Source organism: Pseudomonas yamanorum (assembly GCF_900105735.1).
Taxonomy (GTDB): domain Bacteria; phylum Pseudomonadota; class Gammaproteobacteria; order Pseudomonadales; family Pseudomonadaceae; genus Aquipseudomonas; species Aquipseudomonas yamanorum.
Genome location: NZ_LT629793.1, coordinates 3,518,869 through 3,634,211, shown reverse-complemented (window position 1 = coordinate 3,634,211; position 115,343 = coordinate 3,518,869). Strand labels below are relative to the sequence as shown.

At 61.7% G+C, this 115,343-nt stretch carries 95 protein-coding genes and 1 pseudogene (2 of these 96 only partly in view); 54 read left to right on the top strand and 42 right to left on the bottom strand.

Going from position 1 to position 115,343, the window contains the following annotated elements:
* Together BLU46_RS17030 and argB are read left to right on the top strand one after the other, a co-directional pair.
* Nucleotides 1-162: pseudogene (locus BLU46_RS17030) on the top strand (phosphomannomutase/phosphoglucomutase) (its annotated part extends 1,260 nt beyond the left edge of the window); the annotation flags it as partial.
* 20 nt (nt 163-182) lie between these two features.
* A complete protein-coding gene (gene argB, locus BLU46_RS17025) occupies nt 183-1,088 on the top strand; it encodes an acetylglutamate kinase (RefSeq protein ID WP_003213275.1) in 906 nt (301 codons plus the stop codon).
* 171 nt (nt 1,089-1,259) lie between these two features.
* Here the strand turns inward: argB and pyrE are convergent, their stop codons facing one another.
* Entirely contained in the window at nt 1,260-1,904 is a 645-nt protein-coding gene (gene pyrE / locus BLU46_RS17020) for an orotate phosphoribosyltransferase (protein ID WP_063033848.1), read from the bottom strand.
* 82 nt (nt 1,905-1,986) lie between these two features.
* Here pyrE and BLU46_RS17015 point away from each other — a divergent pair, with 82 nt between their 5' ends.
* The gene (locus BLU46_RS17015) at nt 1,987-2,766 is read left to right on the top strand and encodes an exodeoxyribonuclease III (protein WP_003176915.1); all 780 of its coding nucleotides are present in this window, start codon (nt 1,987-1,989) and stop codon (nt 2,764-2,766) included.
* Nucleotides 2,767-2,824: 58 nt separating this feature from the next.
* On the opposite strand, the gene BLU46_RS17010 is transcribed toward BLU46_RS17015, so the two are convergent.
* Together BLU46_RS17010 and rph are read right to left on the bottom strand one after the other, a co-directional pair.
* A complete protein-coding gene (locus tag BLU46_RS17010; protein WP_017476705.1) occupies nt 2,825-3,193 on the bottom strand; it encodes a DUF4870 domain-containing protein in 369 nt (122 codons plus the stop codon).
* A 22-nt stretch (nt 3,194-3,215) separates the two neighbouring features.
* Nucleotides 3,216-3,938, bottom strand: a complete 723-nt coding sequence (gene rph, locus BLU46_RS17005) for a ribonuclease PH (protein WP_063033847.1) — start codon at nt 3,936-3,938, stop codon at nt 3,216-3,218.
* 217 nt (nt 3,939-4,155) lie between these two features.
* Between rph and BLU46_RS17000 the strand changes: the two genes are divergently transcribed.
* From BLU46_RS17000 to BLU46_RS16975, 6 genes are all read left to right on the top strand, one after another.
* Nucleotides 4,156-5,019, top strand: a complete 864-nt coding sequence (locus BLU46_RS17000) for a YicC/YloC family endoribonuclease (RefSeq protein ID WP_093203689.1) — start codon at nt 4,156-4,158, stop codon at nt 5,017-5,019.
* Between the two features lie 11 nt (nt 5,020-5,030).
* Nucleotides 5,031-5,651 carry a guanylate kinase gene (gene gmk, locus BLU46_RS16995; RefSeq protein WP_003213284.1) on the top strand — a complete coding sequence of 207 codons (621 nt, stop codon included), beginning with the start codon at nt 5,031-5,033 and terminating at the stop codon, nt 5,649-5,651.
* A gap of 167 nt (nt 5,652-5,818) precedes the next feature.
* The gene (gene rpoZ, locus BLU46_RS16990) at nt 5,819-6,082 is read left to right on the top strand and encodes a DNA-directed RNA polymerase subunit omega (protein ID WP_003176920.1); all 264 of its coding nucleotides are present in this window, start codon (nt 5,819-5,821) and stop codon (nt 6,080-6,082) included.
* Nucleotides 6,083-6,142: 60 nt separating this feature from the next.
* On the top strand, nt 6,143-8,248 hold the full coding sequence (spoT, locus tag BLU46_RS16985; RefSeq protein ID WP_008439435.1) for a bifunctional GTP diphosphokinase/guanosine-3',5'-bis pyrophosphate 3'-pyrophosphohydrolase: 2,106 nt from the start codon (nt 6,143-6,145) through the stop codon (nt 8,246-8,248).
* Nucleotides 8,249-8,272: 24 nt separating this feature from the next.
* On the top strand, nt 8,273-8,653 hold the full coding sequence (locus BLU46_RS16980; protein WP_003213288.1) for a RidA family protein: 381 nt from the start codon (nt 8,273-8,275) through the stop codon (nt 8,651-8,653).
* A gap of 63 nt (nt 8,654-8,716) precedes the next feature.
* Nucleotides 8,717-9,460 (top strand): hypothetical protein, encoded by a 744-nt coding sequence (locus tag BLU46_RS16975; RefSeq protein WP_017476707.1) that lies wholly within the window; start codon nt 8,717-8,719, stop codon nt 9,458-9,460.
* Between the two features lie 43 nt (nt 9,461-9,503).
* On the opposite strand, the gene BLU46_RS16970 is transcribed toward BLU46_RS16975, so the two are convergent.
* Complete coding sequence (locus tag BLU46_RS16970; protein ID WP_093203684.1) at nt 9,504-10,355, bottom strand: SDR family oxidoreductase; 852 nt, start codon at nt 10,353-10,355, stop codon at nt 9,504-9,506.
* A 189-nt stretch (nt 10,356-10,544) separates the two neighbouring features.
* Here BLU46_RS16970 and exbB point away from each other — a divergent pair, with 189 nt between their 5' ends.
* The 9 genes from exbB (at nt 10,545) to BLU46_RS16925 (ending at nt 19,182) form a co-directional block, all read left to right on the top strand.
* Nucleotides 10,545-11,531, top strand: a complete 987-nt coding sequence (gene exbB / locus BLU46_RS16965; protein WP_093203679.1) for a tonB-system energizer ExbB — start codon at nt 10,545-10,547, stop codon at nt 11,529-11,531.
* Between the two features lie 6 nt (nt 11,532-11,537).
* The gene (gene exbD, locus BLU46_RS16960; RefSeq protein WP_017476711.1) at nt 11,538-11,963 is read left to right on the top strand and encodes a TonB system transport protein ExbD; all 426 of its coding nucleotides are present in this window, start codon (nt 11,538-11,540) and stop codon (nt 11,961-11,963) included.
* A complete protein-coding gene (locus tag BLU46_RS16955; protein WP_003213297.1) occupies nt 11,960-12,709 on the top strand; it encodes a TonB family protein in 750 nt (249 codons plus the stop codon). The genes exbD and BLU46_RS16955 overlap by 4 nt, the downstream gene beginning before the upstream one ends.
* A gap of 167 nt (nt 12,710-12,876) precedes the next feature.
* Nucleotides 12,877-13,212: a cupredoxin domain-containing protein gene (locus BLU46_RS16950; protein WP_017476713.1), complete on the top strand. Its 336-nt coding sequence runs from the start codon at nt 12,877-12,879 to the stop codon at nt 13,210-13,212.
* Nucleotides 13,213-13,215: 3 nt separating this feature from the next.
* Nucleotides 13,216-14,034, top strand: a complete 819-nt coding sequence (locus BLU46_RS16945) for an FTR1 family iron permease (RefSeq protein WP_093203675.1) — start codon at nt 13,216-13,218, stop codon at nt 14,032-14,034.
* Nucleotides 14,035-14,054: 20 nt separating this feature from the next.
* Nucleotides 14,055-14,585 carry an iron transporter gene (locus tag BLU46_RS16940; protein ID WP_063033841.1) on the top strand — a complete coding sequence of 177 codons (531 nt, stop codon included), beginning with the start codon at nt 14,055-14,057 and terminating at the stop codon, nt 14,583-14,585.
* Between the two features lie 113 nt (nt 14,586-14,698).
* Nucleotides 14,699-15,619, top strand: a complete 921-nt coding sequence (locus BLU46_RS16935; RefSeq protein WP_017476716.1) for a hydrogen peroxide-inducible genes activator — start codon at nt 14,699-14,701, stop codon at nt 15,617-15,619.
* A gap of 8 nt (nt 15,620-15,627) precedes the next feature.
* Entirely contained in the window at nt 15,628-17,703 is a 2,076-nt protein-coding gene (recG, locus tag BLU46_RS16930; protein WP_017476717.1) for an ATP-dependent DNA helicase RecG, read from the top strand.
* 78 nt (nt 17,704-17,781) lie between these two features.
* Nucleotides 17,782-19,182 (top strand): aminoacyl-tRNA deacylase and HDOD domain-containing protein, encoded by a 1,401-nt coding sequence (locus BLU46_RS16925; protein ID WP_093203672.1) that lies wholly within the window; start codon nt 17,782-17,784, stop codon nt 19,180-19,182.
* Nucleotides 19,183-19,300: 118 nt separating this feature from the next.
* On the opposite strand, the gene BLU46_RS16920 is transcribed toward BLU46_RS16925, so the two are convergent.
* The 13 genes from BLU46_RS16920 to tagH all read right to left on the bottom strand — a co-directional run bounded on the left by BLU46_RS16920 (nt 19,301) and on the right by tagH (nt 36,821).
* The gene (locus BLU46_RS16920; protein ID WP_010168229.1) at nt 19,301-19,681 is read right to left on the bottom strand and encodes a hypothetical protein; all 381 of its coding nucleotides are present in this window, start codon (nt 19,679-19,681) and stop codon (nt 19,301-19,303) included.
* A 125-nt stretch (nt 19,682-19,806) separates the two neighbouring features.
* Complete coding sequence (gene tagQ / locus BLU46_RS16915; RefSeq protein ID WP_093203668.1) at nt 19,807-20,730, bottom strand: type VI secretion system-associated lipoprotein TagQ; 924 nt, start codon at nt 20,728-20,730, stop codon at nt 19,807-19,809.
* 84 nt (nt 20,731-20,814) lie between these two features.
* The gene (locus BLU46_RS16910) at nt 20,815-22,527 is read right to left on the bottom strand and encodes a formylglycine-generating enzyme family protein (protein WP_093203665.1); all 1,713 of its coding nucleotides are present in this window, start codon (nt 22,525-22,527) and stop codon (nt 20,815-20,817) included.
* Nucleotides 22,520-23,704 carry an ABC transporter permease family protein gene (locus BLU46_RS16905; protein WP_093203662.1) on the bottom strand — a complete coding sequence of 395 codons (1,185 nt, stop codon included), beginning with the start codon at nt 23,702-23,704 and terminating at the stop codon, nt 22,520-22,522. Before BLU46_RS16905 ends, BLU46_RS16910 begins: the two co-directional genes overlap by 8 nt.
* A complete protein-coding gene (locus BLU46_RS16900; RefSeq protein WP_093203659.1) occupies nt 23,704-24,408 on the bottom strand; it encodes an ABC transporter ATP-binding protein in 705 nt (234 codons plus the stop codon). The genes BLU46_RS16905 and BLU46_RS16900 overlap by 1 nt, the downstream gene beginning before the upstream one ends.
* Nucleotides 24,408-27,425 carry a serine/threonine-protein kinase gene (locus tag BLU46_RS16895; RefSeq protein WP_093203655.1) on the bottom strand — a complete coding sequence of 1,006 codons (3,018 nt, stop codon included), beginning with the start codon at nt 27,423-27,425 and terminating at the stop codon, nt 24,408-24,410. Before BLU46_RS16895 ends, BLU46_RS16900 begins: the two co-directional genes overlap by 1 nt.
* Nucleotides 27,422-28,141 carry a PP2C family protein-serine/threonine phosphatase gene (locus BLU46_RS16890; RefSeq protein WP_008439456.1) on the bottom strand — a complete coding sequence of 240 codons (720 nt, stop codon included), beginning with the start codon at nt 28,139-28,141 and terminating at the stop codon, nt 27,422-27,424. Before BLU46_RS16890 ends, BLU46_RS16895 begins: the two co-directional genes overlap by 4 nt.
* Nucleotides 28,142-28,795 carry a type VI secretion system-associated protein TagF gene (gene tagF / locus BLU46_RS16885; protein ID WP_093203651.1) on the bottom strand — a complete coding sequence of 218 codons (654 nt, stop codon included), beginning with the start codon at nt 28,793-28,795 and terminating at the stop codon, nt 28,142-28,144.
* Nucleotides 28,792-32,292 carry a type VI secretion system membrane subunit TssM gene (tssM, locus tag BLU46_RS16880; RefSeq protein WP_093203647.1) on the bottom strand — a complete coding sequence of 1,167 codons (3,501 nt, stop codon included), beginning with the start codon at nt 32,290-32,292 and terminating at the stop codon, nt 28,792-28,794. Before tssM ends, tagF begins: the two co-directional genes overlap by 4 nt.
* Complete coding sequence (locus BLU46_RS16875) at nt 32,289-33,578, bottom strand: DotU family type VI secretion system protein (RefSeq protein ID WP_063033833.1); 1,290 nt, start codon at nt 33,576-33,578, stop codon at nt 32,289-32,291. Before BLU46_RS16875 ends, tssM begins: the two co-directional genes overlap by 4 nt.
* 6 nt (nt 33,579-33,584) lie before the next feature.
* A complete protein-coding gene (tssK, locus tag BLU46_RS16870; protein WP_093203643.1) occupies nt 33,585-34,919 on the bottom strand; it encodes a type VI secretion system baseplate subunit TssK in 1,335 nt (444 codons plus the stop codon).
* A 14-nt stretch (nt 34,920-34,933) separates the two neighbouring features.
* Complete coding sequence (gene tssJ / locus BLU46_RS16865) at nt 34,934-35,440, bottom strand: type VI secretion system lipoprotein TssJ (RefSeq protein ID WP_063033831.1); 507 nt, start codon at nt 35,438-35,440, stop codon at nt 34,934-34,936.
* A gap of 52 nt (nt 35,441-35,492) precedes the next feature.
* On the bottom strand, nt 35,493-36,821 hold the full coding sequence (tagH, locus tag BLU46_RS16860; RefSeq protein WP_093203638.1) for a type VI secretion system-associated FHA domain protein TagH: 1,329 nt from the start codon (nt 36,819-36,821) through the stop codon (nt 35,493-35,495).
* Nucleotides 36,822-37,225: 404 nt separating this feature from the next.
* On the opposite strand from tagH, the gene tssA reads away from it, so the two are divergent.
* The 12 genes from tssA to BLU46_RS16800 all read left to right on the top strand — a co-directional run bounded on the left by tssA (nt 37,226) and on the right by BLU46_RS16800 (nt 54,629).
* On the top strand, nt 37,226-38,245 hold the full coding sequence (gene tssA / locus BLU46_RS16855) for a type VI secretion system protein TssA (protein WP_093203634.1): 1,020 nt from the start codon (nt 37,226-37,228) through the stop codon (nt 38,243-38,245).
* Nucleotides 38,246-38,299: 54 nt separating this feature from the next.
* On the top strand, nt 38,300-38,806 hold the full coding sequence (gene tssB / locus BLU46_RS16850; RefSeq protein WP_010168268.1) for a type VI secretion system contractile sheath small subunit: 507 nt from the start codon (nt 38,300-38,302) through the stop codon (nt 38,804-38,806).
* Between the two features lie 2 nt (nt 38,807-38,808).
* Complete coding sequence (gene tssC / locus BLU46_RS16845; protein WP_010168270.1) at nt 38,809-40,305, top strand: type VI secretion system contractile sheath large subunit; 1,497 nt, start codon at nt 38,809-38,811, stop codon at nt 40,303-40,305.
* A 174-nt stretch (nt 40,306-40,479) separates the two neighbouring features.
* Entirely contained in the window at nt 40,480-40,968 is a 489-nt protein-coding gene (locus tag BLU46_RS16840) for an Hcp family type VI secretion system effector (RefSeq protein ID WP_003213345.1), read from the top strand.
* A gap of 78 nt (nt 40,969-41,046) precedes the next feature.
* Nucleotides 41,047-41,562, top strand: coding sequence for a type VI secretion system baseplate subunit TssE (gene tssE, locus BLU46_RS16835; protein WP_063034108.1), 516 nt, complete (start codon nt 41,047-41,049; stop codon nt 41,560-41,562).
* The gene (tssF, locus tag BLU46_RS16830) at nt 41,559-43,418 is read left to right on the top strand and encodes a type VI secretion system baseplate subunit TssF (protein ID WP_093203629.1); all 1,860 of its coding nucleotides are present in this window, start codon (nt 41,559-41,561) and stop codon (nt 43,416-43,418) included. The genes tssE and tssF overlap by 4 nt, the downstream gene beginning before the upstream one ends.
* Complete coding sequence (gene tssG, locus BLU46_RS16825) at nt 43,382-44,425, top strand: type VI secretion system baseplate subunit TssG (RefSeq protein WP_063033827.1); 1,044 nt, start codon at nt 43,382-43,384, stop codon at nt 44,423-44,425. Before tssF ends, tssG begins: the two co-directional genes overlap by 37 nt.
* The gene (tssH, locus tag BLU46_RS16820; RefSeq protein WP_093203625.1) at nt 44,418-47,090 is read left to right on the top strand and encodes a type VI secretion system ATPase TssH; all 2,673 of its coding nucleotides are present in this window, start codon (nt 44,418-44,420) and stop codon (nt 47,088-47,090) included. The genes tssG and tssH overlap by 8 nt, the downstream gene beginning before the upstream one ends.
* Nucleotides 47,091-47,248: 158 nt before the next feature.
* Nucleotides 47,249-49,189, top strand: a complete 1,941-nt coding sequence (locus BLU46_RS16815; RefSeq protein WP_093203622.1) for a type VI secretion system Vgr family protein — start codon at nt 47,249-47,251, stop codon at nt 49,187-49,189.
* A 15-nt stretch (nt 49,190-49,204) separates the two neighbouring features.
* Nucleotides 49,205-49,639 carry a DcrB-related protein gene (locus BLU46_RS16810; protein WP_063033824.1) on the top strand — a complete coding sequence of 145 codons (435 nt, stop codon included), beginning with the start codon at nt 49,205-49,207 and terminating at the stop codon, nt 49,637-49,639.
* A gap of 12 nt (nt 49,640-49,651) precedes the next feature.
* On the top strand, nt 49,652-54,046 hold the full coding sequence (locus BLU46_RS16805; RefSeq protein ID WP_093203617.1) for an RHS repeat-associated core domain-containing protein: 4,395 nt from the start codon (nt 49,652-49,654) through the stop codon (nt 54,044-54,046).
* Nucleotides 54,047-54,059: 13 nt separating this feature from the next.
* On the top strand, nt 54,060-54,629 hold the full coding sequence (locus BLU46_RS16800) for a hypothetical protein (RefSeq protein ID WP_063033822.1): 570 nt from the start codon (nt 54,060-54,062) through the stop codon (nt 54,627-54,629).
* Between the two features lie 81 nt (nt 54,630-54,710).
* Here BLU46_RS16800 and BLU46_RS16795 read toward each other — a convergent pair whose 3' ends face one another.
* The 3 genes from BLU46_RS16795 to BLU46_RS16785 all read right to left on the bottom strand — a co-directional run bounded on the left by BLU46_RS16795 (nt 54,711) and on the right by BLU46_RS16785 (nt 56,542).
* Nucleotides 54,711-54,986, bottom strand: a complete 276-nt coding sequence (locus tag BLU46_RS16795) for an HU family DNA-binding protein (protein ID WP_003213368.1) — start codon at nt 54,984-54,986, stop codon at nt 54,711-54,713.
* Between the two features lie 191 nt (nt 54,987-55,177).
* Nucleotides 55,178-56,326 (bottom strand): NAD(P)/FAD-dependent oxidoreductase, encoded by a 1,149-nt coding sequence (locus BLU46_RS16790; RefSeq protein ID WP_063033821.1) that lies wholly within the window; start codon nt 56,324-56,326, stop codon nt 55,178-55,180.
* 48 nt (nt 56,327-56,374) lie between these two features.
* A complete protein-coding gene (locus BLU46_RS16785) occupies nt 56,375-56,542 on the bottom strand; it encodes a rubredoxin (protein ID WP_017476746.1) in 168 nt (55 codons plus the stop codon).
* A gap of 196 nt (nt 56,543-56,738) precedes the next feature.
* Here BLU46_RS16785 and BLU46_RS16780 point away from each other — a divergent pair, with 196 nt between their 5' ends.
* Entirely contained in the window at nt 56,739-57,302 is a 564-nt protein-coding gene (locus BLU46_RS16780) for a chorismate--pyruvate lyase family protein (protein ID WP_063033820.1), read from the top strand.
* A complete protein-coding gene (ubiA, locus tag BLU46_RS16775) occupies nt 57,302-58,192 on the top strand; it encodes a 4-hydroxybenzoate octaprenyltransferase (RefSeq protein WP_063033819.1) in 891 nt (296 codons plus the stop codon). The genes BLU46_RS16780 and ubiA overlap by 1 nt, the downstream gene beginning before the upstream one ends.
* Nucleotides 58,193-58,224: 32 nt before the next feature.
* Here ubiA and BLU46_RS16770 read toward each other — a convergent pair whose 3' ends face one another.
* Nucleotides 58,225-58,605 (bottom strand): COG4315 family predicted lipoprotein, encoded by a 381-nt coding sequence (locus tag BLU46_RS16770; protein WP_063033818.1) that lies wholly within the window; start codon nt 58,603-58,605, stop codon nt 58,225-58,227.
* Between the two features lie 152 nt (nt 58,606-58,757).
* On the opposite strand from BLU46_RS16770, the gene phoB reads away from it, so the two are divergent.
* The 3 genes from phoB (at nt 58,758) to BLU46_RS16755 (ending at nt 62,278) form a co-directional block, all read left to right on the top strand.
* Nucleotides 58,758-59,447, top strand: a complete 690-nt coding sequence (gene phoB / locus BLU46_RS16765) for a phosphate regulon transcriptional regulator PhoB (protein WP_003195617.1) — start codon at nt 58,758-58,760, stop codon at nt 59,445-59,447.
* Nucleotides 59,448-59,490: 43 nt separating this feature from the next.
* Complete coding sequence (gene phoR / locus BLU46_RS16760) at nt 59,491-60,813, top strand: phosphate regulon sensor histidine kinase PhoR (protein ID WP_063033817.1); 1,323 nt, start codon at nt 59,491-59,493, stop codon at nt 60,811-60,813.
* Nucleotides 60,814-60,937: 124 nt separating this feature from the next.
* Nucleotides 60,938-62,278 (top strand): hemolysin family protein, encoded by a 1,341-nt coding sequence (locus BLU46_RS16755; protein ID WP_003213385.1) that lies wholly within the window; start codon nt 60,938-60,940, stop codon nt 62,276-62,278.
* 3 nt (nt 62,279-62,281) lie between these two features.
* On the opposite strand, the gene BLU46_RS16750 is transcribed toward BLU46_RS16755, so the two are convergent.
* From BLU46_RS16750 to BLU46_RS16710, 8 genes are all read right to left on the bottom strand, one after another.
* Nucleotides 62,282-62,932 carry a M23 family metallopeptidase gene (locus BLU46_RS16750; protein WP_093203613.1) on the bottom strand — a complete coding sequence of 217 codons (651 nt, stop codon included), beginning with the start codon at nt 62,930-62,932 and terminating at the stop codon, nt 62,282-62,284.
* A gap of 69 nt (nt 62,933-63,001) precedes the next feature.
* Nucleotides 63,002-63,901 (bottom strand): response regulator, encoded by a 900-nt coding sequence (locus BLU46_RS16745; protein ID WP_093203609.1) that lies wholly within the window; start codon nt 63,899-63,901, stop codon nt 63,002-63,004.
* 124 nt (nt 63,902-64,025) lie between these two features.
* Nucleotides 64,026-64,787, bottom strand: a complete 762-nt coding sequence (phoU, locus tag BLU46_RS16740) for a phosphate signaling complex protein PhoU (RefSeq protein WP_063033814.1) — start codon at nt 64,785-64,787, stop codon at nt 64,026-64,028.
* A gap of 72 nt (nt 64,788-64,859) precedes the next feature.
* Nucleotides 64,860-65,693 carry a phosphate ABC transporter ATP-binding protein PstB gene (pstB, locus tag BLU46_RS16735; protein WP_017476754.1) on the bottom strand — a complete coding sequence of 278 codons (834 nt, stop codon included), beginning with the start codon at nt 65,691-65,693 and terminating at the stop codon, nt 64,860-64,862.
* Between the two features lie 175 nt (nt 65,694-65,868).
* Nucleotides 65,869-67,539: a phosphate ABC transporter permease PstA gene (gene pstA / locus BLU46_RS16725; protein WP_017476755.1), complete on the bottom strand. Its 1,671-nt coding sequence runs from the start codon at nt 67,537-67,539 to the stop codon at nt 65,869-65,871.
* A 15-nt stretch (nt 67,540-67,554) separates the two neighbouring features.
* Nucleotides 67,555-69,588, bottom strand: a complete 2,034-nt coding sequence (locus tag BLU46_RS16720) for an ABC transporter permease subunit (RefSeq protein ID WP_172834593.1) — start codon at nt 69,586-69,588, stop codon at nt 67,555-67,557.
* 430 nt (nt 69,589-70,018) lie between these two features.
* Entirely contained in the window at nt 70,019-71,008 is a 990-nt protein-coding gene (locus BLU46_RS16715; RefSeq protein ID WP_003213401.1) for a phosphate ABC transporter substrate-binding protein PstS, read from the bottom strand.
* A gap of 330 nt (nt 71,009-71,338) precedes the next feature.
* Nucleotides 71,339-72,628: an MFS transporter gene (locus BLU46_RS16710; protein ID WP_093203603.1), complete on the bottom strand. Its 1,290-nt coding sequence runs from the start codon at nt 72,626-72,628 to the stop codon at nt 71,339-71,341.
* A 456-nt stretch (nt 72,629-73,084) separates the two neighbouring features.
* On the opposite strand from BLU46_RS16710, the gene BLU46_RS16700 reads away from it, so the two are divergent.
* Nucleotides 73,085-73,489, top strand: coding sequence for an acyl-CoA thioesterase (locus BLU46_RS16700; protein WP_003176975.1), 405 nt, complete (start codon nt 73,085-73,087; stop codon nt 73,487-73,489).
* 58 nt (nt 73,490-73,547) lie between these two features.
* Entirely contained in the window at nt 73,548-74,447 is a 900-nt protein-coding gene (locus BLU46_RS16695; protein ID WP_093203599.1) for a D-hexose-6-phosphate mutarotase, read from the top strand.
* Nucleotides 74,448-74,567: 120 nt separating this feature from the next.
* On the opposite strand, the gene BLU46_RS16690 is transcribed toward BLU46_RS16695, so the two are convergent.
* From BLU46_RS16690 to BLU46_RS16670, 5 genes are all read right to left on the bottom strand, one after another.
* The gene (locus BLU46_RS16690; RefSeq protein ID WP_093203593.1) at nt 74,568-75,104 is read right to left on the bottom strand and encodes a DUF3299 domain-containing protein; all 537 of its coding nucleotides are present in this window, start codon (nt 75,102-75,104) and stop codon (nt 74,568-74,570) included.
* 78 nt (nt 75,105-75,182) lie between these two features.
* Entirely contained in the window at nt 75,183-75,428 is a 246-nt protein-coding gene (locus BLU46_RS16685; RefSeq protein WP_003213408.1) for a GlsB/YeaQ/YmgE family stress response membrane protein, read from the bottom strand.
* Nucleotides 75,429-75,532: 104 nt separating this feature from the next.
* Nucleotides 75,533-76,618, bottom strand: coding sequence for a 5-(carboxyamino)imidazole ribonucleotide synthase (locus BLU46_RS16680; protein ID WP_017476761.1), 1,086 nt, complete (start codon nt 76,616-76,618; stop codon nt 75,533-75,535).
* A gap of 11 nt (nt 76,619-76,629) precedes the next feature.
* The gene (gene purE, locus BLU46_RS16675) at nt 76,630-77,121 is read right to left on the bottom strand and encodes a 5-(carboxyamino)imidazole ribonucleotide mutase (RefSeq protein WP_003195648.1); all 492 of its coding nucleotides are present in this window, start codon (nt 77,119-77,121) and stop codon (nt 76,630-76,632) included.
* A 316-nt stretch (nt 77,122-77,437) separates the two neighbouring features.
* A complete protein-coding gene (locus tag BLU46_RS16670; RefSeq protein WP_063033807.1) occupies nt 77,438-78,361 on the bottom strand; it encodes a LysR substrate-binding domain-containing protein in 924 nt (307 codons plus the stop codon).
* Nucleotides 78,362-78,542: 181 nt separating this feature from the next.
* On the opposite strand from BLU46_RS16670, the gene aspA reads away from it, so the two are divergent.
* The 7 genes from aspA to BLU46_RS16635 all read left to right on the top strand — a co-directional run bounded on the left by aspA (nt 78,543) and on the right by BLU46_RS16635 (nt 90,868).
* Nucleotides 78,543-79,967 carry an aspartate ammonia-lyase gene (gene aspA / locus BLU46_RS16665; protein WP_003213415.1) on the top strand — a complete coding sequence of 475 codons (1,425 nt, stop codon included), beginning with the start codon at nt 78,543-78,545 and terminating at the stop codon, nt 79,965-79,967.
* 390 nt (nt 79,968-80,357) lie between these two features.
* Nucleotides 80,358-81,809, top strand: coding sequence for an alanine/glycine:cation symporter family protein (locus tag BLU46_RS16660; RefSeq protein ID WP_063033806.1), 1,452 nt, complete (start codon nt 80,358-80,360; stop codon nt 81,807-81,809).
* A 77-nt stretch (nt 81,810-81,886) separates the two neighbouring features.
* Nucleotides 81,887-82,864: an asparaginase gene (locus tag BLU46_RS16655; RefSeq protein ID WP_093203588.1), complete on the top strand. Its 978-nt coding sequence runs from the start codon at nt 81,887-81,889 to the stop codon at nt 82,862-82,864.
* 106 nt (nt 82,865-82,970) lie between these two features.
* A complete protein-coding gene (locus BLU46_RS16650; RefSeq protein ID WP_231988821.1) occupies nt 82,971-87,542 on the top strand; it encodes a coiled-coil domain-containing protein in 4,572 nt (1,523 codons plus the stop codon).
* Between the two features lie 58 nt (nt 87,543-87,600).
* Nucleotides 87,601-88,593, top strand: a complete 993-nt coding sequence (locus BLU46_RS16645) for an AraC family transcriptional regulator (RefSeq protein WP_093203579.1) — start codon at nt 87,601-87,603, stop codon at nt 88,591-88,593.
* 152 nt (nt 88,594-88,745) lie between these two features.
* Nucleotides 88,746-89,780 carry a histone deacetylase family protein gene (locus tag BLU46_RS16640; protein WP_093203575.1) on the top strand — a complete coding sequence of 345 codons (1,035 nt, stop codon included), beginning with the start codon at nt 88,746-88,748 and terminating at the stop codon, nt 89,778-89,780.
* A complete protein-coding gene (locus BLU46_RS16635) occupies nt 89,777-90,868 on the top strand; it encodes a polyamine ABC transporter substrate-binding protein (protein WP_093203570.1) in 1,092 nt (363 codons plus the stop codon). Before BLU46_RS16640 ends, BLU46_RS16635 begins: the two co-directional genes overlap by 4 nt.
* A 21-nt stretch (nt 90,869-90,889) precedes the next feature.
* On the opposite strand, the gene pdxR is transcribed toward BLU46_RS16635, so the two are convergent.
* Nucleotides 90,890-92,452: a MocR-like pyridoxine biosynthesis transcription factor PdxR gene (pdxR, locus tag BLU46_RS16630; protein ID WP_093203565.1), complete on the bottom strand. Its 1,563-nt coding sequence runs from the start codon at nt 92,450-92,452 to the stop codon at nt 90,890-90,892.
* Between the two features lie 90 nt (nt 92,453-92,542).
* Here pdxR and BLU46_RS16625 point away from each other — a divergent pair, with 90 nt between their 5' ends.
* From BLU46_RS16625 to BLU46_RS16615, 3 genes are read left to right on the top strand one after another with little or no spacing between them, the layout of a single operon-like run.
* Nucleotides 92,543-93,178, top strand: a complete 636-nt coding sequence (locus BLU46_RS16625; RefSeq protein ID WP_063033799.1) for an FMN-binding negative transcriptional regulator — start codon at nt 92,543-92,545, stop codon at nt 93,176-93,178.
* Nucleotides 93,175-93,621, top strand: coding sequence for a GNAT family N-acetyltransferase (locus tag BLU46_RS16620; protein ID WP_063033798.1), 447 nt, complete (start codon nt 93,175-93,177; stop codon nt 93,619-93,621). Before BLU46_RS16625 ends, BLU46_RS16620 begins: the two co-directional genes overlap by 4 nt.
* Nucleotides 93,622-93,634: 13 nt before the next feature.
* Nucleotides 93,635-94,306 carry a GNAT family N-acetyltransferase gene (locus tag BLU46_RS16615; protein WP_093203561.1) on the top strand — a complete coding sequence of 224 codons (672 nt, stop codon included), beginning with the start codon at nt 93,635-93,637 and terminating at the stop codon, nt 94,304-94,306.
* 141 nt (nt 94,307-94,447) lie between these two features.
* Here the strand turns inward: BLU46_RS16615 and BLU46_RS16610 are convergent, their stop codons facing one another.
* Nucleotides 94,448-94,714: a hypothetical protein gene (locus BLU46_RS16610; RefSeq protein WP_093203557.1), complete on the bottom strand. Its 267-nt coding sequence runs from the start codon at nt 94,712-94,714 to the stop codon at nt 94,448-94,450.
* A gap of 419 nt (nt 94,715-95,133) precedes the next feature.
* Between BLU46_RS16610 and BLU46_RS16605 the strand changes: the two genes are divergently transcribed.
* The 3 genes from BLU46_RS16605 (at nt 95,134) to BLU46_RS16595 (ending at nt 100,731) form a co-directional block, all read left to right on the top strand.
* Nucleotides 95,134-98,106, top strand: a complete 2,973-nt coding sequence (locus BLU46_RS16605; RefSeq protein WP_093203553.1) for an autotransporter outer membrane beta-barrel domain-containing protein — start codon at nt 95,134-95,136, stop codon at nt 98,104-98,106.
* Between the two features lie 111 nt (nt 98,107-98,217).
* On the top strand, nt 98,218-99,546 hold the full coding sequence (locus BLU46_RS16600) for an autotransporter outer membrane beta-barrel domain-containing protein (RefSeq protein ID WP_093203549.1): 1,329 nt from the start codon (nt 98,218-98,220) through the stop codon (nt 99,544-99,546).
* A gap of 111 nt (nt 99,547-99,657) precedes the next feature.
* Nucleotides 99,658-100,731, top strand: a complete 1,074-nt coding sequence (locus BLU46_RS16595; RefSeq protein ID WP_093203545.1) for a hypothetical protein — start codon at nt 99,658-99,660, stop codon at nt 100,729-100,731.
* A gap of 74 nt (nt 100,732-100,805) precedes the next feature.
* Here BLU46_RS16595 and oadA read toward each other — a convergent pair whose 3' ends face one another.
* The gene (gene oadA / locus BLU46_RS16590) at nt 100,806-102,614 is read right to left on the bottom strand and encodes a sodium-extruding oxaloacetate decarboxylase subunit alpha (RefSeq protein WP_063033792.1); all 1,809 of its coding nucleotides are present in this window, start codon (nt 102,612-102,614) and stop codon (nt 100,806-100,808) included.
* Between the two features lie 11 nt (nt 102,615-102,625).
* Nucleotides 102,626-104,041 carry an acetyl-CoA carboxylase biotin carboxylase subunit gene (locus BLU46_RS16585; protein WP_093203540.1) on the bottom strand — a complete coding sequence of 472 codons (1,416 nt, stop codon included), beginning with the start codon at nt 104,039-104,041 and terminating at the stop codon, nt 102,626-102,628.
* 195 nt (nt 104,042-104,236) lie between these two features.
* Between BLU46_RS16585 and BLU46_RS16580 the strand changes: the two genes are divergently transcribed.
* Complete coding sequence (locus tag BLU46_RS16580) at nt 104,237-105,211, top strand: LysR family transcriptional regulator (protein WP_093203536.1); 975 nt, start codon at nt 104,237-104,239, stop codon at nt 105,209-105,211.
* Here the strand turns inward: BLU46_RS16580 and BLU46_RS33230 are convergent.
* From BLU46_RS33230 to BLU46_RS16565, 3 genes are all read right to left on the bottom strand, one after another.
* Entirely contained in the window at nt 105,141-105,338 is a 198-nt protein-coding gene (locus BLU46_RS33230; RefSeq protein ID WP_081253237.1) for a PA3496 family putative envelope integrity protein, read from the bottom strand. The two genes, BLU46_RS16580 and BLU46_RS33230, sit on opposite strands and share 71 nt — an antisense overlap.
* Before the next feature lie 225 nt (nt 105,339-105,563).
* Entirely contained in the window at nt 105,564-106,430 is an 867-nt protein-coding gene (gene hexR, locus BLU46_RS16570; protein WP_010168370.1) for a transcriptional regulator HexR, read from the bottom strand.
* A gap of 162 nt (nt 106,431-106,592) precedes the next feature.
* The gene (locus BLU46_RS16565) at nt 106,593-109,466 is read right to left on the bottom strand and encodes an EAL domain-containing protein (RefSeq protein WP_093203531.1); all 2,874 of its coding nucleotides are present in this window, start codon (nt 109,464-109,466) and stop codon (nt 106,593-106,595) included.
* 279 nt (nt 109,467-109,745) lie between these two features.
* Here BLU46_RS16565 and uvrD point away from each other — a divergent pair, with 279 nt between their 5' ends.
* From uvrD to BLU46_RS16550, 3 genes are all read left to right on the top strand, one after another.
* On the top strand, nt 109,746-111,929 hold the full coding sequence (uvrD, locus tag BLU46_RS16560) for a DNA helicase II (protein ID WP_063033789.1): 2,184 nt from the start codon (nt 109,746-109,748) through the stop codon (nt 111,927-111,929).
* 191 nt (nt 111,930-112,120) lie between these two features.
* The gene (locus tag BLU46_RS16555) at nt 112,121-112,996 is read left to right on the top strand and encodes a Tim44 domain-containing protein (RefSeq protein WP_017476777.1); all 876 of its coding nucleotides are present in this window, start codon (nt 112,121-112,123) and stop codon (nt 112,994-112,996) included.
* Between the two features lie 136 nt (nt 112,997-113,132).
* On the top strand, nt 113,133-113,540 hold the full coding sequence (locus BLU46_RS16550; protein ID WP_003213456.1) for an SMI1/KNR4 family protein: 408 nt from the start codon (nt 113,133-113,135) through the stop codon (nt 113,538-113,540).
* Between the two features lie 84 nt (nt 113,541-113,624).
* On the opposite strand, the gene BLU46_RS16545 is transcribed toward BLU46_RS16550, so the two are convergent.
* Nucleotides 113,625-115,343 carry the 3' portion of a cation:proton antiporter gene (locus BLU46_RS16545; RefSeq protein WP_063033788.1) on the bottom strand. The gene runs 45 nt beyond the window's last position, so the window shows 1,719 of its 1,764 coding nt (coding positions 46-1,764); its start codon lies off the right edge, out of view — the gene reads right to left on this strand; it ends in the stop codon at nt 113,625-113,627.

Below are 115,343 nucleotides of genomic sequence, written 5' to 3'. Positions count from 1 at the left end.
GTCGATTACGCCAAAGGCTGGGGCCTGGTTCGCGCATCCAACACCACACCGGTGCTGGTGCTGCGTTTCGAGGCGGATTCCGAGGCTGAGTTGCAGCGCATCAAGGACGTGTTCCACGCCCAGTTGAAACGTGTTGCCCCTGATCTCCAATTACCGTTCTGATTTTTGTACCGGAGCCCTGAATGACCCTCGAACGCGAAGCCGCCGCCAATACCGCCAAGGTCCTTTCCGAAGCGTTGCCTTACATTCGACGCTACGTCGGCAAGACGCTGGTGATCAAGTACGGCGGCAATGCCATGGAAAGCGACGAGCTGAAAACCGGCTTTGCCCGCGACATCGTGTTGATGAAAGCCGTCGGGATCAACCCGGTGGTGGTACACGGTGGCGGCCCGCAAATCGGTGACCTGCTCAAGCGCCTGTCCATCGAGAGTCACTTCATCGACGGCATGCGTGTCACCGACGCCCAGACCATGGACGTGGTGGAGATGGTCCTGGGTGGCCAGGTGAACAAAGACATCGTCAACCTGATCAATCGCCATGGCGGCAGCGCCATCGGCCTGACCGGCAAGGACGCCGAGCTGATCCGGGCGAAGAAGCTCACCGTGACCCGCAAGACCCCGGAGATGACCCAGCCGGAAATCATCGACATCGGCCAGGTGGGCGAAGTGATCGGCATCAACACCGACCTGCTGAACCTGCTGGTGAAAGGCGATTTCATCCCGGTGATCGCGCCAATCGGCGTGGGTGCCAACGGTGAGTCCTACAACATTAACGCTGACCTGGTGGCCGGCAAGGTGGCTGAGGCGCTGAAGGCCGAGAAGCTGATGCTGCTCACCAACATCGCCGGCTTGATGGACAAGGAAGGCAAGGTCTTGACCGGCCTGACCACCCAGCAAGTGGACGACCTGATCGCCGACGGCACCATCTACGGCGGCATGCTGCCGAAGATCCGCTGCGCGCTGGAAGCGGTGCAAGGCGGTGTTGGCAGCTCGTTGATCCTGGATGGCCGGGTTCCGAATGCGATCCTGCTGGAAATCTTCACCGACACCGGTGTGGGTACGCTGATCAGCAATCGCAAGCGCCCTTAAAGCGCTGCAAACAAAAAAAAGCCCCCGCTCAATTCGATTGAACGGGGCCTTTTCTATGTACTCGGTCTGAAAATGTGGGAGCGGGCTTGCTCGCGAAAGCGGCGGGTCAGTCGACACATATATCAACTGACAAGCCGTATTCGCGAGCAAGCCCGCTCCCACATGGATCTTCTAAACGCCGAACTGCTCGCGATAGGCCTTGACCGCCGGCAAATGCTGCTTGAGCTGCGGGTCGTCTTCCAGGAACTGCAGCACTTGGTTCAACGAAACAATGCTCACCACCGGAATCCCGAAATCACGCTCCACTTCCTGGATCGCCGACAATTCACCGTTGCCACGCTCCTGGCGGTTCAGCGCGATCAGCACGCCGGCTGCCTTGGCGCCGTCCTGGGAAGCGATGATCTGCATCACTTCGCGAATCGCCGTACCGGCAGTGATCACGTCGTCGATGATCAGCACGTCGCCCTTGAGCGGCGCGCCCACCAGGCTACCGCCTTCGCCATGAGCCTTGGCTTCCTTGCGGTTGAAGCACCAAGGCAAATCCAGCCCGTGATGTTCGGCCAACGCCACGGCGGTCGCGGCGGCCAGGGGAATGCCCTTGTAGGCCGGGCCGAACAGCACGTCGAAGGAAATACCGCTTTCAACGATGGCGGCCGCATAAAAACGACCCAACTGCGCCAGGGCAGAACCTGAGTTGAAAAGGCCGGCATTGAAGAAGTAAGGGCTGGTACGCCCGGACTTCAGGGTGAACTCACCGAAGCGCAATACGCCGCGATCGATGGCAAAACGAATGAAATCGCGTTGATACGCCTGCATGAAAAAAGCCTCAGATACCACGGATTTAGCTAATTAGGTAGACGGCGTGTATCATACACGCACGCGATTTTTGGGGCCATTTATGCGGATCATCAGTGTGAACGTCAATGGTATTCAGGCTGCAGTCGAGCGTGGTTTGCTCAGTTGGCTGCAAGCCCAGAATGCCGACGTCATCTGCCTGCAGGACACCCGCGCCTCCGCCTTTGAACTGGACGACCCAGCCTTCCAACTGGATGGCTACTTCCTTTATGCCTGTGATGCCGAAGTTCCCGCCCAAGGCGGCGTGGCTTTGTATTCGCGGTTGCAACCCAAGGCGGTCATCAGCGGCCTCGGCTTCGAGACAGCCGACCGCTACGGGCGCTACCTGCAAGCCGATTTCGACAAGGTCAGCATCGCGACCTTGCTGCTTCCATCAGGGCAGAATGGCGATGAAGACTTGAACCAGAAGTTCAAGCTAATGGACGATTTCGCCCGTTATCTGGATAAACAGCGGCGCAAACGTCGCGAGTACATTTACTGTGGCTCGCTGTACGTGGCGCAACAGAAGCTGGATATCAAGAACTGGCGCGACAGCCAGCAATCCCCGGGTTTCCTGGCGCCGGAACGGGCCTGGATGGACGAGATTGTCGGCAACATGGGCTATGTCGATGCCCTGCGGGAAGTCAGCCGCGAAGGCGACCAGTACAGCTGGTGGCCGGATAACGAACAGGCCGAGATGCTCAACCTCGGCTGGCGTTTTGACTACCAGTTGCTGACGCCAGGCCTGCGACGATTTGTGCGCAGCGCACGCCTGCCACGCCAGCCGCGCTTCTCGCAGCACGCGCCGCTGATCGTGGACTACGACTGGACATTGACCATCTAAGGTCTTTTTCCAGGCACAAAAAAACCGACGTCGCTGTCGGTTTTTTTGTGGGCGGTGGTTATTTGATCAACCGCAACGTCCACGGATAACGATAAGCCACGCCCTTGTTGGCCTTGATGCCCCCAATGATCGTCATCACCACCGCGCCGATCACCAGGACGGTCATCAACACGAAGCCGATCACGATAAAACCCAGCAGGAAGCAGACCGCCCAGGCAATGCCCACGGTGATCTGGAAATTCAGCGCTTCCTTGCCCTGATCATCAATGAACGGGTCCGTATCCTTCTTCACCTGCCAGAGAATCAAAGGCCCCAGCAGGCTGCCGAACGGGAACATCAAGCCGAAAAACGCCGCGAAGTGACAGAGCATCGCCCACTGGCGAACTTCCTTGGACGGTGTCGGCAGTGGAAGTTGACTGTCACTCATGGCGTAGCTCCTTGGGTTTGAATCAGTCGGCCAGTGCGGCGTTCTGCAATTCGAAGATATCGGTCATGCCTTTCTGGGCCAATGCCAGCATGGCATTCAGGTCCGCCGGCTGGAATGGCGCGCCTTCGGCGGTGCCCTGCACTTCGATGAAACCACCGGTGCTGGTCATCACCACGTTCAGGTCGGTCTCGGCAGCCGAATCTTCAAGATAGTCCAGATCCAGCACTGGCTCGCCCTGATACATGCCTACCGATACAGCCGCGATCATCTGCTTGAGCGGATCGCCGCCTTTCAGGCCGCCACGCTTCTTGATGACTTTGAGCGCATCGACCAGGGCAACCATAGCGCCGGTGATGGACGCCGTGCGAGTGCCACCGTCAGCCTGGATCACGTCGCAGTCGACGTACAGGGTCACGTCGCCCAGCTTGGACATGTCCAGCGCAGCACGCAGGGAACGACCGATCAGGCGCTGGATTTCCAGGGTGCGCCCGCCTTGCTTGCCACGACTGGCTTCACGCTGGTTACGCTCGCCGGTGGCGCGCGGCAGCATGCCGTATTCGGCAGTCAACCAACCCTGGCCCTGGCCCTTGAGGAAACGCGGCACGCCGTTTTCGACGCTGACGGTGCAGATAACCTTGGTATCGCCAAACTCGACCAGTACAGATCCCTCGGCGTGTTTGGTGTAGTTGCGGGTGATGCGGATCGAGCGGAGCTGATCGGCAGCGCGACCACTTGGACGTTTCATAGGGGATACCTGTACGGAGGACGAAAAACTGCCGAGCATTATAGAGCCGCCAGCCCTGATCAGCACTTCTAAAAAATCCTGTTACAAACCCGGTCACCGAAGCCACTGTTTGGGGCCATCCGTCCCGTTGAGCTACAATCCTGCGCCTTCGCAGCCTGTCGGCTTCAATCTACCCATCAGCCCGCCTGTTTGCGGGACTGCATCGCGAGGTACTTCCATGGTGCACAGCATGACCGCCTTCGCCCGCGTCGAAAAAGCCGGCGTCCAAGGCACACTGAGCTGGGAGTTGCGCTCGGTCAACAGCCGCTACCTGGAGCCGCACCTGCGCCTGCCGGAATCGTTTCGCGACCTCGAAGGCGCCGTCCGTGAAGCGCTGCGCCAGGGCATCTCTCGCGGCAAGCTGGAATGCACCCTGCGCTTCACCGAGGAAACCACCGGCAAGCCGTTGCAGGTGGATCGCGAGCGCGCCGCCCAATTGGTCGCCGCCGCCGAAACCATCGCCAGCCTGATCAAGCAACCTGCCGCCATCAACCCGCTGGAAGTCCTGGCCTGGCCCGGCGTGCTGGTGGCCGACGCCACCGACCCGCAGGCGTTGAATGCCGAAGCCCTGGCCCTGTTCAACCAAGGCTTGAAAGAACTCAAGGCCGGCCGCGAGCGCGAAGGCGCCGAGCTGGCCCGCCTGATCAGCGACCGCCTGACCTCCATCGAAGAAGACGTGGTCACCCTGCGCGAACTGGTGCCGCAGATGCTTGCCACCCAGCGCCAGAAGGTCCTCGACCGCTTCGCCGACATGCAGGCCGAACTGGACCCGGTGCGCCTGGAGCAGGAGATGGTACTGCTGGCGCAAAAGAGCGACGTCGCCGAAGAACTCGACCGCCTGAGCACCCACATCCTGGAAGTGCGCCGAGTGCTCAAGTCTGCCGGTGCCGCCGGTCGGCGCCTGGACTTCCTGATGCAGGAACTCAACCGCGAAGCCAATACACTGGGCTCCAAAGCCTTTGATCCGCGCAGCACACAGGCTGCGGTCAACCTCAAAGTGCTGATCGAGCAAATGCGCGAACAAGTACAGAATATCGAGTAAGGCACCCTGACATGACCCACAGCACCGGCACCCTTTACATCATTTCCGCCCCATCGGGTGCGGGCAAAAGCAGCCTGGTCAAAGCCCTGACCGACGCTGACGAGCAGATCCGTATCTCGGTGTCCCACACCACCCGCGCCATGCGCCCGGGTGAAGTGAACGGCGTGCACTACCACTTCGTCGAGCGCACCGAGTTCGTCAAGATGATCGAGCACGGTGATTTCCTGGAGCGCGCCGAAGTCTTCGGCAACCTTTACGGCACCTCCCAAAGCCACCTGCAGCAGACCCTGGACGAAGGCCACGACCTGATCCTGGAAATCGACTGGCAGGGCGCCGAGCAAGTGCGTCAACTGATGCCCAAGGCCCGCTCGATCTTCATCCTGCCGCCGTCGCTGGAAGCGTTGCACCAGCGCCTGACCAACCGCGGCCAGGACAGCGACGAGATCATCGAAGGTCGCATGCGCGAAGCCGTCAGTGAAATGAGCCACTACGTCGACTACGACTACCTGATCATCAACGACGATTTCGCCCACGCACTGGACGACTTGAAGGCGATTTTCCGCGCCAATCAGCTCCAGCAAAAGCGTCAGCAGCAGCGTTTCGGCAAATTATTGGCCGAACTGCTCGGTTGATTGGCTCTTCCCAAAACCGCTGCAAGGGCTTTACATTGGCACTTGTAGCGCGTTTGCGATGGCCTGCGAAAAATCAGCGCTTCCCTAAACGCTGGTGATTTTTTAAACTGTTCAGTCCGCTCGCCCAACCGGGCAGCGCGCATATTGCATTCGCTCCGAGGAATACCATGGCCCGCGTAACCGTTGAAGACTGCCTAGAACACGTGGATAACCGCTTTGAGCTGGTCATGCTCTCTACCAAGCGTGCCCGTCAACTGGCCACTGGCGGCAAAGAGCCTCTGGTCCAGTGGGAAAACGACAAGCCTACCGTTGTAGCCCTGCGTGAAATCGCTGAAGGCCTGATGAGCTACGAGTTCATCGCCAACGCCGAAATCGTTGAAGACGAACCGCTGTTTGCAGCGTTCGAGGACGAGTCCAACGAGGCCGTCTAAGCCTATGCCTGGTCGACGTAGCACGGCGCGGGGTCACAGCCAACGGCAGGAGTTAATACTTTGCCGAGCATAGACGCCCTCGCCGATCGCTTATCGACCTACCTCGGCCCAGACCAGGTCAACCTGGTCCGCCGAGCGTATTTCTACGCCGAACAAGCCCACGACGGCCAACGCCGCCGCAGTGGCGAGGCGTATGTCACGCATCCTCTTGCCGTGGCAAACATTCTTGCCGACATGCACATGGACCATCAGAGTTTGATGGCCGCAATGCTGCATGACGTGATCGAAGACACCGGCATTGCCAAGGAAGCGCTCAGCGCGCAATTTGGCGAAACCGTGGCCGAACTGGTCGATGGGGTCAGCAAACTGACCCAGATGAATTTCGAAACCAAGGCCGAAGCTCAGGCAGAAAACTTCCAGAAGATGGCCATGGCCATGGCCCGGGACATCCGGGTGATCCTGGTCAAGCTGGCCGACCGGCTGCACAACATGCGCACGCTGGAGGTGCTGTCCGGCGAAAAACGCCGGCGCATCGCCAAGGAAACCCTGGAAATCTACGCGCCCATCGCCAACCGGCTGGGCATGCACGCCATTCGTATCGAATTCGAAGACCTCGGCTTCAAGGCCATGCACCCGATGCGTTCCGCGCGCATTTATCAGGCGGTCAAACGCGCCCGGGGCAATCGCAAGGAAATCGTCAACAAGATCGAAGAGTCCCTGAGCCATTGCCTGGCGATCGATGAGATCGAGGGCGAGGTCAGCGGCCGGCAGAAACACATCTACGGCATCTACAAGAAGATGCGCGGCAAGCGTCGGGCCTTCAACGAGATCATGGACGTGTACGCGTTCCGGATCATCGTCGACAAGGTCGATACGTGCTACCGCGTGCTGGGCGCTGTACATAATTTGTACAAACCCCTGCCGGGTCGTTTCAAGGACTACATCGCGATTCCCAAGGCCAACGGCTATCAGTCGCTGCACACCACGCTGTTCGGTATGCACGGGGTGCCGATCGAGATCCAGATCCGCACCCGCGAAATGGAAGAGATGGCCAACAACGGCATCGCCGCCCATTGGCTGTACAAATCCACCGGCGACGAGCAGCCAAAAGGCACCCACGCCCGCGCCCGCCAGTGGGTCAAGGGCGTGCTGGAAATGCAGCAACGTGCCGGCAACTCCCTGGAATTTATCGAAAGCGTGAAGATCGACCTGTTCCCGGACGAGGTCTACGTGTTCACGCCAAAAGGCCGGATCATGGAGCTGCCAAAAGGCTCCACGGCGGTCGACTTTGCCTACGCGGTGCACACCGACGTGGGTAACAGCTGCATAGCCTGTCGGATCAATCGTCGACTGGCCCCGCTGTCGGAACCGCTGCAAAGCGGCTCCACGGTGGAGATCGTCAGCGCACCGGGCGCACGCCCGAACCCGGCCTGGCTCAACTTTGTGGTCACCGGCAAGGCCCGCACCCATATCCGTCACGCCCTGAAACTGCAACGCCGTTCCGAGTCCATCAGCCTGGGCGAACGCCTGCTGAACAAGGTGCTCAACGGCTTCGACAGCTCCCTGGACAAGATCCCGGCCGAGCGCGTGCAGGCGATGCTCCACGAGTACCGTCAGGAACTGATCGAAGACTTGCTGGAAGACATCGGCCTGGGCAATCGCATGGCCTATGTAGTCGCCCGCCGCCTGCTGGGCGAAGGCGAACAGTTGCCAAGCCCCGAAGGCCCGCTGGCGATTCGCGGCACCGAAGGCCTGGTGCTCAGCTACGCCAAGTGCTGCACGCCGATCCCGGGCGACCCGATTGTCGGCCACCTGTCCGCGGGCAAAGGCATGGTGGTGCACCTGGACAACTGCCGCAATATCAGTGAAATCCGCCACAACCCCGAGAAATGCATCCAGCTTTCGTGGGCCAAGGATGTCACCGGCGAATTCAACGTCGAGCTGCGGGTCGAGCTGGAACACCAGCGCGGCCTGATCGCCCTGCTGGCCAGCAGCGTCAATGCGGCCGACGGCAATATCGAGAAAATCAGCATGGACGAACGCGATGGCCGCATCAGCGTGGTCCAACTGGTGGTCAGCGTGCACGACCGCGTGCACCTGGCCCGCGTGATCAAGAAACTGCGCGCCCTGACCGGGGTCATCCGCATCACCCGCATGCGCGCCTAGCCCATCCATTACAAGGAGTCATTCATGACCAAGACTGTTATCACCAGCGACAAGGCACCAGCAGCAATCGGTACTTATTCCCAGGCGATCAAGGCGGGCAATACCGTCTACATGTCCGGCCAGATTCCACTGGACCCAAAAACCATGGAGCTGGTTGAAGGCTTTGAAGCCCAGACCATCCAGGTCTTTGAAAACCTGAAGTCGGTTGCCGAAGCTGCGGGCGGTTCGTTCAAGGACATCGTCAAACTGAACATCTTCCTCACCGACCTGAGCCACTTCGCCAAGGTTAACGAGATCATGGGCAAGTACTTCGAACAGCCGTACCCGGCCCGCGCCGCCATCGGCGTTGCCGCCCTGCCAAAGGGCGCGCAGGTTGAGATGGACGCCATTCTGGTCATCGAGTAAAACATCCGGCGCAGCGCTTCCACGGGAAGGCTGCGCCGAATTGGTTCTTGGAAGGATTTCGTAATGCGCAAAGCGCTCGTTGCCTCTTCGTTGCTCGCCCTGCTGCTCGGCGGCTGCGCCAGCAATCCCGCCGACCTGGATGTGAGCGGCACCTGGATCAACCAGGCCGCCATCGACGCGGCAGCCAAGGGCGGCCCTTTGCGTGAAGCCCTGCAGAGCTACGGTCCGAACCTCGAATGGGAGGTGAACACCAAAGCATCCCAGGCCCGCTACTACAACGGTTTTGAAGTAGCTGAAGGCAAGTTGCTGGGTGAAAAATCCGGCGCCTGGAGCGTCGATTTCTACGGCGGCTCCGCCACCGAACTCAAGCGTAAAGGCAAACTATTGCTGCAAGGGGCCAATGATAACGAGCCCGAGCAACTGTTCGCCCGTGCCAAGGACCCGGCCCCTGAAGGCGCGCCACTGGGCGCCAACTTCGAACGCACCCTGTATGCCGCCTATATGGGCGGCACCTGGAAAATCAGCAGCGGTAATGGCGAAGGCGCGACGGTGCAGTTCCAGGCCAATGGCCAGGTGACCGGCTTGCCGGGTGCTGATCAGTACTCGCTGTGCCTGGCGGGCGATTGCGCTTCCATGAGCGGCGGCTACGACAGTATCTGGTTGCAGTTGAACGGCCAGGGCAACCCGTGGATCTTTGCGCGCAAGGGCAAGCAACTGGAGATCTTCCAGGCGATCAACACCGCCCAGGCCGACGAGGTGCCCTCGTTTACCCCCGGGCCGCGACAGTGGTTGCTGGAAAAACAGTGACGCAAAAAAGGAGCCCTAAGGCTCCTTTTTCTTAATGCCGCAATCAACCCTCAAGAATCGCCGCATACCCTTCGCGATAACTCGGATAACGCGGCACCCAGCCCAACGCCTTGGCCCGGGCATTGCTACATTGCTTGCTACCGGCGCGTCGTACGCTGGCGTTCTCAGCCCATTCGGTCACGCCCAGGTATTCGCGCAACCAGCCAACCACCTCGGCCAGCGGGGCCGGAGCATCGTCGACGCCGATGTAGCAATTATCCAGCACACCGCCCTGCTCCACGTGCTGCAGCAAAAACGCCAGCAAACCCGCTGCGTCATCCGCGTGAATCCGGTTGCCATATAAAGGCGGATCAATCGCCACGCGATAACCCTGGCGCACTTGGCTCAACAACCACTCCCGACCTGGACCATAAATCCCGGTAAGGCGCACGACACTGGCGGGAATCCCACTATTCAATGCCACTTGCTCGGCTGCCAGCATCACTTGTCCGGAATAACCGCCTGCCTTGGTCTCGGAGCTTTCGTCGACCCACTCACCGTTCTGCTGCCCATACACACTGCTGCTGGACACAAACAGCAAGTGTTTAGGTTCCTGGCCGTAGTCGTTCAACCATTCCAGCACATGCCGCAACCCTTGCACGTACGCAGCACGATAGCCCGCCTCGTCGTGATCGGTGGCCGCCGCGCAATACACCAGGTAATCCACCCCGCCCACCGGCCAGGTGTCGGGACAGTCTTCATTGAACAGGTCGCCGGCAATCCCGATAACGCCCTTGGGAAGGCGCGAGATATCCCGCCGCAGGCCATGAACCTCCCAGCCCTGGGCCAGCAATTGGGTGGCCAGACGGCTACCGACATCGCCGCAACCGGCAATCACCACAGAAGGCGCAGACATCACAAAACTCCATTCTTAAAGGTCAAGATTAGCCCCCGCAGATGACCAGCGGCCAGCAAAACGACAAATAAAGTAACTGTATTACTTCTGTTAACAAGAATTACTTGCAATAATAACCGCCCATTTGTCCTCGACCCGTTACGGTCTGGAAGGACGCTCACTCATTTTTTTATCTCAGGTCCGGCCAGCATGACACGCATTACATCCCCCGCTTCGCCAACCAAGCCTCACAGCCCATCCCGCGCCTGGCGTGCGATTGCTGCAGTGCTGTTCAGCGTTCTGCTGGCACCGACCGCCGCCTTCGCCGACAACACCGCGCCGGCCGCCCCGCCTGCAGCGACCGCGCCAGCCCACGAGCAAAACGCTGCTGCGCCAGCCGCCGCACCGGCCGCTACCGACCCGGCCCTGGCCGCCGAAGGCGCACCGGCTGACGATTCCGGTGTCGTGCTGGAAGAAGACAACAGCCTGGGCATGGCCCACGACCTGTCGCCCTGGGGCATGTACCAGAACGCTGACATCATCGTGAAGATCGTGATGATCGGCCTGGCCATCGCCTCGATCATCACCTGGACCATCTGGATCGCCAAAGGCTTCGAGCTGCTGGGCGCCAAGCGTCGCCTGCGTACTGAAATCGTCCACCTGAAAAAAGCCACCACCCTTAAAGAAGCCAGCGAAAGCGCGGCGAAAAAAGGCACCCTGGCGCACCTGCTGGTTCACGACGCACTCGAAGAAATGCGCCTGTCGGCCAACAGCCGTGAAAAAGAAGGCATCAAGGAACGTGTCAGCTTCCGTCTTGAGCGCCTGGTTGCCGCCTGCGGTCGCAACATGAGCAACGGCACCGGCGTGCTGGCCACCATCGGTTCCACCGCGCCCTTCGTCGGCCTGTTCGGTACCGTGTGGGGCATCATGAACAGCTTCATCGGCATCGCCAAAACCCAGACCACCAACCTCGCCGTCGTGGCTCCCGGCATCGCCGAAGCCCTGCTGGCAACGGCACTGGGCCTGGTTGCCGCGATTCCTGCGGTAGTCATCTACAACGTCTTCGCCCGTTCGATCGCCGGCTACAAGGCCCAGGTGTCGGACGCTTCGGCAGAAGTCCTGTTGCTGGTCAGCCGTGACCTCGATCACCTGCCTACCGAGCGCAGCTCGCAACCGCATATGGTGAAAGTGGGGTAATCGGCCATGGGCCTGCATTTGAATCAAGGCGACGACGAGCTCGTCGAGAACCACGAAATCAACGTCACACCGTTTATTGACGTGATGCTGGTGCTGCTGATCATCTTCATGGTGGCCGCACCACTGGCCACTGTGGACATCAAGGTCGACCTGCCCGCTTCCAGCGCGAAACCTGCGCCGCGGCCGGAGAAACCGATATTCCTCAGCGTCAAGGCGGACCAGCGTCTGTTCCTGGGCGAAGAAGAAGTCAAATCCGAAACCCTGGGCGCGGTGCTCGACGCCAAGACCCAGGGCAAGAAAGACACGACCATCTTCTTCCAGGCCGACAAGGGCGTGGACTACGGCGACCTGATGAGCGTGATGGATGCCCTGCGGGCAGCCGGCTACCTCAAGGTAGGCCTGGTCGGACTTGAGACGGCAGCCAAGAAATGATCACGACGCGCCACAAACTGACGCGTTATGGCACCAGCCTCGCCGTCGTGCTGGGCGTCCACGCCGTCGCGATCATCATCGCGCTCCAGTGGTCGGCGCCACACATGGTCCAGCTGCCTCCGGCTGCCATGGTCATCGACCTGGCACCGATGCCGGCGCCACCACCTCCGGCCCCGCCGAAGGTGATCACGCCGCCACAACCGCCTGCTCCGGTGGAAGAGCTGCCATTGCCGAAGCTGGCCGAGGCACCGAAGCCGACGATCCAGGTGCCAAAGCCGGTCAAGCCCAAGCCAAAACCACAGCCGCCCAAGCCTGTGGAGAAGAAGCCCGATCCGCCCAAGGAAAAACCTTCCGAAGAGCCGCCGAGCGAAACTCCGCAGAACAACGCGCCTACGGAGAAGTCCGCTCAGCCACAACCGGGCCCTTCACCGCAGCAGATCGCGGCCAAGGCCACCTGGGAAAGTACCCTGCTGGGCCACCTGCAGAAGTACAAGAAGTACCCGCCGGGCGCCCAGGCCCGTGGCAAGGAAGGCCTGAACCGCTTGCGTTTCGTGGTGGATGCCGATGGCAACGTGCTGTCCTATGAACTGGTGGGCCGCTCTGGCAACGCCGATCTGGACCGCGCCACCCTCGACATGATCCGTCGCGCCCAGCCGCTGCCCAAGCCACCGGCCGACATGTTGAAAGGCGGCAGCATCGAGATCGTTGCGCCGTTCGTTTACAACATCGAAAAACGTCGCCGGTAATCCTCACCGTAGGCACCCTCGGGTGCCTACGGTTGCTGCTCACTCCCCCGCACATCCCGCAACCTGAACCAGGCTTGAACAAGCTGGCACCTAACACGATCTTCACTTGTAACATTTAAAGACAAAGCCAATTATCCGCGAATCGTTCTCATTAGCGGACATTCGGCATGCCCAACCTTGCCCGGCTGGCTCTCCTCCTACTGGTTTTTCCCGTCGCAGCGCAGGCAGATCAGCTGGTCACCCTGGTCATTCAAAACCACACCTTCAGTCCCTCGACGTTCGAGGTGCCGGCCGGTGAGCGTTTCCGCATTCAACTCACCAGCCACGACGAAAGCGTCGATGAGTTCGAAAGCTACGACATGAAATTCGAAAAAATCATCGTCCCCGGCAACACCGTCACGGTGTTTGCCGGCCCGCTGCATCCCGGCACCTACACCTTCTTCGATGACTACCACCCGGACCAGGCCAAAGGCACGGTCACTGCTGTCGCGGCCAAGGAGTAAGCCATGCTGGCCTGTCTGTTGATCGTGTTTCGAGAAGTGCTGGAAGCCGGGATTGTGGTGGGCATCGTGATGGCCGCCACCCAAGGTCTGGCTCGGCGTGGCCTGTTTATCGGTGGAGGGATTGCGGCCGGCGTACTCGGTGCCGGCATCTTGGCGCTGTTTACCGGCGCAATCACCCAGGCGCTGCAAGGCTTCGGCCAGGAAATCTTCAACGCGGCCATTCTGGTGGTCGCCGTGGTGATGCTGGGCTGGCACAACCTGTGGATGGCCAGTCACGGACGCGAGCTGGCGACCCAACTGCGCAGCGCCGGCAATGCGGTACTCACTGGCGAAAAATCCCTCTGGGCCCTGGCCGTGGTCATCACCGTGGCCGTGCTGCGCGAAGGCTCGGAAATCGTGCTGTTCCTTTACGGCATCGCCGCGTCGAGCCAGGCAGACCCGCTCTCGATGCTGGCAGGCGGCGTGCTCGGCATCGCCGCCGGGGCCGCGTTGTCTTGGCTGATGTATCGCGGCCTGGTCGCCATCAGCCTCAAGCGTCTGTTCTCGATTACCGGCTGGATGATCGCCTTGCTCGCCGCCGGCATGGCCGGCCGGGCCGCTGCGATCCTTGCCGGTATCGACCTGATTCCCGCCTGGGGCTACCAGCTCTGGGACACCTCCTGGCTGGTCTCCGAAGCCAGCCTTACCGGCCGGGCACTGACCGCGCTGGTGGGCTACACCGACCGGCCGCTGGGGGTCCAGTTGGTCGCCTGGTCCGTCACCCTCGCGCTCCTGGTGCTCGGTAACCGCTTGATGCATTCACGCCCGACGCAATCACGTTAACGTCCCCGAGGAGCCCCACCATGAAACACCTGCGCAACCCCTTGGCCACCGCACTGGTACTTGCAAGTGCCCTGGCCGCTTCCGCCCTGGTCCAAGCCCGCGAATACCCGATTGGCGGGCCCGTCCAAGTCAACGACATGGAAATCGCCTCCTCGTATCTGGTGGGCATCGAAATGGCCCCGATGCCGCCGGGCATGGTGATGAGCAAGGACTCGGTGCACCTTGAAACGGACGTGCACGCCACCGCCGACAACAAGTACGGCCTGTCCAATGGTGAATGGGTGCCCTACCTGACCATCACCTACTCGCTGGTCAAGCAAGGCTCGCCCGACTACAAGGAAATCGGCACGCTGCTGCCGATGGTGGCCAAAGACGGCGCTCACTACGCCAACAACGTGAAAATGGACGGCCCCGGCACCTACACCGTGGTGCTGCGCTATGAAAGCCCGCAAATCAAAGGCTTCTTCCACCATGTGGACAAGGAAACCGGCGTACCGGAATGGTGGGGGCCCTTCACCAAAACCTTCACCTTCAAATACCCGCAAAGCTGAAAGCATGAATGCGATACCTGATTACCAGGTGTCGTAAACCCCATGCTGTCTGATAACGTGCGTCTATCGATTGCAGCCGGTATGCTTGGCCCGCAACCTCATGGACGCCCGCTATGACTCTTACAGAATTACGCTACATCGTTACCCTCGCCCAAGAGCAGCACTTCGGCCACGCGGCCGAGCGTTGCCACGTCAGCCAGCCGACGCTGTCGGTGGGTGTGAAGAAGCTTGAAGACGAACTCGGTGTGCTGATTTTCGAGCGCAGCAAAAGCGCCGTGCGCCTAACGCCCGTCGGCGAAGGCATCGTTGCCCAGGCCCAGAAGGTTCTGGAACAGGCCCAAAGCATTCGCGAGCTGGCCCAGGCCGGTAAAAACCAGCTAACCGCCCCGCTGAAAGTCGGCGCCATCTACACCGTCGGCCCGTACCTGTTCCCGCACTTGATTCCGCAACTGCACCGCGTCGCGCCGCAGATGCCGCTGTATATCGAAGAAAACTTCACCCACGTGCTGCGCGACAAACTGCGCAACGGCGAGCTGGACGCGATCATCATCGCCCTGCCGTTCAACGAGGCAGACGTGCTGACCCTGCCGCTCTACGATGAGCCGTTCTACGTGCTGATGCCGGCGTCCCACCCGTGGACGCAAAAAGAAACCATCGACGCCGCCCTGCTCAACGACAAGAGCCTGCTGTTGTTGGGCGAAGGCCATTGCTTCCGCGACCAGGTGCTGGAAGCCTGCCCGACCCTGACCAAAGGCAACGACGGCGCCAAGCACACCACCGTGGAGTCCAGTTCCCTGGAAACCATTCGCCATATGGTCGCGTCCGGCCTGGGCATTTCGATCCTGCCGTTGTCGGCGGTGGACAGCCATCACTACGCCCCCGGCGTGATTGCCGTACGCCCACTGACGCCGCCGGTGCCATTCCGCACCGTGGCAATTGCCTGGCGCGCCAGCTTCCCGCGCCCGAAAGCGATTGAAATCCTCGCCGACTCGATCCGCCTGTGTTCGGTGGCCAAACCGCCTGCTGCGAGCTAAGTAACGGTATGACTGAGCTGTCGCAGGTGTCGGTGACGGCACTCAAGGGTGTCGGGGAGGCCATGGCCGAGAAATTGGCCAAGGTCGGCCTGGAAAATCTCCAGGACGTGTTGTTCCACCTGCCCCTGCGTTACCAGGACCGCACCCGCGTGGTGCCCATCGGCCAGTTGCGCCCGGGGCAGGACGCGGTGGTTGAAGGCACCGTCAGCGGCGCCGACGTGGTGATGGGCAAGCGCCGCAGTTTGGTCGTGCGCCTGCAAGACGGCACCGGCGGCCTGAGCCTGCGCTTCTACCACTTCAGCAACGCCCAGAAGGAAGGCCTCAAGCGTGGCACCCGCGTGCGTTGCTACGGCGAAGCCCGGCCCGGCGCCTCGGGGCTGGAAATCTACCACCCGGAATACCGCGCCATTACCGGCGACGAACCGCCACCGGTGGACACCACCCTCACACCGATCTACCCGCTCACCGAAGGCCTGACCCAACAGCGCCTGCGCCAGTTGTGCATGCAAACCCTGACGATGCTCGGGCCAAAAAGCCTGCCCGACTGGCTGCCTCAGGAACTGGCGCGCGACTATCAATTGGCACCACTGGATGATGCGATCCGCTACCTGCATCACCCACCTGCCGACGCCGATGTCGACGAACTGGCCCTCGGTCATCACTGGGCCCAGCATCGCCTGGCGTTTGAAGAACTGCTGACCCACCAACTCTCCCAGCAACGCCTGCGCGAAAGCATGCGCTCCCTGCGCGCACCGGCAATGCCCAAGGCTACACGCCTGCCCGCGCAATACCTGGCCAACCTGGGGTTTGCACCAACCGGCGCCCAGCAACGGGTCGGCAATGAAATCGCCTACGACCTGAGCCAGAAAGAACCCATGCTGCGGCTGATCCAGGGCGACGTGGGCGCGGGTAAAACCGTGGTCGCCGCCCTCGCCGCCTTGCAGGCCCTCGAAGCCGGTTATCAAGTGGCGCTGATGGCGCCCACCGAGATTCTCGCCGAACAGCACTTCATCACGTTCAAGCGCTGGCTCGAACCACTGGGCCTGGAAGTCGCGTGGCTGGCCGGCAAGCTCAAGGGTAAAAACCGTGTAGCCGCCCTGGAACAGATCGCCGCTGGCGCCCCGATGGTGGTGGGCACCCACGCGCTGTTCCAGGACGAAGTGAAGTTCAAGAACCTGGCGCTGGTGATCATCGACGAACAACACCGCTTCGGCGTGCAGCAGCGCCTGGCCTTGCGCCAGAAAGGCGTGGGCGGCCGCATGAGCCCGCACCAGTTGATCATGACTGCCACGCCGATCCCGCGCACCCTGGCCATGAGCGCGTACGCCGACCTCGACACGTCAATCCTCGACGAACTGCCGCCGGGCCGAACGCCAGTCAACACGGTGCTGGTCACCGATACCCGCCGGGTCGAAGTGATCGAACGGGTGCGCGGTGCCTGTGCCGAAGGGCGCCAGGCGTATTGGGTGTGCACGCTGATCGAAGAGTCGGAAGAGCTGACTTGCCAGGCCGCCGAAACCACCTATGAAGACCTCACCAGTGCCCTGGGCGAACTCAAGGTCGGGCTGATCCACGGCCGCATGAAGCCGGTGGAAAAGGCCGCGGTGATGGCCGAGTTCAAGGCCGGCAACCTGCAATTGCTGGTGGCGACCACGGTGATCGAAGTCGGCGTGGACGTCCCCAACGCCAGCCTGATGATCATCGAGAACCCCGAGCGCCTGGGCCTGGCGCAACTGCACCAATTACGTGGCCGCGTCGGCCGGGGCAGCGCTGCCAGCCATTGTGTGCTGCTGTACCACCCGCCGCTGTCGCAGATTGGCCGCCAGCGCCTGGGCATCATGCGTGAGACCAACGACGGTTTCGTGATCGCCGAAAAAGACCTCGAACTGCGCGGCCCAGGCGAAATGCTTGGCACCCGCCAGACCGGCCTGCTGCAATTCAAGGTGGCCGACCTGATGCGCGATGCCGACCTGTTGCCCGCCGTGCGCGATGCCGCCCAGGCGTTGATCGAGCGCTGGCCTGAACATGTCAGCCCGCTGCTGGATCGCTGGCTCAGGCATGGGCAGCAATACGGCCAAGTGTGACGGCTGACTCACTTAGACGACCCTCACTTGTATCAAGCTGGTTATACTCCAATGACTGTAGGAAATTGGATTCAGGCCATGTCAGAAGTTGCCCTCGCCACAGCCCCACCGACCGCACCCTCGGTGATTCGGACGCTGCTTGCAAAGCTCGCTATCAGCTACACGGAAGTTACCGAACGCCCTGGCCTGAACCCGGCACAGAAGGTTCAGGCCGTGCTGCTCGATGATGCCGTGGGTGCACTCATGGTGCTGTTTCCGCAGAACCAACTGCTGGACCTCAACCGCCTGGCCGAACTCACCGGCCGCCGCCTCACGGCCGTATCGCCGGAGCGCCTCGAGCGCATGCTCGGCAAGCACAGCCTGAGCCTGCTGCCCGGCCTGCCGCCGCTGACCAGCTCCCCGTGCCTGTACGAAGAAAGCCTGTTGCGCGAGCCGACCGTGCTGGTGCACTCGGGCGAAGCCGGGCTGCTGCTGGAGATTTCCAGCGAGGCCTTCAAGAGCATGCTGACCAAGGCCAGCGCCGCGCATTTCGGCGAACCGCTGAGCAACATCCGGCCAAACCTCGATCGCCCCAACGACGACCGCGAGGAAATCACCCAGGCGATGCAGGCGTTCACCGCCCGCCGTATCCAGCAGCGCCTGGAAGCGACCATCGAGATTCCACCGCTGGCCGATACCGCGCAAAAGATCATCAAGCTGCGGGTCGATCCCAACGCCACCATCGACGACATCACCGGCGTCGTCGAAACCGACCCGGCCCTGGCCGCCCAAGTGGTGAGCTGGGCTGCGTCGCCCTACTACGCCTCGCCGGGCAAGATCCGCTCGGTGGAAGACGCCATCGTTCGCGTGCTGGGCTTTGACCTGGTGATCAACCTCGCGCTGGGCCTGGCCCTGGGCAAGACCTTGAGCCTGCCCAAGGACCACCCGCAACAGGCCACGCCGTACTGGCACCAGTCGATCTACACCGCCGCCGTCATCGAAGGCCTGACCCGCGCCATGCCCCGCGCCCAGCGCCCGGAAGCCGGCCTGACCTACCTGGCCGGCCTGCTGCACAACTTCGGCTACCTGTTGCTGGCCCACGTCTTCCCGCCGCATTTCTCGCTGATCTGCCGGCACCTGGAGGTCAATCCGCACCTGTGCCACAGCTACATCGAACAGCACCTGCTGGGCATCAGCCGCGAGCAGATTGGTGCGTGGTTGATGCGTTATTGGGACATGCCGGACGAACTGTCCACGGCCCTGCGCTTCCAGCACGATCCGACCTACGACGGCCAATATGCGGAATACCCGAACCTGGTGTGCCTGGCCGTGCGCTTGTTGCGCAGCCGTGGCATCGGCTCCGGGCCGGATGAAGCCATCCCGGACGAACTGCTGGAGCGCCTGGGGCTGGCCCGGGACAAGGCAGAGGATGTGGTGAGCAAGGTGCTGGACGCGGAAACGTTGTTGCGCGAGTTGGCGTCGCAGTTCAGTCAGGGATAAATCGGGCGCCTGTGATACCGCTATCGCAGGCAAGCCAGCTCCCACACTGACCGAGTTCTACCTATAGAAACGCGGTACATGTGGGAGCTGGCTTGCCTGCGATGAATTCACCTCGGTCTTAAGCCTTCGGCTTTTTCTTCGGCTTCAAATACTTGGTCAACCCCTGGAACCAGATCACCAGCGCCGGGTTGCCCTTGATCTGGATCGACTTGTCCTGAATCCCCGTCATGAACGCCAGTTGCTTGTTCTTCGCCTGCATCGTGGCGAAGCCGTAGGCAGCGTCTTTAAAGGCGATGGCGAACGCAGGCGCGGGATGAACACCCGAACGGCTGGTAATGCGCTGGTCTTTGACGATGAAGTGACGGGCAACCTTGCCGTCGAGGGTCTGCAGCTGGAACGCCAGGTCCTTGTCACCCAACTGCTGCTGGAACGCAGGGTTGGTGCGGCTGGCTTTGCCCATCAACAGGCCAAGCATCCAGAGAAGAAAACGAAATTTCATGCACACGGCCTCAGTGTAATTATTGGGTGGCCGCAGCAGTTTAACGATTTGTGCAAATAACGCTACCGATCTCCCGTTTTAGCAGGAGATCGGTTGGCGTTTACCGCTTATAGCAACAACTTTGCTTAGACGTTAGGGCAAGGAACCGGTGCCCAGTCCGCCAGGTTTGGATCACGGCAAGTGCCTTCGATCTGCGCTTTACCGGCGCTGGCAACCTGCTTGCTTTCGGCTTGCTTGGTCTGGGCGGTCTGGATGGTTTTCTCGGTGGCTACGGCTTCTTTCGGCACGGTTGGCAGTACCGGCTTTTTCGCGACTTTTACCGGCTTCTTGCCTTTGGTCGGCGTCACCACCGGCGCGGTATCGGCAGTCGCAACAGTGACTACGTCAGCACGTTGTACCCCCACTTGTTGCAGATCCTGCTCGTACGCCTGGGTGTAGTTGTTCAGGTCTTCGCTGGCCTTGCCGTTGACCGCGACAATCAGGTCGTTGGACTCTTTCAGGCCGGAGACGATTTCTGCCAGACGCTTGCGGCCTTCGACGTCGTTGACGGTCTTGGCCTTGCGGTCAGCCACCAGCTTGGTGAATGCGCTTTGGTAGCACTGCTGGGACGCCTTGGCGTACGCGGTGCTGCGGTCGATGTCGGAAGCGCGCTTGTTGACGTCAGTGGCGTAGGAGGCGATGCGCTGGTTGTCATCGGTGATCTGCTTCTGGCGCTCGGTGTAGTAACCCGCAGCACCACCGGCCAGGGCGCCGCCCGCTGCACCGATGGCAGCATTGCGGCCGCGCTTGTCGGAGTCACCGGTCAGGGCGCCCAGCAAGGCACCACCGGCTGCACCCAGAGCGGCACCGGTAACCACTGACTTGGTCAGGTCCGAATCAGTAGCGCGCAGGTGCTGCACCGGCTCGTAGCAGTTCGGGTAGTACTCGACCTTGGTGGTCGAGGCGACCTTGTTGGTCGGCGACGTTGCGCAACCGGTCAGCACGGTGCTGAAGCCAGCGGCAATCAACAGCAGATGACGCTTGGAAACTGCCTTACGGGAAAAAATCATCGTTGTGTTCTCTTTTAAGTTTGACTTGCCCAGCACGGCCCACCGCCGCCTGAGTCCCTTCCAAGCTCGCCATACAACCAGCGGTCAAGACCGCTGACCGCTCGCTGCGAGCAATTCCTTCAAAATCGTCGCCGGGTCGGCCCGCTGTTGCTTGCGGTAGTTGCCCACATGGCGAACGAATAACGTCGCACGCGTCACCAGGCTCTTGCCCAGTACCGGCTTGCGATCCAACTCTTCCTTGATCCGTTGAAACTGCGCCTGGATCACCGCATCGGTGTAGCGCGTGCCGGTGGCCAGGTTGTCGATGTAGATCGCCACCGCGCCGTCCAGCGCACTGCGCCCATTGGTGATCGCCGTGGCGAACAGCTGCGCGCTGGCTTCGTCCTTGGCGTCGATGGCCTGCTGGCGGCTCTTCTGCAAATTGATCAGGCGGATGTTGTAGTTGTTGATGGTCTCGGCCACCAGGGCCGCAGACTGAATCAGGTTGCCGGCCGCTTCTTCGCGCTGCTGGGCGATCAGCGAAACGTTGCGCTTGAGCTCTTCGTTGACCAGCCCGAGTTCGGCTTGCAGGCGCGGGTCGACGCTGGCGGCGATGATGCTGTCCAGGCGCTTGGTCGGGTCCTGGGCGTCGTCGATGGCGTCGGTCAGCGAGGCCAGGCGGCCTTCTTTCTGCCACTGGGCGAACAGCTCCTTGTAGCGCGAACGCGGCGCCGACAAGGCGCCAATCGCCACGCGAAAGCCGGTGGTCTCGTTGCTTTGTTCGGTGCCGTCGGCGGCGAACAACGGATACTCGCGACGCATGCCGGTGAACAGCGTGCCCTCGCCTTCCAGGTAGTTGCCGCCCTTGACCACGAACCCGCCATAGGTGCCCTGACGACGCCCGGCGTGCACCAGTTGGAAGGATTCCTGGACCATTTCCGCCGCGTTGCCAATCACATCGAACATGCCGATCGGGTTGGGCAACTTGGTGCCGATGGGCATCAACCGCGCCGCTTGGCCGGTGCCACCGGCGACTTGGTTGAACACCGCATAATCGGCGAGCGGGCCGTCGCTTTCGCTGCCCTCGGTGCGCCGTGGGAACAGCCGGCCTTCCAGGTCCTGACGGCTGACCGCCTGGCCGCCGCGTGCGGCGAACTCCCACTCCACTTCGGTAGGCAGGCGCACAAAGCCCAAGCCGCCGTCATCTGCCGAAGCACCGCGACCACTCACCGGCAACAGCTCGCGGTGGTATTTCATCAACCAGGCGCTGTACACCGCCGAGAAGCGTTCCGCCTCAAAACGCGACAGCTTGACCTTGGGCAGGCGCGCCGCCATGCCGGTGGGAACGTCACAGGCCGGGGCGGGTTCGCCGCTGGCCAGGGATTGCGCCTGGGACATGACCTGCGCGTATTGCCGCGCGGTGACTTCGTACTTGCCGATGAAGTACAGCATCGGCTTGAGCGGGGTCTTGGCGTCGGTCTTGGGCATCAACGGCGCGATGACTTTGTTCCAGTCCTTAGGCAGGTCCTTGAGGGTGAACTGGCCGTTGATAAAGTCCCGGCGATAACCGGAAATAAACGACTGCTGGTAGCCCGCCTCGCCCTCGCTGAACGGGTAGCCGAGGCTGATCTCGCGGTCATCCAGGGTGCCCTGGGCCAGCACGTAGGCGTAGCGGAACACCATGTTGCCTTCGCAGGGCAGCGGCAGGCTGACGTCGTCCGGCAACGGCTTGGGGTTGTCCAGCTTGTCGCTCGCCTCATCGGCCCAAGCCACACAGGACAGGGCCAGCGCCATGGCGGCGCCCAGTAACTTATACATCTCTGATTCCTTCAGAAGCCTGGATACGCGTCACACGCCAACCGCCACAGGCCGCCGCCACGGCGCTGACGCCAAGGACAGCTGCCAAGGCCAAACCGTAATGACGCGCCAGCAGATGACTGGCGTACTCGCCTGGCACCTGCACGAATAATTGATTCAGACCTGACTGCGCCAGGCCATACAACACGCCACTCAATACAGCGGCAAACCCCGCGCTGTAGAGCGCCTGCACCACCACAAACAGCAACAGCCCAGCGGTGGAAAACCCCAACAGCCGCAACACCGACAACTCCCGGCGCTTGCGTGCAACCGATGCCAGCGCACCGGCAAAGATCGCGGCAAACGCACCCGCCAACGCCAGCCCGGCGATGATCCAGAACACGATCGACAGGTTGCGGCTCAACGACTGCACCTGGGCGATGGTCTGGGCCTGGGTCGACACCAGCAGATTCTGTCCGGCGAAATACACCCGCAGCGGTTCCACATCCATCAGGCGCCGCGCATACAAGCGGAACGCCGGGTATACCCGCTGCTCGCTCACACCCACCGCATCGCCGTCCCAGCCAAACGCCGGCACCGCGCGGCCATCGCGATAATCTTCCGCCGCTTCCAGCAAGCCCAAGGGCGCAAACAGTCCATCCCGGGCGAAGGCTTCCAGCGGCAATACGTGCAGCACTTGAACCCGAGTGCGCTGCGACTCGACCCGCCCCGCCACTTGGCGACCAAAACTGGCCTCCAGCCAATCACCGGCCTTCGCCCCGAGCTTCTCGGCGGCGGTCTGGCTCAGCACGATCTGATCCAGGCCCTTGGGCATCGGCATGCCGGCCAGCAATGGATCGTTGTCGGCGGTCGGCAGCATCTCCACCGTCACGGCGCCCAACTGCGCCGTCGCTGCAATCTGCCGGGTGCGCGGCAAGGCAAACGCCACGTCATTGCGCTGGCGCAGTTGCTCGACAAATTCACTGCTGAATCGACCACCGCCCAACGGAATAATTTCCCGGGTGGCCGGGTCGTTTTCCAAACGTTCGGTCAAACTGCTAACCAGTCCATATTTCAGGCCAAATAACACCAGCAGCGGGGCGATCACCGCCACCAGCGCGAGCACCGAACACACCGACAGCCACGCGTCGTTGCGGTAATCCTGCCAGGCCAGGGAAGCCACCAGCGCGATACGCATCAGCAGGCCTCCCCGAGGGTCGCGGTGACGCCGCCGTCGGTGTCGCGACGGCAACTGATGCGCCGTACCTGCAGGCCACTGGCCCGGGCCAGGGGTTCGTCATGGGTGGCGATCACGCAGCACGCGCCGCTATTCCGGGCCTGGGCCAACAGTGCCTGCATCACCCGTTCGGCGTTCAACGGGTCGAGCGCAGCGGTGGGTTCATCCGCCAGCAACAGCTGCGGACCGTGGGCCAGTGCCCTCGCGCAGCTGACTCGCTGACGCTGGCCGACGGACAACGCCGCCGGCTTCTTATCCAACTGATCCGTGATCTCCAACTGCTCGGCCAGCCGCGCCACGCTGCCATCGTCCTTCAACCCCAGGAGTTGCCGCGACAACGCAATGTTGCCGCGCACATCGAGAAAACCCAGCAGGCCACCGGTTTGCAGCACATAACCCAGGTGCCGACTGCGCAGGTCCGCCAGCGCGCTTTGCTGGTTGCCGCGCCAGAGTCCGGCGATGTCGACACGGTTGAGCTCGAACTGCCCGACCTGATCCGGCGCCAATACCAGCGCGAGCAAATCCAGCAAGGTGCTCTTGCCACAGCCACTCGGCCCGACCACCGCCAACTGTTCACCCGCACGCAGTTGCAGGCCCGGAATCACCAGGCTGTAGCGCTGGGCACCAACGCCCCGGCTCTTGTGCACTGCGCTCAAGTTCAGCATTACGGCAGCGTCGACAGCGGCACGCGGTACAACGCATCACCCGGCTCGGCATCGCCGAAACGGACCCAATTCGCCACGTCATTGTGGAAGGTTTCGTAGAGGCGGATCTTCGAATCCAGCTCGTCGATAAAGTCTTCCTGCTCGGCCACGCTCAACGACAGCCACAAGTCCTGGGTCATGTTCAGCGACTTGCTGCGATACGGCAGGCCTTCCAGGTATTCGCCAAGGATGCCGCCGTCCGCCAGGTTGCCGCCTTTTTTCAAGGCCTGTGGATCGCGGCTCATATAGGCCGAGGCGCTGGCGATTTCCTGGAAGAAATCCTTCGGTGAGGTCTGGGTTTTGCGCGCAGCGTCGACGATCAGTTTCAAGGATTGCTGCAAATCGTTGAGCTGCAATTTGGTCAGCATCACGCACACCTGGAAGGCCGGCAGCGCGGTGTTGGTCAGGTCGCGGTCGGCAGTCCAGGCGCTCACCAGTTGCGGCGCCTGGCTCGCGGTTTTGCGCCCGAGGAAATCCATGTGCATCGCATAGCCAACGGCTGCAGACTTGTCCGCCAATGTAGGCGCGGCACTGAGCAGCGGCACCGGCTGCGGCGTGTTACTGCGCACCTGATGCACCAGGTTGGCGAACACCGTACCGATCTCGTCGACCCGCTCGCCGAACTTGCGCACATCGCCACCGGGCACCGGCGTGTACAGGTCGCCGATCTGCGGGTTGGCGTCGGCGGTGAGTGTGCGGTACTGGGTTTCGGCGCCGCTGTGGGTTTTCTTGCCGGCATCGGTGCGCAGGTGCAAAGCGTAGATCTTGATCTGCTTGCCCAATGCAGCCTGGCGTACTTCGGCTTCGTTCATCTGGGTGGTGGCGAACGGGTCGTTCTTGCGCAACGCACCGGCGTCAGTCACCAGCAGGATCAGGCGCCCGCCGTAGCCGGACCAGTCCATGCCCTCCACCGCCTGCATCACCCCGGCGAACGCATCTTCGTTGAACGAATGGCTGGACACAGTGGACGCCTTCACCTGCCGGGCCATGTCGAGGAAGCGTTGCGGGTCGCGGCCCTGATCGAGGGTGATCAGGGTCTTGGCCACGTATTCCAGGCCCGGAGTTTTCTTGATGCTGTTGCGAAAACCCACCAGGCCGAAGCTCACGCTGTCCAGCTCGCCACGCTCGGCGATGCGGGTTTGCAGCTCGTGGACCACGTCGCGAACCTGATCGATGTAGGGCTGCATCGACACCGTGGTGTCGACCACCAGCACCACGGCGGTGCGGAAGGCGTCTGCGCTGGCATCGGTCACTGGCGTTCGGCCGACAGCTTTGGCGATGACATTAGGCGTGTTGCCCGGGTCGATGGAGGCAACGTTGAGCAACTGCACCGGCTGGCCGTTTTCGTCGAAGCTCTCTTTGGAGTCGAAGATCGGCAGCAGGTAAAACTGGTTCTGCGGCACAGCACTGGCGGCCGGTTCCAAGGCCAGCACTTGCTGGTTGTCCTCGCTGTTTTTCTGCACCTTGAGCAGCAGGTTTTTCGCTGCGGCAGGATCGGCCAGCAGCTTTTCCACTTCCGCAGATTGGCGCAGGAACATCACCGGCGCCCGGCCCGAACGCTCGGTGAACTTGAGCACAAGGCTCTGCTTCCAGTCGCTGACTTGCGCCGCCGGCAACCAGCCGTCGCTGCGCCCGTCGGTGGCGGCGCCAACCCGCAGCCATGGGCTGCCGTCGACATCCTTGCGCTGGTAGACGTAAAGCACGGAAAACGCCGGCAAACCTTCGCCTGCCGCGCCGCCCGCGTCACTCGACAGTTTTGCGCCGGGCTTGCTCAGTACCCGCTGGAACAGGGTTTTCTTGCCAGCCATCAGTAACGGGCGCTGGCCACCATCGGCCTGCGCCGCCACAGGTTGCGCGGCAGGCGGCGTGGCAGTCGGCGTGGAGGTCTTGGCCGCCTCGACAACCGGCGGCGCGGCGGGCGCATCATCTTTCAACCACCAGTAACTCGCGCCCCCAATCGCCAGCGCCACCGCCACGGCAACCGCTGCCAACGCCAGCACCGGCCCACGGTTTTGTTCGGACACGGCGGAGTGTTGCGTCGGCGTCACCACCGGTTGACGCACCGGTTGCGGCTGCGGTTTGTCGGTCGGGATTTCGATGGAGACCGGCGTGAGTCCGGCCAGGTCATTCGAGACCGCCACCGGAATCGGCAGAGGCCGAATCAACGTCGCCTCGACCTGCTCTTCCTTCGGCAACTGATCCAACGCCCGCAACAACGCCGCCGCATCCGGGAAGCGTTCCGCCGGGTCTTTGGCCAGCAGCTTGCGCAGCACCTCCTGATAACGCCCATGGTGCACCGGCAACTCCGGCAGCGGTTCAGTCAGGTGCGCCAGCGCGGTGGAAAGCGCATCGGTGCCGTTGTAAGGCAGCTTGCCCACCAGGATTTCGTAGAGCACCACGCCCAGCGCATACAGGTCGGCGCGGCCATCAATCTCCTGGCCCCGCGCCTGCTCCGGGCTCATGTAGCTCGGCGTGCCAACGGCAAATCCGGCCTGGGTGAACTGCGTGCGGTCATCCAGGGACTTGGCGATACCAAAGTCCGACAACACCGCCGTGCCATCCGCGCGGAACAGAATGTTCGCCGGCTTCACGTCACGGTGGACCAACCCCTGGGCGTGGGCATAACCCAGCGCCGACGCGATCTGGCGGATATACGTCAGCCCCTGCTCCGGCGTCAGGCCAGCGGCGATGCGCTCCTTGAGCGTGCCATTGGGCAGGTATTCCATGGCCATGTAATACAGCTCACCGACATTGCCGATGTCATGGATGGTCACGGTGTGCGGGTGGGACAGGCGCGCCAGGGTCTTGCCTTCGCGCAGGAAGCGTTCGCAGAAGCTCGGGTCGGCCGCCAGCGCCGCTGCCATGATCTTCAGCGCCACCTTGCGCTCCAGGGAACGCTGGGTCGCCAGGTACACGCTGGCCATGGCGCCAACGCCAATTTCGCCTTCGATGTCGTAGCCGGGAATGACGATGTTCATGTCGACACCTTCACAACGATGGCGGTGATGTTGTCCGGCGCGCCGCGATTGAGCCCCAGGTGCACCAGGCTGCGGACGATTTCGTCGGGCTCGGCATGGCTCAACACTTCGCGAATCTCGTGGTCTTCGACGGTCTTGTTCAGGCCGTCGCTGCACAACAGGTAACTGTCGCCTGGGGCGATCAACAGGTCGACCGACGACAACGCCAACTGCGCTTCCACGCCAATCGCACGGGTGACGATATTCGCCCGTGGATGCACTCGGGCATCGGCTTCACTGAGCAGGCCGCTGTCCTGCAAGTCCTGCACGTAGCTGTGGTCGCGGGAAATGCCTTCCAGCACGCCGTCCCGCAGGCGATACAGTCGGCTGTCGCCGGCCCACAAGCACACGCCGCGCAAGCCGCGAGTGGCGAGCAACACCACGGTGCTGCCCATCATCGTCACGCCACGGTGGGCGGTTTCTTCGCGCACCGCGCCGTTGACTCGCAGCAGGTCGCTGCGCAACGCCGCCGTGTATTCCTCAAGGGAACGGCCCACAGGAATGCTGCGCAAGCTGTCGACAATCAGGCTGCTGACGTAATCCCCTGCTGCGTGCCCGCCCATGCCGTCGGCCACCACCCACAGGCCGTTTTCCGGCAGGTCGAGACAGGCGTCTTCATTGACTTGGCGAACCATGCCGACGTGGCTTTTGCTGGCGGATTTGAACGTGGACCGCATCTACACAACACCTTCTTGGCCAAGCAAAAATTGCGCAAAATCGTCGGCGGCAGGCAGGCCCTGACACCGCAATAAACCGGGGGAAATCTGTTGCGAACCACGGCCCCACCACAGGCTTGCACCTTCGCAGGCCTGTTCGGCAAGCGCAGTCATTCGCGCTTGCGGGTCTGTGGCAGCGACGCGTTGCAGGCCGGCAAAGCGGCTACCCAAGGTGCGTGGTTGGCAGGCTGGAGCGCCGAGGGATTCGATCCCGTCGCTGAAACCTTCGAAGGTGGCACCGGCATCCAGCGTGCTCAGCAGCAGTTCTTCCACCTGTTCAAACCAAGCGTCCGGGCCGCTGACGACGGAGGCCGGATCGCTGTCGTGATCCAACAGCGCAGCCACGGTCAGCGGGAAATAGCGCCCTACCCGGTCGATGCTCGGCATCACCACGCCCACCGCCGCGTCCGGCCCGCACACACCCGGTGCCAACACAAAGCGCCACAGCGGGCTGACCAGGTAAGCGTTCAACCAGTCAGCCCCCAGGCGGGTCTGGCTGGCGAGCAATCCGGACGCCAGCCAGCGGTCCCAAGGACCGATAAAACTCTGGGGCAGCGCACGGCTGACAAAGTCGCCGCGGCACGCCAATTTGCCGTAGAAACCCAGCGTGGTCATAGACGCTCCGGCAGGCTGAAGCCGTTAAGCACGCGACTCTTGAACGGGTTGAAGGCGCTGTTGGCCCGCAACTCGTAGGAGATGCTCGCGCCGTCGACCCGCAGGCGCAGGTTGAAACGGTCCGGTGAATTACCGGCGGTCAGGTCCGATTGCTCCAGCAACCGGAACCACGCCCACGGGCCGTCCAGCGTCACGCCGGAGCGTCCGCTGGCTGACGGCGGCATGATGGAAATGCGCACCACACCAATGCTGCCGGGATTCGGCCACTGCATCGCAACCGGGCGGCTCGGGCCGTGGTCGTAGCTCAGTTGCTGGCCGTCCAGGTCCAACAGGAACTGGGTGATGGTCGCGTCCATCGCCACCGGCTTGAGTTCAAAGCGCACGATCGGCTGGGTGCCACCGGCGCGGAAAAACGCGTCACGAATGGTCGCCGCGCGCTGGAAGGTTTGCAGCACGCCCGGCGCGATGCCGAGTTTCTGCGCCGCGCCCGGCTGCCAGCGCCAGGTTTGGGTGGAGGTGTCGACGTAAGGTTGCAGGTACTTGCGGAAGTAATTGTCCATCACCCCGCCCACCCCAAAGAACTGCCCGAAATCATCCAGAGTCGCGTCCCGCGCACTGCCGGGCGACATCGGATAGCGCCCGGCCAGGGACTGGCGGTACACGTTCACCACTTCGCTGACCCACGCCGCATTCAGCTGGTTACGCACCCCGCCCATCATGCTGTTGGTGGTGGAGTTGACCACCGACTTGACCATGCCCTGCACCAGCGGCGGCTGGCGTTCGGCATTCAAGCTGACCCGCGTGGCCGCAGCCGCCGCCTGGTTTTTCGCTTCGCCGAGTAATGCATCGCCACTGGCGCCGACCATGGCGCTGACCTGCACATACAGCGCATTCATGTCCGCCAGCAGGCCATCAATTGCCGCTGGTTCGCCTTCGTTCTTGCTGACGATGCTATTGAGTTCGGCGAAGTGCGCCGTCACCGGATCTTCACTGGCCGCTGGTGCATTTGCAGTTGGTTGGTCCTGGCCGAGCAAGCCGCCGAGGCGTTCCTTGAGCTTGTCCACGCCACCTTCCACCGGTGCGCCCTTGGCGGCCAGCAGGCGTTCTTCCGCCTGCAGGTCTGTCTCCTTGGAGACCGCCACCAGCAGCTTCTTCAGCGGCGAGGTCGGCCCGGAAATCACCCGCAAAACGTCGGCCGCCTGGGCCACGCTGGTAATCGGCACAAAGTCGATGTCAGCCAGCAAGGCGTCCCACTGGCGTTGATAGTCCTGGAAGTACAGGCGGCGCACGTCGGCTGCGAGGCTGACCACGTTCTGTTGATCCGCCGGCTCGCGGCCCAGCACCCATTGCTCTTCAGCGAGGGTGCCGGTCTGGTTCAGGCTGGTCAGCAGAAAGCCCTGGCGATAACCCTTGGCGGTGAAGAAGCCGCTCAACGGCTCACCCAACGGCTTGCCACTTTTGCGACTGAACACCAGCGCGGCATCACGGCCCGCCGCTTCGTTGATGCGAAAGTCCGGCACGCCTTCCGGCAGTTTCTGGCGCTTGATCCGGTCGTAGACGCGCTGGGCCACCGGCAGTTGCTGCAGTTGCCGGCGCAGATCGTCAATCAAGCGCGGGTCCAGCCGGGCGCTGGGTGGGTGCCGCTCGAACAAGGCCTGCAAGTGTCCGATCAATGCCTGGCGCTGATCCGCCGGCAGGTCCCGTGGCAGGTTGCGGTCCCAGTCCAGGGCGATCCAGGCCTTGATGAAGTCCGGGTCGTAATGCTCGCTGTCGGCGAGCATCAGGTAGGCCTTCAAGCCTTCGTAGAGGAAGTCGGAATTGCCGCCGCCGTGCAGTTGCTCTTCGATGCGCGTCACCAAACGGGGCGCGAACACGGCGATCAACAGCTTGCGGTAGACGCTGGCGGATTCGGCTTCGAGCATGTCGCCCTGATACAGGCCTAACCCTTCGGACCAGCTCGGCGAGTCACCCGCCAGGTTCTTCACGGCGTTGAGCAGCGGCAGCACCGCCAGTACTTCGCGCTGCGCCGGGCTCAGGTTCTGCACGGTCTGGCCCAGCGGTGCGACCTTCTGGTCAACCTGGGCGATGTAGGCCTGGTTGGCGCGATAACTCACCCACCACAGGGTACTGACCACCAGCACCAACGCCACGGTTGCGGCCAACACGCCACGGGCAATCCACTTGCGACGGCGCTCGACCTTCGGATTGACGCCCACCAGGCCACGCTCGGCAAACGCCACGGCGGTGAACAGTTTTTCGATGAAGTAGCTACGCCCGGTGCCGGTCTGACGCGCCAGGTGCTGGCGGTCCAGGTTCATGCTCTGGGCCATGGCGCCGATCAAGCGGTCAATCGGGCTGCCCTCCTGGGTGCCGCTGGTGAAGTACACGCCGCGCAGCAAAACCCGCTCTTCAAAGGCGTTGGGTTTGAACACGCCTTCGAGGAAGCCTTGCAGGCAATCCTTCAACGCGCCGAACTGCTGCGGGAAGCCGTAGATCAGGTCGCGCCGCGCCGGGTCGCGTTCCTGTTGCAGGCGTTCCACCAGGCGCTCGTTGAGGCGCTGCTCCAGACCGGCGAATTCGCTTTGCAAATGGGCCAGCGGGCTGTCGCTGTTCTTGCCGTCGTCGAGGGCGAAGGTCATGCCCCACACCTGGGCGCGCTCTTCCTTGCTCAGGTTGTCGAAGAACTCCATGAAGCCCGGCACCAAGTCGAGCTTGGTCAGCATCAGATAGATCGGGAAGCGCACGCCCAGTTGGGTGTACAGCTCCTGGATACGCAGGCGGATCGCGGCGGCATGGGCGGCACGCTCGGCGTCGCTGCCCAGCAGCAGGTCCGAGAGGCTGATGGCGATAAACGCACCATCAATCGGGCGCCGGGAACGCTGCTTTTTCAGCAGGTCGAGGAAGCCCAGCCAAGCGGCTTTATCCACCGTGGAGTTGCTGTCCTGGGTGGTGTAGCGGCCGGCGGTGTCGAGCAATACGGCTTGGTCGGTAAACCACCAATCGCAATTGCGCGTACCGCCCACGCCCCGCACAGCACCGGCACCCAACTGCGCGGCCAAGGGAAAGTGCAGCCCGGAATTGACCAGCGCGGTGGTCTTGCCCGAACCCGGCGGGCCGATGATCACGTACCACGGCAGCTCATACAGGTTGCGGCGCTCGTCACCGCCCAGCTTGGCCTTTTTCAACAGGGCCAGGGCTTCGTCCATGCGCTGGCGCAGGGTCGCCAGCTCTTCGGCGGTGGCGACGCTGGCCGGGTCTGGCGGGGTTTCCGCGGCGAGGCTGCGCATCACTTCGGCGGCCTGGCGACGGGCCTGGATAATCCGGAACACGCGGTAGGCAATCCACACCGCGAACACCAGGATGATCAGCGCCCAGCGGCGTCCTTCCGGCACCAGCACATCGAGCAACGGCCCCACGAACCAGATGATCAGGCTCAAGGCGATCAGGCCCAGCAACGGGATCACCCAGCGAATCACAAAACTGAAAAACGCCTTCACTCGACCCCCTCCGCCAATACGGTGATTTCTACCCGGCGATTGCGCGCACGGCCTTCAGCAGTGGCGTTGGTCGCCACCGGCTCGGTGTCGCTACGGCCCTCGGCACTGAAGCGTTCCGCCTGGCCGGTCTTGGCCGCGAGAATCTCCAGCACCGACTTGGCCCGCGCCTCGGACAGCGCCCAGTTGGACGGGAACCGCAGGGTCGCAATCGGGCGGTTATCGCTGTGGCCGGTGACCCGCACCTGGCCCTTGACCTTGCGGATGGCGTCGGCAATGCGCAGCATCAGTGGCTGGAAGTCATCGACGATGCTGGAGCTGGCCGAGGCGAACAGTTCATCGCCACGGATGGTCACCACGGAGCGGTCGACAGCATCTTCCACCGCCACGCGACCGGCCTTGATGTCTTCCACCAGGAAGCCCGCCAGGCGTGGCCGCTCGATGATTTTCGGCTGTGCGACCGGACGGTCGATGGCCTGCACCGGGATCTCGCCCAGGGCATGAATATTCTTGAACACCGGCTCGGCATCCGACGCCAGTTTCATCCGCAATCCGAACAGCAACGCCAGCAACAATGCCACGCCGATGGCCACGGCGATCCACGGCGGCATGAACTGCGCCAGGCGATCACGGGCCACGGTTACGCCGCGCCAATGGGGCGACAGCTCGCGCTCATGTTCGCCACGGGCACTGCGAATCGCCGCCGCGGTACGCTCGCGCAAGGCTTCCAGCTGGCTACGGCCGTCGTTCATCACGCGGTAGCGACCTTCGAAACCCAGGCACAGGCACAGGTACAGCAGTTCCAGCAGGTACAGGCGCTCCCGCGGGCTTTGCAGGCAGTGATCCAGCAACTGGAAGACCTTTTCGCCACCCCAGGCTTCGTTGTGCACGGTGATCAGCAAGCTCTGCTTGCCCCAGTCACTGGCACTGCCCCACGGCGTACTCAGCACAGCTTCATCGAGGGCGGTGCACAGCGCGTAACGCGCCAGCAGCACGTCATTGCGGGCCACGCCGGCAGCCTCGGCACGCTCTTCAAACTGGCGCAGGTAGGCCAGCAATTGTGCGCGCAGGCTCGACGGCGCCGGGTGCGAAATCGTGTTGCGCAAGCGCGTCAGCAGCGACAGCAACGGGCCGGCGGCGCTTTCCAGCGGGTTCAGGCCCTGGGCCTTGCCGGTCAGGATCGGCGCAGCGGGCATCGACAGCGGCGCCGGCTCTGCACGAACAGGCTCCGGTGCGCGGCCACCCGGGCGCGGCATGAACTGGGTGCGGTCATCATCATTGGGATGCATCGCTGATTATCCTCGGATGGCCCAGAAAGCCAGGTTCAACCCCGGGAACTGGCCGGCGATGTGGAACGCAAAACCGCCGGAATTACTCAGTTGCTGCCAGTGCTCGCTGCCCCGGTCCAACTCGTAATAGGTGCTGCCTGCGTGGTACGGAATCTGCCGTGGCGCCACCGGCAGCGGCAGCAGGCCGATGCCCGGCAGTTGCAGGTTGACCAGGTCGCGGATGTGTTCCACCGAGCCGACTTTGCTTTGCTGGCCGAAACGCGCGCGCAGAGTTTCGCCCGGCACATCGGCACGCACCACCAAGATGAAACTGGCGCTGTCGATCAAGGTTTTGTCGGCCAGCATCGCCACGTGCACGCCGTAGGCTTTCTCGACAATCGGGATCGGCGTGGCCTTGCTGTCGATCAGCATCGACAGTGCTTCACGCAGGGCCTGCATCACCGGGGTGAAGCTCAGGGCCAGGTCGTCATGTTGGTATTGCGGGTATTCCTGGGGGCGGCGGCCAGTGGTGGAGAAGGTCGAGAACTCGCCGGCCAGGCTCACCAGCTCACTGAAGAAACGCTCCGGGTGCAGCGGGCTCAACTGGCTCAGGTGCTGGATCAGCGGCTGGGCGCGGTTGACCAGTTGCAGCAGCATGAAGTCGGCGATTTCCGAAGCGCCACCAGCGCCCGAGGCCACTACGCGCCCGGCCAACGCCTCGCCGCGCTGGTGCAGCAGGCCCAGCAGTTCGCTGCGAAACGCGGTCAGCGGTTTGCTGGCGGCCACGTCGAGTACCGGCGGGATGTAGCTCTCGTCCAGCACCAGGGCGCGGTCGGCGCGTTTTTCCTTGATGCGCACCAGGCCGATGGCCGCGTAATCGCTGATGCCATCCTGGGCGGTCAACAGCCGCAGGGCACGAGAACCGACCGCCACCGGCGCACGGTTTTCAAAGGGGGCGTTGTCGTCGCGCACTTCGCGCACCTGGCTGACATAGCGCGCCGCTTCCAGGGCTTCGCCTTCGTCGACGGTGTCGCGGGCGCCGGCACGCTTGAGGGGCAGCGCCAGGTAGACCAGGCCATCACGCAGGTGGTCGTCGATGTTCAACGGGCTCGGCGCCAGGTCGTCCTGGGGAATATTGAACGGCGTGCCGTCGGGCAACAAACCGCGCGCCGAGACAATCGCCAGCTTGCCCTGGGCCAACAGGCCCTGGTCGATCAACAATTCGGAGAAGCCCCAGGCCCCTGCCGACAACGGGCGGCTGCGCGCATCGATCAGGTTTTCCAGGTAACGGTCATGCTGCTGGAAGTGCTGCGTTCCGATGAACATGCCTTCCGACCAGACCACGCGATTGTTCCAGGACATGGGGGCTCCGATTCTTATTGAGCAGGGCTGGATGGGGGAACCACGACGTCGGCACGCACGGCATGCACATCGAGGCTGATCTGGTATTCGGTGTATTGGCGCGCCGGCACGTTAAGCACGGTGCGCCACACGGCGCGATCCAGTTCGCGATAGCCCACCAGCAGGCCAATCTGGCGGGTGGACGGGTCGAGGTCGCGCTGGATGCTCAATTGCTGGCCGGGCTGGATCACCACTTCGTCCTGGTCGAGCAGGTCGAGGCCGAGGGTCGACTGGGCGCGATCGGCCAAGGCGAAGTAGTCGGAACGGCTGAAGGTGGCGGCGTTTTTCAGTTCGAAAATCCGCACCCGTACCGGGGCTGCCTGGCCATTGGCACCGGGGTTGAGCCCGGCGATGGCGTGGAAATGCAGCTCGACGGCGGCGGTGTCTGCCTCAGCCTCGGGGGCTTCGGGTTTGGCCGCGTCCTTGGCACACGCCGTCAGCAGAAGCGCGGTGGCGGCTGCGAGTAAAAACCTGGGAATCATCCTGCGTCCTCAATGACGTACTTAGCTATCCGTTGTTCCATGTACTGCGTTGTTAGTGACGCTGTCGGCTGCTGTGCTCTTCGTAGGCACGGCTGAATTCACGCCCGAACAAGTCCTGGAAATCTTCCTGGGCCTCGCGGGAAATATTGCTGTAGAGCTCGGTGAACTGCTGCCAGTACTGGGCCTGGCGCGAACCGTTGAAAATGCTCGACAGCCCGCCGGGCTTGCCCATGCGTTCTTCGAGCTGCGCCGGCTCAAAGCGCGTCAGCAGGTGCTTGATGGCGGCTTCGACCCCGGCCATGACGGCCAGTTGGTGAGCGCGCAGATCGTCGAAACTGTCGCGAACCGCCACGTCCGGCGCCATAAACGCTTGGTTGCTGTGACGAAGGAGCAGCAGTAACGCTTCATCGGCGTTGGGAGCGAATTTCAACGGATTGTTTTCCACCGGTTGAATCACCGTCTGTTGCATGCGGAACTCGCCCTTGAGGCTGCTGCGGGCACGCAGTACGTCGATCAGGCCTTCGACCATCAACCGGTAGCTGCGGCCGATGCTTTCCATTTGGGCTTCGGCCTGGGCCTTGTCCAGGCGCAACTGATCGAGGCCGGCACCGCGCAGGAAGGCTTGCAGCAAATCGGGTTGGTTGGCGTCAGCCACCGGGAGCGGCTGCTCAACCTTGGGCGGCTCGATGATCGGTGTTGGAGCAGGTAGTGGTGGCGGCGCAACAGGCTTGGGTGCCGGGGCATCGCCAAACAAATCCCAGTCGTCGGGAATGATTGAGCCCGAGGCTACCGGCGCAGGCGGTTCAGCCACGGGCAGCGGTGTGGGCGGGCGGAAGTCGTGTAGCTCGGCCGGCACGTGATCATGCACGGTAGCCGGCGGGACGCTGGTGGGTGCGAGGAAGTCGAACAGATCCGGCAGGGTGTCCATCGACGAGGCGCCCTGGAACTGCGGCGCGATCACCGGTTGTGGCGTCGGGGCCTTCACGGCGGCGCCCATCAGGGCTTCGAAACTGTTGGAGGCATCACCAGTGAAAGACGGGGTATCTGTCACTTTCAGGTTGAAATCGATACGTGCCTGGATTTCGTAATCACCGATGCGGATCAGTTCACCGTCTTGCAATGGCTCACTGTTTCCCCGGCGCAAACGGATGCCGGCGTTGACTAACTCAACACCGTTAGTGCTGTTATCAGTTAAATAATAACGACCATCTTTGTATTGAATAACGCAATGCTGCGTGGAAACCAGGCGCTCGGGATCAGGCAGTATCCAGTCATTTTCGGGACCACGGCCAATAGCCATCACTCCCTGATTCATGGACTTTTCAGGGCACTGGCCAGGGGTAATCTTGTGATAACTAGTGATAGTCAAACACAGCGACATCATGCCTCCTTGCTGATACTTCACGCGCGGCCGTTCCCTGGGAGAACTGCTCCCGAGGGATCCACGACAGATCCTTCCAAAACCTTGAAAGCCTGCTTCAACCCGCGTAATTGCTGATCTTAACCGGCCTGTATGACAAAAATCCTGCCTCGGCACCTGCTTCGACTGATCAGTCGCGCAGGATGTTAAGCACCGCACATCTGTCATAGAGGGCGAATAGCTTACCTTGACAAGGCATAAGTACTACACCAAAAATGCACAACTTCTTGAACACCAATGATGGCACTTTGAAATCAGCATGATGTCAAAGCGCTAAATATGACCAAGAAAACATGCAAAGTTCCTCGCGCAACTAATGCATGAGTTGCCCGTTATTTAACGGGCTGATAGGGAGATCGAATTTAGTGGATGTGCCTCTGCTGCTCGCCGCCGTTTCCGCGACTTCGCCTTGTGGCGAAGACTTGGAATATGACGCCGATTATTTGCATCTTGAGCGTGCCGCACAGGGTCAACCCGAGCGCAGCATGGGCGACTCGATCCTGCCTGCCGAACCTCCGGAATGGCGCAGCATCCAGCAGCAAAGCCTCGACCTCCTGCAACGCAGCAAAGACCTGCGCATCACCCATTTCCTGTTGCAAAGCGCCCTCGCCCTCCAAGGCATCGCAGGGCTTGCCGACGCGCTCACGTTGATCAACGCGCTGCTGCGCGAATACTGGGCCGACCTGCATCCGCGCCTGGATGCCGATGACGACAACGACCCCACCGTGCGCATCAACGCCCTCAGCGGCGTGACCAGCGACGCGAACATCCGCCTGCTGCGCGAAGCCATTCTGACCCGTTCGCGTACCTTCGGCCCCGTCAGCCTGCGCGCTGCGCTGAATGCCAGCGGGCTGCAGAGTTTCCCCGGCGAAAGCCTCGGCGCCGAACAGCTCAACGGCGCGTTCCTCGACAGTGATGCCGAGCAACTGCAGGCCACCCACGACGCGCTGAACGCCGCCCGCGCCGCCTGTGAAGCCATCGAACAATACGTCAGCGACAAGGTCGGTTCCGCCCAGGGCGTGGACCTTGGCCCCTTGAGGCAACTGCTCAAGCAGGCCGTGCAGATACTCAACCAATACGCCCCACACAGCGGCGCCGCCAGCGAGCCCGAGGTTGTCAGTGACGACAATGCCCCCTCGGTTGAATACGCCGCCGCGCCCGTTGCCGCACGCCCGACCGGGGACATCGCGAGCCGCGATGAAGTGCTGCGCAGCCTCGACAAAATCCTTGCGTACTACACCCGCCACGAGCCTTCGAGCCCGCTGCCGGTGCTGTTGAACCGAGCGAAGAATCTGGTGCACGCCGACTTTGCGGCCATCGTGCGCAACCTGATTCCCGACGGCATGTCCCAATTTGAAAATCTGCGCGGGCCGGACAGCGAATAAGCGTACGGATCGCGCAGTTACAACACCGTCGCTCAAGCGACCAGGAGCAGCAACGTGGCGAAGCAAAGTTCTCAGAAATTCATCGCGCGCAACCGTGCGCCTCGGGTGCAGATCGAGTACGACGTCGAGCTCTACGGCGCCGAGAAAAAGGTCCAGCTGCCCTTCGTCATGGGCGTGATGGCCGATCTCGCCGGCAAGCCCGCGGAGCCTCTGGCGCCTGTGGCCGACCGCAAGTTCCTTGAAGTGGACGTCGACAACTTCGACTCGCGCCTCAAGGCCATGCAGCCACGCGTCGCGTTCCACGTACCCAACGAGCTGACCGGCGAAGGCAACCTGAGCCTGGACATCACCTTCGAAAGCATGGACGACTTCAGCCCCGCTGCCGTGGCACGCAAGGTCGACTCGCTGAACAAGCTGCTCGAAGCCCGCACGCAGCTGGCCAACCTGCTGACCTACATGGACGGCAAGACCGGCGCTGAAGAAATCATCATGAAAGCGATCAAGGACCCGGCATTGCTGCAGGCCCTTGCGAGCGCGCCGAAGCCGGCAGGGGACCAGTAATCATGACCGAGAATACCGCCCGCGAAGGCGTCCAGAACCTGGGCGCTACCGAAGAAACCAGCGAGTTCGCGTCGCTGCTGCTGCAAGAATTCAAACCCAAGACCGAGCGTGCTCGCGAAGCCGTGGAAACCGCCGTGCGCACCCTGGCCGAGCAGGCACTGGCCCAGACCGACCTGGTGTCCAACGACGCGATCAAGTCGATCGAATCGATCATCGCCGCCATCGACGCCAAGCTCACCGCCCAGGTCAACCAGATCATCCATCACCAGGATTTCCAGCAACTGGAAAGCGCCTGGCGTGGCCTGCACTACCTGGTGAACAACACCGAGAGCGATGAGCAGCTGAAGATTCGCGTGCTCAACATCTCCAAGCCGGACCTGCACAAGACCCTGAAGAAATTCAAGGGCACCGCGTGGGACCAGAGCCCGATCTTCAAGAAGATGTACGAAGAAGAATACGGCCAGTTCGGCGGCGAACCGTACGGTTGCCTGGTGGGCGATTACTACTTCGACCAGTCGCCTCCCGACGTGGAACTGCTGGGCGAGCTGTCGAAAGTCTGCGCCGCGATGCACGCACCGTTCATTGCCGCTGCTTCGCCGACCGTAATGGGCATGGGCTCGTGGCAGGAACTGTCGAACCCGCGCGACCTGACCAAGATCTTCACCACCCCGGAATACGCCGGCTGGCGCTCCCTGCGTGAATCGGAAGACTCGCGCTACATCGGCCTGACCATGCCGCGCTTCCTGGCGCGCCTGCCGTACGGCGCCAAGACCGACCCGGTAGAAGCCTTCGCCTTCGAAGAAAACACCGACGGTGCCGACAGCTCCAAGTACACCTGGGCCAACGCGGCCTACGCGATGGCGGTGAACATCAACCGTTCGTTCAAACATTTCGGCTGGTGCTCGCGCATCCGTGGCGTGGAGTCTGGCGGTGAAGTCGAGAACCTGCCGGCCCACACCTTCCCGACCGATGACGGCGGTGTGGACATGAAGTGCCCGACCGAAATCGCCATCAGCGACCGCCGTGAAGCGGAACTGGCGAAGAACGGTTTCATGCCGCTGCTGCACAAGAAAAACACCGACTTTGCTGCCTTCATCGGCGCCCAGTCGTTGCAGAAACCGGCCGAATACGATGACCCGGACGCCACCGCCAACGCCAACCTGGCCGCGCGCCTGCCGTACCTGTTCGCCACCTGCCGTTTCGCTCACTACTTGAAGTGCATCGTGCGCGACAAGATCGGCTCCTTCAAAGAGAAGGACGAGATGCAGCGCTGGTTGCAGGACTGGATCCTCAACTACGTGGACGGCGACCCGGCACACTCCACCGAAACCACCAAGGCCCAACATCCATTGGCGGCTGCCGAAGTGATCGTGGAAGACGTTGAAGGCAACCCGGGGTACTACAACTCCCGGTTCTACCTGCGCCCGCACTACCAGCTTGAAGGGCTGACCGTGTCGCTGCGCCTGGTATCGAAACTGCCTTCGGCGAAAGGCGCGTAATAAAGATCCGCCGGGATCGGGCTTTTTGTGGGAGCCGGGCTTGCCCGCGATGCAGGCGACGCGGTCTGTCAGTCAGACCGCAGTGATGCCATCGCGGGCAAGCCCGGCTCCCACAGAAAAGCACCGCCCTTGGGTTAACCAAATATCGTGGCTGAGTCCACACAGGGAGAAAACATGGCTGTTGATATTTTCATCAAGATCGGCGACATCAAGGGCGAGTCCATGGACAAGGCCCACAAGGACGAAATCGACGTATTGAACTGGAGCTGGGGCATGGCCCAGTCCGGCAACATGCACGTTGGCGGTGGTGGCGGCGCAGGCAAGGTGAACATCCAGGACCTGTCGCTGACCAAGTACGTCGACAAGGCCTCGCCTAACCTGATGATGCACTGCGCCAGCGGCAAGCACATCGACAAGGTCACGCTGACCGTGCGCAAGGCCGGCGGTGAAAGCCAGGTCGAGTACATGATCATCAACCTGGAAGAAGTGCTGGTTACCTCCCTGAGCACCGGCGGTTCGGGCAGCGATGACCGCCTGACCGAAAACGTGACCCTGAACTTCGCTCAGGTGATGGTGGACTACCAGCCACAGAAAGCCGACGGCACCAAAGACGGCGGCGCGATCAAGTTTGGCTGGAACATTCGCTCCAACACCAAACGCTGATTGCCCCTGTAGCCGCCACCCCAAGTGGCGGCTGCAAGCCCCCTGTTCCTCTCGCAACCCGTCCGTGGAGCTGCTTTGGTGGTAACTGAAATTGCTTCCCGCGATCGCCTGCAACCGTCCCTGCTGGACCGGTTGACCGACGATGACCCGACCAATCCCAAGGAAAGCGCCGACAAACGCGTGCTGTCCCTGAGCCAATTGAAAGCCTCGGTGCTGCGTGACCTGACGTGGCTGCTCAACACCACTTCACTGCTCAACGCCGATGCCACGCTGCACACACCGGCCGGTACTTCGGTGGTCAATTACGGGCTGCCTGCCCTGGCAGGCAACAGTGTCTCCAGTGTCGACGTCAGTGCCCTGGAAGCCTTGATTCGACAAGCTATCGCCACCTTCGAACCGCGTATCCTGCGTCATACCTTGCGGGTCAAGGCACGCGTGGGCCATGGCGAGATGAACCATAACGCCCTGAGTTTCGAGATCGAAGGCGACCTGTGGGCGCAGCCGGTGCCGTTGCGCCTGTTGCTGCAAACCGACCTGGACCTGGAATCCGGCCATGTGCGTGTGGTCAACGCCGACCAGCGGAGACGCCCATGAACCCGCGCCTGCTGGAGCTGTACAACCAGGAACTGCACCACGTGCGCGAAAGCGCCGCCGAGTTCGCCAAGGAATACCCGAAGATCGCCAGTCGGCTGACCCTGTCCGGCATGGACTGCGCCGACCCGTACGTCGAGCGTTTGCTCGAAGGCTTTGCGTATCTCACAGCCAGGGTCCAGCTCAAGCTCGACGCCGAGTACCCGACCTTCACCAACAACCTGCTGGAGATCGCCTACCCGCATTACCTGGCGCCGACCCCGTCGATGACCGTGGTGCAGTTGCAGGCCGATCCCGATGAAGGCTCCCTCACCAGTGGTTTTCCACTGCCCCGCGACACCGTCCTGCGCGCCGCGCTGGGTCGCGAAACCCAGACCTGCTGCGAGTACCGCACCGCGCACCCGGTGACGCTGTGGCCGTTGCAGGTCGCCCAGGCCGAGTACTTCGGCAACCCGTCCGCGGTGCTCGGGCGGTTGGCCGCCAGCGAACCCAAGGCCAAGGCCGGCCTGCGCCTGACCTTGCGTACCGGCGCCGAACTGCCGTTCAACAGCCTCGCCCTGGATAACTTGCCGCTGTACCTCAGCGGTGCCGACGAACAACCGTTCCGCCTCTACGAACAACTGCTGGGCAATGCCTGCGCGGTGTTCGCGCGCAAGCCCGGCGGTGATTGGGTGGAACGCCTGCCGCCGGATGCCTTGCGCTCCCGGGGTTTCGACGACGCCGATGCGGCAATGCCGGTGGTGCCTCGGGCATTCCAGGGCTATCGCTTGCTTCAGGAATACTTCGCCCTGCCCCACCGTTTTCTGTTCGTTGAATTCGCTGAGCTGAGCCGCGCAGTCAAGCGCTGTGACGGCCAGGAGCTGGAACTGATCGTGCTGTTCGACCGCCACGATCCGAGCCTGGAAGGCAGCGTCGGCAAGGCGCAATTCGTGCCGTTCTGCACCCCGGCGATCAACCTGTTTCCCAAGCGCGTGGACCGAATCCACTTGTCCGAGCGGGTCAACGAACACCATGTGATCGCCGACCGCACGCGGCCGATGGATTTCGAGATTCACTCCTTGAGCGGCATCACGGGCCACGGCACGGGACCGGAGCAGCCGTTCTTGCCGTTCTACGCAGTACGCGATCCGTCGCGCTATGGCCGTGACCAGGCTTACTACACGGTGCGCCGCGAACCCCGCGTGTTGTCCAGCGACCAGCGTCGCAACGGGCCGCGCTCCACCTATGTGGGCAGCGAAACCTTCGTCAGCCTGGTGGACACCCAGCAAGCGCCGTACCGCCATGACCTGCGCCAACTGGGCGTTACCGCACTGTGCACCAACCGCGATTTGCCGTTGTTCATGAGCGTGGGCAACGGCAAGACCGACTTCACCCTGGCCGACAGTGCGCCGGTCTTGGCCGTGCGTTGCGTCGCCGGGCCAAGTCGCCCGCGCGCCAGCCATGCCCATGACGCCAAGGCCTGGCGCCTGATCAGCCAGTTGTCGTTGAACTACCTGTCGCTGAGCGAGCAAGGCCAGGGCGCCGCCGCCCTGCGCGAATTGCTGCGCCTGTATGGCGACAGCAACGACGCCGCCCTGCAATTGCAGATCGAAGGCCTGCGGGAAGTCAGCAGCAAAGCGGTGACCCGCCGCCTGCCGATGCCCGGCCCGATCGTGTTTGGCCGGGGCCTTGAGATCACTCTGGAATTTGATGAAAACGCGTTCCGCGGCACCGGCGTGTTCCTGCTCGGTGCGGTGTTTGAACGGTTCCTGGCACGCTATGTGTCGATCAACAGTTTTACCGAGACGGTGATCCGTACCACCGAACGCGGCGAGATCATGCGATGGAAAGCCAAGCCCGGACGCCGTCCGACCCTGTGAGTACCCTGGATGCGATGCATCAGGAGCCCTGGGAATATGACTTCTTCCAGGCGCTGCGTCGTATCGAGTGCGAATCGCCGGAGCTGCCACGCCTGGGGCATTCCCTGCGCCTGGCGGATGATCCGCTGCGTCTCGGTCAGCAGGCCGATTGCACCTTTGCGCCGGCCACACTGGCCTCGGTCGAACCTGGGGCTGAAGGCCAGCCGGCACGGCTGGAGCAGTTCTTCTTCGGCCTCGGCGGCCCCAACGGCCCGCTGCCGCTGCACATCACCGAGTACGTGCGTGAGCGCCAGCGCAACAACGCCGACAGCACCAGCAAGCGCTTCCTGGATGTGTTCCACCACCGCCTGCTGACCCTGTTTTATCGGGCCTGGGCCGAGGCGCGGCCTACCGTCAGCCATGACCGCCCGGACGATGACTACTGGTCAGCGCGCCTCGCGGCACTGAGCGGTCGCGGTACACCGAGCCTGCTCAACCAGGGCCTGATCCCCGACACGGCGAAGCTGCATTACAGCGGCCACCTGTCGGCGCAAACCCGCTACCCGGATGGCTTGAAAGCGATTCTTGGCGAGTACTTCGGCCTGCCGGTGGAGATCGAAGAATACGTCGGCCAATGGCTGGAACTGCCCGAGCGCAGCCGCGTGAGTGTTAGCGCCAACCAGCTGGGCGTGGACTTTTGCCTGGGCAGCCACGTGTGGGACCGCCAGCACAAATTCCGTATCCGCCTCGGCCCGCTGAAGCTCGATGCCTACATGGGCATGCTGCCCGGCAGCCAGCCTTTCAACGAGCTGGTGGCGTGGGTCGCCGAGTACCTGGGCCACGAACTGGACTGGGACCTGAACCTGATTCTGCAACAACCGGAAGTGCCGGCCCTGCAACTCAACGGCCAGTTCCGCCTGGGCTTCAACACCTGGCTCGGCCAACCCGAGCATGACGCCAACGACCTAATCCTGGCCCGGCATTACGCCGAACACGCCAACACCTCAAGGAATCCAGAGCATGGGTGAAATCAGTCGCGCCGTACTGTTCGGCAAACTCAACAGCGTGGCCTACAAGGCCATCGAAGCCGCCACCGTGTTCTGCAAGCTGCGGGGCAACCCGTATGTGGAACTGGCCCACTGGTTTCACCAGTTGCTGCAACTGCAGGACTCGGACCTGCACCGCATCATCCGGCAGTTCAACGTCGAGCCCGCGCGCTTGGCCCGTGACTTGACTGAAGCCCTGGACCGCCTGCCCCGTGGCTCGACGTCGATCACCGACCTGTCATCCCATGTGGAGGAAGCGGTCGAGCGTGGCTGGGTCTATGGCAGCCTGATGTTCGGCGAAAGCCAGGTGCGCACCGGTTACCTGGTGCTGGGGATTCTCAAGACGCCAAGCCTGCGCCATGCGCTGTTGGGGTTGTCCGGTGAATTCGACAAGATCAAGGCCGAAGCCCTGAGCGAACGCTTTGACGAATACGTCGGCGACTCGCCCGAAAATGCACTGAGTGCCAGCGACGGTTTCAACGCCGGTGCTGTCCCGGGCGAGGCCAGCGGCGCCATGGCCCCGAGTGCGATGGGCAAGCAGGAAGCCCTCAAGCGCTTCACCGTCGACCTGACCGAACAGGCCCGCAGCGGCAAGCTCGACCCGATCGTCGGGCGTGACGAAGAGATCCGCCAACTGGTGGACATCCTCATGCGTCGCCGCCAGAACAACCCGATCCTTACCGGTGAAGCCGGTGTCGGCAAGACCGCCGTGGTTGAAGGTTTCGCCCTGCGCATCGTCGCCGGCGACGTGCCGCCAGCGCTGAAAGATGTGGAACTGCGCAGCCTCGATGTCGGCCTGCTGCAAGCCGGCGCCAGCATGAAAGGCGAGTTCGAACAGCGCCTGCGCCAGGTCATCGAAGACGTCCAGGCCTCGCCGAAACCGATCATCCTGTTTATCGACGAAGCCCACACCCTGGTAGGTGCCGGTGGCGCCGCCGGGACCGGTGACGCGGCCAACCTGCTTAAACCCGCACTCGCCCGTGGCACCTTGCGTACCGTGGCCGCCACCACCTGGGCCGAGTACAAGAAGCACATCGAAAAGGACCCGGCCCTGACCCGCCGTTTCCAGGTGGTGCAAGTGGCCGAGCCGTCGGAAGACAAGGCGTTGCTGATGATGCGCGGCGTGGCCTCGACCATGGAAAAGCACCATCAGGTGCAGATCCTCGATGAAGCCTTGGAGGCTTCGGTGAAGCTGTCCCACCGCTATATTCCGGCGCGTCAATTGCCGGACAAATCCGTGAGCCTGCTGGACACCGCCTGCGCCCGCGTCGCCATCAGCCTGCACGCCGTGCCGGCGGAAGTCGACGACAGCCGCCGTCGAATCGAGGCGCTGGAAACCGAGCTGCAAATCATCGCTCGCGAGCATGCGATCGGCATCGCCATCGGTGCGCGCCAGACCAACAGCGAAGCGCTGCTGAGCGCCGAACGCGAGCGCCTGGCCACCCTGGAAACCCGTTGGGCCGAAGAGAAAACCCTGGTGGATGAGTTGCTCGCCACCCGTGCAACCCTGCGCGAAAAAGCCGGTGTGGTGGACAGTGATGCGGGTAACCACAAGAGCGACGAACTGCGTGCAAAACTGGTCGACCTGCAACAGCGCCTCTCCACACTGCAAGGCGAAACCCCGCTGATCCTGCCGACCGTGGATTACCAAGCGGTGGCCTCGGTGGTCGCCGACTGGACCGGCATCCCCGTGGGCCGCATGGCCCGCAACGAACTGGAAACGGTGCTCAACCTCGACCAGCACCTGAAGAAACGCATCATCGGCCAGGACCACGCCTTGCAGATGATCGCCAAGCGCATCCAGACCTCCCGCGCCGGCCTCGACAACCCGAGCAAGCCGATTGGCGTGTTCATGCTTGCCGGCACCTCCGGCGTGGGCAAGACCGAAACCGCCCTGGCCCTGGCCGAGGCCATGTACGGCGGTGAGCAGAACGTCATTACCATCAACATGAGCGAGTTCCAGGAAGCCCACACCGTGTCCACCCTCAAGGGCGCGCCACCGGGCTACATCGGCTACGGCGAAGGCGGCGTACTGACCGAAGCCGTGCGGCGCAAACCCTACAGCGTGGTGCTGCTGGACGAGGTGGAAAAAGCCCACCCGGACGTGCATGAAATCTTCTTCCAGGTGTTCGACAAAGGCGTGATGGAAGACGGCGAAGGTCGGGTGATCGACTTCAAGAACACCTTGATCCTGCTGACCACCAACGCCGGTACCGAGCTGATTTCCCAGGTCTGCAAAGACCCGGCGAACATCCCCGAGCCCGAGGAAATCGCCAAGGCCCTGCGCCAGCCGTTGCTGGAGATTTTCCCACCGGCGCTGCTCGGCCGCCTGGTGACCATTCCGTACTACCCGCTGAGCGACGAGATGCTCAAGGCGATCACCCGCCTGCAACTCAACCGCATCAAAAAGCGCGTGGAGAACACCCACAAAGTCGCCTTCGATTACGACGACGAAGTCGTCGACCTGATCGTATCCCGTTGCACCGAAACCGAAAGCGGCGGGCGGATGATCGACACCATCCTCACCAACAGCCTGCTGCCGGACATGAGCCGCGAATTCCTCACCCGCATGCTCGAAGGCAAGGCGCTGGCGGGGGTGCGGATCAGCACGCGGGATAACGAATTGCACTACGACTTCAACGATTGACCTGACGGAATGCGATCAAAACTGTGGGAGCGGGCTTGCTCGCGAAGACGGCGTATCAGTTGATGCATCCGGTGACTGATTCACCGCGTTCGCGAGCAAGCCCGCTCCCACAGTTGGAGCCGGTTCCTACAGTTATTACGCAATTTACGGGTTAACCGATGTTATTCAACCAATCGTCACGCCTGGCCAAGATCACCAGCCCCCTGGGGCCGGATGTGCTGCTGCTCAATGAAATGGGTGGCGGCGAAGAGCTGGGGCGACTGTTCAATTTCGAACTGCAGCTGACCTCGCTGGACGCCAACATCGACCTCAACCAGTTGCTGGGCAAGCCCATGAGCCTGAACCTGCAACTGGCGGACGGTGGCGAGCGGCACTTCCACGGCATCGTCGCCCGCTGCAGCCAGAACATCGACCAAGGCCAGTTCGCCAGTTACCAGGTGACCCTGCGCCCATGGTTGTGGCTGCTGAGCCGCACCTCCGACTGCCGGATTTTCCAGAACCTGAGCATCCCGCAGATCATCAAGCAGGTGTTTCGCGACCTGGGTTTTTCCGACTTCGAAGACGCCTTGAGCCGCCCGTACCGCGAGTGGGAATACTGCGTGCAGTACCGCGAGACCAGCTTCGACTTCGTCAGCCGCCTGATGGAACAGGAAGGCATCTACTACTTCTTCCGCCACGAACAGGACCGCCACGTGCTGGTGCTGGCCGATGCCTACGGTGCCCACGCCAACGTACCCGGCTACTCCTCGGTGCCTTACTACCCCAAGGACGAGCAGCAGCGCGAACGCGACCATATGCACAACTGGCACCTGGCACAGGAAGTACAGCCCGGCTCCCTTGAGCTTAACGACTACGACTTCCAGCGCCCCAGCGCCAGCATCGACGTGCGCTCGGCCATGCCGCGCCCGCACACCGCCGGCGACTACCCGCTGTACGACTACCCCGGCACCTACGTCAAAAGCGAAGACGGCGAACACTACGCCCGCACCCGCATCGAAGCCCTGCAAACCCTGCATGAACAAGTGGAGTTCAGCGGCAACGCACGGGGCCTGGGTTCTGGCCACCTGTTCAGCCTCACCGGCTTCAGCCGCCGCGACCAGAACCGCGAATACCTGATCGTCGGCGCCCGCTACTACATCTCCCAGGAAAGCCTCGAAAGCGGCGGTGGCGCGCCTTCGGCCCAGTTCGAAAGCACCCTCACCTGCATCGACGCGCAACAGAGTTTCCGCCCACTGGCCAACACCTACCGGCCCATCGTCAAAGGTCCGCAGACGGCGCTGGTGGTGGGGCCCAAGGGCGAGGAAATCTGGACCGACCAATATGGCCGGGTGAAGGTGCATTTCTATTGGGACCGCCACGACCAGTCCAACGAAAACAGCTCGTGCTGGATTCGCGTATCGCAGTCCTGGGCCGGGAAAAACTGGGGCTCAATGCAGATTCCACGGATTGGCCAGGAAGTGATCGTGAGCTTCCTGGAGGGCGATCCGGACCGGCCGATCATCACTGGCCGGGTGTACAACGCCGAGCAGACGGTGCCTTACGACTTGCCGGAAAACGCCACCCAAAGCGGGATGAAAAGCCGCTCCAGCAAAGGCGGCACGCCGGCCAACTTCAATGAAATCCGCATGGAGGACAAGAAGGGGTTGGAGCAGTTGTACATCCATGCAGAGCGCAATCAGGACATCGTGGTGGAGGTGGATGAAAGTCATTCGGTGGGGCATGACCGGAACAAGAGTATTGGGCATAACGAGACGGTGACGATTGGTAATAACCGAACGCGCATCGTCAAGCAGGAGGATGTCCTCTTGGTGGGCCAGCGCAAAACCGACAGTATCAGCCAGAGCTACGTCATCGAAGTGGGTGAGAACCTGCGCCTGGTGTGCGGAGAAAGTATCCTGGAGCTGAATGCCAGCGGACAAATCAACCTGACCGGCGTGAATATCAGCTTCTATGCCAGCGGCGATGCCGAGTTCAACACCAAGGGCGTACTGCACCTGAACAATGGCCACGGCCCCGGCGCAACGCCCGATGGCCAGGGAATCAAAGGCAGCATCGACGCCAATATCAAAGCCGTGTTCCCCGCGCCCAAAACCTCCTGACGAGATGTGTTTGCCATGACGTACCGAATCAACGAACTCCAGTTTCAACTGCCTGCAGGCGAGCTGCAGGACGCGTCGATCAATATCCTCAAGTTCCCCGAGTTGGGCACTTCGTTGATCATTAGTCGCAGCTTGCTAAACGAAGGCGAAACCTTACACAGCAACTTCGACGACCAGCTCAAGCGCTTGGAAAAACAAGTGCAGGACTTACGCTGCCAACCGAGCGTTACCGTATGTTTGGGGGCCGCCCAAGAGGTGGAAGGTGTCGAACTGCGCAGCCAGTTCAACAAGGGTAATGACAAGGTGTTCCAATACCAATTGGCCTTGGTCTTGCCGGGAACGCGCAAGATGATAGCGTTGAGTTATGTGAAAGCGGACATGCTCGGTGATGCCGAGGCGGCGCACTGGGCAACCATTAAAAACTCGCTATCGTTCGACGCCATTTCCTGATGAGTTACCTGCATGTCTGACGCGCTATGGGCGGCCCGCATGGGCGATGCGCTTTCCCACACCTCGATGATGGCGGACATCCTAGGTGGTGTGCTGGAAATAGCGGCCAATATCGCGATCACTGCCGTGGCGACCGCCGCGGTGGTTGCCGCTACCGGCATTACCGTCGCCACCGGCGGGCTCGGCTGCTTTCTGCTGGGCGCGGTAGTGGGCACGATTGTCGGCCTCGCCATGAGCAAGAGCGGGGCGGACAAAGGCTTAACGAATCTATGCGACAGCTTCAGCAATGCTCTGTTTCCGCCCACGGTGCAGGCGAACATTCTCACGGGTTCCACCAACACTCTCACCAATAATATCCCCGCTGCCCGCGCCGCCGGGGCGATCAGCTCCCATGTCACACCAGCCGGCACCGAGCTGGAAGAAACCAAACCGGAACCCGAACCGGAAGCCAGTTATCTGGACATGGCCGCAGGCTTCTTTTCGCAGATGTGGCGGCCCACCGTCGCGACGCCGGCACCGGGCGCCGTGCCCAAGCCGCTGGATTTGGTGGTGTGCATGAAGCATCCGCCGATGCCGCCGCAGTTTCTTGCCGAGGGCTCGGAAAAAGTTACGGTCAACGGTCAGCCAGCTGTGCGCAGCGGTGACCGCAGTACCTGTGATGCAACGGTGGTGTCGTCCGGGCTAATCTCATCCAACGTGACCATTGGCGGCGGCTCAGTGGTCGTGCGTGAAATTCGCAGCGGCAAGACGCCGGGCGTTGGACTGGCAGTGACAGCACTGTTGATGCTCAAGGGCGGCAAGGGCAAGTTCTTTAGCAAGCTGCCTTGCATGCTGATCGGTGGGGCGACTTCGATGGCCGTCAGCAGTGCGATGGGCGCGCTGGCCAACGCGGCAATGGGCTCGTCTAATCCAGTACATGCTGCAACGGGCGCGAAAGTGCTGGGCGGTAGCGATGATTTGGATTTTGTACTGCCCGGCATTTTGCCAATTGACTGGCAGCGCTTCTACAACAGCCGTGATGAGCGTCCAGACAGCCTGTTCGGCAGGGGATGGAGCGTGCCCTACGAAGTCTGTGTCGAGATCCTGCCCCACCTCGAAGGCGGCGAAACGTTGGTGTATACCGACGAACAGGGCCGGCCTATCGACATGGGCTCGATTCCCTTGGGCGGCGCGGTGTTCAGCGCAGGTGAAGGGCTTGTCGTACGGCGGCATCTCAACGGGCAGTTGTTGATCGAGAGCGATGACGGCCTATATCGCCTTTTCGAACCTGCACCCGCCAATGCCTCGTTGCTACGTCTGAGCCAACTCGGCGACCGCAATGACAACCGTATCCACGTTGACTACGACGAAGCCGGTTGTTTGGTCCGACTGCGCGATACGTTCGATTTGGTACAAGTCGAACTGGTCCGCCATCAGCGAAACTTGACGAGAATCGAACGCCTCTACCCCGATCAACGCCGTGAAGTGCTGGTCAGCTATGACTACGACGTGGCTGGCAATCTGGCTGAAGTCCGCGACGCCACTGGGCAGATACAGCGACGTTTCGGGTACGACAGCGGTCGGCGAATGGTGGAGCATGAACTGTCCACCGGGCTGCGTTGCTTTTATGAATGGGCTTTGGTTGAAGGTTTGGAATGGCGCGTAGTCCGGCACTGGACCGATGAAGGTGACGCCTACCAGTTTGACTATGACTTGAAGACCGGTACTACACGCATCACCGACGGTTTGCAGCGTGTCAGCACACGGCATTGGAACGCGCAGCACCAGATCATCCGATACAGCGACAACCTCGACCAAACCTGGCTGTTCGAGTGGAACGACGAACGCCAGTTGCTCAGCGCCACTGACCCGCAGGGTGGCCGCTATGAATACAGCTACGATGAGGTCGGTAACCTGATCGGCGAAACCGACCCGCTGGGCCGCAGCGATTCAACGTTGTGGCTGGAGCATTGGGCGTTGCCGCTGGTGGAGACCGACGCCGCCGACAACAACTGGCAGTATCGCTACGACCCACGCGGCAACTGCATCGCCGAAACTGATCCATTGGGCTACGTCACTCGCTACCGCTATGACGACCACGGCCAGGTCGTGGAAATTACCGACGCCACCGGTAAAAGCAAAAAGCTGCTTTGGAGCCCATTCGGGCAACTGGTCGAGCATATAGATTGCTCGGGTTACCCAACTCGTTTCAGCTACGACGAGCGGGGCTATTTGCAGGTCATCACCGACGCCCTTGGTGAGCGAAATCAATTCAGCTACGACGCCCGGGGAGGCTTGCTCGAAACCCGCCTGCCAGATGGGCGAACTCAACAGTACCAACGCAACGCCAGCGGCCAAATGGTGGGTTACACCGACCCGGCCGGGCATACCACGCTCTACCAGCACAACCGCCGCGGCCAGATTCGCCAACGTACCGACACTCATGGTCGGCAGGTGCAATTCGGATATGACAGCTACGGGCGACTGCAGGCGCTGATCAACGAGAACGGCGAGCGTTATCACTTCGCGTGGGATGCAGGCGACCGCTTGGTTGAACAGCAGGACCTCGACGGCAGTGCAAAACGCTACGACTACGACACGCTGGATAACATCACGGCGATGACGGCCATTCCAGCGCCTTATGGCAGTGGCCTGGCATTAGTCCCCGAGGCACCGCCGCCCCCTATCGTCCATCAAATGGAGCGCGATGCGGTCGGCCGATTGGTGGCCAAAACCACAGACGATGGTCGCACCGAGTACAGCTACGATGCCGTGGACCAACTCACGGCCGTCACCTTCACCGACCTGCAAGGCAACACCCAGGCATTAGGTTTCGCCTACGATCCGCTCGGCCAGTTGCTCGCAGAACAGAGCTCGGCGGGCAACCTGCAACACCACTACGACGAACTCGGCAACCTGATCCAGACCCAACTACCAGACGGTCGCTGGCTCAATCGCCTGTATTACGGCAGCGGCCATCTGCACCAAGTCAACCTGGACGGCCAGGCCATCAGCGACTTCGAGCGAGACCGCTTGCACCGCGAAGTGCTGCGTACCCAAGGCCAACTTAGTACCCGCAGCGAATACGACCGCAGCGGCCGCCTACGCTCACGCCAACGCCGCCTTACAGGTCAGCCATCGTTAATGCCAGCGGCGGCGCAAAAGCGGTTCGAGTACGACCCCGCCGATAACCTGATCGGCAAACTTGAGCAGCAACCCGCCGCGCAACACAGTCAGTTGCTGCACTACGACGCCACCGGCCGCATCATCGCCAGCCAGGACAGCCTGTACGGCCAGCGCGAAACCTTCGCCTACGACGCCGCAGCCAACCTGCTGGATGGCCCGCAGCCGGGTGCCGGGCTCGTGGTGCATAACAAGCTGCTGACCTATCAGGACAAGCGTTACCGCTACGACGCCTTTGGTCGGATGATCGAAAAACGTAGCGCCAAGCGAGGGGTTCAGCGCTTCGCCTATGACGCAGAAAGCCGATTGGTTGAAGTGCTCAATGAAAACGGCAGCGTGGTCAGGATGACCTATGACCCCCTGGGCCGTCGCATTGAAAAGACCGAGCATGGCAGCGATGGGTACCCACTAGGCGAAACCCACTTCACGTGGGACGGCCTGCGCCTGTTGCAGGAGCACAAGCACAGCCAGACCAGCCTTTATGTTTACGAAGATAACGGCTACGAACCGCTCGCCCGCATCGACGGCATGGGACCGCTGCAAAAGATTCGCTACTACCACAATGACCTGAATGGCCTGCCGGAACAGCTGACCGAGGCCGATGGGCACAACGTTTGGCAGGCGACTTATCGGGTATGGGGCAATACGTTGGAAGAGGTACGCGAGCCTTATTACATTGAGGAGCAGAACCTAAGGTTTCAGGGGCAATACCTGGATAGGGAGACCGGACTGCATTTCAATACGTTCAGGTTTTATGATCCGGATGTGGGACGGTTTACTACGCCGGACCCGATTGGCCTTCAAGGTGGGCTCAATCTCTATGCCTACGCAGACAACCCACTCACCTGGCTGGATCCGATGGGGTGGGCACCGACCCCACTGAACAAGCCCGGATTCTATGTTTACGGGCTTTACGAACCCGGAGCAGAAAAACCCTACTACATTGGCCATACCGAACAACTGCCCGCGACGCGTGAAGGGCAGCACGCAAGGTCAACAAGACTCGGAAATGCTAGATTGGAAGTGCTTGAAGGACATGACGGAAAGATGACCTACAGCCAAGCCAAAGGTTACGAACAAGCTTATAGGGAAAAATACAAAACCAAGGGTAAATTCCCGAACAACGTGATCGAACCTATTAACAAAAACCGTACGGACAAACGCGGAAAAAGCCACTACAAACACTATCGGGCCGCCGCCAAAGCGCTGGGAATCAAGCCCAGCAAAATCAAATCATGCTCATGACGGAGAGCGCCCTATGAAGATCCTGAAGTCACCCAAACCGGGCGATCTTTTCTACATTCCTGCCGTCGATGCTTCAGAGACGCCGGGATTCGTGATTGCCCGTTATATTGAGTTGATCCCACCTGCGCTAGGCCATCTGGTCGAGGTGTTCGCCCGGTTTTATACTCATATACCCAGCTCTATCGCTGAAGTAGACACTTCACATCGTCTCTTCAGACCTATTTTCTGCAGCATGCGCTTTTCCGATATCCCGCGCTGGAAGATTCTCTTTAGCGATCCAGATTATAAAAAAACTTCTTCCAACTATGAGTCCATCCAATTTGCCTTCGGCTCCAAAATCTGGATTGGTGCCCACATTCAAGCTGCAACACCTGAGCAACTCTCCGGCGTCGAACCCTCTATCTGCTGGCGCATGGATCATATTATCTACCGCGTTATAGCTCATTTGCGCCATGCACTGAACGAGAACGACTGTATGGGGCACTTCGAGTTACCCGAGGACTTGCGCGTTGGTAACGACGTTGCACTTGAACGTGTAAATAAAGCAGCGCATAGCATGCAAGAACTGTTCGACGACAAATAAAAATGGGCACCCGACCCAGTCGGCGTGCCCATTTTTTATCCCGCGCTCACACTCGCATGTGCGTAGCGCAGGCTTCTTTACTTACGGATTGACGCTGTCTTTAAGCGACTTGCCTGGCTTGAACGCAACGGTGTTGCTCGCCTTGATTTTCACCGGCTCGCCGGTTTGCGGGTTTTTGCCGGTGCGGGCGCCGCGGTGGCGCTGCAGGAAGGTGCCGAAGCCCACCAGGGTGACGCTGTCCTTGCGATGCAGCGCGCCGGTGATTTCTTCGAGTACGGCGTTGAGTACGCGGTTGGCCTGTTCTTTGGTCAGGTCTGCTTTTTCAGCAATAGCGGCTGCGAGTTCTGGTTTACGCATAAGTGAAGCCTCTTTGACGGTTTTTTGTTGTTATGTCCGTGCTGCTCTCTTTCGGAGCAGCGCCCAAGGCGCCGCAGGCTCTACTCTGCGGCAGACGGGAGTGAGGATGGCATGCCATCGGGGCCTGCGCCAGTCTCACGGCGACCTTTCTACGGTCAAAATGATGCTTATTCCGACAGAACGACCAGCATTTACGCCAGTAGCGGCGGAAGTTCTTTGTTAAGGGCCAGTTTCTCCATCACGGCTGTGCCGGTTAGGGCGTAACCCAGCAGGCGGCCACTGGCGTCGCGGCACAGGGCCTTGATGTCGCCGCCCTGCCCTTCGACGCTCCACACGCCTTCGGTACCCCGTGGCGGGGGCGAGACGACCAGTGGGCAGATCGGGGTCTTTACCGTGACCGGCATCGGGCCGTAGCTGACGGCCGTCGCGTTGCCCGCCAGGGTCTGGGCCAGGGCGCGGGCGCAGCTCATCAGCGGCATCACGTACAGCAGGTTCAGGCCATCGACCTCGGCGCAGTCGCCCAGGGCGTAGATGTTGGCGTGGGAGGTCTTGAGGTGGCGGTCCACCATAATCCCGCGGTTGGTCTGCAAGCCGGCAGCGGCGGCCAGATCGACACGCGGGCGCAGGCCGATGGCAGACACCACCAGGTCACACTGGATCACTTCGCCATCAGACAGGTGGGCTTCCAGGCCGTCAGCGGTGCGTTGCAGGCGATTGAGCACCGGGCCCAGGTGGAAACGCGCCCCCAGGCCTTCAAGGCCGGCCTGCACCGCCGCAGCCGCCGCCGGGTGCAGCAGCGTCGGCATGACTTGCTCGCACGGCGCCACCAGGTCGATCTCGTAGCCGCCGAGGATCAGGTCGTTGGCGAACTCGCAGCCGATCAGCCCGGCGCCCAGCAGCAGCACCCGGCGCTTACCGGCCGCAGCGGCACGAAAGCGTGCGTAGTCTTCAAGATCGTTGATCGGGAAAATCAGGTCGGCAGCGTCGCCCTGTACCGGCACCCGCACAGTTTCTGCGCCCCAGGCCAGGATCAGGTCGCGGTAGATCACCGCTTCCTCACCGATCCACAAGCGCTTGTGGCCCGGGTCGATGCCGCTGATGCGGGTGTGGGTGCGCACTTCGGCCTTCAGTTGCTCGGCCATGGCACCCGGTTCAGCCATGCTCAGGCCATCGGCTTCCTTGTTCTTGCCAAAGCCGGTGGAGAGCATGGGCTTGGAGTAGGAGCGCCCGTCATCTGCGGTGATCAGCAACAGCGGGGTTTCGCTATCGAGTTTGCGAAACTCCCGAGCCAGGTTGTAACCGGCCAAACCCGTGCCGACGATCACGACAGGTGCGTTCATTCCTTTCTCCTTGTAGTACGGTTCTTTAATTGCGTCTTAAATCAGCAATCAGCCGATTTCGATCATTTCGAAATCCATTTTGCCTACGCCGCAGTCCGGGCACAGCCAGTCTTCGGGGACGTCCTGCCACAGGGTGCCCGGGGCGATGCCGTCATCCGGCCATCCGTCTTTTTCGTCGTAGATCAGGCCACAGACGATACATTGCCACTTCTTCATTACTCGCTTCCTCAGGGTCCAGGCGTACTGGCCGACGGTCGATAGATCCAGCCTTGCCGTGCGGCTCAGGGCGTTTTGTACTGATCGGCACGCGCAGATGCAAGCATGATCGACGCATGGGCCTGGCGCGCTCCGGCAAAAGTCCAGGGCACCATGGTAAGCTCGCCGCCTCATTAACTGCCAATAATGACCCTCCGTGCCGCATTCAAACGCCCTTTCCGATGCTTGCCGATGGCTGACCCAGAGCCTTCTGAGCCCACTGCCCGCGCCGCTGACACTCAACTGGCTGTTCGATGAAGGTTCGCTGACCCGGCGCCTGACGCGCCTGTCCAACGATGGCTTCAGCGTGACGCCGCTGTTCGAAGGCTGGCAACCGCTGCGTGACGACGAATGCGCCACCCTGGACTTGCCCGCCGCCAGCATCGGCTGGGTGCGCGAGGTGTATTTGCGTGGCCATGGCCAGCCGTGGGTGTTTGCCCGCAGCGTGGCCGCCCGCAGCGCCTTGCAGGGCGACGGCTTGCACATGGACGAGTTGGGCAGCCGGTCGTTGGGGGAGTTGCTGTTTTGTGACCACGCCTTCACTCGCCAGGCCATCGAGGTGTGCCGCTACCCACGGGAATGGCTGCCCGTGGCGGACCAGGTCGATGACCTGTGGGCGCGCCGCTCGCGCTTTGATCGCGGGCCGCTGAGCGTGCTGGTGGCTGAAATCTTCCTGCCGACCCTGTGGCAAGCCGTGCACGACCATCCGGAGCGTTTCTGATGTACCAGCGCCTGCTCAAATCCCTGAATCGCTTGAACCCGAGGGCCTGGGACTTCATCCAGTTGACCCGCATGGACAAGCCCATCGGCATCTATCTGCTGCTGTGGCCCACGCTGTGGGCGCTGTGGATTGCCGGCAAGGGTTCGCCATCGCTGCTCAATATCGCGATCTTCGTGCTCGGCGTGATACTCACCCGGGCCGGTGGTTGCGTCATCAATGACTGGGCTGATCGCAAGGTCGATGGTCACGTGAAGCGCACCGAACAGCGGCCGCTGGTGAGCGGCAAGATCAGCTCGAAAGAGGCGCTGGTGTTCTTCGCGGTGCTGATGTTCATCAGCTTCCTGCTGGTATTGCTGACCAATTCCATGACGATCTGGCTGTCCCTGGGCGGCCTTGCGTTGGCGGCCAGTTATCCGTTCATGAAGCGCTACACCTACTACCCGCAGGTGGTATTGGGCGCGGCGTTTTCCTGGGGCATGCCGATGGCGTTCACCGCCGAGACGGGCAGCCTGCCAGCCGCGGCATGGCTGTTATACATCGCCAACCTGTTATGGACGGTGGGGTACGACACCTATTACGCCATGACCGATCGTGACGATGACCTGAAAATCGGGGTCAAATCCACCGCCATTCTGTTTGGCGATGCGGACCGGGTGATCATCCTGACGTTGCAGAGCCTGGCACTGGTTTGCCTGTGGCTGGCGGGCATGCGTTTTGAGCTGGGGGGCTGGTTCCACCTCGGTTTGCTGGCGGCGGCCGGGTGTTTTGCCTGGGAGTTCTGGTACACCCGGGACAAGGACCGCCTCAAATGCTTCAAGGCGTTTTTGCACAACCACTGGGCCGGGTTGGCGATTTTCGTCGGGATTGTGGCGGACTATGGGTTTCGGTGAAGGGCCACGCCCCTCACCGCTAGCGGGTTGACTCAGGGCTTGGCGACCTTCCAGGCCCCGTCCATTTTGCCTTCGCCGGTCATGTCACCGGCCTTCTTGTCCATGACGAAGGTGTAGAGCGGCTTGCCGCTGTAGGCCCACTGGCTTTTCTGGTCGTCACGGGTGATGACGGTCCACTTGCCCATGGGCTTGTCGGTGGATTCGGCCATCAATGGCGGCCAATTGGCGGCGCACTTGTCGTTGCACATGGATTTGCCATCAGCGTCCTTGGCAAAGGTGTAGAGGGTCATGCCTTTGTGGTCCACCAGCATCCCGTCCTTGGTCATCGCCGGGTCTGCCGCAAACGCCAGTGTCGGCAGCGTTAACGCGGCCGTTACCAGCAGGGCTTTCCAGGAAAAAGTACTGTGAGTCATGGGAACCTTCCTTTTGTGGTTGTCAGGATTCGGACCCAAAGCGTAGTCCAGAGAGGCAAGGATTGCCCAAGCGACTAAATTACTGTCACACGACTGCAATAATTCCGTTATCTAATGCGGCGCAAGACAGTTAAATGACAAGAGGATTTAGCATGGTTGGCAGGAGCATTCTGATCGTTGACGACGAAGCGCCCATTCGCGAGATGATCGCCGTTGCGTTGGAAATGGCCGGCTATGACTGCCTGGAGGCGGAGAACTCCCAGCAGGCCCATGCCATTATCGTCGACCGCAAGCCGGACCTGATCCTGCTGGACTGGATGCTGCCCGGCACCTCCGGCATCGAGTTGGCCCGCCGCCTCAAGCGTGACGAGCTGACCGGGGATATCCCGATCATCATGCTCACCGCCAAGGGCGAAGAGGACAACAAGATCCAGGGCCTGGAAGTCGGCGCCGATGACTACATCACCAAGCCCTTTTCCCCACGGGAACTGGTCGCCCGTCTGAAAGCCGTTCTGCGCCGTGCCGGCCCAACCGATGGCGAAGCGCCTATCGAAGTCGACGGCCTGATTCTGGACCCTATCAGCCACCGCGTGACCATCGACGGCAAACCCGCCGAGATGGGCCCCACGGAATACCGCCTGCTGCAATTCTTCATGACCCATCAGGAGCGCGCCTACACCCGCGGCCAACTGCTGGACCAGGTCTGGGGCGGCAACGTGTATGTGGAAGAGCGCACCGTCGACGTGCATATCCGCCGCCTGCGCAAAGCCTTGGGCGACGCTTACGAGAATCTGGTACAAACCGTGCGCGGCACCGGCTACCGATTTTCAACCAAAGGCTGAGCCAGACTGAACTGCACAGACAGCTGAAAGGACGCGTGTTCAAGTGAATCAAAACTGGTATGGCACCCTGATCCGCCACATGCTCCTGTTGATCACTGGCTGCCTGCTGGTGGGCCTGGTCAGCGGCTATTACGGCTGGAGCCTGGCCGTCGGCCTGGGCGTCTACCTGGGCTGGACCCTCAAGCAATTGCTGCGCCTTCACGAGTGGCTGCGCCAGCACAAACCTGATGAAGCACCACCCGACGGTTACGGCCTGTGGGGCGAGGTGTTCGACAGCATCTACCATCTGCAGCGCCGCGACCAACGCGTACGCGGGCGCCTGCAAGCGGTGATCGATCGGGTGCAGGAGTCCACGGCCGCGCTGAAAGACGCCGTCATCATGCTCGACAGCGACGGCAACCTGGAATGGTGGAACCGCGCCGCAGAAACTCTGCTGGGCCTCAAGACGCCCCAGGACAGCGGCCAGCCGGTGACCAACCTGGTGCGCCACCCACGCTTCAAGGAATACTTCGAGCAGGACAACTACGAAGAAGCCCTGGAAATCCCGTCACCGACCAACGACCGCGTGCGTATCCAGCTGTACCTGACGCGCTACGGCAATAACGAACATTTGATGTTGGTGCGTGATGTCACGCGCATCCATCAGCTGGAACAGATGCGCAAGGATTTCGTCGCCAACGTCTCCCACGAGCTGCGCACGCCGCTGACGGTGATCTGCGGTTATCTTGAAACTCTGCTCGATAACGTTGAAGACGTGAACCCGCGCTGGACCCGCGCCCTGCAACAGATGCAGCAGCAAGGCTCGCGCATGCAAACCCTGCTCAACGACCTGCTGTTACTGGCCAAGCTGGAAGCCACCGATTACCCCTCGGACAACCACCCGGTACCGGTGCAAAGCCTGTTGCAGACCATCAAGAGCGACGCCCAGGCATTGTCCGGGCAGCGTGAACAGCAAATTACCCTCGAAGCCGACCCGTCGATCCTGCTCAAAGGCAGTGAGGGCGAGTTGCGCAGCGCGTTTTCCAACCTGGTGTTCAACGCCGTCAAATACACCCAGGACAAAGGCAACATCCGCATCCGCTGGTGGGCCGACGACCAGGGCGCGCACCTCAGTGTGCAGGACTCCGGGATGGGCATCGACGCCAAGCACTTGCCGCGCCTCACCGAGCGCTTCTACCGTGTCGACTCCAGCCGCAACTCCAACACCGGCGGCACCGGGCTCGGCCTGGCCATCGTCAAGCATGTGTTGCTGCGCCATCGCGCGCGACTGGAAATCAGCAGTGTGTTGGGCCATGGCAGTACCTTTACCTGCCATTTCCCGCCGGCACAGATGACACGTTCACGGGTCATTCATCAGGACGAGTGACCCTCCACCCGGCAGCCGCCACTAGGCAAGCGCCCCGTCAGCCGCTACATTGGCGGACTTGCGCCTGCCTTTCAGGCCCACCTGCTCACCCTTTTTGATTAGACGGAACCCGCAAAACCCCATCATGGACCCTTCCCCTGGCATCACCCTCGCGACACTCTTCGCCGACTTCGGCATGATTCTTTTTGCACTGATCCTGGTACTGCTCAACGGCTTTTTCGTTGCGGCGGAATTTGCCATGGTCAAACTGCGCTCGACCCGGGTCGAGGCCATCGCCCACAAGAACGGCTGGCGCGGGCAGATCCTGCGCACCGTACACAGCCAGCTCGACGCGTATCTGTCGGCCTGCCAGCTGGGTATCACCCTCGCCTCCCTGGGCCTGGGCTGGGTCGGCGAACCGGCCTTTGCGCACATCCTCGAGCCGTTGCTGGGCGCGATCGGCGTGCAATCGCCGGAAGTGATCAAGGGCGTGTCGTTCTTTGCCGCCTTCTTCGTCATCTCTTACCTGCACATCGTGGTCGGTGAACTGGCGCCCAAGTCCTGGGCCATTCGCAAGCCCGAGTTGCTGTCGCTGTGGACCGCCGTGCCGCTGTACCTGTTCTACTGGGCCATGTACCCGGCGATCTACCTGCTCAACGCCAGTGCCAACGCCATCCTGCGCATCGCCGGCCAAGGCGAGCCTGGCCCGCACCACGAGCACCATTACAGTCGTGAAGAACTGAAACTGATCCTGCACTCCAGCCGTGGCCAGGACCCGAGCGACCAAGGCATGCGTGTACTGGCCTCCGCCGTGGAAATGGGTGAACTGGAAGTGGTGGACTGGGCCAACTCCCGGGAAGACCTGGTAACCCTGGACTTCAACGCCCCGCTCAAGGAAATCCTGGCGCTGTTCCGTCGCCACAAGTTCAGCCGCTACCCGGTGTACGACGCCGTGCGCAACGAATTCGTCGGCCTGCTGCACATCAAGGACCTGCTGCTGGAACTGGCGGCCCTGGACCACATTCCCGAGTCGTTCAACCTGGCCGAGCTGACCCGCCCACTGGAGCGCGTATCGCGCCACATGCCGCTGTCGCAACTGCTCGAGCAGTTCCGTAAAGGCGGCGCGCACTTCGCCCTGGTGGAAGAAGCCGACGGCAAGGTCATCGGCTACCTGACCATGGAAGACGTGCTGGAAGTGCTGGTAGGCGACATCCAGGACGAACACCGCAAGGCCGAGCGCGGCATCCTCGCTTACCAGCCGGGCAAATTGCTGGTGCGTGGCGACACGCCGCTGTTCAAGGTGGAGCGCCTGTTGGGCGTAGACCTGGATCACATCGAGGCCGAAACCCTGGCCGGACTGATCTACGACACCCTGAAGCGGGTGCCGGAAGAGGAAGAAGTGCTGGAAGTCGAAGGCCTGCGCATCATCATCAAGAAGATGAAAGGGCCGAAGATCGTGTTGGCCAAGGTGCTGCTGCTGGATTAAGCCTTACCGCGTGCCCAATGCAAAATTGGGCAACGCCTGCACCGGCTGGTTGAATTCATAGGGAATCGACACCAGCCCCGACGCCGTCGTGCGCTGCACCACAAAATGCAGATGCGGCCCGCTGCTGTTGCCGGTATTGCCCGACAACGCCAGCGGGCTGCCTACCGCCACGCGCTGCCCTTCCCTGACGCTGACCGACCCTTGCTTGAGGTGCAGGTACACGCCCTGGGTGCCGTCATCGTGCTGGACCCGCACGAAATTGCCCGATGGATCACTGCCACGCCCGGATTGGGTGTTCTCGGTTTTCAGCACCACACCTGCGCGTGCCGCAATGATCGGCGTGCCTTCGGGCATGGCAATGTCCATCGCATAGCGGCTTTTGAGCTCGGAGTGGCTGAAGGTGCCGTTGGGGCCTTGGGTGAGACGGAACGGCCCGCCGCGCCAGGGTAATGGATAGCGATAGGATGCGGGCTGCAGAGGGAATACAGGCTTGGGAATCACCCGCTCCTGATACACAAACGCCTGCGCTCCGGGCGTGTATCGGTCGCTGAAGACCACAGCGCCGTCAGCGTCGATGGATTTGTAGAGGGTCATGGACATCGCCGGCATGACGACGGCGAACAGTCCACAGAACAGCAGTGAGCGCACGAGCATCGGGTTGGCCTGCCAGGGACGACTGAATGGCAGGCTAACAAGGGATCATGACAGTGCTATGTGGGCCTATCACGCACCCGGCACAAAATGCTTCTGTGCTGTCCCGCGGGCGATCAGCCGCGAGATGTAGTCGAGCTTCTGCGCATCCTGGTCGATAAACCGGAAGGTCAGTTGCAGCCAGTCACTGTCAGGCTTGGGTTCGTAGGCGACAACAGCGTGCAGGTAGCCGTTAAGACGGGCCACCTCGGCGTTTTCGCCCTGCTCCAGGTCGAGCACGGCGCTTTCCAGGACCTGAGGCAGGATTTCACCGCGACGCACCACCAGCAGCGCCTCCTTGATGCTCAGGGCTTTGATCACACATTGCTGGGTGCCACTGGACAGGCGCAGTTGGCCCTGGCCACGACCACCGGCTGGCGACGCTGCCACAGCAGCCTGCACCGGCTGGTTGTTGAGCAGGCCTTTGCTCGGTGCGGCCACCGGAGCCGGCTTGAGCGCTTCAGGCTTGCCGCCGGTGAGGGCGCTCAGGGAGTCGTTGCCGAACGCCGAGTTCATCTTGGTCGGCGCGCTGGCGATCAGCGCGTCGAGGCGGCCGATCTTGTTCAGTGCCTGCTTGACCTTGTTCAGCAACTGCTCGTTGGTGAAGGGCTTGCTGACGTAGCCGGAAACCCCGGCCTGGATCGCCTGCACCACGTTTTCCTTGTCGCCACGGCTGGTCACCATGACAAACGGCATGGCTTTGAGATGAGGCTGCTCACGGCACCAGGTCAACAGTTCCAGGCCGGACATTTCCGGCATTTCCCAGTCGCACAACACCATGTCGAAGGTTTCGCGCATCAGGATGGCCTGGGCCTTTTTGCCGTTCACCGCGTCTTCGATCTTGATTCCCGGGAAGTAGTTACGCAGGCACTTCTTCACCAGGTCGCGAATAAACGAGGCGTCATCCACCACCAATACACTGACTTTGCTCATCGACCCTTCATCCTATAAAAACCCCGGCAAGCATAACGCTTCGCTGATGGCGTTTTGCCAAAAATTCCAACGCCACAAACGAAAACGCCCGACCAAAGGCCGGGCGTTTATTTCTCGGGCAATCTTACTTATCGTCAGGAACGCCCGGAACATTAGGGATTTGATCGGTTGTGCCTTCAACTTCTGCTTTCATGCGCTTGAGACCCATGTGCCGCACGTCGGTACCGCGGACCAGGTAGATCACCAGTTCCGAGATATTGCGCGCGTGATCACCGATACGCTCCAGCGAACGCAGCACCCAGATGATGCTCAATACCCGCGAGATAGAACGCGGGTCTTCCATCATGTAAGTCGCCAGCTCGCGCAGGGCGGTCTTGTATTCGCGGTCGATGATCTTGTCGTACTGGGCCACCGACAACGCCAGCTCGGCGTCGAAGCGGGCAAACGCGTCAAGGGCGTCGCGAACCATGTTGCGCACCTGGTCACCGATATGACGCACTTCCACGTAACCGCGCGGCGCTTCGCCTTCCTCACACAACTGGATGGCGCGGCGAGCGATCTTGGTGGCTTCATCGCCGATACGCTCCAGGTCGATCACTGACTTGGAAATGCTGATGATCAAACGCAGGTCGGACGCCGCCGGCTGACGACGGGCCAGGATGCGCAGGCATTCTTCGTCGATGTTGCGTTCCATCTGGTTGATCTGGTCGTCGATCTCGCGCACTTGCTGGGCCAGGCCGGAGTCGGCCTCGATCAGCGCAGTAACCGCGTCGTTGACTTGCTTCTCCACCAGACCGCCCATGGCCAGGAGGTGGCTGCGCACTTCCTCAAGCTCGGCGTTGAACTGCGCGGAGATGTGATGGGTAAGGCCTTCTTTGCTAATCATGTTGGCGTCCTTGGAACGTCCAGTAAGGTGCGGTCGACCGCAGCATCAGTTCAGTGAGCAACCCGCTACCTGCTAGCCATATCGACCGGTGATGTAGTCTTCGGTCTGCTTCTTCGCCGGGTTGGTGAACAGGGTATCGGTGTCGCCAAATTCCACCAGTTTGCCCATGTACATGAACGCGGTGTAGTCGGAAACCCGTGCCGCCTGTTGCATGTTGTGGGTCACGATGACGATGGTGAACTTGGATTTGAGTTCGTAGATCAGCTCTTCGACTTTCAGCGTGGAGATGGGGTCGAGTGCCGAGCAGGGTTCGTCGAGCAGCAGTACTTCCGGCTCCACGGCGATGGTACGGGCGATCACCAGACGTTGCTGCTGGCCGCCGGACAAACCGAGGGCCGACTCGTGCAGGCGGTCCTTGACCTCGTCCCACAGTGCCGCGCCTTTCAATGCCCACTCAACGGCTTCGTCGAGGATGCGCTTCTTGTTGATGCCCTGGATACGCAGGCCGTAGACCACGTTTTCATAGATGGTCTTGGGGAACGGGTTGGGCTTCTGGAACACCATGCCCACCCGGCGGCGCAGTTCGGCCACGTCTTCGCCCTTGCGGTAGATGTTGGTGCCGTAGAGGTTGATCGCGCCCTCGACGCGGCAGCCGTCCACCAGATCGTTCATCCGGTTGAAGGTGCGCAGCAGGGTCGATTTGCCGCAACCGGACGGACCGATGAAGGCGGTCACGCGCTGCTTCGGGATGTTCATGCTGACGTCATACAGCGCCTGCTTGTCACCGTAGTAAAGGCTCAGGCCAGGGACTTCGATGGCCACGGTTTCCTGGGCCAGGCTCAGGCTCTGCTTGTCGCGACCCAGGGCTGACATGTTGATGCCGTGGGAATGGGTTTCATGTTGCATGGGATGCTCCCTGTGCTACCAATTCGTTTCGTTGAACCGCCGGGGCGGCTTACTCAAAATCTGTGTCTACCGCTAACCCTGTGGGAGCTGGCTTGCCTGCGATGGCATCACCGCGGTGTACCTGTTCAACCTAGTCGCCTGCATCGCAGGCAAGCCAGCTCCCACAGGTGCCCGCTTAACTGTCCAACGCTTTGTATTTTTCGCGCAGGTGGTTACGAATCCACACTGCCGACAGGTTGAGCGTGGCGATCACCAGCACCAGCAGCAGCGCGGTGGCGTACACCAGCGGCCGCGCGGCCTCGACGTTGGGGCTCTGGAAGCCGACGTCATAGATATGGAAGCCCAAGTGCATGATCTTCTGGTCCAGGTGCAGGTACGGGTAGTTGCCGTCCACCGGCAGCGACGGCGCCAGTTTCACCACACCCACCAGCATCAGCGGCGCCACTTCACCGGCGGCGCGGGCCACGGCGAGGATCATGCCGGTCATCATCGCCGGGCTGGCCATCGGCAGCACGATCTTCCACAGCGTTTCCGCCTTGGTCGCCCCCAGTGCCAAAGAACCTTCACGTACGGTGCGAGGGATCCGCGCCAGGCCTTCTTCGGTGGCCACGATCACCACGGGTACCGCCAGCAGCGCCAGGGTCAGGGACGCCCAGAGCAGGCCAGGCGTACCGAAGGTCGGTGCCGGCAAGGCTTCGGCGAAGAACAACCGGTCGACCGAGCCGCCCAGTACGTACACAAAGAAGCCGAGGCCGAATACGCCGTAAACGATGGCGGGTACACCGGCCAGGTTGTTCACAGCGATACGGATGATCCGCGTCAGGGTGTTCTGCTTGGCGTATTCACGCAGGTACACCGCCGCCAGCACGCCGAACGGGGTCACGATCATCGCCATGATCAGGGTCATCATCACGGTGCCGAAGATCGCCGGGAAAATCCCGCCTTCGGTGTTCGCTTCCCGCGGGTCGTCGCTGAGGAATTCCCAGACCTTGCTGAAGTAGAAGCCGACCTTGGTCATGTAACCCATGGCGTTCGGCTGGTAGGCATGCACCACCTTGCCGATGCCGATTTCGATTTCTTTGCCGTTGGCATCGCGGGCGGTGAGGCTGTCGCGGTTGAACTGGGTGTGCAGGTCCGCCAGGCGGGCTTCGATGTCTTTGTAGCGGTTGTTCAGTTCGGCGCGGCCGCTGTCCATGTCGGCCTGGGCGGTGGCGTCCAGCTTGCCTTCCAGCTCCAGCTTGCGACCGTGCAGGCGGATGCGTTCGAGGCCAGCGTTGATGGCGCCGATGTCGGACTTCTCAAGGGTCTTGAGCTGGGCCGCGAGCTTGTTGACGCGGTCCACACGGGCTTGCAGTTCCGGCCAGGCCGCTTCGCCTTCAGCGATGACCTTGCCGTCCTGCTTGACGTTGACCAGGGTGCCGTAGAAGTTGCCCCACTCACGACGCTCGATGGCCATCAGTTCGACCGGCTTGGTCTGGTTGGTCAGCCACTCGCCGACGATCCAGGTGAAGTCGTTGCCGTTCAGGTCACGGTTGCCGACCTTGATCAGCTCGCGAGTCATGAACTCCGGGCCTTGGTCTGGCACCGGCAGGCCAGCGCTTTTCAGGCGCTCGCGAGGCACTTCCTCTTTCTGCACCACTTCGCCGACAACGATGTGATTTTCCTGGCCCGGCACGTTGTAGCTGGCCTGGATCAGGTCGGCCGGCCAGAAGTGGCCCAGGCCACGCACTGCAATCACGGCCAGCAAACCAATGGTCATGATGACCGCGATGGACACCGCGCCACCGCTGATCCAGACGCCCGGGGCGCCGCTCTTGAACCATCCATTCAGGGAGTTCTGTTTCACAGACTTCTACCTTTCTTAAAGCGACGAGTATTTCTTGCGCAGACGCTGACGAATCAGCTCGGCGAGGGTGTTCATGATGAAGGTGAACAGCAGCAGCACCAGCGCCGAGAGGAACAGCACGCGGTAGTGGCTGCCGCCCACTTCCGATTCGGGCATTTCCACCGCGACGTTGGCCGCCAGGGTGCGCAGGCCTTCAAACAGATTCATCTCCATCACCGGCGTGTTACCAGTGGCCATCAGCACGATCATGGTTTCACCGACCGCGCGGCCCATGCCGATCATCAGCGCCGAGAAGATGCCCGGGCTGGCGGTCAGGATCACCACGCGGGTCATGGTCTGCCATGGCGTGGCGCCCAGGGCCAGGGAGCCCAGTGTCAGGCCGCGCGGCACGCTGAATACGGCGTCTTCGGCAATGGAGTAGATGTTCGGGATGACCGCAAAACCCATGGCCAGGCCGACTACCAGAGCGTTGCGCTGGTCGTAGGTGATGCCCAGGTCGTGGGAGATCCACATGCGCATGTCACCGCCAAAGAACCAGGTTTCCAGGTACGGGCTCATGTACAGCGAGAGCCAGCCCACAAACAGGATCACCGGGATCAGGATTGCGCTTTCCCAGCCATCCGGGACCCGCAGGCGGATCGACTCAGGCAGGCGGCTGAAGATGAAGCCGGCCACCAGGATGCCAATCGGCAGCAGCATCAGCAGGCTGAAAATCCCCGGCAAATGCCCTTCGACATACGGCGCCAGGAACAGGCCGGCGAAGAAGCCGAGGATCACCGTCGGCATCGCTTCCATCAACTCGATCACCGGCTTGACCTTGCGGCGCAGGCTCGGAGCCATGAAGTAGGCGGTGTAGATCGCAGCGGCGACGGCCAGTGGCGCCGCCAGCAGCATGGCGTAGAACGCGGCCTTCAGGGTACCGAAGGTCAGGGGCGCCAGGCTCATCTTGGGTTCGAAGTCGGTGTTGGCGGCGGTCGATTGCCAGACGTATTTAGGCTCGTCGTAGTTTTCGTACCAGACCTTGCTCCACAGCGCGCTCCAGGAAACTTCCGGGTGCGGGTTGTCCAGGAGCAGCGGTTGCAGCTTGCCACCGGCTTCGACGATCACCCGGTTGGCCCGTGGCGACATGCCGAAGATACCGGTGCTATCGACCACTTGGTCCACCAGCAACGTGCGGTGGGCGGTGCTGTGGAACACGCCGAACTTGCCGGAAGCGTCGAGGGCGGTGAAGCCTTTGCGACGTTCTTCAGCGGTGATTTCAACGATAGGCGCAGTGCCCATCTGGAAGGTACGGATCTGCTTCAGGCGTTGTTCGCCGTCCGGGTCGCGGGCCATGAACCACTGCGCCAGGCCACCGCTGGAGTTACCGATGATCAGCGAGATGCCGCCCACCAATTGGGTGCTGGCCGTGACTTGCGCCACGCCGTCGTCCAACAATTTGTAGCGACCGTTGAGGCTCTTGTCCCGCAGGCTGAAAACGTCGGCCTGGGCGCGGCCGTTGATCACGTACAGCCACTGCTGGCGTGGATCAACGAAGATGGCTTTCACCGGCTCGGTCATTTGCGGCAGTTCAATGCGCTTCTGCTCGGTGGTGACTTCCTCGGTCATCATGTTTTCTTCACGGCTGATGGACAGCACGTTCAGATGGGCACCACTGGAACCGGCCACCACCAGCGTCGAGTCGGTCGCGTTCAAGGCGACGTGCTCAAGGGAGCGGCCTTGTTCGTCGAGGACGATCGGCGTTTCGCCGTAAGGGTATTCGACGGCTGGGGAGATGGTCTTCTTGCCGTCCGGGTACGACACTTTATAAGTGTGGCGGAACACCAGGGACTGGCCGTTGGACAGGCCGAGGATCACCAGCGGGCTGCCGGGCTGATCTTCACCAATAGAGGCGACTGTCACACCCGCCGGCAACGGCAGGTCAACGCGCTTGAGTTCAGCCCCCGTGTCAACGTTGAAGAACAGCGCCTGGCCTTTGTCGGAAACCCGCATGGCGACCTGGTTCTGTTCTTCCATGGAGATCATCAGCGGTTTGCCGGCGTCCTGCAGCCAGGCAGGCGCCAGGGCGTCTTCCTTGGTCAGGTTGGCGCCGTGAAACAGCGGAGCGACCACATAGGCGAGGAAGAAGAAGATCAAGGTGATCGCGCCCAGGACGGCGAGGCCGCCAATCAGCACATACCAGCGGGTCAGGCGATCCTTGAGCGCGCGCATGCGGCGCTTGCGTTGCAGTTCAGGCGTATTGAAATCAATGCGCTTGGGGGGAGAAGTCGTCGTCATGGTGGAATTGGCCAGATCATTCATGCGCACACCCTAGCGATCCTGTATGACAGAAAGATGACAATGCAGTGACGCAAGAAATCCGCCGCGTAGCAGGGCTGGCAGCGGATTAAAAAATGGGAGGCGAGGTCCAGGTCTTACAGACCCCGCCCAGGCCTTGAACCGTGGGTAAGCCCCGGTTCAAGGCAGGTTTACCGGAGGCTTATTTGCCACCTTCTTTCAGGCCCAGGTCAGCCAGTGCCTTGGCGGCAACTTTGGCTGGCAGCGGGATGTAGCCGTCTTTCACTACAACTTCCTGGCCCTGTTTGGACAGAACCAGCTTCACGAACTCGGCTTCCAGCGGGGCCAGAGGCTTGTTCGGGGCTTTGTTGACGTAGACGTAGAGGAAGCGCGACAGCGGGTATTTGCCGTTCAGGGCGTTTTCTTCGCTGTCTTCGATGAAGTCAGTGCTGCCTTTCTTGGCCAGGGCCACGGTCTTCACGCTGGCGGTTTTGTAACCGATGCCCGAGTAACCGATACCGTTCAGCGAGGAGCTGATGGACTGCACAACCGACGCCGAACCAGGTTGTTCGTTCACGTTAGGTTTGTAGTCGCCCTTGCACAGGGCTTCTTCCTTGAAGTAGCCGTAGGTGCCGGATACCGAGTTACGACCGAACAGTTGCACTGGCTTGTTGGCCAGGTCGCCGGTCACGCCCAGGTCGCCCCAGGTCTTGACGTCAGCTTTGGCGCCGCACAGACGAGTCGAGGAGAAGATCGCGTCGACTTGTTCCATGGTCAGGTGCTGGATCGGGTTGTCCTTGTGCACGAACACGGCCAGGGCATCCACGGCAACCGGGATAGCGGTTGGCTTGTAGCCGTACTTCTGCTCGAAGGCAGCCAGTTCGGTGTCCTTCATCTTGCGGCTCATCGGGCCCAGGTTGGAGGTGCCTTCAGTCAGCGCAGGAGGTGCAGTGGCGGAGCCGGCGGCCTGAATCTGGATGTTGACGTTCGGGTATTCCTTTTTGTAACCCTCAGCCCACAGGGTCATCAGGTTTGCCAGGGTATCGGAACCAACGCTGGACAGGTTGCCCGACACACCAGTGGTCTTCACGTAAGCCGGAATTGCCGGGTCAACACCAGCGGCTACCGCGTTAGCGGTCGCAACGCCAGCAGCGACAAAAGTCATTGCCGCCATCAAACGTTTCAGTTTCATGCCTTGCTCCTAGCAGATAGGGATAGTTGGATCGGGGCCAAGTATCGGTAGGCCGTGTGAACACTCTATGTCTGGAATATGACAATTAGATGAAAGGCCAGCATTTATGAAGAAGCTGACAGGAAGGAGAAACGTCAATAAATCCGGGGCTTGCGAGGAGGCTGGAGCGATTTCGTGGAAACAATCTGTAATCGTTGTAAGGCAAAATCTGTGGCGAGGGAGCTAGCTCCCGTTGGGTCGAGTAGCGGCCCCCAAAATGGAACTGCCGCGCAGTTCAACGGGAGCAAGCTCCCTCGCCACAAGGTTATCCGTCAGTTTTCAAAAAACGTGTCAGCGCCCACGCTTCCACAGGTACCCACCCACGGCCATCCCCATCACGCACAGGACAGCCACGTAGTAAGCGGGGCCCATCGGGCTTTCCTTCATCAGCAGCGACACCGCCAAGGGTGTCAGGCCACCGAATACGGCATAGGCGACGTTGTAGGAAAACGACAAACCACTGAAACGCACCACTGGCGGGAACGCTTTCACCATGACATAGGGCACCACACCGATGGTGCCTACAAACAGGCCGGTCAAGGCGTACAACGGGAACAGCCAATCCGGGTGCGCCATCAGGCTGTGATAGAGCGTCCAGGAAGTTGCCAGCAACAGCGCGCAACCGATGATCAGCACACGCCCGGCACTGAATCGATCGGCCAGGGCCCCGGAGGCAATACACCCCAGGCTCAGGGTGACGATGGCCAGGCTATTGGCCTGCAGCGCCACCGTAGGGCTGAAGTGGTAGACCGTTTGCAGCACGGTCGGCGTCATCAGGATAACGACGACCACACCGGCCGAGAGTAACCAGGTCAGCAGCATCGACAACACGATGGCCCCACGGTGGTCACGCAACACGGCGCGCAATGGCAGCTCGGCCGCCAGGGTCTTGCGCTGCTGCATCTCGGCGAAGATCGGCGTTTCGTGCAGCCAGCGACGCAGGTACACCGACAACAGGCCGAACACACCACCCAGCAGGAACGGAATCCGCCAGGCGTAATCCGACACCTGCTCCGGGCTATAAAGGGTGTTGATGGCAGTGGCCACCAGCGAACCCAACAGAATGCCCGCCGTCAGGCCGCTGGTCAGGGTGCCACAGGCATAACCGATGTGACGGGGTGGCACATGTTCGGAAACAAACACCCACGCGCCTGGCACTTCACCGCCAATCGCCGCGCCCTGGATCACGCGCATCAGCAGCAACAGGATCGGCGCCCACAGGCCGATCTGCGCGTAGGTCGGCAGCAGGCCCATGATCAGGGTCGGCACGGCCATCATGAAGATGCTCAGGGTGAACATCTTCTTGCGCCCCAGCAGGTCGCCGAAGTGCGCCATGATGATCCCGCCCAGCGGGCGCGCCAGGTAGCCGGCGGCGAAGATGCCGAAGGTCTGCATCATGCGCAGCCATTCGGGCATCTCGGCAGGGAAAAACAGTTTCCCGACCACTGTGGCGAAAAACACGAAAATGATGAAGTCGTAGAATTCCAGCGCCCCGCCCAAGGCAGACAGCGACAGGGTTTTGTAGTCGTTGCGGGTCAGCGGGCGCGAGGGTTGCGCACTGCTTGCGGGCACGGAGGACATGGCAAGGCTTCTCTTATAGTAGTCAGGACGGCAAGCCCGGGACTTGCGGCAGGCTTGGCAAGATAGCAAATCGCTTGAAAAAGCACAGCGTTGGGCCGTTAACAGTTCAGATAAGCGAAATATTCCCGTAGCAGAAGCGCAATTAGCATGAGCAGGAGCACAGTTGCCGGAAAAAGCCGCGATACAGCCTCTATTTACCGACCAAATGAGCGCCGGGAGGTCGTCGTGGCGCCGACGGCTCGATATACTCGCCCATTGCAAGCGCCAGACCCGCATCCTTGAGGGGCTGCTGTGCCAAAACGCCGTTGGTGTCCCTCCAGCCGATTTGGCAGAGTTTCCCTTTAGTACGCCTTACGAGAAACGCATCGAGCGGTGTATGTTGGTGCTGAAACGTTTTTCCAGAGACGGCTATCCACTTGAAATACCCATAAAGCGTCACGGGTCAGAGGCACCGGCATGATCGAACTCGAACAAGAAGATCCTATCCCGCAAGGCGATCTCGCCCTGCAAATTACCGCACTCCCGCGTGAAACCAACGGTTTCGGCGACATCTTCGGCGGCTGGCTGGTCGCGCAGATGGACTTGGCCGGCACGGCCATGGCGAGCAAGGTTGCCGGTGGCCGCGTCGCGACCGTGGCGATTGATCGCATGGCATTCCTGGTGCCAGTGGCCGTCGGCGCGCAGTTGTCCTTCTATACCCAGGCCCTGGAAATCGGCCGCAGCTCGATCCAGATGATGGTCGAAGTGTGGAGCGACGACCCGCTGTCCAGCGAATGGCGCAAAGTCACCGAGGCGGTGTTTGTGTTTGTTGCCATTGATGGCAGCGGTCGCACCCGGTCGGTTCCGTCACGGGCGCGTTAAACATCGCGACGTTTTGACGGTCCATTGCCCCATTGTCTGCCATTGAGAGCGCGCGCCTATGTCTACGCCCAACGTTGAAACCGTAAAACTGGATGAGCTGAACGCGTGGCGCATCCGCCATAACGGCGCCGAATTGGTGGTGGCCCAGCAAGGCGCGCATATCGTCAGCTACCAGCGCGCTGGCGAGAAGCCAATCATCTGGCCCAACGATCAGGTGGTGTACAAGAAAGGCAAAGGCATTCGTACCGGCGTGCCGGTGTGCTGGCCATGGTTTGGCGTGTTCGACCGCAACCCGCAAAGCGTCAAGGCGATGTACCAGGGTGACGAGCCGGCTGGGGCGCATGGTTTCGTACGGACCGCGGACTGGATGCTGGCTGGCGTGGAAGCTGAAGGCACGGCGTTGCGGGTTGAACTGGAACTGCCGGTGCCTGAAGGCGGCTTCCCGGGCTGGCCGCATCTAGTTGACCTGAAGATGAGCATCCTGCTGGATGATCAACTGCACATCCGCCTGACCAGCCATAACCGTGGTACCGAGACCGTCAGCCTCAGCCAGGCACTGCACAGCTACTTTGCCGTCAGCGATGTACGCAACGTGCAGGTCGACGGCCTGGACGGGCGAACCTATATCGACACCGCCGACGGTTGGACCCACAAGCAGCAATCCGGGCTGCTGCACTTCACCGCCGAGACCGACCGCATCTACCTCGACACGCCGGCTCAACTGAACATTATCGATAAAGACTGGCAGCGCCGCGTCCAACTCACCAGCACAGGCTCGCGCTCGACGGTGATCTGGAACCCGTGGACCGAACGCGCCAAGGCTTTCAGCGACATGGCCGACGACGGCTGGCAGGGGATGCTGTGCATCGAGACCGCGAACGTGCTGGATGATGCAGTGACACTGGCGCCGGGTGAGAGCCATACCCTGGGCGTGAGCATCGCCGGTATTGCCCTGTAAACCCAATCAAAAATGTGGGAGCGGGCTTGCTCGCGAATGCGCCGTGTCAGTCAATACATGTGCTGACTGACACACCACTTTCGCGAGCAAGCCCGCTCCCACATTAGGTTCTGCGTCAGATCAGAGATCCGACTCTTTGACCGCCCGCACTTTCCCCGCATCCAGCGCATACGCCGCATCGGCCAGGTCATTGTTGACCTTCTCCACCTTCAGCGTGCCCGTCACCCACAGCGGCGTGTAGATGTCATCCAGCTTCAAACCCTTGGGATAACGCACCAGCACCAACTGGTTGGGCGGCGGTGGCGGCACGTGGATGCAGGCGCCCGGGTAAGGCACCAGGAAGAACAGCGTACTGCGGCCCTTCGCGTCGGTTTCAAGCGGCACGGGGTAGCCGCCGATGCGGATGTTCTTGCCGTTCATGGCAGCCACGGTCTTGGTGGAATACATCACCGCCGGCAACCCCTTGCTTTGCTTCAGGCCACCCTTTGCGGTGAAGGTGCCTTGGGCTTCCGGGGAGTTGTGATCGATTTCCGGCATTTCTTCGAGGGCTTTCTGGTCCGACTTGGGCATCAGTTCCAGCCAGTCGGTTTCCGGCAGTTCGCCAGCGTGCACCAGGCCAGAGCCCAGCAATAGGAGAGTCAAAAGAAGACGGCGCATGGAGAGGCTCGGCAAGGATTACAGTGCCGGCATTCTAGCCCTCTGCGCCTGCGCAGCGCAGAGGGCTTGGTCGCTAAATTACTTCTTTTTCAGCAAACCGTAGATCACCAGCAACACCACGGCACCCACCAGCGCACCAATGAAGCCTGCGCCTTGGCCCGCCTGATAGATGCCCAGTGCCTGGCCACCATAGGTCGCAACCAGCGAACCGGCGATACCCAGCAGGATGGTCATGATCCAGCCCATGCTGTCGTCGCCTGGTTTCAGGAAACGCGCCAGCAGGCCGACGATCAAACCGATAAAGATGGTTCCAATGATACCCATGGCATTTCCCTCTGATTGAAGTGAGCTAAGTCAAAGCCTAGTCAGACTTTGGCTTCCTGCAATCAGAGGGTGGCGGGTACCAATGGTTCCCGCCCGGCCTTGGGTTATTGCTCGGCGATCAGCGCTTCGACCTTGAGTATCTGCGCCTGCAGCGTCGCGCGGTCCTTGCAGCGCAGGTTGGCGTGGCCGACCTTGCGCCCGGCCTTGAACGCCTTGCCGTAGTGATGCAGATGGCAGTCATCAATCGCGATCACGCGATCAACCGGCGGCACCACGCCGATGAAGTTGAGCATGGCGCTCTCACCGACCTTGGCCGTCGAGCCTAACGGCAAGCCCGCCACCGCCCGCAGGTGGTTTTCGAACTGGCTGCACTCGGCGCCTTCGGTGGTCCAGTGCCCGGAGTTGTGCACGCGCGGGGCGATTTCGTTGGCCTTGAGGCCACCGTCGACTTCAAAGAACTCGAACGCCATCACGCCGACGTAATCCAGTTGCTTGAGCACACGGCTCGAATAATCTTCGGCCAGGGCTTGCAGCGGGTGGTCGGTGCTGGCCACGGACAGCTTGAGGATGCCGCTGTCGTGGGTGTTGTGTACCAGCGGATAGAAGCGGGTTTCACCATCCCGTGCGCGCACGGCAATCAGCGAGACTTCACCGGTGAACGGCACGAAGCCTTCCAGCAGGCAGGCGACGCTGCCCAATTCGGCGAAGGTACCGACCACATCGGCGGCGGTGCGCAGGACTTTCTGGCCCTTACCGTCATAACCCAGGGTGCGGGTCTTCAGCACAGCCGGCAAGCCGATGGAGGCGACTGCAGCGTCCAGGTCGGCCTGGGACTGGATGTCGGCGAAGGCCGGCGTCGGGATGCCCAGATCCTTGAACATGCTCTTCTCGAACCAGCGGTCACGAGCGATGCGCAAGGCTTCGGCGCTCGGATACACCGGCACGAACTGCGACAGGAAGGCCACGGTTTCAGCCGGGACACTTTCGAACTCGAAGGTCACCAGGTCGACTTCATCCGCCAGTTGGCGCAGGTGATCCGGGTCGCTGTAATCAGCCCGCAGATGTTCACCCAACGCAGCCGCACAGGCGTCCGGCGCCGGGTCCAGGAAAGCGAAGTTCATCCCCAGCGGCGTACCCGCCAGGGCCAGCATACGGCCCAGTTGGCCGCCACCGATTACACCGATTTTCATCGTCAACAACCTCAGGCAATGCGTGGGTCTGGATTGTCCAGGACGCTGTCTGTTTGTTCAGCACGGAATTTTTTCAGCACCGCGTGGAACTGCGGGTGCTTGGCGCCGAGGATGCTGGCGGACAGCAAGGCTGCGTTGATCGCACCGGCCTTGCCGATCGCCAGGGTGGCCACCGGAATACCGGCGGGCATCTGCACGATGGACAACAGCGAATCCACGCCCGAGAGCATCGACGACTGCACCGGAACGCCCAGTACTGGCAGGTGAGTCTTGGCCGCACACATGCCTGGCAGGTGAGCTGCACCGCCGGCACCGGCGATAATCACCTCGATGCCACGGGATTCTGCTTCATCGGCATACTGGAACAGCAAATCCGGAGTGCGGTGGGCGGAAACCACCTTCACTTCGTAGGGAATGCCGAGTTTTTCCAGCATATCGGCGGTGTGGCTAAGGGTGGACCAATCGGACTTGGAGCCCATGATCACGCCAACCAATGCACTCATCGTCGTGCCTCTTCTCTCTGGGCGCCCGCAGGCGCGTCAAAAAACAACAAGCCACGCGGGAAATCCAGCGTGGCTTGTTGTACGAATTAAGGCCGGTTGGACCGGCCGAAGGCCGCGCAGTATACCGTAATAACGCAGATAAACAGCCCCTGGCATGACCATCTGTCTTACACCTCAAACAGGCGGTTTTATTGACTTCCAGGTCAGCGAAAACACCACAAAATACTGCGGGAGCTGGCTTGCCTGCGATGGCGGAGGGTCAGTGCCTGAAATGTCAGCTGATACACCGCTATCGCAGGCAAGCCAGCTCCCACATTTAACCGCGCTCAGCCGCCGGGGACTGCGCCGCACCACCTTCCAGCTTGCGCCACAACAACCGCACATTCGCCTTGCGCACCAACGCGCAGCGATACAGCCGGATCTCCAGCGGCACATGCCATTGCGGGCCGCCGCACACCACCAGTTCGCCCCGGGCCAGCTCGGCGCGCACGCTCAACTGCGGCACCCAGGCGATGCCCAAGCCTTCAAGGGCCATGCTTTTCAGGCTGTCGGCCATGGCGGTTTCGTAAATCGTGGTGAAGCGCAGCGCCCGCTGGCGCAGCAGCAGGTTAACCGAACGCCCCAGGAAGGCGCCGGCGCTGTAGGCCAAAAGCGGCACACTGCCCTCGCCTTCCAGGTCGAACAGCGGCTTGCCATCGGCATCCGCGGCGCACACCGGCAGCATCTCGGTGTTGCCCAGGTGCAGCGACGGGAAGATTTCCGGGTCCATCTGCATGGCCGCATCCGGGTCGTAGAACGCCAGCATCAAATCGCAGCCGCCTTCCCGCAAGGCATGCACGGCGTCGCCCACGTTGGTGGCGACCAACCGCGTGGCGATGTTCAGCCCTTCGTTGCGCAATTGCGCGATCCAGCGCGGGAAGAAGCCCAGCGCCAGGGAGTGCGCCGCCGCGACTTGCATGACTTCACCCTGCCCGCCTTCCAGGTGATGCAAGTGCCGCAGCACTTCACCGAGCTGCTCGACCACGGTGCGCGCGGTGACCAGGAACAGCTGCCCCGCCGCCGTCAGTTCGACAGGCGTGCGTGAGCGATTGACCAAGGTCAGTCCCAGCGCGGCCTCCAGGCTACGGATGCGCCGACTGAACGCCGGCTGGGTGACGAAGCGCCGCTCAGCCGCCTGGGAGAAGCTGCGGGTGGCAGCCAGGGCGCTAAAGTCTTCCAGCCATTTGCTTTCAAGGTTCATCACATCCTCCCGGGGCACGCACCATTTTGGCACACACGTCCGTCATGGTAACGGGGTCACACCGACATTATGCCGTTTATGCATAGGCCAGTGTTTAACAGCATTGGCCCAAAATCTCCTGCAAGCCTAGCATTCACAGCGTTCCGGCCTAGCCCGGGTCCATATCGAGATGATTTCCGTCATGTCCTCCGCTGCATCTTTCCGCACAGAAAAAGACCTACTTGGCGTACTCGAAGTACCCGCTCAAGCGTATTACGGCATCCAGACCCTGCGAGCGGTGAATAACTTCCGCCTCTCGGGCGTTCCGATTTCGCATTACCCGAAATTGGTGGTCGGCTTGGCAATGGTCAAGCAGGCAGCTGCTGACGCCAACCGCGAGTTGGGCCAGCTCAGCGAAGCCAAGCACGCTGCCATCAGCGAAGCCTGTGCCCGTCTGATCCGCGGCGATTTCCACGAAGAGTTCGTGGTGGACATGATTCAAGGCGGCGCTGGCACTTCAACCAACATGAATGCCAACGAAGTCATCGCCAACATCGCGCTGGAGGCCATGGGCCACAGCAAGGGCGAATACCAATACCTGCACCCGAACAACGACGTGAACATGGCGCAGTCCACCAACGACGCCTACCCGACCGCGATCCGCCTGGGTCTGCTGCTGGGCCACGACGCACTGTTGGCCAGCCTCGACAGCCTGATCCAGGCATTCGCCGCCAAGGGTGAAGAGTTCAGCCACGTCCTGAAGATGGGCCGTACCCAGCTGCAAGACGCCGTGCCGATGACCCTCGGCCAGGAATTCCGCGCCTTCGCCACCACCCTCGGTGAAGACCTGGCTCGCCTGAAGACCCTGGCGCCTGAGCTGCTGACTGAAGTGAACCTGGGCGGCACCGCCATCGGCACCGGCATCAACGCCGACCCGCGTTACCAGGCCCTGGCCGTCCAGCGCCTGGCGACCATCAGCGGCCAGCCGCTGGTACCGGCTGCCGACCTGATCGAAGCCACCTCCGACATGGGCGCCTTCGTGCTGTTCTCCGGCATGCTCAAGCGTACCGCGGTGAAGCTGTCGAAGATCTGCAACGACTTGCGCCTGCTGTCCAGCGGCCCACGTACCGGCATCAACGAAATCAACCTGCCGGCGCGCCAGCCAGGCAGCTCGATCATGCCCGGCAAGGTCAACCCGGTCATCCCGGAAGCCGTGAACCAGGTAGCGTTCCAGATCATCGGTAACGACTTGGCACTGACCATCGCGGCCGAAGGCGGCCAGCTGCAACTGAACGTGATGGAGCCGCTGATCGCCTACAAGATCTTCGACTCGATTCGCCTGCTGCAACGCGCCATGGACATGCTGCGCGAGCACTGCATCGTCGGCATCACCGCCAACGAAGCCCGCTGCCGCGAACTGGTGGAGCACTCCATCGGCCTGGTCACCGCGCTGAACCCGTACATCGGCTATGAAAACGCCACCCGCATCGCCCGTATCGCTCTTGAAAGCGGCCGCGGCGTGCTGGAACTGGTGCGCGAAGAAGGCTTGCTCGACGACGCCATGCTCGACGACATCCTGCGCCCCGAAAACATGATCGCTCCACGTTTGGTCCCGTTGAAGGCCTAAGCGTTTGTTGCACCGCTCACCAGGTTGAGGGACTAGACACCTCTCACCTTTTGAGGGCCTGAAGGCTCGTTCTTCAGGCCCTTTTTTTTGCCTCAAGGTTGCGAAATGATGCCAATAAAAACGCCAAGATCGCCCCACAAAACCGCCTTGCCCGTAACGCCGTGGCTGAAACCTTTAATCGCCTCGTGCAGACGGATCACACACTCCTAGGTATAGTGCCGCCCCTCTTCGCGTCAGCGGTCGTCGGTAACGAGACCCTGGAAGCGCGAAACCGCATGAATAACAACACCCGCAAAAGGATTGGGGCGAAGCGTCGTGCACTGCCTGGTGCCGAGCGATGCGTCGGACCGTCCTGCGTTTGCCATTAGAAAAATCAGCGAGGAACACTCCATGCTAGAAGTCATCAACGACTTCCTCTCAGGGAAAGTATTGATCGTGCTCATTGTCGGGCTCGGTGGTTACTTCACGATCCGCTCGCGTTTCGTTCAGTTGCGTCACTTTTTCCACATGTTTTCGGTGTTTCGCGACAGCCTGAAAAGCAGCGCCGGCCAGCTCAGCTCGTTCCAGGCGCTGATGCTCAGCCTCGCCGGGCGCGTGGGTGCCGGCAACATCGCAGGCGTCGGCATTGCCGTGACCCTGGGTGGCCCGGGCGCCGTATTCTGGATGTGGGTCACCGCACTGGTGGGCATGTCTTCGAGCTTTATCGAGTGCTCCCTCGGCCAGCTCTACAAACGCACCGACGCTGAAGGCACCTACCGTGGTGGCCCGGCGTATTACATCCAGCACGGCCTGCACAAACGCTGGTTGGGCATGGTGATGGCGTTCCTGCTGCTGGTGACTTTCGGCTTCGCCTTCAACGGCCTGCAAGCCCACGCTGTAACCCACTCGCTGAACAATGCATTTGGCCTCGACACCACCTACACCGGCCTGGCCCTGGCCGTGCTGCTGGGCCTGGTGTTCATCGGCGGGATCAAGCGTATCGCCTCGATCGCCGACCTGCTGGTGCCGGTCAAGACCCTGGTCTACATCGCGGTGACGCTGTACGTGATCGTGCTGCAATTCGACCACGTGCCGGCCATGCTCGCGACCATCGTCAAGAGCGCCTTCGGCCTCGACCAGGCCTTCGGTGGCCTGGTGGGCAGCGCGATCATCATGGGTGTGAAACGCGGCGTGTTCGCCAACGAAGCCGGCCTGGGCAGTGCGCCTAACGTGGCGGCAGTGGCCTCGGTTGAACACCCGATCGCCCAGGGCGTGGTTCAGGCGTTCAGCGTATTCCTCGACACCTTCGTGATCTGCACCTGCACCGCGCTGCTGATCCTGCTCTCCGGTTTCTACACCCCGGGCTTTGAAGGCGACGGCATTGCCCTGACCCAGAACTCCCTGGCGGCAGTCGTTGGTGACTGGGGCCGGATGTTCATCTCGGTGGCCCTGGCGTTGTTCGTGTTCACCTCGATCATGTACAACTACTACCTCGGCGAGAGCAACCTGCGCTTCATCGTGGGTGACAACCGCAAGGTCCTGATGGGCTACCGCGCGCTGGTGCTGGTGCTGATTTTCTGGGGTTCCATCGAGAACCTGAGCACCGTGTTCGCCTTCGCCGACATCACCATGACCATGCTGGCGTTCGTCAACCTGTTCGCCCTGGCGTTCCTGTTCAAGATCGCCATGCGCATCCTGAATGACTACGACGGTCAGCGTGCTGCGGGCATCAAGACTCCGGTGTTTGATTCCAGCAAGTTCCCGGACCTGGACCTGGACCGCAAGGCGTGGCCGGCGAATCCGGTGAAGCCCGAGCCAGCCGCTCAAGCGACGGCAGAACTGAACGCTCAAACGCAACGCTAAACCTAGATAGATGACACGCCGCCCGGCCTTGGGCATGCTCTGGGCCCGGCGGCGTTTTTCGTTCAGGAGATTCTTCAATGCAACCAGCCAACAACGTCATGGTGCTCTACACCGGCGGCACCATCGGCATGCAGGCCAGCGCAAACGGCCTGGCCCCCGCTTCGGGTTTTGAAGCGCGAATGAGCGAAGCCCTCGCCCAACTGAATATGCCAGCCTGGCGCTTCCGGGAAATGTCCCCGCTGATCGACAGCGCCAACATGACCCCCGCCTACTGGCAGCGCCTGCGCGCCGCCGTGGTTGAGGCGGTGGACGAGGGTTGCGACGCCGTACTGGTGCTGCACGGCACCGACACCCTGGCCTACAGCGCGGCCGCCATGAGTTTCCAACTGCTGGGCCTGCCCGCACCGGTGCTGCTTACCGGCTCGATGCTGCCGGCCGGTGTGCCCGACAGCGATGCCTGGGAAAACGTCAGCGGTGCGCTGGCAGCCTTGGGCGAAGGCCTGGCGCCGGGCGTGCAACTGTACTTCCACGGCGCACTGATGGCCCCGACCCGTTGCGCGAAAATCCGCAGTTTTGGTCGCCACCCGTTTGCCGCATTGCAGCGTAACGGCGGCGTCGCCAAGGCGGATATGATTCCGACGGCGCTGCATTACCGCCAGCCCAAGGCGCTGATCAATGTGGGCGTGCTGCCACTGGTGCCGGGCATCGCCGCCGCGCAATTGGACGGGTTGATCGACAGCGGCATCCAGGCGCTGCTGCTGGAATGCTTCGGCAGCGGCACCGGGCCGAGCGACAACCCGCAGTTCCTCGCCAGCCTCCAGCGCGCGCAGGATAACGGCGTGGTGGTAGTGGCAATCACCCAATGCCATGAAGGCGGTGTGGAGCTGGATGTGTACGAAGCCGGTAGCCGCTTGCGTGGCGTGGGCGTGTTGTCAGGTGGCGGGATGACCCGCGAGGCCGCGTTCGGCAAGCTCAACGCACTGCTCGGTGCCGGCCTGCCGGTGGCCGAGGTTCGCCGCCTGGTGGAACTGGACCTGTGCGGCGAACTCGCCTGAGGCTGGTCGCCCTATATATCCACCCCCTGATCTGCCAGGCCGCTCCCTAGCATGAACCCCCCGAGGCATCGCCTCGGGTCGTTTTCATACGCCAGGGATGCCCGCCATGACCACACCCACCCCGCTCCGTCCAACGCCTGAAAGCCTGCTCACCCAACTGTGCCTGGGCCCCTCGTTTCGCGAGACCGCTTCGGTGCAGTTGCGCTATTCACTGCACACGTTATATCCCGCCTTGGCACTGGACCCGGATATCGTCCTGGTCTGCACACCCGCCTGGGGGGTTGTCGGTGACCAGGTTCAGCCACTCGAACCCCGCTACCAGACCCTCACCGATATCCTTGCGCACCAGGCTGTATCGGGCCTCCCGACCCTTTACATCGAGGGTGTGCATTTCTTGACCCAGCAGCCGCTCAGCGACCCACCGCTGCACTTGCCGGTGCGCATCGGCGAGATCGCCCAGATGCTCAATGTGCTGGCGCCCGTCATGCTCTGTGCCTTCCAGGAGCAACAGCTCAATTACTGGAACCGCATGATCGAAGGCCAACCCCAGTGGCGCACGCTGTCCAGCAGCCTGCAGGCGGTGTGGAATGTCGACACGGTCGAGGGCTGGGACAGTGATGACTGTGCCATGGCCCGGGGACTGTTCAACGCCCCCGACCAAAGCAACCGTCAGGCTACCGACACCTATGCCAGCAAGGCCTACCTGATCGATATCTGCCAGGTGGAAGGCAACACCCTGACCGCGCTCAACCTGATGCCCATGGCCGTGCTGATCGGTACCCATCAATCGAGCTCGCGGATCCTCAGCCATTCGCTGGTGCATGGTTATCAGAAGTTTGCCACCCTGGAGAACCTGGGCAACGCCTTGGGCACCTTGATGGTACGTACACAATTGCAATGGCGACTGTACCGCCCCGACGGCAACTTCTTCGACCAGCTGGCCTGCGCGCTGATCGGCATTCAGATCGAGGCCATTGCGGCCATTGATTTCCCCACCCTGCGCCAGGTCGATGCCAACCCCGAACCGCTCGGCGCACCGCCGGCCGTGCAGTCGCTGGTTGCCCGCCAGGACCCCGACCTCGACTGGTATCAAGCCCGGCTGCCCAACTGGCTGGCCAATGCCCTGACCAGTGACCTGAACCTGTACGCCCGGCACTTGAAGGACCTCGCGGCGCTGCACAGCCAGAACCAGGGCAAGTCCTACCAGGATGACATCCCGCCCTTGCGCGACTACGCCCTCACTCAACTGAAAGCGCGCATGACCGCCGACCATCCCGATGCGGCTCAACTGAACCTCAACGACCTTGAAATGCGCGTAGACAGCCAGGTGGTATGGGGCCTCTTCACCGTACCCGGACAGGTCGAGACAACCACGTTCCGGCTGGCGGACCTGGCGCTGCAAAACCTGATCGCCCTGCCGCTGGGCAACAAGACCTTGCGTTTGCACAACGCAACAAAGGCTCCCGCGTGGCTGACGGTGGCCTACGTCGAACGCTTGATCAGCCAGGCCGATATCGGCAACCGCTACCCGGCACTGGTCAAGGCCAAGCTGCTGGATGACTCACTGGAGTCAGCCCGCCGCCAGCAGCTGTACCGCCAGCACCTGCAGGTGCAGCTGCCGTTGCTGGCGCTGCAATGCAAGATCCACCAGGAAGCGGGTATCGACGAACTCGGCTACCGGTACGTCGCGGCGCTGATGGAGACAGATGTTGCCAAGCGCCAAGTACAGGGTCAGAAGATTGTTTTGCGCCCGTTGGCATTTGCCCCGCAACGCCGGGCCGGAAACACAGTGGATGAGGTGGCCAACATGTTCGTCATCGGCCCTCAAGACCCGAGCGCGGGCCCTTGCCTGTTGTATCGGCCACTGTTCGACCAACCCTTGAGTCAATACCCGTCGCCCGCCAACTTGCTGTACACCCTGACCCAGGACCGCAACCTGCGCGATTCAGTGCTGGCCTGGCTGCCGGAAAGCGTGCGCAGCGACTACGTCAACTACGTGTTCCCAGGCGCATTGCCTTCGCCGTGGGCGGTGCTGCGGTTTCTGGTGGAGCCGACCAAGCTCTGGGCGATGTCCGGCCCCATGGCCTTGGGTACCCAAGTACTGCCTGGGGATCTGTTCGAGAGCTTGTTCCGCGCCAACGCCAAGAACCTGGTGGAGCTGGCCGACCGCCAATCGGTGTCCAACACCGAAGCCCGCTGGGCGACATTTAAACGGGCCGGCTGGTTGCTGCTCAATGCTGCACTGCCGTTCCTGGGCCGCACTGCAGGTACAGCGGCGTGGATCTGGCAACTCATGGACCAGGTACAAGCCTTGGCCGACGCACAACAACGTGGCAAATCCGAAGACCAATGGCAGGCCTTCACCGAACTGCTGCTGAACCTGGGCATGGCTATCACCCTGCACGCCACCGGCCGCAGCCACCCCGCCAGCCGTCGCCTGCCGGGTTATCAGGCGGAAAAGGCTCCCCTCGCCCCGGCCAAACCCAAGACCAGCGTGATCCAGCAACAGCCGAACATCGCGACCACCGAACTGCCGGCCGGCCATCCACAGTCGCTGCATGTACTTGGCGCCGTCACCCGCACTCCCAGCGGCCTGGCACACCTGCTGGATCGCTTCAAGGTCAGCAAGCCCGAAGGGCTCGGACAGGCCAGCGCCCAGGTCGACGCCCATCAGCATCTCTACCCGTTGGGTACGAAATGGTATGCGCCTGTGGGAGAGCGCTGGTTCGAAGTGCAGCTGGACGAAAACGCCAACGTGCTGATTGTCGACCCGAGCCAACCCGCCCACACCGGCCCGCTGCTGATTCATAACCTCAAGGGAGAATGGTTCATCGACACGCGCCTGCACCTGCGCGGCGGCGGGCCGAAAATCATGACCAAGAAAGCCCAGGACCAGGCCACCGTCAAAGCCGCCGAGGTTCGCGCGAAACTGGCACTGTTTGAAAGCGGCAAGCATGCAGCCCAGCGCCAACTGGAGCTCGCGCGCCAAGCCATGAACAACGCCCCGGGCACCTCCGCCGACGCCCGGCGCCAGACTTACCTGGAGAAACTCGACACCCAGCGCAGCGCGTACGACGCCGCACTGCAAAATCTGCAAACCTTGAGCATCTTCACCAACATGCCCGACTACCAGCCTCGGGCACTGGGCTATCTCAAGGCTCAGCTCGATCTCAACCAGGCCGGCATCAGTGAAGTCCAGACCCGGTTCAGCCCCAAGCTCAAGACCGTGCTCGACCAGGTCGAACGCCAGATTGAAGCGCCCGGGGAACGGCATATCGAAGACGCGCGGCAAATGAGCGAGCTGATCCAGGACATGATCACTCGCATCGACTACACCACCTCCCGCTTCGACCAACTCAAGGGACTGGCCAGAGAGGGCCTGCAACTGATCCAGGAGACCAGGCGCCTGCTGCCGTCCTACACCAGCGATCACCTCAAGGCCCTGCAAGTGATGCTGGCGCGCAACCTCTGCGTGTCCAAAACCACCCTCGGCACCGACCCACAGGCCTGGACGGCGATCGACCAGATTATCGACAAGGCGGCCATCGCAGTGCGAACCTTGAGCGACACCCTGAGCGAACGCAGCGAGTCGCGGCTCGATGAGCGCATCGAAACCCTGAGCAGCCTGATTGATCAGTTCAAGCACGTGGATGAACGCCTGGAAGACTTCCCCGGAGAGTTTCCCGATTCCGCCCAGGACACGCCGATCCAGCAGTTGCGCCAGCAATTGAGTGAATTTTCCCAGCGAGCGTTGAGCAACCTGACCTTGCTGCATGCCGAACGCGACATGCTCAGGAATCGGCCAACCCCGCCGCCGACGCCGCCGCGCCCGCGCAAGAAATTCATCAAGACCCGCTTCGACGGCGTGCTGGTAGGCGAGCCACGCCTGACAGAACTTGGCCTGGAGACCCACTTGGTCGACATCAAGTCACCGCTGACCGACACCGTAATGGCGACCTTCCACGAGAAACTCCCGGGCCTGTGGTTCCGGCATATCGAGGCACCGGCCACGCCGCCTCCCGCGCCCGACCTGGCAACCAGCCTGCGCGATGGGCAGGCATTGATCGATGGCTTGCCCACCTTCAACCAGCGGGCCGCCGTGCAGATGAGCAAGCCTGCCCGCACCATCGAAGGCATCGAGCAGATGCTTCACCAGCACGCCATGCACCTGGAACAAGCGGATCGAGACATCGAGCACGCCTTGACCCTGATCAACGCCACGGAAAGTGATACCACTTCCGCCGCCGCCCTGGGCAAACAGCTCAGCCAGGCAGCCGAAGCGCTTTACCAAAAGGCTGCCCAGCATCGGCTGCAACTGACCAAACAACGCCCACCCACCCTCGACGGCGTGGAATGGCTGAAAAACCGCAACGAAATCACCATCAAGAAAACCATCAACCGTCGCCGCCTCAAGGCACCCAGCCCGGACTACCTGGACGAGTACACCATCACCGAGCGCTCCACCCGCAAGATCCTCTGGTATGCGCACTTTCACTATTCGGCCGCCTGGACACCGGCCAAGGCGTTTATCTCGGCACGCCTGAAAACCCCGGACGAATTCCGCCGCGGCTCTGCTGCCGATACGACTGAAGGCTTGAGCGAGCACCAACTGGCCGCGTTTTACCGCAGCGAATTCAGCCTCGACCAGGCCACGCGGGTATTCTTCGCGATCGGCTGATGACGCGGCGCGGCATGTAACTTGCTCGGTCCAGGGCAGTCTCCGGCGGGAATTGCCCATGTTGCATTCACACCTCACCACCCTCAACGCCGTCTCCCTGGTACTCGGCACCTTCAAGGCCCAGGGCATGCCCAGCGAAGCGTTGCTGGCCGGCAGCGGTATCTGCGCGGCCGACCTGGGCCGCGCCGATGCGCGTATTACCACCCACCAGGAGATGCGGGTGTGTGCCAATGCCGTGGCGTTGCAGCAGGATATCGGCCTGGAACTGGGCCAGCGCATGCATGTTTCGTCCTACGGCATGCTTGGCTATGCCCTGCTCACCAGTGCCACCTTCGGTGACGCTTTGCGCCTGGCCCTGTGTTATCCCGCACTGTTGGGAACACTCTTTGAGCTGAGCCTGGTGCAAGAAGAGGAGCGCATCTGGTTCACCGCCAGCGATTATCGAGAAGACCCGGCGCTGGCGATGTTCAACGTCGAACTGTGCCTGGTCTCGTTGAAAGTCATCTGCGACGACTTGCTGGGTCAGCCCCTGCCCTTGCTCGGCGCGCGCTTTGAACACGACGCCCCGGCCTATCGGGCCCACTACGCCGAACACTTCGATTGCCCGCTGCAATTTGAAGCCACGGCCAATGCGTTTGCCTTCGACCGCCGCTGGCTAGACCAGCCATTGCCCCTGGCCGATGCGGTAACGCACCAGGCCATGGCCGAGCGCTGCCGCAAGCAGAACACCGAATTCACCGGGCGCCAGGCCTGGCTGGGGCGGATTCGCCAATTGCTGGGGTCGCAGTTGCACGCGGCCCCGGGCCTTGATGGGCTGGCGCTGCAGATGAACTGTTCAGCTCGCACCCTGCGCCGGCATTTGCAGAACCTGGGGTGCAGCTACCAGGAACTGCTCGACGAGCTACGCTTCGAGCGGGCCAAGCAGTTGCTGGGGGAAGATGCGCTGCCGATCCATCGGATTGCCGAGCAGTTGGGTTTCAGCGAGACCGCCAGTTTCCGCCATGCATTTGTACGCTGGAGCGGGGTCGCGCCCAGCCAGTTCCGGCCTTGATCCATTCAAGGGCATGGCTGCGCTATTGAGGGGCGAATTGCGGACAGATAATTTGGCCATATAGATCTCCTTTTGGCCGCTCCTGCCATTCTCATAAACCGCGCCCGCCGCAAGACTGGACCTCACCGATTCAGCCTGCGGAGAACAACAATATGCTGACGATCTACTCGGACGATCACCACCTGCACCATGGCCGGTGCGAGTTGATGGACGGGCAACTGATGCCGTGTTTCGAAATGCCCTCGCGCGCCGACCACGTGCTGCAACGCGTCAGGGATCGCGAACTGGGACCGGTGCAAGCCCCGGAGGATTTTGGCCTGGCGCCGCTGCAACGTATTCACAGCCCGGCATACCTGGACTTCTTCAAAGACGCCTGGCAACGCTGGACGGCATTTGGCCAAGACGGGGACTTGCTGCCCTACACCTGGCCCGCACGCACCTTGCGCCGGGTCATCCCCACCAGCCTGCACGGCCAGCTCGGCTATTACAGCTTCGACGGCGGCGCGCCGATCACCGCCGGTACCTGGCAAGCGGCCTACAGCGCAGCGCAAGTCGCGCTGACGGCGCAACAGGCGATCCAGCAAGGCGCCCGCAGTGCCTTCGCCTTGTGCCGTCCGCCCGGGCACCATGCCGCCAGCGACTTGATGGGCGGCTATTGCTACCTGAACAACGCGGCGATCGCAGCCCAGGCGTTTCTCGACCAGGGCCACGGGAAGGTCGCCATCCTCGACGTGGACTACCACCACGGCAACGGTACCCAGTCGATTTTCTACGAGCGCAGCGATGTGCTGTTCACCTCGATTCATGGCCATCCGGAAGCCGAGTTTCCGTTCTTCCTGGGCTACGCCGACGAGTTGGGCGAAGGCGCCGGTGAAGGTTTCAACTTCAATTACCCGCTGCCTGCAGGTTCTGGCTGGGACCGCTGGAGTGCCGCCCTGGAGCAGGCGTGTGAGGAGATTGAACGCTATGGCGCCGACATCATCGTGGTCTCGCTGGGCGTGGACACCTTCAAGGACGACCCGATCTCCCAGTTCAAGCTCGACAGCCCCGACTACCTGGCGATGGGTGCGCGAATCGCCCGCCTCGGCAAACCGACGCTGTTTGTGATGGAAGGCGGCTACGCCGTGGAAGAAATCGGCATCAATGCCGTCAACGTTCTCGAAGGTTTTGAGGGATTCGCCCAATGAACATGCTCAAGCATCTCGTCCTCTGCGCTGCCGTGCTGAGCGGGGCCGCGCACGCCGAAGAAAGAACCCTGCGGGTCTACAACTGGTTCGACTACATCACCCCCAAGGCCCTGGAAGATTTCAAGGCGCAGAACCCCAGCGTCAAGCTGGTCTACGACATCTTCGACACCAACGAGGCCCTGGAGGCCAAGCTGCTGACCGGCAACTCCGGCTATGACGTGGTGGTGCCGTCCAACGTGTTCCTGGCCAAGCAGATCGAAGCCTCGGTGTTCCAGCCGCTGGACCGAAGCAAACTGCCCAACTGGAACCACCTCGATCCCAAGTTGATGAAGCTGATCGAGGCCAACGACCCCGGCAATAAATTCGCCGTGCCCTACATGTACGGCACCATCCTGATCGGTTTCAACCCGGACAAGGTCAAGGCCGCGCTGGGGGCCAACGCGCCCGTGGACAGCTGGGACTTGATCTTCAACGTCGAAAACATCAGCAAGCTCAAGCAATGCGGCGTGGCGCTGCTGGATTCGCCTTCGGAAATTCTGCCGCTGGCCCTGCAGCACCTGGGCCTGGACCCCAACAGCAGCAACCCGGCGGACTATGTCAAAGCCGAAGCGCTGCTGATGAAGATTCGCCCGTACATCACCTATTTCCACTCGTCCAAGTACATGGCCGACATTGCCAACGGTGACATCTGCGTGGCGGTCGGCTATTCCGGCAGCTTCTCCCAGGCCGCCAACCGCGCCAAGGAAGCCAAGAACGGCGTGACCGTGGACATGCGACTGCCGAAAGAAGGCGCGCCGATCTGGTTCGACATGCTCGCCATCCCCAAAGGCGCCAAGGACCCGGAAGACGCCTACGCCTTTATCAACTATCTGCTGCAACCCGGCGTAATTGCGCCGATCAGCGATTTTGTCGGCTACCCCAACCCCAACAAGGACGCCACCGGGTTGGTGGATCCGGCGATTCGCAACAACCCCAACCTGTACCCGACCGAGGCGGCCATGGCCACGCTGTATACCCTCAAGCCCCTGGGACGTGACGCCGAACGGGCCAGGACCCGCGCCTGGACCAAGATCAAGTCAGGCACCTGATCGGTTACCGCCGGTTGCGCCTCAGCGCGTAACCGGCGCGTGCCAAACCTGGCCCAAGCGCTTCAACGCCTGACTGATCTGCGCCTCGGGCACGGCAGCAAACCCCAACACCAATCCGGCACGCTGATCCTGCGGCGTGAGTGAGTCCGGCAGCCAATAGTTGCTCAGGCCATTGATCTCCACACCCACCGCCGCGGCCTGGGCGATCAGCGCCTTTTCCCGCGCCAGGCTGTCGACCCGCACGGTCAAGTGCAGCCCGGCCGCCACTGACGGTAGGCGGCCAACGCCATCGATACCGGCGGGCCATTCGGCCACCAGCGCATTGAGCCGGCTTTGCGCGGCTCGGCGCATGCGGCGCACATGGCGTTGGAAATGCCCGGTCGCCATGAACTCCGCCATCACCGCTTGAGTGCTGACTTCCGAGTGGCGCACGTCCACCGCGCGGCGCCGGGCAAAGGCCTGGACCAGGCCGACCGGCAACACCAGGTAACCCAGGCGTAGCGCCGGAAAGGCCACCTTGCCGAAGGTCCCGACATACAGCACCCGCCCCGTACGATCGAGGGCTGCCAATGGCGCCAAGGGCGCGCCGCTGTAGCGGTACTCACCGTCGTAGTCGTCCTCGACGATCCAGCCGCCCGTACGCTCGGCCCAGGCCAGCAGTTCCAGGCGCCGGGCCAGGCTCATCACCACACCCGTTGGGTATTGATGCGACGGGGTGACGTAGGCCAGACGGCAACTGCCGAGGCCGTTCAAGGCAGCGCAGTCGATGCCCTCGCTGTCCACCGTCACGCCATGCAATTGGCCCCCCGCCACCGCGAACGCATGGCCCGCCGCCCGATACCCAGGGTTTTCGATGGCAACCGCATCGCCGGGCTCCACCAGCAACTGTGCACAAAGGCTGATTGCCTGCTGCGCGCCACTGGTGATCACTATTTGCTCAGCACTGCACTGCATGCCGCGAGAACTGCGCAAATAGGCAGCAATCAATCCACGCAGGCGCTCGTCGCCGGCTGGGTCGCCATAACACAGTTGCTGCAAGTCCGGCTTGCGCCAGAAAGCCGCATTCAGCTTGGCCCACACGTCGAAGGGGAACAGATCAAAAGCCGGTACGCCCACCCTGAAAGCCCTCGGCGGACCGCTGGGTGGAAGTGCCAAATGATTGTTTTCCACCCGCGCCAACGCACCGCTGTGGATAACTTGACTGGACGAAACCCCAGGTAAATCCGCCCGATTTGTGGATAACCCTGGGGATAAGCCTGTTGATAACCCTGTGGACACTTTTGTGGATAGTTTTTTTGCGGGCGTCGGCGTCTGCGGCAATTGCGCCACATAGGTGCCATCACCCACGCGGCCCTCAATAAATCCTTCGGCATACAGCTGGTCGTAAGCGCGGACCACGCTGTTGCGTGAGATCGACAGTGCCGCCGCCAGGTCGCGGCTGGCGGGGAGCCGGGTGCCACTGACCAGCCGGCCATCCAATACCCGCTGGCGCAGCGCCTGATAGAGCTGGCGCGTGAGGCCCTGGCGACGGTCCAACTCGATACCCGCCGGGTTGAACGAGAGCGGTGGTTCTAACGCAGGCATGGAATTGGACCTATGAAATTGACTGTAGATGGCTCTTACAACGAACCAATAGCCTGCCTAGGATGCAGGCATTCGCCAAGGAAAATCTTCATGTACACACCACGCGCCTTTGCCCTCGATGACTTGCCTGAAATCCAGCAACTGATCCAGCACACGCGCTTGGCGCAACTGGTGACCTTTGGTGAACAAGGCCTGCAAGCCAGCCATTTGCCGCTGCTGCTCAACCCTGATGAAGGGCCCAACGGCACCCTTTACGGGCACATGGCCAAGGCCAATCGCCAATGGCAGGACCTGCAAAATGGCGGCGAGGCCCTGGTGATTTTTGCCGGTGCCGAGGCCTACGTCAGCCCATCGTTCTACCCGGCCAAGGCCGAACACGGCAAAGTGGTGCCGACCTGGAATTACATCGCGGTACACGCCTATGGCACCGGCGAAGTGTTCACCGATGCCGAGCGCCTGCTGGAGCTGGTCAGCGCCCTCACCGACCGCCATGAAGTCAATCGCGCCCAACCCTGGAAAGTCAGCGACGCCCCGGCCGACTACATCGACGGCATGCTCAAGGCCATCGTCGGCTTTGCCCTGCCGATCCAACGCCTGGAAGGCAAACGAAAACTCAGCCAGAACCGCAGCCCGGCGGACATCGCCGGCGTTCGTGAGGGCCTGGCGGCCAGCACCGACGTGCGCGACCAGACCCTCGCCCGCTTTATTCCCAAGGAGCCAACATGAGCCAGATCGAAATCCGCCAGGTCAGCGCCGCCGACCACGCCGCGTGGCTGCCCCTGTGGCAAGCCTACCTGCGCTTCTACAACACCGAGTTGCCGGACGCCGTCAGCCAGAACACCTGGCAACGCCTGATCGACGCCCATGAGCCGACCCATTCGGCCCTGGCCTGGCAGGACGGCAAGGCCGTAGGCATGGTCAACTTCATCTACCATCGGTCCAACTGGAGCATCGAAGACTCCTGCTACCTGCAGGATTTGCTGGTAGACCCGGCCCAACGTGGCACCGGCGTCGGCCGCAAACTGATCGAGTTCGTCTACGCCACCGCCAAGGCCGACGGCTGCTGCAAGGTCCACTGGTTGACCCACGAGACCAACGCCACCGCCATCCAGCTTTACGAACGCATCGCCGAACGCCCCGGCTTTATCCAGTTTCGCAAAGGTCTTTAAGGAGAAGCACAGCATGACGACATCATTGGCCGACTGGAAAGGCGTCCCGGCGCCTACCGTCACCCTTATCGAAGGGCGCTTCATCCGCCTGGAAAAACTCGACCCGGCCCGCCATGGCGATGACCTGTTCAACGCCCTGCAAGGCCCCGGCGCGGATCCGACGTTATGGGATTATTTGCCTTACGGCCCGTTCCCCGAGCGCGCCGCCTTCGACGCCTGGCTGAACAACCATGCGTCCCACAGCGACCCGTACTTCTTCAGCGTGATCGACAAAGCCAGCGGCGACGTACAAGGCATCCTCAGCCTGATGTCCATCGTGCCCGAGCAAGGCCGCATCGAAATCGGCCACGTGACCTTCGGCGCACCGATGCAGCGCTCACCGAAAAGCACCGAGGCGGTGTACCTGCTGGCCAAGCACTCGTTTGAACTGGGCAATCGTCGCCTGGAATGGAAGTGCAACAACGCCAACGCCCGCTCCAAAAATGCGGCCGAGCGGTTGGGATTCAGTTTTGAAGGGGTGTTTCGCCAGCACACCGTGGTCAAGGGCCGGAACCGGGATACGGCGTGGTATTCGATCCTGGATGGAGAATGGCCGGCGATTGGGGCCGGGTTCGAGCGTTGGCTCTCGGATGAAAACCAGGCGGGTTCGGGTCAACTGAAAACGCTGGTGGAGTGCCGTACCTAAGCCACCCTGCCCCCTGACAAATGTGGGAGCGGGCTTGCTCGCGAAAGCGGTGTATCAGTCACAAATGTATTAACTGACCCACCGTCATCGCGGGCAAGCCCGGCTCCCACATTGTATCTTCAGCGTATCCGGGCCTTGTGCTCAGCCAACCCTGCCCTCTTTCCACCCCAACGCCTGCAAGGCGTCACAACCATCCTGCAACAACAGCTGCGCCGCCGAGGCGAAGTGTTGCAGGTCCGCGCCCTCCACGCGCTCGGTACTCAGACAGATCACGCTATTGAGCAAATTGCGGGCAGCCTCGATGCGCTGGGTGGCGGTTTCGAGTAGCCCGCGGGCGTCGGCATCGGGGTTGAGGAACAAGACAGGGTCACAACTAATGTTGCTATCGAGCGGAGTGTAGTCAGGCATGGGTATATCGCATTTTATTAAATGAAAACGGCCACCCAATGCGGCTAAACAAATCGGGCAGCAAAAAGCGCCACGTCTGAACGGGCGCTTGTGCATCATTTTTCTCTCGACCGGCTAAGGTCGATTACCGATGAATCGGCAACCGCAGAACTATAGGTGAGCCCTCGAACGATACACACTGCCAAAGAGGACAATAGCCGCACTTAACGCCTTTTCCTACAAGCTTCTACGACGCTTCAACGCTCCCACCTTCAATTCAAACGGACTGAACACGGCAAGCTGCAATATATTGCGTTTATTGCATGATAAAGCTGCAAAAACTGCAATAACTTGCACTCTTCCGTCACCTCCCCGCCATCATTCTGTAAAAAACCTCCGCTATACAGGTCGACTCTTTTCCAAAAACAAGGTCGCCCGCCATGCCCCCTTCGCCCCAGCGCCTTGCGCTCACCCTCGGCCTGCTGGTCAGCAGCGGTTTTGTCGATGCGGCGCCCACGCCAACCAAGACGCTGCAGATCGACACGCCGACCACCACCGGGCAAACCCTGAGCGGCAGTGACTCGCTGACGATCTCGGCACCGGGCAGTATCACCACCTCCAAAGTCGCGGTGACCTTGAAGGACGGCACCACCGGCAATGGCGTGGTGATCGACAACGCCGGCAGCATTACCTCCACGGGTGGCCGGGCCATCGACAGCAGCGGCGATCTCACCGCCGCGCGCAACTACAGCATCTACAACCGCGCCGGCGGCGTGATCCAGGGTGCCAACGACGCGCTGCGCATCGACAGCAATTTCGCCAGCGGCAGCCTGTTGATCGACAACAGCGGCACCATTCGCTCTGCCACCGGCCAAGGTCTGGACCTGGATGCGATCCGCAGCCCCAACGTCACCACCACTATCATCAACCGCCAGGGCGGGTTGATTCGCGGCGACGCCAGCGACGGCATGAAGACCGGCGGCAACGCCAGCATCACCAACTACGGCGAGATTTCCACCGGCGACACTCACTCGCGCGATGACAAATTCGACGGCGTCGACATCGACTCCGCCACCGGCGTGACCGTCACCAACTACGGCCTCATCTCCGGCGGGCGCCACGGCATCACCACCGACCTGGGCGCCACGCTGACCAACTACGGCACGGTGATCGGCCGTAACGGCTCGGGCTTTGGCTCCGACGGCGACGGCACGGTGATCAACCACGGCACCATCACTGGCGCATTCTCCGGACTGCAGCCGGATGGCGACGGCGACGGCGTGGACATCGACAAGATCGCCCACATCGAAAACTACGGAGTCATCCAAGGCGTAGGCGCCGGTGGCGTCGACAAGAACGGCTTTGCCAACGGCAGCGAAGGCATCGCCCTTGGCGGTGGCTATGTGTTCAACGGTGTCGGTGCGCTGGTGAGCGGCGCCAATAACGCGGTGCTGGTGGACGACGGCAGCGACGGCTCGGGACTGGCAGCCACGACCCTGATCAACCACGGCACCATCCAGGGCCTGGATGGCTTCGGCGTGAAGTTCGTCGGCGAGTTTGCCGACACGGTGGTCAACGCTGGCTTGATCAGCGGCAGCAACGGCCTGGCCCTGGATTTGGGCGGCGGCGATGACAAGCTGACCCTGCTCGGCGGCAGCCGTTTTGTCGGCGTGGTGGATGGCGGCACGGGATATGACCGCGTGATCATGGACGACGCCGCCGGCGGCAGTTTCGGCGACAGCCGCAACTTTGAATGGCTGGACGTGAAGCAAGGCACCTGGACCCTCACCGGCAGCGGTGACTTCAGCGATGGCGGCGAGATTTTCAGCGGCGCGAAGCTGATCAACCAAGGCGGGATCGCCGGCAACGTGACCGTCGATGAAGGCGGTATTTATGCCGGTGGCGGCAGCGTCGGCAGCCTGTTGGTCAAAGGCACGTTGCAGACAAACACTGCACTCGGCACCGCCAGCATCATCCGCGACCTGACCATGACCAGCGGCTCGACCCTGGCCTATGGCGTGAATGCCGACGGCAGCAGCGCTCCAGTCCAGGTCGGTAGCACGGCCTACCTGAATGGCGCGACCCTGGCGGTCAATCCCGGCACCGGCACCTACCCGTGGCAAAGCCATTACACGGTGCTGCAGGCCGGCAGCATCAATGGCACATTCGGCAAGGTCACCAGCGACTATGCCTTCCTCACCCCCACCCTGGATTACAGCCCTACCCAGGTTGGCCTGACCTATACCCGCAACGACGTGGCCTTCAATCAGTTCGCCAACACCGGCAACGGCACCAGCGCCGCCAACGCCCTGGCAACCCTGGGCAACAATAACCCGCTGTATAACGCCCTGCTCAACACCGCCAACAGCAGCGCCGGTGCCGCCATCGAGCAACTGGCAGGCAGCAGCACTGCCAACCTGACCAGCGCGACCCTCGGCGCCAGCGCCCAGGTCGGCAACAGCATGCTGAGCGCCATGCATCAACTGGGCGGCGGCGCAGGATTGCTGGTGGGCCTTGATCAAAAAGACACCCCCGTTCTGGCCGCCACTGGCGTACCCGCCGAAGCTCGTAACCTCAACGATCCGAATGCCCGAGGCCGCCTGTGGCTGCAAGGCATCGGCAGCTACGGCAAGCTCGACGGCAACCACGGCAGTAACGGCTTGACCCAGCGCACCAAAGGCAGTGTGCTGGGGGCCGATTGGGCACTCGATTCGGAGTGGCGCGTGGGCGTACTGGGCGGTTACTCGAAGACCGACCTGGACACCACCGGCGTCGATGGCAGCGTCGACAGCTGGCACGCAGGTATCTACGCCATGCGCCAGAGCGGCCCGTTGGCCTTGCGCCTGGGCGCCGCCTACAGCGGGCACCAGGGCGACAGCAAACGCACCGTGGCCTTCGACGGTTTCAACGATCGCCCCAAAGGTGACTACGACGCCAACAGCCAACAAGCCTTCGCCGAACTGGGTTATGCCTTGGGCAGCGGGCGTCTGAGCGCCGAGCCGTTCGCCAACCTCGGCTACCAGCGCTACCACCGCGACAGCTACAACGAAAAAGGCGGTGCTGCGGCCCTGCATGTCGACGGGCAAACCCAGGACAATTTCAGCAGCACGTTCGGCCTGCGCCTGGCACACCTGAGCCAGCTCGACAATGGCATCAGCCTCACGCCACGGGTCAGCGCCGGCTGGAAACACACCTACGGCGATGTCGACAGCAGCACTCGCCAGGCCTTCCTGATGGGCGGTACCGCGTTCAACGTCGAAGGCAGCGCACTGGACCGTGACAGCTTGATGCTGGAGGCCGGGCTGGATGTTGGCCTGTCGGCACGCCACACGCTGGGTGTGGGCTACAGCGGCGAAATAGGCAGTAACAGCCGCAATCACGGGTTGATCGGGCAATGGCAGATGAGTTTTTAATCGCAGCCCACTAGAGACATCTCTGGCAAGGCAAGGGTGGATAGCCTGACATTTATCCGCCCTTTACCTCGCTAGATTTCCCGACCTCATACATCAAGAGGTTCGGTTTACATGCCACTCCTACAGAAACAGCTCGCTGTCGCCATCATCTTCGCACTGGGAGCCAACAGCGCCCAATTCGTCCAGGCGCAAGAGGAGATTGATCCAGACAGCGAGTGGCTCACCCCACAACCGGCGGTAGGCCAGCAGGGCCACCCGTATCCCAAGCCACCCGAGCCCACTCCCGACTTCTACTTCGCCGACCAAGCGACCACCCGCAACGGCCAGCAGGTCGCTCGCGTCTTGGACTCGGCCGTGGATACCCTTCTCGAGTCGGGAAAGCTCAACGAATGGCAAGAATATCAACTGGAAAGCTTCACCCGGGACCTCGACAATCTGGCACCAGGCCGTGCGGGTGCGGTCCTTGAGCAACTGGCAGGCAGCCAGAACGCCAACCTTGGCACCGCCACTCAAGACAGCATGAAACAGCTCAATAGCAGCCTGCTTTCAGCCATGCGCCAACTGAGCGACGACCGCAACGTCAGCAATGGCGCAGGCAATGGTCGCGTCTGGCTCCAGGCTCTGGGCGACACTGGCAAGCTCGATGGGCAGCACGGTAGCGCGGGTCTGGATCGCCGAACCACTGGCCTGATGCTAGGTGGCGACTGGGCAGTGAATGACGCATGGCGAGTGGGTGTAATGGGCGCCAAGTCTGCCAGCGACCTGAGCGCCAAACGCTTCAAGGGTGATCTGGACAGCTGGCACCTTGGTGGTTACGCGGTGCGGCAGGACGGGCCCCTGGCCCTGCGCCTGGGTGCGATCTACAGCGGCCATGCCGGCCAATCCAAACGCTCCGTGGACTCTGACTTCGTCGATTATCGCGAGCAGGCCAAAGGCAAATACAACGCCCAAAGCCAGAACGCTTTCGCCGAACTGGGCTATCAACTGGACAAGGGCAGCTTCAGCGTCGAACCCTTTGCCGGTGTCGGCTACCAGCGCTATCACCGTGACAGCTACCAGGAAAAAGGCGGCTTCACAGCGCTGAACGTCGGCACCCAGACCCAGGAAAACCTCAGCAGTACCTTCGGCCTGCGCATGACCAGCGCGTTTGAGCTGGACAACCGGATGACCTTGAAACCGCATCTGAGCACTAGCTGGAAGCATCTCTACGGCGACGTGGACAGCAGCGTGCGCCAATCCTCAGCCTTGATAAAACGACCAAGCTTCAACAGTGACTTCAGCATCGAAGGCACCTCCCTTGACCGTGACAGCCTCACCTTGCACACCGGGCTCGACCTGGCACTCTCGGCACAACAGACCATGGGCCTGGCCTATACCGCCGAGGTCGGCGGCAACAGCCTTCAACAAGGACTGATGGGCAACTGGCGGATGGCGTTCTAACCTCGGTGAATTGAGGAAGAATCCCGCAAGCATCGGCCCGATGTCCTGACAGTCATCAACCCGGGTTGCTCGCTACATTCCGGTCTCTTTCACCCAAGAGGCCGGAACATTATGTCGTCGACAATCCCGTACCTTCCTTCCCTAGGCTCCCTGCTGGCCTACGGCACTCGGTCACTCGCCGAGGCCGTCGCACCTCGCCCACCTTCAGCCGCCCCCGTCAGCGCAAACTTCACCTCCATCTCCGTAACCCTCAACAATGGGGCAGGACTGGACATCGATAATGTCAGCCAGCTGATTTCCCCCTACGCCAAAACCGGTCCCCGCACTTCACTGCGAGGCATCGAAATCACCAACTCGCCTACCGCCACGACCCAGGGCCTTTCAAGCGCCGGCCAGAATCCTGTCTGGCTGGAAAACCAGGGCCTTATCGAAAACAAAAAGGGTACCGGGGTAAAACTTGCGGGCAACCAGGCGGACGAGGTGGTGAACGCAGGCTTGATCAAAGGCAGCAACGGCATTGCCCTGGACATGGGCGGCGGCGACGACCTGTTGATTGTGCGCGGCAGCGGCGGTTTCGACGGTGCAGTCGACGGAGGCAGCGGCACCAACCAGGTGCTGCTGGACAGCGCCAAGGGTGGCACCTTTGACGGTGCCAGCCAGATGCAACACCTCTGGGTCGGCAGCGGCACCTGGACCTTGACCGGCCCCGTGCCCGCCAACCAGAAGGGTGAGGTCTACGCCGACGCAACCCTGATCAACAAAAGCCGAATCGGTGGGGAGATGCACATACGCCCGGGCGGCACCTACGCAGGTGGCACCATTGGCAGCCTGAATGTCGCGGGCACCCTGCTGCTCGACCCGGCTACGAAGTCGCAGACCAGGGTCAAGGACACCTTGAGCCTTGAACCAGATTCGACACTGGCCTTCAAGGTCGGCAAGGACGAAGCCCACAGCACTTTGAAAGTCGAGAACCGCGCCCTCTTGAACAACGCCACGCTGAACATCGAAGTCACGGCCGAGAATGACCAGCTTCTGGGGCGCCAGCTACGGGTGGTTGATGCCCAGCAGGTAGACGGCCAGTTCGGCACGGTCACCAGCAACCTGAAGGCCTACACCCCCGAGCTGATCTACACCCCAACCGGGGCTTCTGTGGCGTTCAAACCCAAGGAAGCCGTGGCGGCCTGAGGGCAAATTCCAGGCGAAAAAAAAGGGGGCACATGCCCCCCCGAGGTTTAAGCGGTAGTCTCGAAGGCTGTTGATCAGCCTTCGATTTCAATCAGGATTTCACCCGGGTTGACCCGGTCGCCCTTGGCCACGTGAACGGCGGTGACCTTGCCGGCGATAGACGCCTGTACTTCGGTCTCCATCTTCATCGCTTCAGTGATCAACACGGCCTGGCCGGCTTTCACCACATCGCCTTCCTTGACCAGCACGTCGACGATATTGCCCGGCATTGCGGTGCTGACATGGCCCGGCGCGGTAGCGTGCTTGCGCTTGCTGCCGCCGCTGCTGACGAATTCGTTGAGCGGTTCGAACACCACTTCTTCGGGCATGCCGTCGATGGACAGATAGAAGTGACGCTTGCCTTCGGCCTTGACGCCGACACCGGTGATGTCCACGCGGTAGCTTTCGCCGTGCACGTCGATCACGAACTCGGTCGGCACGCCTTCACCACCGGCGCGGGCCACGCCGCCGGCTTCAGGAATCGGCAACAGCACTTCAGGGCTCAAGGTGCCGGCGTCGCGCTCTTCGAGGAACTTGCGCCCGATGTCCGGGAACATCGCGTAGGTCAGCACGTCTTCTTCGGACTTGGCCAACGCGCCGATTTCGCCGCGCAGCTTGGTCATTTCCGGTTTCAGCAGGTCCGCCGGGCGCACGTCGATGACTTCCTCGCTGCCGATCGCCTGGCGCCGCAGTTTTTCATTCACGGTGCCCGGCGCCTTGCCGTAGCCGCCTTGCAGGTACAGCTTCACTTCGTTGGTGATGGTCTTGTAGCGCTCGCCGGCCAGCACGTTGAAGAACGCCTGGGTGCCGACGATCTGCGAAGTCGGGGTAACCAGCGGCGGGAAGCCGAGGTCTTCACGAACGCGCGGGATTTCGGCCAGCACTTCGCTCATGCGGTTAAGCGCGCCCTGCTCTTTCAGCTGGTTGGCCAGGTTGGAAATCATCCCGCCCGGTACCTGGTTGACTTGCACACGGGTGTCGACGGCGGTGAATTCGCTTTCGAACTGATGGTACTTCTTGCGCACGGCGTAGAAGTACAGGCCGATTTCCTGCAGCAGTTCCAGGCTGAGGCCGGTGTCGAATTCGCTGCCTTTGAGGGCCGCGACCATCGACTCGGTACCCGGGTGGCTGGTGCCCCAGGCGAAGCTGGAGATCGCGGTGTCGATATGGTCGGCGCCGTTTTCGATAGCCTTGAGTTGGCACATTGAAGCCAGGCCGGCGGTGTCATGGGAGTGAATGAAGATCGGCAGGCTTTGCTCGGCCTTCAGCGCCTTGACCAGCTCGCCGGTGGCGTATGGCGTCAGCAGGCCGGCCATGTCCTTGATCGCCACCGAGTCGCAACCCATGGCTTCCATTTGCTTGGCCTGGGCCACGAACGCCTCGATGGTGTGCACCGGGCTGGTGGTGTAGGCGATGGTGCCCTGGGCATGTTTGCCGGCCGCTTTTACCGCTTCGATGGCCACCCGCAGGTTACGCACGTCATTCATCGCGTCGAAGATGCGGAACACGTCGATACCGTTGACGGCAGCCTTGGCGACGAAGGCTTTGACCACGTCGTCGCTGTAGTGGCGATAGCCCAACAGGTTCTGGCCACGCAGCAGCATTTGCAGGCGCGTGTTGGGCAAGGCCGCACGCAGTTTGCGCAGGCGCTCCCACGGGTCTTCTTTCAGAAAACGCACGCAGGCGTCGAAGGTCGCGCCGCCCCAGACTTCCAGGGACCAGTAGCCGACTTTGTCGAGCTTGTCGCAGATCGGCAGCATGTCGTCAGTGCGCATGCGGGTCGCCAGCAACGATTGGTGGGCGTCGCGCAGGATGGTGTCGGTTACGAAGATTTTTTTAGTCATTGGAATGTTCCTCACAGGCCTGCGTGGGCGGCGATGGCGGCGGCGATGGCCAGGGCCAGCTCTTCGGGTTTGCGCTTGATCGAGTAGTTGGTCAGCTCAGGGTGGCTTTCCACAAAACTGGTGTTGAACTGGCCGCTGCGGAATTCCGGGTTACGCAGGATTTCCTGGTAGTAGGCGGCGGTGGTCTTCACGCCTTGCAGGCGCATGTCGTCCAGGGCGCGCAGGCCACGGTCCATGGCTTCTTCCCAGGTCAACGCCCACACCACCAGCTTCAGGCACATGGAGTCGTAGAACGGCGGGATGGTGTAGCCGGTGTAGATCGCCGTGTCGGTACGCACACCGGGACCGCCGGGCGCGTAATAACGGGTGATCTTGCCGAAGCTGGGCAGGAAGTTATTCTTCGGGTCTTCGGCGTTGATGCGGAACTGCAACGCGAAACCCCGGTGCTGAATATCTTCCTGCTTGACCGACAGCGGCAGGCCCGACGCAATGCGGATCTGCTCACGCACAATGTCGATGCCGGTGATTTCTTCGGTGATGGTGTGTTCCACCTGCACCCGGGTGTTCATCTCCATGAAGTACACCTCGCCCTCGGCGAGCAGGAACTCCACGGTGCCGGCGTTCTCATAGCCCACGGCTTTGGCGGCACGCACCGACAGGTCGCCGATGTAGGCGCGCTGTTCAGGGGTCAGCTGGGGGCTCGGGGCGATTTCAATCAGCTTCTGGTTGCGGCGCTGGATCGAGCAATCGCGCTCGAACAAATGCACCACGTTGCCGAAGCTGTCACCGAGGACCTGCGCCTCGATGTGCTTGGGATTGACGATGCATTTTTCCAGGAACACCTCCGCCGAACCGAACGCCTTGGTGGCTTCGGAAATCACACGAGGGAAGGCTTGTTCAAGTTCTTCGCGGCTGTTGCAGCGACGGATACCGCGACCGCCACCACCGGAGGTGGCCTTGAGCATCACCGGGTAACCGATACGGTCGCCTTCGGTGAGGGCTTCAGCAATGTCGGCAACGTTGCCTTCGGTGCCAGGGGTGACCGGCACACCGGCCTTGATCATGCTGCGGCGGGCTTCGGTCTTGTCGCCCATGCGACGAATCACTTCGGCCGACGGGCCGATGAACTTGATCCCACGTTCGGCGCAAATATCCGCCAGCTCGGCATTTTCCGAGAGGAAGCCGTAGCCGGGGTGCAGCGCGTCGCAACCGGTTTCCACCGCCAGGTTCACCAGCTTGCGCGGGTTCAGGTAGCCGGCCAATGGCTCGGCACCGATGCTGTGGGCTTCATCTGCGCGCTTTACATGCAGGGCATGGCGATCGGCGTCGGAATAGACCGCGACCGAACGGATGCCCATCTCGGCGCAGGCACGCACGATACGTACGGCAATCTCACCACGGTTGGCGATCAGGATCTTTTTTATCACTTGGAAATTCCCTTGAGCCGATTGCTACCTACTTCGACCCGCCGGAGCCGGGTCGGCGCGTGACCAAATGTTTCAAGCCAGTCGCGAGACACACACTATGCCCCTGTAGGGATTAACAAAAATCAATAATAATTGGGTTGTGTATAAGCAAAGACTTATAGTCAGGGCATCAGAGGTCGGCGGGAGTGCTTGAGTATGCGTAAGTCATTGATGCGTATGACATTGCGTCAGTTGCAGATTTTCAATGAAGTCTGTGATTTGCGTTCCTACAGCCGCGCAGCCGAGGAAATGTCCCTCACGCAACCGGCCGTTAGCCTACAAATCAAGCAGCTGGAAGAGCTGCTGGGCCAGCCGTTATTCGATTACGTCGGCAAAAAGCTCTATATGACTGAAGCAGCTGAAGCCCTGCAACGGGCCAGCCGAGACATCTTCGGGCGCCTGGAAAACCTCGACATGCAGCTCTCTGACATGCAGGGCTCGTTGCAAGGCCAGCTGAAACTGGCGGTGGAATCCAGCGCCAAGTATTTCGTGCCGCACCTATTTGCCGCCTTCAAGCGCCAGCACCCTGAGGTCAACCTGCACCTGACGGTGGTCAACCGCGCCCAGGTGATTCGCAGGCTGTCGGACAACCGCGATGACCTGGTGATCATGTCCATGGTGCCCCAGGACATGGGCCTGGAATTCCTGCCGTTCCTGAACAACCCGATTGTCGCGGTGGCGCCCCACGACCATCCGCTGAGCCATCAAGGGCCGTTGCGCCTGCAGGACCTTGAGCCTTACACGCTGCTGTTGCGCGAGCCGGGGTCCGGGACGCGGATGGCGTGCGAGGAGTACTTCAAGGAGAAGCGCGTGCACTTCACCCAGACGGTGGAAGTGTCTTCGGCCGAGGCGCAGCGCGAGTGCGTGACCGCCGGGTTGGGCGTGGCGCTGCTGACACGCCACGCGGTCAACCTGGAACTGGCCACCGGCGGGCTCAAGGAGCTGCCGGTGGAAGAACTGCCGCTGTACCGCAGTTGGTGCCTGGTGCAGGCCAAGGCCAAACGCCTGTCACCGGTGGCCCATGCCTTCCTGGGCTTTATCCGCAGCGAGCGGCTGCAAATCAGCGCGCTGGCTGAGCGCTTCGCTGGGCAGCTGCGGGCGCCTGCCAGTGGAGTTCCGGATAGTCACTGATGCTCTGTTGCAATTGGCGCTGATCGCAGCGGTCTTCAATTGCGCGACGGAAGGCCATGCGGCGCTGGTCTTCCTGTTGGCGGCGGGTTTTGACAGCGCTGTTGCTTTCTTCGTATTGCCGAGCCATTTCGAGTCTCCCAATGCGAGTAAGGGGAGTTCAGGATGGGCTCGGGCAATGACGGTTTAGCGGCACGGGGATGACAGGACGATGAATCTTCCGGGGCTCAAACACGATCAACTGTGGGAGCTGGCTTGCCTGCGATAACGGTGCATCAGCCAATGAAGATGGCAACTGACAGATCGCTATCGCAGGCAAGCCAGCTCCCACATTTTGACCGAGTATGCCCTTGAGTCAGTCGTCGAGGGCTTTTACGGACTTGGGTGACAACCGCAGACTGCGCAAGCTTCGCTTCACGCTCTTGAGGTGGTTGACCAGGCTCGGGCCCCGCGCCATGGCCACGCCCATCGCCAGCACGTCGATCACCACCAGGTGGGCGATACGCGAGGTCAATGGCGTGTAGATTTCGGTGTCTTCGTGCACATCGATCGCCAGGTTGACGGTCGACAGCTCCGCCAATGGCGTCTGGCTCGGGCACAGGGTAATCAGGGTCGCACCGCTTTCACGCACCAGGTTGGCGGTGATCAGCAAATCCTTGGAGCGGCCGGACTGGGAAATGCAGATCGCCACGTCGGTGGGCTTCAACGTCACTGCCGACATCGCCTGCATGTGCGGGTCACTGTAGGCCGCCGCCGTCAGCAGCAAACGGAAGAACTTGTGCTGGGCATCCGCCGCCACCGCACCGGACGCGCCGAAACCATAGAACTCCACGCGCTGGGCCTGGGACATGGCGGTCACGGCTTTTTGCAGCTCTACCGGGTCAAGCTTTTCCCGCACTTCCATCAGGGTATGCAGGGTGGTGTCGAAGATTTTCAGGCTGTAGTCGGCGACGGAGTCGTCTTCGTGAATCGCGAACTGCCCGAAGCTCGCACCGGCGGCGAGGCTCTGGGCCAGCTTGAGCTTCAAGTCCTGGAACCCGGAGCAACCAATGGCGCGGCAGAAGCGCACGATGGTCGGCTCGCTGATGCCCACGCTGTGGGCCAGGTCGGCCATGGAACTGTGCATCACAGCCGCAGGGTCAAGCAGCACGTGATCGGCAACCTTGAGTTCCGATTTGCGTAACAGGTGGCGCGACTGGGCGATATGTTGCAACAGGTTCAAAGGGCTGGACTCTTGTTATTGGCAGACGCCAGGGATGTAGCAAGCTTGTAGTTATACTACAAGAATTACCGATTTGCCCGCTCGATGCATCACTTAATCACGCTGCTGCCCGCTGAAACAGCGGGCAGGACCGATGTAGCCCCGCGTGCGGCTTGGGCTCAACTACGGAAAATCGGCATTTTTTCGTAACAAATCCGCCAGACCGTCCGCTTCCACCGGCCGACTGATCAAATAGCCCTGCACTTCATCGCATTGCTCGGCCCGCAGGAAATCCAGCTGCTGCTGATCTTCCACGCCCTCGGCCACCACCTTGAGCGACAGCCCGTGGGCCATGGCGATGATTGCGCGGGTGATCGAGGCATCTTCGCGGCCCTGCCCGAGGCCTCGAATGAACGTCTGGTCGATCTTCACGTAGTCCACGGGGATGCGCTTGAGGTAACTGAGGGACGAGTAGCCGGTGCCGAAATCATCAATCGCCAGTTTCACACCCAAGTCGCGCAGTTGCTGGAAGGTCGAAATAATGTGTTCGACACTGTCGAGCAGTTGGCTTTCGGTCAGCTCCAGCTCCAGGTACTGCGGATCAAGCCCGGTTTCTTCCAACACCTGGCGCACCAGACTGACCAGCTTCCCTTGGCGCAACTGGTGCACCGACAGGTTGACCGACACACGGATCGGTTCCAGCCCCTGGCGCTGCCACTCACAGGCTTGCCAGCAGGCCTGACGCAGTACGAACTCCCCCAGCGGTACGATCAATCCGGTTTCTTCGGCCAGCCCGATAAAGTCCCCTGGCGGCACCATGCCCCAGTGCGGATGCTCCCAGCGAATCAACGCCTCAGCGGCATTCAGCTTGCCGCTGGCCAGGCACAGCTTGGGTTGGTAGAACACCGTGAGCTGGCGCTCATCAATCGCCTTGCGCAGCTGGTTTTCCAGCTGCAAGCGCTCCAGGGTGCTGGCTTGCAGGCTGTCGGTGTAGAACTGGAAATTATTCCCGCCCAAATGCTTGGCGTGCTGCATGGCCATGTTCGACTGGCTGACCAGCGCGGATATTTCCCGCGCATTGTCGGGCAACAGGCTGACGCCCATTGAGGCGCTGACCACCAGCTCATGCCCTTCCACCGTCACTGGCACCCGCAACTTGGCCAGCAGCCGCGTGGCCACCCGAGCCAGGCTCGACAGGTTGCCGTACGCATCGAACAACACGGCGAATTCATCGCCCGAGAGCCGCGCAATGGTGTCGGCTTCGGGCAAGGCGTTGATCAAGCGGCGGGCCATCTTCTGCAATAACTGGTCGGCTACTTCATGCCCAAGGCTGTCGTTGAGCAGCTTGAAACGGTCCAGGTTGATATGCAGCAGGGCCAGGCTGCGGCCACCCTGGCGCACACGCTGATGAGCTTCCCGCAGCCGCTCGCGGAACAATGAACGGTTGGCCAACCCGGTCAATTCATCGTAATGAGTGAGGTAGCGCATGCGCTCCTCGGACTCGCGCCGCGCGGACAGATCGGCGAAGAAGCCGACGATATGGCTGACATTTCCCCGAATATCGCGCACCACATTCAGTTGCAGCCATTGCGGGTAGAGCTCGCCGTTCTTGCGGGTTTCCACCAGTTCGCCCTGCCAGGTGCCGTGGCTAAGCAGCGCCTGGCGGATTACCGGGAAGTGACGCCGTGCGTCGCGGCTGCTGGGGAGTTCGACGACATTGCGGCCGATCATGTCGTCAATGTCGAAGCCGGTGACGCGGCTGAACGCCTGGTTGACCGCTACCAGCACGTAGTCCGGGTCCAGGATCACAATGCCTTCGCTGGCCGCCTCGAACACCGTCGAGGCCAGGCGCTGCTGTTCTTCCAGAGCTTTGCCAGCACTGATGTCGCGGCGGGTGCCGAGCATCCGCGTGACGCGTCCGCCGGGCGAGCGCTCCACGGCGCGGCCACGGTCCTGAATCCACACCCAATGGCCATCGCCATGGCGCACCCGGTACTCCACCAGGTAATCCTCGCTGCGGCCTTTCAGGTGTTCCACCAGCGCACGCTTGAGCAGCGGTAAGTCGTCGGGGTGCAGACGCGGCTTGAGATGGCTGAGCATCGCCGTGACGTATTCCGGCTCCAGGCCGAACAGCTCCTTGAGTTGGGTGTGGTGGACCTCGTCGGTTTGCAGGTTCCAGTCCCACAGGCCCAGTTCGCTGGCCTGCAATGCCATCGCCAGGCGCGCCTCGCTTTTGCTCAGGGCCAGGCTGGCGACATCCAGTTCCTGGCTACGCTGATCGACGCGCTGTTGCAGGCCGATCTGCGCCTCGCGCAACTCTCGCTCGACCTGGCGTCGCTGCTCCACTTCACGCACCAGTTCCTGATTCAACTGCTCGCTGCGCTGCTGCGCTTGCTGCAGGTGCTCGATCAACGCCTGGTTCTGGAAGCGCCTGAGCAGCCCGCGCTGGATCAGGCGGTTGACCTGCCACGCCACCAGGCTCAGGGAGGCCAGCAGAATCAGGCCCAAAAAGCCCCAACCCTGCTGCTGCGGGTCGCCGGTCCAGAATAAATAGAGGATGGCCGGCACCAGACAGGGCAAGGCAAACGACAGAAACGCAGGCAGGCTGACGGCGTAGGCCACACTCGCGGACAAGGTCGCCGCGCCGAGCAAGCCGAACACCCAGGCCTGTTGCGCGAAGCTGTCCACCGGCACCAGGGCGATGGCAGCGCTGGCCAGCGTCAGGCCGCTGACGGCCGAGCCCAGCATGAACATGCGGCGCCAGATCGGGAGCGCCTGACGACTCGGCATGGCCGAATCGAACGCCGCCACCTGAATCACCCGCAGGGCCACCAGCGTCAGCAGCCACACCAGCCAAATGCTGTCCAGCAGGTAACGCTGCGGGCTCCAGAGTAACCAGGCGCAGACCAGTCCGTTCACCAGCATTAATAAGGTAGGCAGCAGGGAGCCCTGGTAAAGCAGGCGCGTGCGCTCGACCGCCATCTCCATGGCGTAGTGCTTGCGGATAACCTGCGCCGGCGCCACCGAGGGGCCAGCCAGGTCAATGCTAAGGGTCATAGGCAGTGTTCTTATAATGGTGAGCCCGAAACGTCGACGGAGCATACACAAGCAAACGCTCGGGCCAAACTGCTCCACGTCATAAAAACAGCGCGATAATCAGGCGCAAACCTTGGAGCCAGACAGCTTGAGTGAGACAGGGCGCGGGCTGTGGGCGATGACCGACCGGTCATCACCGTGAATAGATTGTTGCCTTATCCAGTGCGGGCCCTGAAGTTTTCCCGCGACCATCCGGCATTGGGATTTGCCCGACTCTCCCGGGCACCCTAGAATGCGCCGATGCGCGATGATCTCTCCCTTTTGCTGAACTCCCTCAACGATGCCCAACGCCAGGCCGTAGCTGCCCCCGTTGGCCGTCAGTTGGTCCTGGCCGGTGCTGGCTCCGGTAAAACCCGAGTGCTGGTGCACCGTATCGCCTGGTTGATCCAGGTCGAGAACGCCTCGCCTCACTCCATCCTGTCGGTGACCTTCACCAACAAGGCCGCTGCGGAGATGCGTCATCGCATCGAGCAGTTGATGGGCATCAGCCCGGCCGGCATGTGGGTGGGCACCTTCCACGGTCTGGCGCACCGCCTGCTGCGGGCCCATTGGCAGGAAGCCGGCCTGAGCCAGACCTTCCAGATTCTCGACAGCGACGACCAGCAACGCCTGGTCAAGCGGGTGATCCGCGAGCTGGGCCTGGACGAACAACGCTGGCCGGTCCGTCAGGCCCAGTGGTTTATCAATGGCCAGAAAGATGAAGGCCTGCGCCCGCAACATATCCAGGCCAGCGGTGACCTGTTCCTGGCCACCATGCGCAGCATTTATGAAGCCTATGAAGTGGCTTGCCAACGCGCCGGTGTGATCGACTTCTCCGAACTGCTGTTGCGCGCCCTCGACCTGTGGCGCGACAACCCGGGCTTGCTGGCGCACTACCAGAAGCGTTTCCGCCACATCCTGGTGGACGAGTTCCAGGACACCAACGCCGTGCAGTACGCCTGGTTGCGCCTGCTGGCCAAAGGCGGCGACAGCTTGATGGTGGTGGGCGACGACGACCAGTCGATCTACGGCTGGCGTGGCGCGAAAATCGAGAACATCTACCAGTACAGCGACGACTTCCCGGACGCCGAAACCATTCGCCTGGAGCAGAACTACCGCTCCACCGCCGGGATTCTCAAGGCCGCCAACGCCTTGATCGCCAACAACACCGGGCGCCTGGGCAAAGAGCTGTGGACCGACGGCGGCGAAGGCGAGGCGATCAACCTGTACGCCGCCTTCAACGAACACGATGAAGCGCGCTACGTGGTGGAAACCATCGAAAGCGCCCTGAAAACCGGCCTGGCCCGCAGCGATATCGCGATTCTTTATCGTTCTAACGCCCAATCACGGGTGCTGGAAGAGGCCTTGCTGCGCGAGCGCATTCCGTACCGTATCTATGGCGGCCAGCGCTTCTTCGAACGTGCTGAAATCAAGAACGCCATGGCCTACCTGCGCTTGCTGGAAGGTCGCGGCAACGATGCGGCGCTGGAGCGGGTGATCAATATCCCGGCCCGCGGCATTGGCGAGAAGACCGTCGAGGCGATTCGCGACCATGCACGCCACAGCGATGTGTCGATGTGGGAAGCCATGCGCCTGCTGATCGCCAACAAGGGCCTGACCGGCCGTGCGGCCGGTGCGTTGAGCGTGTTTGTCGAGCTGATCGAGAACCTGGCCGCCAAGTGCATGGAAATGCCCCTGCACCTGATGACCCAGACCGTGATCGAGCAGTCCGGCCTGATCGCCTACCACGAAGCGGAAAAAGGCGAGAAAGGCCAGGCCCGGGTAGAAAACCTTGAGGAACTGGTCAGCGCCGCCCGCGCGTTCGAAAACAATGAAGAGGACGAAGACCTGACGCCACTGGCGGCATTCCTCGGCCATGCTTCGCTGGAGGCCGGCGACACCCAGGCTGACGAGCACGAAGACAGCATCCAGCTGATGACCTTGCACAGCGCCAAGGGCCTGGAATTCCCGTACGTGTTCCTGGTGGGTATGGAAGAAGGCCTGTTCCCCCACAAGATGAGTCTGGAAGAGCCCGGCCGCCTGGAAGAGGAGCGCCGCCTGGCCTATGTGGGCATCACCCGGGCCATGCAGAACCTGGTGATGACCTACGCCGAAACGCGGCGCCTGTACGGCAGTGAGACCTACAACAAGGTCTCGCGCTTCGTACGTGAAGTGCCGAAAGGGCTGATTCAGGAAGTGCGCCTGTCAAACAGCGTCAGCCGACCATTCGGCGGCGGCCAGCAGCAGAACTCCAGCAGCATGTTCGCCGGCTCGGAAATCCCCGAAACACCGTTCAGCCTTGGCCAGCAGGTCAAGCATGCGATCTTCGGCGAAGGCGTGATCCTCAACTTCGAAGGCGCCGGCGCCCAAGCCCGGGTGCAGGTGAACTTCGCCGAAGGCAGCAAGTGGCTGATGATGGGCTACGCCAAGCTCGAAGCAATCTGAAACAACTGCAGAACATGAAGGATGTTGCCCCGCCCTTGTATTTGGCAGCGGTGGGGCCAATATCTGTACTAAGTCCTACAGACGATTCGGTATTGGCCCTACGCAAAAGCCCGAAACACTATGCCGCTAGCCACTGACATCACACCTGTGCAACATGGCGCGCGTGCAATCCACAAATGGGAATTCCCTTTATGAAACGTTTTCTTAGCATCGCCATGGCGTTGTGCATCGGCCTGACGATGAGCCTCGACGCCAACGCCAAGCGCTTCGGTGGCGGCAAATCCATGGGCTCGGCCCCGAGCCACCAGACCAGCCAAATGGCCCCATCCGGCGGCGGCATGGGCGGCGCAGCTGCGACCGCTGGCGCGGCCGGTGCCGCAGGCGCTGCTGCCAAGGCTGGCGGTGCTTCGCGCTGGTTGGGCCCTCTGGCCGGTATCGCGGCCGGTGGCCTGCTCGCCTCCATGTTCATGGGCGGCGGCTTCCAGGGCATGCAGATCTTCGACATCCTGATCATGGCGGTCATCGCCTTCCTGATCTTCCGCTTTATCGCCGCCCGTCGCCGCAAGCAGCAGGAGCACATGGCTCCGGCTGGCGCGCCGATGCAGCGTGAAGTGTTCGAGCAGAAGCCTGCTGCAATGGGTTCGATCTTCGGTGGTTCGGCGGCTCCTGCCGCCGCTCGTCCGGTGATCAACGCGCCAGCCTGGTTCAACGAAGAGCGTTTCGTCGAAGCGGCCCGCAGCCACTTCCAGTCCCTGCAGCAACACTGGGACGCCAACGAAATGGACAAGATCGCCGAGTTCGTGACCCCGCAATTGCTGGAATTCCTCAAGCGCGAACGTGCTGACCTGGGCGACGGCTTCCAGTCGACCTACATCGAAGACCTGAAAGTGCAGCTTGAAGGTGTGGATGACCGCGCCGACAAGACCATCGCCACCCTGACCTTCAGCGGCGTGTCGAAGACTTCGCGTTTTGACCAGGGCGAAGTGTTCAGCGAAAGCTGGAACATGGAACGCCCACAAGGCGAAAACCAGCCTTGGCTGGTCGCCGGTATCCGCCAGAACGGCTGATCCCTGCTCGCTTCGAGTATGCAGTAACAAAAACCCCGGACTTGTCCGGGGTTTTCTATTTCACGGTTGCACTTATAGCGAGCTACTGTATAAAACGCCCCTATAAACCGCGTCATCTAGCAAGAGGATCCCGGCCGTGGAAGAAGTTATCGAACAATTGCGTGAAGCCAACGAACCGGTACCGGTTCCTCTGGAGCTGCCTGACGAAGACCAACTGGTGGAAATCGAGGAACAACTGTTCATCGATATTCCGTTCGTCTTCCGTGAATTCCTGCTGACCGTCAGCGACGTGGTCTACGGCAGCCTGGAGCCGGTGACCGTCACCGACCCACAGTCCCACACCTACCTGCCAGACGTTGCCGCCAACGCCTGGGATGCCGGTGTTGACCGCAGCATGATCCCGATCTGCCAGGACGGCGACGATTACTACTGCGTCGAAGAAGACGGCACCGTGGTGCTGTGGTCCGGCGAAGAAGAACTCGTCACCGAAGAAACCTGGGAATCGGTGTGGCACTGGGCCCGGGACGTCTGGCTGGAAAGCTGATACCTACGGTGTGCCGAGGGCGCTTGTAGTGGCGAGCGAGCTTGCTCGCGCTGGGCTGCGAAGCAGCCCCAACCTCAGGCCCATTTAGTGCTCCGGCGTGTCCTTATGGTTATCCAGGGTCTCCAGCAAAGCGACCTGCATCCGCGTATGCACGCGGATGAACCAGCGCCAGAGCACGGCGGCCACCGCGGCCGTCACCACGGCGATCAGCACCAGCAACTTGTTGGTCGGCAGAATACTGGCCGACAAGGCTGCCAATAGCAGGAAAATCACCAGCAGCGAAAGAATCGGGATCACTTCGGCGATCACCCGGCGCACGCGCTGAGTGTGGCGCCCAGCCATCTCCGGCTTCACGCTCATCTCCGCCAGCAGCATCGACAGCGCCTTGAGCTTGCGGTACGCCGCGATCAGGAACGGCAGCGACAGCAGCAACGCCCCACCCCAGATCAATGCCTTCTGCCAGCTCGGATCGCTGATCCAGCCTTCCAGGTAGCTGCCAATACGCGCCGCGAAAAAGCTGCCGGCAAAGAAGATCGCCACTACCAGCGCCAGATTCACCCCCACCTGCAAAATGATCTTGCGGATCATCGACGCCAGCATCGCACCCTCGCCCTGGGGCTGAATACTGCGCAACCACTCGCCATACATCCCGAACACCCGGCTCATGCGCTTGGGCATCACGGCCGCAATCTTCAGCGACAGCGGGTCAGCGCCACGGATCAGATACGGGGTAAGCAGCGTGGTGATCGCAGAAACCGCCACCGCCACCGGATACAGGAAATCGCTGGTGACCTGCAACGTCATCCCCAGCGCGGCGATGATGAATGAAAACTCGCCAATCTGTGACAGGCCCATCCCCACCCGCAGCGAGGTGCGGCCATCGTTGCCGGCGATAAACGCCCCCAGCCCGCAGGACAACATCTTCCCCAGCACCACGGCCACGGTAATCACCGCGATCGGCCAGGCGTATTGCAAGAGGATTTGCGGGTCGATCATCAAACCAATGGCAACAAAGAAGATCGCACTGAACATGTCGCGAACCGGTTCGATCAGGCGTTCAATCTTCAACAATTGCCGGGATTCGGCCATGATCGCGCCGATCAGAAACGCCCCCAGCACCATGCTGTATTCCAGCTTGACCACCAGCAGGCAGAAGCCGAAGCACAGGCCCAGCACGGTGATCAGCAGCATTTCGTTGCTTTCGAACTTGGCTACGTACTCCAGCAAGCGTGGCACCAGCAAGATCCCGATCACCAGCGCGACGATCATGAACAACGACAGCTTGCCGACGGTGGAGAACACCTCGCCCGAGCTGACCGAACCGCTGACGGCGATGCTCGACAGCAAGGCGATGATGCCGATGCCGAGGATGTCTTCGACGATCAGCACGCCAAAAATCAGCTGGGCAAAGCGCTGGTTTTTCATCTTCAGGTCATTGAGTGCCTTGACGATGATGGTGGTGGAGGAAATCGCCAGGATCGCGCCCAGGAACAGTGAGTCCATGGTGTTCCAGTCGAACCAGCGGCCGATTTCGTAGCCGATCCAGATCATCAGGATGATCTCGAGGAACGCAGCAATGAACGCCGTGGCACCGACCCTGAACAGCTTGCGCAGGCTGAACTCCAGGCCCAGGCAGAACATCAGGAAGATCACCCCCAGTTCGGCCAGGGTCTTGATGGTGTCTTCGTCGTGGATCAGGCCAAACGGTGGGGTGTGCGGGCCGATAATAAAGCCGGCGACGATATACCCCAACACCACCGGCTGCTTGAGCCGATGGAACAGGATCGTCACCACCCCGGCCAC

Coding starts and splice junctions, on each gene's coding strand:
- BLU46_RS16935 (WP_017476716.1), top strand. CDS start 14,699: ATGACTCTTACAGAATTACGCTACATCGTTACCCTCGCCCAAGAGCAG.
- BLU46_RS16700 (WP_003176975.1), top strand. CDS start 73,085: ATGATCGAACTCGAACAAGAAGATCCTATCCCGCAAGGCGATCTCGCC.
- ubiA (WP_063033819.1), top strand. CDS start 57,302: ATGTACCAGCGCCTGCTCAAATCCCTGAATCGCTTGAACCCGAGGGCC.
- BLU46_RS16770 (WP_063033818.1), bottom strand. CDS start 58,605: ATGACTCACAGTACTTTTTCCTGGAAAGCCCTGCTGGTAACGGCCGCG.
- tagH (WP_093203638.1), bottom strand. CDS start 36,821: ATGTCGCTGTGTTTGACTATCACTAGTTATCACAAGATTACCCCTGGC.
- BLU46_RS16715 (WP_003213401.1), bottom strand. CDS start 71,008: ATGAAACTGAAACGTTTGATGGCGGCAATGACTTTTGTCGCTGCTGGC.
- BLU46_RS16640 (WP_093203575.1), top strand. CDS start 88,746: ATGCTGACGATCTACTCGGACGATCACCACCTGCACCATGGCCGGTGC.
- tssH (WP_093203625.1), top strand. CDS start 44,418: ATGGGTGAAATCAGTCGCGCCGTACTGTTCGGCAAACTCAACAGCGTG.
- BLU46_RS17010 (WP_017476705.1), bottom strand. CDS start 3,193: ATGAGTGACAGTCAACTTCCACTGCCGACACCGTCCAAGGAAGTTCGC.
- BLU46_RS16555 (WP_017476777.1), top strand. CDS start 112,121: ATGAAACGTTTTCTTAGCATCGCCATGGCGTTGTGCATCGGCCTGACG.
- BLU46_RS16615 (WP_093203561.1), top strand. CDS start 93,635: ATGACGACATCATTGGCCGACTGGAAAGGCGTCCCGGCGCCTACCGTC.
- pyrE (WP_063033848.1), bottom strand. CDS start 1,904: ATGCAGGCGTATCAACGCGATTTCATTCGTTTTGCCATCGATCGCGGC.
- BLU46_RS16795 (WP_003213368.1), bottom strand. CDS start 54,986: ATGCGTAAACCAGAACTCGCAGCCGCTATTGCTGAAAAAGCAGACCTG.
- BLU46_RS16810 (WP_063033824.1), top strand. CDS start 49,205: ATGACGTACCGAATCAACGAACTCCAGTTTCAACTGCCTGCAGGCGAG.
- BLU46_RS16875 (WP_063033833.1), bottom strand. CDS start 33,578: ATGCATCCCAATGATGATGACCGCACCCAGTTCATGCCGCGCCCGGGT.
- exbD (WP_017476711.1), top strand. CDS start 11,538: ATGGGCCTGCATTTGAATCAAGGCGACGACGAGCTCGTCGAGAACCAC.
- BLU46_RS16670 (WP_063033807.1), bottom strand. CDS start 78,361: ATGAACCTTGAAAGCAAATGGCTGGAAGACTTTAGCGCCCTGGCTGCC.
- BLU46_RS16815 (WP_093203622.1), top strand. CDS start 47,249: ATGTTATTCAACCAATCGTCACGCCTGGCCAAGATCACCAGCCCCCTG.
- BLU46_RS16660 (WP_063033806.1), top strand. CDS start 80,358: ATGCTAGAAGTCATCAACGACTTCCTCTCAGGGAAAGTATTGATCGTG.
- BLU46_RS16610 (WP_093203557.1), bottom strand. CDS start 94,714: ATGCCTGACTACACTCCGCTCGATAGCAACATTAGTTGTGACCCTGTC.
- BLU46_RS16805 (WP_093203617.1), top strand. CDS start 49,652: ATGTCTGACGCGCTATGGGCGGCCCGCATGGGCGATGCGCTTTCCCAC.
- BLU46_RS16785 (WP_017476746.1), bottom strand. CDS start 56,542: ATGAAGAAGTGGCAATGTATCGTCTGTGGCCTGATCTACGACGAAAAA.
- BLU46_RS16790 (WP_063033821.1), bottom strand. CDS start 56,326: ATGAACGCACCTGTCGTGATCGTCGGCACGGGTTTGGCCGGTTACAAC.
- rpoZ (WP_003176920.1), top strand. CDS start 5,819: ATGGCCCGCGTAACCGTTGAAGACTGCCTAGAACACGTGGATAACCGC.
- BLU46_RS16685 (WP_003213408.1), bottom strand. CDS start 75,428: ATGGGTATCATTGGAACCATCTTTATCGGTTTGATCGTCGGCCTGCTG.
- BLU46_RS16890 (WP_008439456.1), bottom strand. CDS start 28,141: ATGCGGTCCACGTTCAAATCCGCCAGCAAAAGCCACGTCGGCATGGTT.
- tssC (WP_010168270.1), top strand. CDS start 38,809: ATGACCGAGAATACCGCCCGCGAAGGCGTCCAGAACCTGGGCGCTACC.
- BLU46_RS16940 (WP_063033841.1), top strand. CDS start 14,055: ATGAAACACCTGCGCAACCCCTTGGCCACCGCACTGGTACTTGCAAGT.
- uvrD (WP_063033789.1), top strand. CDS start 109,746: ATGCGCGATGATCTCTCCCTTTTGCTGAACTCCCTCAACGATGCCCAA.
- BLU46_RS33230 (WP_081253237.1), bottom strand. CDS start 105,338: ATGGCTCGGCAATACGAAGAAAGCAACAGCGCTGTCAAAACCCGCCGC.
- BLU46_RS16625 (WP_063033799.1), top strand. CDS start 92,543: ATGTACACACCACGCGCCTTTGCCCTCGATGACTTGCCTGAAATCCAG.
- tssJ (WP_063033831.1), bottom strand. CDS start 35,440: ATGATTCCCAGGTTTTTACTCGCAGCCGCCACCGCGCTTCTGCTGACG.
- BLU46_RS16975 (WP_017476707.1), top strand. CDS start 8,717: ATGCGCAAAGCGCTCGTTGCCTCTTCGTTGCTCGCCCTGCTGCTCGGC.
- BLU46_RS16635 (WP_093203570.1), top strand. CDS start 89,777: ATGAACATGCTCAAGCATCTCGTCCTCTGCGCTGCCGTGCTGAGCGGG.
- BLU46_RS16955 (WP_003213297.1), top strand. CDS start 11,960: ATGATCACGACGCGCCACAAACTGACGCGTTATGGCACCAGCCTCGCC.
- BLU46_RS16755 (WP_003213385.1), top strand. CDS start 60,938: ATGGACCCTTCCCCTGGCATCACCCTCGCGACACTCTTCGCCGACTTC.
- BLU46_RS16970 (WP_093203684.1), bottom strand. CDS start 10,355: ATGTCTGCGCCTTCTGTGGTGATTGCCGGTTGCGGCGATGTCGGTAGC.
- BLU46_RS16840 (WP_003213345.1), top strand. CDS start 40,480: ATGGCTGTTGATATTTTCATCAAGATCGGCGACATCAAGGGCGAGTCC.
- BLU46_RS16895 (WP_093203655.1), bottom strand. CDS start 27,425: ATGAACATCGTCATTCCCGGCTACGACATCGAAGGCGAAATTGGCGTT.
- purE (WP_003195648.1), bottom strand. CDS start 77,121: ATGAGTGCATTGGTTGGCGTGATCATGGGCTCCAAGTCCGATTGGTCC.
- phoU (WP_063033814.1), bottom strand. CDS start 64,787: ATGATTAGCAAAGAAGGCCTTACCCATCACATCTCCGCGCAGTTCAAC.
- BLU46_RS16580 (WP_093203536.1), top strand. CDS start 104,237: ATGCGTAAGTCATTGATGCGTATGACATTGCGTCAGTTGCAGATTTTC.
- BLU46_RS16905 (WP_093203662.1), bottom strand. CDS start 23,704: ATGCGTATCGCGCTGGTGGCTTCCCTGGCCTGGCAGGATTACCGCAAC.
- BLU46_RS16750 (WP_093203613.1), bottom strand. CDS start 62,932: ATGCTCGTGCGCTCACTGCTGTTCTGTGGACTGTTCGCCGTCGTCATG.
- BLU46_RS16980 (WP_003213288.1), top strand. CDS start 8,273: ATGACCAAGACTGTTATCACCAGCGACAAGGCACCAGCAGCAATCGGT.
- BLU46_RS16945 (WP_093203675.1), top strand. CDS start 13,216: ATGCTGGCCTGTCTGTTGATCGTGTTTCGAGAAGTGCTGGAAGCCGGG.
- tssK (WP_093203643.1), bottom strand. CDS start 34,919: ATGTCCTGGAACAATCGCGTGGTCTGGTCGGAAGGCATGTTCATCGGA.
- BLU46_RS16595 (WP_093203545.1), top strand. CDS start 99,658: ATGTCGTCGACAATCCCGTACCTTCCTTCCCTAGGCTCCCTGCTGGCC.
- rph (WP_063033847.1), bottom strand. CDS start 3,938: ATGAAACGTCCAAGTGGTCGCGCTGCCGATCAGCTCCGCTCGATCCGC.
- BLU46_RS16690 (WP_093203593.1), bottom strand. CDS start 75,104: ATGCGCCGTCTTCTTTTGACTCTCCTATTGCTGGGCTCTGGCCTGGTG.
- BLU46_RS16605 (WP_093203553.1), top strand. CDS start 95,134: ATGCCCCCTTCGCCCCAGCGCCTTGCGCTCACCCTCGGCCTGCTGGTC.
- tagF (WP_093203651.1), bottom strand. CDS start 28,795: ATGACCACGCTGGGTTTCTACGGCAAATTGGCGTGCCGCGGCGACTTT.
- tagQ (WP_093203668.1), bottom strand. CDS start 20,730: ATGATTTTTTCCCGTAAGGCAGTTTCCAAGCGTCATCTGCTGTTGATT.
- BLU46_RS16695 (WP_093203599.1), top strand. CDS start 73,548: ATGTCTACGCCCAACGTTGAAACCGTAAAACTGGATGAGCTGAACGCG.
- BLU46_RS16655 (WP_093203588.1), top strand. CDS start 81,887: ATGCAACCAGCCAACAACGTCATGGTGCTCTACACCGGCGGCACCATC.
- pstB (WP_017476754.1), bottom strand. CDS start 65,693: ATGCAACATGAAACCCATTCCCACGGCATCAACATGTCAGCCCTGGGT.
- tssF (WP_093203629.1), top strand. CDS start 41,559: ATGAACCCGCGCCTGCTGGAGCTGTACAACCAGGAACTGCACCACGTG.
- BLU46_RS16950 (WP_017476713.1), top strand. CDS start 12,877: ATGCCCAACCTTGCCCGGCTGGCTCTCCTCCTACTGGTTTTTCCCGTC.
- recG (WP_017476717.1), top strand. CDS start 15,628: ATGACTGAGCTGTCGCAGGTGTCGGTGACGGCACTCAAGGGTGTCGGG.
- argB (WP_003213275.1), top strand. CDS start 183: ATGACCCTCGAACGCGAAGCCGCCGCCAATACCGCCAAGGTCCTTTCC.
- BLU46_RS16910 (WP_093203665.1), bottom strand. CDS start 22,527: ATGTATAAGTTACTGGGCGCCGCCATGGCGCTGGCCCTGTCCTGTGTG.
- BLU46_RS16650 (WP_231988821.1), top strand. CDS start 82,971: ATGACCACACCCACCCCGCTCCGTCCAACGCCTGAAAGCCTGCTCACC.
- BLU46_RS17015 (WP_003176915.1), top strand. CDS start 1,987: ATGCGGATCATCAGTGTGAACGTCAATGGTATTCAGGCTGCAGTCGAG.
- BLU46_RS16645 (WP_093203579.1), top strand. CDS start 87,601: ATGTTGCATTCACACCTCACCACCCTCAACGCCGTCTCCCTGGTACTC.
- pdxR (WP_093203565.1), bottom strand. CDS start 92,452: ATGCCTGCGTTAGAACCACCGCTCTCGTTCAACCCGGCGGGTATCGAG.
- aspA (WP_003213415.1), top strand. CDS start 78,543: ATGTCCTCCGCTGCATCTTTCCGCACAGAAAAAGACCTACTTGGCGTA.
- BLU46_RS17000 (WP_093203689.1), top strand. CDS start 4,156: ATGGTGCACAGCATGACCGCCTTCGCCCGCGTCGAAAAAGCCGGCGTC.
- BLU46_RS16620 (WP_063033798.1), top strand. CDS start 93,175: ATGAGCCAGATCGAAATCCGCCAGGTCAGCGCCGCCGACCACGCCGCG.
- BLU46_RS16925 (WP_093203672.1), top strand. CDS start 17,782: ATGTCAGAAGTTGCCCTCGCCACAGCCCCACCGACCGCACCCTCGGTG.
- BLU46_RS16920 (WP_010168229.1), bottom strand. CDS start 19,681: ATGAAATTTCGTTTTCTTCTCTGGATGCTTGGCCTGTTGATGGGCAAA.
- BLU46_RS16600 (WP_093203549.1), top strand. CDS start 98,218: ATGCCACTCCTACAGAAACAGCTCGCTGTCGCCATCATCTTCGCACTG.
- oadA (WP_063033792.1), bottom strand. CDS start 102,614: ATGACTAAAAAAATCTTCGTAACCGACACCATCCTGCGCGACGCCCAC.
- BLU46_RS16745 (WP_093203609.1), bottom strand. CDS start 63,901: ATGAGCAAAGTCAGTGTATTGGTGGTGGATGACGCCTCGTTTATTCGC.
- BLU46_RS16680 (WP_017476761.1), bottom strand. CDS start 76,618: ATGAAAATCGGTGTAATCGGTGGCGGCCAACTGGGCCGTATGCTGGCC.
- tssG (WP_063033827.1), top strand. CDS start 43,382: ATGGAAAGCCAAGCCCGGACGCCGTCCGACCCTGTGAGTACCCTGGAT.
- BLU46_RS16565 (WP_093203531.1), bottom strand. CDS start 109,466: ATGACCCTTAGCATTGACCTGGCTGGCCCCTCGGTGGCGCCGGCGCAG.
- phoB (WP_003195617.1), top strand. CDS start 58,758: ATGGTTGGCAGGAGCATTCTGATCGTTGACGACGAAGCGCCCATTCGC.
- BLU46_RS16900 (WP_093203659.1), bottom strand. CDS start 24,408: ATGCTGAACTTGAGCGCAGTGCACAAGAGCCGGGGCGTTGGTGCCCAG.
- gmk (WP_003213284.1), top strand. CDS start 5,031: ATGACCCACAGCACCGGCACCCTTTACATCATTTCCGCCCCATCGGGT.
- BLU46_RS16710 (WP_093203603.1), bottom strand. CDS start 72,628: ATGTCCTCCGTGCCCGCAAGCAGTGCGCAACCCTCGCGCCCGCTGACC.
- BLU46_RS16800 (WP_063033822.1), top strand. CDS start 54,060: ATGAAGATCCTGAAGTCACCCAAACCGGGCGATCTTTTCTACATTCCT.
- exbB (WP_093203679.1), top strand. CDS start 10,545: ATGACACGCATTACATCCCCCGCTTCGCCAACCAAGCCTCACAGCCCA.